Genomic DNA, 110743 nt, shown 5'->3' with positions numbered 1-110743 from the left:
GCTGTGCGCGGTGTTCGTGCCGATGGCGTTCCTTTCCGGCGTCACCGGTCAGTTCTACAAACAGTTCGCCGTCACCATCGCCATCTCGACGGTGATCTCCGCGATCAACTCGCTGACCCTGTCGCCGGCGCTGGCGGCGCGCTTGCTTAAACCGCACGGCGCGCCGAAAGATCTGCCGTCACGCCTGATTGACCGGCTGTTCGGCTGGTTGTTCCGGCCGTTCAACCGCTTCTTCGCCAGCGGCTCGCAACGCTATCAGCGCGGCGTCTCCCGCGTGCTGGGCCGGCGCGGCGCGGTGTTCGTCGTCTATCTGCTGCTGCTGGCCGCCGCCGGCGTGATGTTCAAGACCGTACCCGGCGGCTTTATCCCGACGCAGGACAAGCTGTACCTGATCGGCGGCGTTAAGATGCCAGAAGGCGCCTCGCTGGAGCGCACCGATGCAGTGATCCGCAAGATGAGCGCCATCGGCCTGAGCGTGGACGGCGTCACCGATGCGGTGGCCTTCCCCGGCCTGAATGCGCTGCAGTTCACCAATACGCCGAATACCGGCACGGTGTTCTTCGCGCTGGAGTCGTTGAGCACCCGTACCCGCACCGCGGCGCAGATCAACGCCGAGATCAACGCGCGCATTTCACAGATTCAGGAAGGCTTCGCCTTCTCAATCATGCCGCCGCCGATCCTCGGCATTGGCCAAGGCTCCGGCTATTCGCTGTACGTGCAGGATCGTGCCGGGCTGGGCTACGGCGCGTTGCAAACGGCGATCAACACCATGTCCGGCGCCATTATGCAAACGCCGGGGATGGGGTTCCCGATCTCCTCGTATCAGGCCAACGTGCCGCAGCTGGACGCCAAAATCGATCGCGACAAGGCCAAGGCGCAAGGGGTACCGCTTAATGCGCTGTTCAGCACGCTGCAGACCTACCTCGGTTCGTCTTACATCAACGACTTCAACCGCTACGGCCGCACCTGGAAGGTGATGGCGCAGGCCGACGGCCAGTTCCGCGACAGCGTGGAGGACATCGCCAACCTGCGCACCCGCAACGACAAGGGCGAAATGGTGCCGATCGGCAGTATGGTCAGCATCGGTACCACCTACGGCCCGGATCCGATGATCCGCTATAACGGCTTCCCGGCGGCAGACCTGATCGGCGACGCCGATCCGCGCGTGCTCTCTTCAACCCAGGCGATGGGCGCGCTGACGCAGATGGCCGGCAAGCTGTTGCCGAACGGCATGAATATCCAGTGGACCGATCTGAGCTACCAACAATCGACCCAGGGCAACGCCGCGCTGGTGGTATTCCCGGTGGCGGTGCTGCTGGCGTTCCTTGCGCTGGCGGCGCTGTATGAGAGCTGGACGCTGCCGCTGGCGGTGATCCTGATCGTGCCAATGACCATGCTGTCGGCGCTGTTCGGGGTGTGGCTGACCGGCGGCGACAACAACGTGTTCGTGCAGGTCGGGCTGGTCGTTCTGATGGGGTTGGCCTGCAAAAACGCCATTCTGATCGTCGAGTTCGCCCGCGAGCTGGAAATGCAGGGCAAAGGCATCGTCGAGGCGGCGCTGGAGGCCTGTCGCCTGCGGTTGCGGCCGATCGTGATGACCTCCATCGCCTTCATCGCCGGCACCATCCCGCTGATCCTCGGCCACGGCGCCGGCGCCGAGGTGCGTGGCGTCACCGGCATCACGGTGTTCTCCGGCATGTTGGGGGTCACCCTGTTCGGGCTGTTCCTGACGCCGGTGTTCTACGTCACCCTGCGGCGCCTGGTGGCACGCAAAGCGCAACCGCAGACGGCGTAATCATCGTCTTAACATGCAAAAAGGTCGGGCATTGCCCGACCTTTTTTATGCATGCGATCCGCGATTATTTACCGGCGGCTTCGGCCTCTTGCTCGGCGGCGTATTCCGCGCAGGCGCGCTTGTCGCCCCGCTCCAGTTCGGCCAGCGAATCGGCCACGGTGTGGCGCGCCAGCACCGCAAGCGAAGCCTGCTCGGCCTCGTTCACCACCGATTTGAAATACCAGCAGGCGTTGGCGCTCACCAGGCAGCGGGCCGGCACTTCAGGGCGGGAAGCCCAGATGCGCTTGTCGTCGATCACCGCCAGATAGATGTCCCGCAGGGTGATCTCTTCCGCCGGGCGGCCAAGGTGGATAGAGCCGTTTCGGCCCAGGGTGGAAACGATGATGCCGTCTTTGGTCAGCGGGACCATCAGTTTGCGGATAAAGCTGGGGTTGGCTTCCAGAGCGGCGGCGAGGGTGGCGCTCGTCGAACGCATGCCCTGCTTCTCAGCTACGGCGACGCTAAGGACCATTTGCAACGCTGTCGGAAAGCGAAAATCTAACATGTCGTTATCTCTGCGAGACGAAATACTCGGGTTTTACCGGTGCGGCGATTGGCACCGAACACACCGCTTAATTGCACAATAATATAACAAACGCGGGGGCTTTTTTGAAGTTTTGCCCAGTGATATCGCACGCAGACATTAGAACGATCGCAAATTTTTGGGCAGGCAGAAAACAGAAACCCGCGTCAATGTTAACGCCGCTCGCTTAACCGGGTTAAACGATCAGAACTAACACTGCCCGCGGGCTTAATTCGAATGTGGCGATCAGGCTCTGTTCAGCACCAGCTGGCCGTTTTTATCCAACGGGATTTGCGTGCCCGGATCGTGATCCATGCGGATCTTGCCCTGCTGATTACCGATCTTGTAGGTCACGTCATAACCCAGCATTTTCTGGGACTTGTCGTAGACCGTTTTGCAACGCTGCTGAACGCTGGTGCTGACGTCGTTGTTCTGCATCGCCCCTTGCACCTGGTTGCCGGCATAGCCGCCGCCCAGCGCGCCGACCACGGTCGCCACGTCGCGCCCGCGACCGCCGCCGAACTGGTGGCCGATCACGCCGCCCGCCACTGCGCCCAGCACAGAGCCGGCGATGCGGTTTTCATCCTGTACCGGCGCACGGTGCGTAACGGTGACGTTGCGGCATTCCTGACGCGGCGTTTTGATGGTTTCTTTAATCGGCGTTGCGGCGAGCACCTGCGCGTACTGCGGACCGGCAGAAAAGACGTCCAGGCTGGCTACCGCGGCAATCCCCAGAGCGGCAGCGATACCAATCCCAACACCGGCTAACATTGACTTGTTCACAGGAAACCTCCTGAAAGTGTTACCACGCATTTTGTCCGGGGTCTGTGACCGGCTGCACCGCGCTTATTATTTTGCGCATGGGCGGCTTGCGGTATCCCGGTTTACGGCGTGCGCGACGCGCCGTCTGTAAACGAGGTAAAGTCTGCACAATGATTTGAGGGCCCGCAATAAGACAAGGGGACCAAAAATGCGGGAAAACGGCCGTTTCGCCGCTGTTTAGGAGGAATCTTAAGAATTTTACCCATACTAACGACAGCTTATGCTGAAGAATCAAGCAACCGCCGCCGTTCGCCTCGCGCCGCCATAAAAAAAACCCGCGCGGGCGAACCGGCGCGGGTTGGTCGACAAAGGCAGGATCAGTGCATTTTCAGACGCGGGCGGATCACCCGGTTGATGCCGCCTACCAGCATCATCAGGCCGGTTTTGATGTAGCCGTGCAGCGCCACCTGGTGCATGCGGTACAGCGAGATGTAAACGAAGCGCGCGATGCGCCCTTCCACCATCATCGAACCGCGCATCAGGTTGCCCATCAGGCTGCCGACGGTGCTGAAGCGCGACAGCGACACCAGCGAGCCGTGGTCTTTATACACGTATGGCTTCAGCGTCTGGCCGTTCATCAGCGCCAGAATATTGGTGGCGCAGCGCGAGGCCATCTGGTGCGCCGACTGAGCGCGCGGCGGCACAAAACCGCCGCCCTCTTTCGGGCAGGAGGCGCAGTCGCCGATGGCGAAGATGTTCGGATCGCGCGTGGTCTGCAGCGTCGGCTCCACCACCAGCTGGTTGATGCGGTTGGTTTCCAGGCCGCCGATGTCTTTCATGAAGTCCGGCGCCTTGATGCCGGCCGCCCATACCATCAGATCGGCATCGATGAACTCGCCACCTTTGGTGTTCAGGCCTTTGGCATCGGCGCTGGTCACCATGGTGTTGGTCAGCACGCGCACGCCCAGTTTGATCAGCTCCTGGTGCGCCGCAGCGGAAATGCGCGGCGGCAGCGCCGGCAGAATGCGCTCGCCGGCTTCCACCAGCGTCACGTTCAATGCGCTGTTGTCCAGGCCTTCGAAACCGTAGCTGTGCAGCTGCTTCACCGCGTTGTGCAGTTCGGCGGACAGCTCAACGCCGGTGGCGCCGCCGCCGACGATGGCGATGTTGACCCGCTCTTTTTGCCCCGGCTGCGCCGAGAACTTCAGGAACAGGTTGAGCATTTCGTTGTGGAAGCGGCGCGCCTGATGCGGGTTATCCAGGAAGATGCAGTGCTCTTTCACGCCCGGCGTACCGAAATCGTTCGAGGTGCTGCCCAGCGCCATCACCAGGATGTCGTACGGCAGTTCGCGCGCCGGCACCAGCTCGCCGCCCTGCTCGTCGCAGATCTGCGCCAGCTGCAGCGTTTGCGTCTCGCGGTTGATGTTGGTCAACGACCCCAGTTGGAAGCTGAAATGGTGGTTGCGCGCGTGCGCCAGGTAGCTGAGCGCATCCACGCCGTCATCGAGGGAACCGGTCGCCACTTCGTGCAGCAGCGGTTTCCACAAATGGCTGTGGTTGCGATCCACCAGCGTGATCTCCGCTTTGTTCTTGCGGCCAAGTTTATGGCCCAGGCTGGTCGCCAGCTCCAAGCCACCGGCGCCGCCGCCAACAATAACGATTTTCTTCTTTGGCGTTGTCAAAATAACCCCCTAAATGTGAACCATTTGTTATTCCAGGGTAAATAAATAATATCCTTAGAATACATAGGGTTCGCTTAAAATAAATCGGCTCTCTAAGGCCAGAATAACATGTGAGGTTATTTGGTCATACCAAAATTGACGTACATCAAATTTTTTTGGTTAAAGGCTGGACGCGGGGATTTTTTGGGGATTGTGATTCAAATAGTTAGCGCTGAGTCACAGTTTTAAATTTTGCCGATTGCCACGAAAAACTTTACCTTGGCGTACAAAAAAGCCGCACTTTCCGTCGGTACAAAACGGTGGGCGCGGCTCGCGGCGGCGTTATGAAACTGTTAACCCAGCGCCTTGAACGCCTTGATCCGCTGCAGATGGGGTGAGATGTTTTTGAACTTGTGCGTCTGCTGTTCATCCCAGACGATTTCGTAGTAGTGATGCAGCAATTCGGCGCTGCGCCGGTTATCCAGCACCTCGTCGTGCCGCGACAGCACCACCAGACAGCGATCGCGATTTTTCTCGCGGAAATCCTCCACGCACTTGGTGGCGATATCGCGATACTCTTCCGGCCGGTCTATCTTGCCGTGCATATGCTCTTCCGGGTACAGATTGGGGTTGAACATCGCCTGGCGAATGCCGCACAGGAAGCCGATTCGCTCCGCCCAGAAGCCGCCGAGGCCGACCCCGCAGATCAACGGGTGCGCGTCGCCGCCCTGCTGCACCGCCTTGTCCACCTCTTTCAACAGATGCTGCATGTCGTGACGCGGATGCAGCGTGCTGTAGCTGATGAAGCGCACGTCCGGATCGATAAACTGCAGCTGTAACACCTTTTCATGATTGCCGGGACTGGTGGAATCGAAGCCGTGCAAATAGATAATCATGTGGATCCTCGCAACAAGCCAAGGGCCGCGGGCGCGGCCCTCATCATTTCCGCTCTGCGCCGCGATGCGGCGCCTGGATTCACCCTTGCGAACGCTGCTTGTGCTCCTCCCAGCGTTCGCTCAGCGCGCTGAGCGCCTTGTGCGCCTGCTGCCAGCGCTCGGAGTCGCGCAGTTCCTGACGGGTGAACTGACCGCGATGATATAACCGCTTCACCTTCTCTGCTTTGACCGGGGACAGGTTATCCAGCACGCTGACCGCACCTTCGCGGTGGTTGCACACCAGGATCATGTCGCAACCGGCATCCAGCGCCGCCTGGCCGCGCTCGGCGTAGCTGCCCATAATGGCGGCGCCTTCCATCGACAGATCGTCGGAGAAAATTACGCCGTCGAAGCCCAGCTCCTGACGCAGGATCTGCTGCAGCCAGTAAGGCGAGCCGCTGGCCGGACGCGGGTCCGCTTCAGTATAGATGACGTGGGCCGGCATGACGGCGTCCAACAGCTGGCGGTTGATCAGCTCGCGGAAGATCGCCATGTCGTGCTCGCGGATCTGCGCCAGCGGCCGCGGATCGCGCGGGGTTTCCTTGTGCGAATCGGCGCTGACGGCGCCGTGCCCCGGGAAGTGTTTACCGGTGGTTTTCATGCCGGCGCTGTGCATGCCGAGGATAAAGCGTTCCGCCATCGCCAGCGCCTGCTGCGGATCGCTGTGGAACGAACGCTCGCCGATCGCCGCGCTGCCGTGGCCGATGTCCAGCACCGGCGCAAAACTGATGTCGATATCCTGTGCGATCATTTCCGCCGCCATCAGCCAGCCGGCCTCCTGCGCCAGCCGGCCGCCTTCCTGCGCATCGTGCAACGCGGCGAACGACTGCGCCGCCGGCAGGCGGGTGAAGCCCTCGCGGAAGCGCTGTACGCGCCCGCCCTCCTGATCCACCGCCACCACCAGCCGATCGTGCGAGGCGGCGCGGATCTGGCGCACCAGCTCACGCAGCTGCTCCGCATCGTGGAAGTTGCGGGTAAACAGGATCAATCCGCCAACCAGCGGGTGTTTCAAAATTTCGCGTTCTTCTGCATCCAGCTCGTAGCCGGCGACATCTAGCATTACTGGGCCCACGGGCACCTCACTTCATTATTGTTCGTTCAGAATTCGGATGGTGATAAACAAAGCCGCCGGCGCACCGCCGCGCCCCAGCGCAAAAATTCGGCATCGCCGCTCTGCTGCCAGCGCACTTCGAACCACAGCAGCATCAGATAATCGACCCACGGCAGCCAGCGGTGCACCTGCGCCTGCAGCCGGGCGACGTCGTGATAGCCCTGGCGCGCGTAGTGCTGCAAAAAGCGCTGCTGCTGGCCGGCCGACCAACCGTTGCCGCGAAACAGCGCGGCGATATCCAGCGCCACGTCGCCGTCGGCGGCATATTCCCAGTCGATCAGCCGCAGCCCTTCGCCGGTGGCGAGCAGATTGCCCGGATGGATGTCCATGTGCAGCGGCGCCAGGCGCAGCGGCCGTGGTAAGGCGCTGCGTAAAAAATGACGCTGCAGGCGCAGCCAGTCAGGGGTTAAACGCCGCCTATCCAGCTGCTGCCAGTAGCGGCGGAACTGCCGTCGCAGATCCAGTCGGTAACCGCTGAGCGGCCGCCGGTGCAGTTCCGCCGCCATCGCCGCCAGCTCGCCACGCTGATTCAGCGCCGCAAACTCGGCATCTGTGACGACGTCACCTTCGAGCCATTCAAGGATAAGCCACTGATTATTCTGTGCGAAAACCCGTGGCCCCAGCCCCAGCGCGCAGCGGCGCAAGACCCGCGCTTCCCGCCGGCGGCTCACGCCCAGCGCGCGTTTTTCCGCACTGTGCTGCCGCGCCAACAGCGTGATGCCCGCGCCGTCGATGCGCCAGCTCTCGCCGGTCAGCCCCTGCACCGGGCTGAAATGACAACCGGCGGTATTCACCGCCGGCAGTCTGGTTTCCATCAATCGTCGCAGCGCGGCCTCAGCGTTTAACGGCGCCATTGCCCGACCAGACGATCTCGCCGGTTTGCACCAGCATCAGCTGCATATCCAACGCCGGCGACTTCACGTCGCCGCTGACGTCGCTGTACAGCACGTACTGCGCGCCGACGATACGCGCCAGGCCAATCGCCTTGCTGCGCGAACCGAAGCTGTCATCCGCCGACAGGCCCAGCGTTTGTCGGGCGCTGGTCAGCTTCGCTTCCGGCACCACGCTGAAGGTGGAATTCGACGCCAGCGCCTTGTACAGCGCCGCGGTAGCTTTGCCCATCTGCAGCGAACCGTTGGTATTGTTCTTGACGCTGTCCAGCAGCAGCACGCTGCCGGCCGTGACGCCATCGGCCTTCAGCATCTGCCCCACCAGCGGCTGAACGCTGCCCAGCCAGTCAAGCTGCTGGATTTTCGGCGGCTGCGGCACCGGCTCGGTGGTTGGCGGCTGTGGCTGCTCGACCGGCGGCTTCGGTTGATCTGGCTCGACGGTGACCGGCGGCAGCGGCTGATCCGGCTCAGGCGGACGCGACAGACAGCCGCTCAGGGTTAATGCGGCCAGCGCCACTAAGACGTACTTTTTCATGCTTTTTCTCCAAACCTGGCAAGCGCTTACAGGTACAGATACAGACGCGCGCTTTTGGCGTCCAGGTTGCCGTTAATCGAGTAGATTTTGGCGTCCGAGTCGGGCGCCACGACGATCTCGCGCGGTTTCTCGAAGGGGCGAATATCCAGCCCCTGCGCGTCGTACCAATAGAAACGATAATGCACGGTGACCGGCGTCGATTGGCTGTTGTTGAGCACCGAGGTCGCCATCACCCGCCCGGAGGCGTTCGAAATCGAGGGCGTATCGGCCAAAATGCCGGCGGTCAGCACCGAAGGATCCATCACCACCGTTTGGCGTTGATTGACCGCGATGCCGGACGGCGAGCTGCACCCCATCAGCAACGCGGCGGGCAACGCCAACGCCACCAGACCACGCAGAGTTTTTTTACCGCGCATGATTTCCTCGCTTAACGTGACAACAGCGGCCCCAGCGAGCGGCCACCGACCAGGTGCATATGAATATGATAGACCTCCTGACCGGCGTGGCGGTTGCAGTTGACGATCAGACGATAGCCGTCTTCGGCGATGCCTTCCTGTTCAGCGATCTTCGCCGCGGCGGTGATCATGCGGCCCAGCGCGGCTTCGTGCTCCACGGTCACGTCGTTGACGGTTGGGATCAGCACGTTGGGAACGATCAGCACATGGGTGGGTGCCTGAGGGGAGATGTCACGGAAAGCGGTGACCAGTTCATCCTGATAAACCACATCAGCAGGGATTTCGCGTCGGATAATTTTACTGAAAATCGTTTCTTCGGCCATCTGGCGTTCCTTTTTACACAATTAGCTGTACGCAGTATGAGTGACAAATTCTACTGCTTTCAACCTGATTGCGCACTTTCCGCGTCGAGTGCTGCAGATTCGCGCAGGCCGGCGCCCCGCTTGTGCATCTTTTCACTTTGGTTATTCACTATTGTTGCTTTACTTGCCCCATGCCGCCGCCAATAGTAACCCCATGATTAGCAAAGAGTAGAGGGTGTTATGCCACTGAGGATTTCGGCGCTGTGCGCGCTGTTGCTGAGCGCCGCCGTTCAGGCCGCCCCGGCGGGCGGTATCGATCTGCAGGCTAACCGAGAGCCGATACGCGCAGAGCCGAACCCGGCCGCTATCGCACTGATTCCGGCGAATTTTCACTTTGCGGTGCCCGGCAAGCTGACGGTGGCGGTGGCGTTCGAGAACTCCCCGCCGCTGGCGCTGTTCGCCGAAGACAATAAAACGCTGATCGGCAGCGATCCGGACATCGCCCGCCTGGTGGCCGACAGCCTCGGGCTGGCGCTGAATCTGGTGCCCACCTCCTGGGAAGATTGGCCGCTGGGCATCAGCGCCGGCAAATACGATGCGGCGATCTTCAACATCGCCGTCACCAAACAGCGCAAGACCAAATTCGACTTCGCGACCTATCGGGTGGACACGCTGGGCTTTTACGTCAAATCCACCAGCCACATCACCTCGATCAACCGGCCGCAGGACGTCGCCGGGCTGCGGATCATCGTCGGATCCGGCACCAATCAGGAAAACATTCTGCTGGGGTGGGATAAGCAGAACCGCGCCGCCGGGCTGCCGCCGGTGCAGCCGATCTATGTGACCGACGACGCCGCCACCAACCTGAGCATTCAGTCCGGGCGCGCCGACGCGTTCTTCGGCCCCCACTCCACCGGCGCCTACAAGGCGGCGCTGACCGGCAAAACCAAAATGGTCGGCATCGGCCCCAGCGTGGCCTACGTCGCGGTTACCAGCAAGAAAGGCAATGGGTTGGTGAACGCCATCAACGCCGCCATCAACGGCGTCATCGTCAGCGGCGAATACGCGCAGGTGCTGGAGCGCTGGGGCGAAGGCGACGAAAAGGTCGAGCGCTCCGCCATCAACCCGCCGGGCATCGGCGACTAGCCGCCGATCAGCTGCGGCGCGTGCCGACGCATCCACTCGGCCAGCGAGTCCAGCGTCGGCCGCAGCGATTTGCCGAGCGCGGTGACCTGATACTCCACCCGCGGCGGCACTTCGGGATACACCTGCCGCGTCACCAGGCCGCGCTGCTCAAACAGCCGCAGCTGGCGCGTCAGCTCTTTTTGCGCAATGGGCGCCACCGCCCGCTGCAGCTCGCTGAATCGTACCGGGCTGTCGATCACGATCAGCCGGTACAGGATCGGTATCGCCCATTTGCCCGACACCAGATTGACGAAGTCCACCATTGGGCAGGGTTCGCCCGCCGTCGGCAACGCCGCCAAATTATTTTCCGCCGCTAATGGCGCTTGCGCCGTCATTTCATCCCACCTCGCCCTTTAGTATCCAAAAGGTGCCGACTATGCAAAAGGAACTATAGCGCAAATAATGCCGCAACTGACGCTAAAGAGGAATCGGTTATGTCACGACTGCAAGGCAAGTACGCATTGATTACCGGCGGCACCAGCGGCATCGGGCTGGAAACCGCCCGCCAGTTCATCGCCGAGGGCGCGACGGTGGCGATCACCGGGCGCAGCCAAAGCGCCCTGGACGCGGCGGGCCAGGCATTGGCGGGCAAGGCGCTGTTGCTGCTGAGCGACGCCGGCGATATCCCGCAGCAGCGCGAACTGGCGCAGCGGCTGGGGCAACGGTGGCCGCAGCTGGACGTGCTGTATATCAACGCCGGCGACGTTACGCATCGCCCGCTGCAGGAGTGGGATGAGCAGAGCTATCAGCGGCTGATGGACATCAACCTGAAGGGGCCGTTTTTTCTGATCCAAGCTTTGCTGCCGCTGCTGGCCAACCCGTCTTCGGTGATCCTATGCGGTTCGGTCAGCGCCCATATCGGCCTGCCGCAGAGCAGCGCCTATGCCGCCAGCAAAGCCGGCTTGCTGTCGCTGGCCAGAACGCTGTCCGGCGAGCTGCACGCGCGCGGCATTCGCGTCAACGGCCTCAGCCCCGGCCCGACCGAAACCCCGGCGTTGGGTAAGCTGGGGTTGGCGGAAGCGGATGAGCAGGCATTGCGCGACGATATCCGCGCGCTGGTGCCGATCGGCCGCATGGGCAGCGCACTGGAGCTGGCCAAAGCGGCGGTGTTTCTGGCGGCGGACGAGTCGGCCTTTATGGTCGGCGCCGAGCTGCAGATGGACGGTGGCGTGGGGAATTTATAATTTAATTTAGCGACGCGGCCGCGCCCCGCGCGGCCCATAAGATCACCCCAGCCCAGGGATCTCAACGCCGAAGGTCTGCAACAGCAGCACCACGTTGAGCAGCACGATCACCACCGTGCCGACCACCGCTGCCAGGCTGGTCCAGCGGCCGTTGGCGAACTCGCCCATGATGTCGCGGCGGCGGGTGAACATCACCAGCGCGATCATCGGCGCCGGCAGCGCCAGGCTCAGCACCACTTGGCTGTAGACCAGCGCGTCGGTGGCGTTGACGCCCATCGCCACCACGATAAACGCCGGCACCATGGTGACCAGGCGGCGCACCCACACCGGAATGCGGAAGCCAACGAAGCCCTGCATAATCATCTGCCCGGCCATAGTGCCCACCACCGAGCTGGAAATGCCGGAGGCGATCAGCGAAGCGAGGAAGATGCCGGCGGCCGCCGCACCGAACAGCGGCGTCAGCGTATGGTAGGCGGTGCCAATTTCGGCCACGTCGCTGTTACCGGCGTGGAAGGCACTCGAGGCCATGATGACCATCGCGATATTCACCAGCCCGGCGAGCGCCAGCGCGATCACCACCTCAATATTGGAGAAACGCAGCAGCTTGCGCCGCTCGCCGTTATCGCTGGCCGGGCTGCGGTGCTGAGTCAGCCCCGAATGCAGGAAAATGGCGTGCGGCATCACGGTGGCGCCGATAATGCCGACGGCGATGGTCAGCGCCTGCGCGTCCGGCAGTTGCGGCGTCACCATGCCGATCCCGGCCGCCTGCCAATCCACCGGTACGATGAACATCTCGACCAGGTAACACAGCGCAATGATGCCCACCAGGCCGCCGATCATCAGTTCGACCGGGCGGAAACCTTTTTTTTCCACCATCAACAGCGCATAGGTGATCACCGCCGTCACCCCCATTCCCGCCAGCAGCGGCATATGGAACAGCAGCGCCAGCGCGATCGCCCCGCCGAGAAACTCTGCCAGATCGGTGGCCATCGCCGCCACTTCGCTGAGCAACCACATGCCGATCACTACCGGCCGTGAAAACTGCTCGCGGCACATCTCCGCCAGATTGCGGTTGGTGACGATGCCCAGCTTGGCCGACAGCGCCTGGAACAGCATGGCGATCAGGTTGGCCATCACCACCACCCACAGCAGGCTGTAGCCGTATTTCGCCCCGGCCTGAATGTTGGTGGCGAAGTTGCCGGGATCCATATAGGCAATAGAGGCAATCACCGCCGGGCCGGCGAACAGCAACGGCGTAAAGGCGCCGCGCTTGCGTCCGGCAAGGGCGGCGCCAATAGCAATGTTGGTCCGTTCGGTTAACGATGGAGTGGTTGCCGCATCACGCATGAAGTACCCTCAATCTTTCACTGGTTATTTTTCCACCTATCATGCTGACAATGTAGCATCGGCTACACTTTATGCAACAGGCGAAATTCATTGGCTTTGTGTAGAGATATTTCTAACTACCACAATGCGTGGCATCGAATTGATAATGTGTGCTATTTGGACTAACTTAGGGCAACCCTCCCCGCATTGCCGGGAGATGCCATTTTTATGCTTACAGGACGCCCCACGCTATGGTTACCCGCGCGCCAGATAACGCCGATCGCCACGCCCAGACCGACATGCCGGACGAGGCCGAGCACGCCCTGCGTTTTAGCCGCGCCCGCGAAGCGCAGTCCAATGCGCTGATCGAAGATTACGTTGAGCTGATCGCCGATTTGCTGCAAAGCACCCGCGAAGCCAGAACCACCGACATCGCGCGCCGCTTCGGCGTGTCTCACCCGACGGCGATCAAAAATATCGCGCGGCTGAAAAGCGCCGGGCTGGTGGAATCGCGACCTTATCGCGGGGTGTTTTTAACGGAAGAAGGCGAGCAGCTGGCACAGAAGGTGCGCCGCCGTCACCGCATCGTGGTCGATCTGCTGATGTGCGTCGGGGTGCCGAGCGAAACCGCCGAGTTGGACAGCGAAGGGATTGAACACCATATCTCGGACGAAACGCTGGCGGTGTTCGAGCATTACCTGCAAAAGCACGCCAAACCCTGACTCCTGGAGCGCCGATGAGCTACGCCGTGCGGCAAATCCATGATCTGCGCCTGGTGGTTTTCGCCGAAGCCGGGCCGCCGTTGAAAGACGAAAACGACGTCAGCCTGTTTATCGCGCCCGCCTTTGAACACGATGCCGGGATGATTGCCCTCCCCGTCAACCGCCTCGACGCCGCCTTCTTCCAACTCAGAAGCGGCATTGCCGGCGCCGTATTGCAGAAATTCATCAACTACCGCCTGCGCGTGGCGCTGCGGGGCGACGATATCACCTCCTGGCTGGGGCAAAGCAACGCGCTGCAAGATTTTGTGCGTGAAGCCAACCGCAGCGAACAGGTCTGGTTCCTCCCTTCTCTCGCCGAACTCGAACAGCGGCTTGGTGCCTGACGGCAGGCAATAAAAAAAGGGAGGCTTTCGCCGCCATATCAGCACTAACAAAAACAAGCAGTTACAGGATTATCAGTAATTTAGATGCCTGTAACTGCGTGCTTAAAATGGGTGTAGCGTGGGCGTTTGGGTCAAATTGTGGATCATGTTCTTAGCTGTATTAGCTCAATACTTGAGCTGATATTATCACAGTACAGAACTTAACCTAAGCTGACAAGGCAATTCTTTACCAAGATCGGACCTTTATTCATGAAGGGAATAAAGCCTAATACCAAGAATTGTGATAATCACAATCAGGTCGGGTCAACATGGGAATGCTCAGTATTGAAATTATTACTGAGAGATTATATTCGTTTGATCTAGAAAACTAAATTTTCGCAATGTGGCTAATCTAGTAGTGGCACATCCCAAACGCTCGTAGTATTATCTATAGCTTCCTAACTCCAATGGACACTTCTAATTTTCGAGACTTAGTAGTTAAAGAAGAGTCTAATTATCTAATTTATCACTAGGAGGCTGAAATTGTTTTTAGAAATAATTGGTGGTTTAGCAAATGTCGCATCAATCTCGGGCATCACAGCTAAGGATTTGATTCCATTTATATCCAATCCGGATAAGAAACTGTTTGAGAAGTATTTCACTTACCTTGAAGGTAAAAGGGTGTTAATTGCACCATTCGATTCAGAGGTTTCACAAGCAGTAATAAAAAGTTTAGAATCAATAAAAGAGAAAACAGAGCAGCTAAGATTAGAAATAAGATCCAAGCAAGCGAAACATTTAATATTAGATTTAACCCACACTCTAAGCCAAAATTTAATGTTATTATATAAACATCAAAATTCGGCAGATAACGTACTTTTCTATAAAACTTTGCAAAAAGTGCGAGTTAAATTTGCAAGAGTATTATCCTTACTATGTTTTACGTATAGAGTCGATTTATCAAATCAACAAACTGATTTGGCAAGATTGGTGTTGGAGCATGCTTACCGAGTAAGATAAAATTACGCGGTCAAGTCATCATAAAGGGAGCGCTAACTACTCGACTGCGCTCCCTTGGAAGGCTAGGTGACATTTAATCAATAAGCCATTCAAATAAGGAGTAGTCGCCTCTGGATGCAGCTTCATCTTCAATACAATTCAAGAACAGGGTGAGATAAGTAGCAGAGGTATCAACTTTACCATTTGTAATCAATTTATTATATTTCTTTGATTGAGAGCAATACATATAAAAACCAGTATCAGGTAAGCAGAACATCACTCTTGGTATATTTTCTGTGACATCCCATTTTGAAAGAGCTTTATCTAAATCTGTTATGGATTGCTTATAACTGAAGCAACTAACCAGAGGGTAGTTAGATTTTCCATCTACAAGTTTTCCTTTTTTAGCCGTTTTTAACCCTAGTGGGTTGTCAGGATGTAGTGACCATGCAAGATTTAAAGTTTGATGCATCCCATCTGTATTTAAGTCGCTCTTAATTTCGATGGCTCTATGTACGGAATCTATAAAGTAGATGCCTAGCCCATTTTCTTCAATGATTGGTGGTATTTTCCTTTTGTCGTAAATGATGATGTCTGCTTGTGGTGAAAATCGATCCCACTTATCAACAATCTGGCCTGAGCCGATACCGAAATGGGATGGTAGCAGTGATCTAATAATTGGAACGAGAAAACTCTCTCTAAATGCGCCTTTAACAGTAGTATGGGGTATTTTAGAAACAGCCTCTGCATTGTCATATGCTTGTTGAATTTTGTTACGAAGAATGGTTTTTAAAAACTGACTAGGCATGGTCAATAATTCCTTGAATTAGTTCGGTTGTGGTGGGTTGCTAAATTTGGCCACTTTAACAGATATGTCAATTTCCACTTGCCGCTCAGAGCGAACTGTCGGATTTGGTTATGTGCTACCAGGGTATGAGCCAACTCAACTCTGAGTTAATACGCCTTAACCAACAAATTCTAGTTTCTCTCTCGCAACATGTTCCCGCCATTCAGTGGAATCGAATTCCCAACTTGGCGCTGACATGTCACCCTCATCGCCTTCATTAACGAATGTTACCAAGAAAAAGATTTCATCCCCTTCTTCATCATCGTCATCCTCTACCACGTTTACATCAACAACAACCAAACGTTCTCCACCCGGAATTGTGGATACATACAAACCTTCTTTAGGCACTTCAATATTATCAGGCATGGGCAACGCTCTCCTTTACGTTTACTAGTGGGTTAAATCTCACCGCGTCTTCTAAATAGTCTGGCGCAAAATGCGCATAAACCATTGTTTGTAGGATGCTTGAGTGTCCTAAAATTCGCTGCAACGCCAGAATATTGCCGCCATTCATCATGAAATGGCTGGCGAACGTATGCCGCAGCACATGCACCGCTTGTCCCGCCGGTAGGCCGGGAGCGACGTCCTTCACGCACAGCCGGACATAGGGATAATTTAGGTCCTTGAACAGCGGCCCCGACGCCACGCCACTTGTGATCTCTTTGCAGAGTTCGGGCGAGATCGGCACCGTCCGGTTCTTGTTGTTTTTGGTGTTCAGGTAGGTGACCTTGTTACCGATCACCTCTTCCTTTCGCAGCTTCGCCACTTCACCCCAGCGGGCGCCCGTCGCCAGGCAAAGACGAACAGCTTTCAGGTGATCGCCGTCGAGCCGCTCTTGCAACGCGGCGATCTCGGCCTGGGTAAGAAAGCCCATTTCCTGAGCAGGCAGCTTCATTTTCTTCATGGCCTTGAGCGGGTGCTCGCCGTGGTAATGCCCCAGCTCGATGAGAACGGAGAACACTCCACCCAGCATTTCCTGGTCAAGGTTGACTGTCTTGGCCTTCTTGCCTTCGGCAAACCGCAGCGCCCGATAATCGGCGAAGAAAGTGCGGGTGATCTGGCTGGCTTTGGGTTGTCCCATTTTCTCCGCCATGACGCGCAACTTTTGCGCCCTCTTCACTCCGTCTTTCAGGTGCTGGCCGTGATGGTTCCACCACAGGTCGATCAGGTCGGTTAATGGTCGATGATCAGCAGGCTTATCAAGCCACTCTTTGTTATTCTGCGTCGCGATAATCCAACGCTCAAACTGCTGCGCTTCAGATTTCGTCTTAAACTTTTTGCGAACACGCTTCCCTTCTCTTCCTTGAGGGCGCACATCTACCATGTAGCCCTCAGCACCAAGAGATTTAATGCTCATTCGTTGCCCTTACCACTTACAGGCTTCACGTAACGGCTTGATAGCTGTCGACAAACCAGACAAATCAAAAGTAGTCTGTGCAGGGTTTTCTCCATAAGGTGTTATTTGCACAAACATTTTTTTACTTTTCATCAGTTCTTTGATGAAAGAGATTGTCTGTCCGCTATAGAAGGTGGCCTTATTGTCAGTGGAGATCTGCCAGGTACGATTGACTGCTTTTTGGGCATCAATACGAGTAAGAACACGCGTACCATCAATCCCCAGGAATGTCTCCCAATTGATAAAAAGCTCAGTTTTTTTCTCTCGGCATGTGATGAACAAGAAAGGAGTAATTGACCCACCAAATTGTCCTCGAATCTGACTTTCCGCGGACAAATAGACGAACTCATTGCTTGAATCATCGATTGGCGATTTTTCGCTTCTTGTCTCCCATTTACCCGCTGACTGAGGTTCTGAGCTTTCTGTTTTGTCCTCAGCCTTTAACTTTCCGAGTTTATCAAAGCACCGAAGGCGTTCACTGTCACCAGTAACTTTCTGGCACTGCGCCAGTTGCTCTGAAATGTTCGTTCCTGCATGTGAAAAGCCAACAAAAGAACTAAATAAGACCAGAGATATTATTTTTTTCATTTCAATTATCACCTAACTTAATTATTTCAATCTAAGTTTATTATTGCGTATCCATCCAAAAACTTTTTTCCACACAAATTCCGCCTTTCCCCCAAGAATTCATGATGTTCCAGGCGATTAACCAACCTTCTGGCCTTTTTGGCGGCTGGATGTGCTGTCGTGCCCATCAGGGGAGAGAGCAGGAGAGATCTGTCCGATTTCCGGCGCGACATCCCCTGTCATCAGCCACATCGTGTATTTTTTGAAACGCGCATTGCTCGTAATCTTCATCAATGTCGTACCACCAGGCTCTATCAAGCCGGTTTCATACTTCTTCACGGTGCTGATCGAAATGCCTGTTATTTCGCAAAATTCGCTCTGACTGACCCCTTCGCTCTTACGGATCGCCTTCACTTTGTCGCCTAGAGTGCTTGACATGGTTCATTCCTATGAACTAAAGTCACCTTGGTTCATAATTATGAACCTTCAATAACTGAAATCTGCGTGATCTTAAAGGGTATCACTATGAACAAAAACCGACAAAAAAAGGTGATTGGAGTGAGGGAAAATCAATTACCTGCAGATTACCCATTCGGTGACCTGTTAGAGGAATCGATCTCTGATTACGCGCGCCGCATTGGTAAGAATCCCCAGACTATCCGCACTCAGGCAGACACCGGCGCCCTACCGATTTTACAAGCTCGTCCAGGCGCCAAGCGCCGGGTCAATCTTTACGCCATCTACCTGAATGCCAAACGTCACGCGGAGAAGTTTGTCGCGCATATGGGCTCTTGAGGAGGTCGCTCATGACGGAGATGCAACCGCGCGCCCTAATCCAGCTCTCGAAGCACACGTTCGTCTACCGCGGGTTCACTATCCATAAGTGCCCGCGCCATAGCGAAACGAACCGCACGGCCTACCAGCTGATGAGCAACGGGGATTATTTCGGTCGTGATTTCGCACTGGCGGAAGCCATGCGCACAGTCGACAACATGGTCAAAGCTCGGGGAAGAAAATGAAACAGCCTTACAAGATCCTCATTGAGGAGCTCCTGCAGCACTACCACACCAAAACGGCCAACTTGCAGATGGCGACCGCCACCGCGCCAGAGGTTCGCCAGGTATCACTGAACGATTACGCTTTCCGCCTGTGCATTGGCCTGACCGGTTTACTGAGCACCGCAGAAGCCGCTGGCGATGGCCCGGCCGCCGCCGTTATCGATCGCCTGATCATGCGCTGCAACAACGGCGATATTCCGCAACCTGGATTATCTGCATGAGCCGGGTTAACCCGGCCCATCTGAGAGTGCATCCCTTCCATTAACGGTGGGTGATTGGCGTCACGGGGTGCGCTCTCAAATGGGAAAAGATTTAACGCGGTATGCCGCCAGCAAGAGCAGAAACGAGACGTTCAACAATGGAGAGTTTTTCATGATGCTTCTTTTTACCAAGCGAAATCATAGCTCGATTTCTTGCCGGGTTAAAAAGGCTGGAGAGAGCATTACTGTCAAACTCTTCGAGCATATTAACGCGCGCATTCATCTCATCAACACTGAGGTTATGCATTTCGTTAATAAGCGAAAGATATCGCTTAGCCTGCTGACGCGCAGCTTCGGATTTCTTTCCATGCTGAAAGGCAACTCGAATACCACTAATAATTGCGACTATAGCGCCAAACAACTGACTGAGCCCGCTGTTAGCAAAAATACCAGCGCCAAGAATAAGCATCACAGCATTAGCCGTAAGATCAATTCTGCGGTTAATAGTTTCTGTCATCACCTCCAGCCAATAGCTGTACCAAATGCGGAAGCGCAAAGCATATTCAGTCGGTTGTTGTGCCATAAAAATTTACTCCTCGTCATCATCCTCCGGTGGCTCAGGTTTATGCAACACGTGGAAGTCATCGGATTTATCGCGAGATTGCGAATTGTCATTGTCGCCCATAGAGGCTCCTTCTTGTGGTGGGTAGTTGTCATGCCCATGTTCCTGCCAGAACGTGGTGGGCATGGCGAAGATACCACAACGCGGCCGGGCGCGTAATCCCGGAGCGTTCAGGGCAATCACAGAAATCTGGTCGCGTCCTTATAAAAGCATGGGCTGCAATAGAGCAGATAAATAGATTGCCCTTCCCATGAGCCGGCATGGTTAAAAACCGGCATATATTCCAGTGAGTAATTAGTGTGCTCACTGAAATATAAAAATAACGTTCTCTACAAAATGTCGCTTCAAGGTGGCGGGATTCTCACACCCTAAATTCAGGAGGGGTTATGCACGATGACGAATTACACACAGCTTTTATGAATGCGCGCAGTTCTGAACGGTTGCAATTACTTGAGCTGTTAGAGAGCAAACTTGATCGCCTTGCGGCCGATAAAACCTCCCGCGACCAGGTATTCAGTGCGCTAAAAGACTGGATCAACCTTCGCCGCCCCTCCGTCAACGAAACCAAGCCGGAGACAACGCAATGATGGCGTTTTTCTTCTCACTCGCTGCTGTTTGGGCAGTTATCTCCATGGGATTGGTGGGCTGGGTTATCTACCGCTATTGCAAATTTTGCCGTGCATTCAATCGGCAGTGTTTGCCGCCAGAACAACGCAATTACGACTAGGAACAACAATGGCTGACCAAATCGATATAGCTCAGGAGCGGCATCAACTGGTTCTTGAGTCTCAAATCGCTAGCGCTCGTCCACAGCCGTGTGGGCCTTCTGCGTTCACTTGCGAAACCTGCGATGCACCGATACCAGAAGCACGCCGCGCTCTCGTTCATGGCGTAACGCGCTGCGTTACCTGCCAGGAAATCCATGAAGCCAAAGCACGACATATCAGAGGTAACCCATGAACAAGCCCGCCCTTAAATGGCTCGGCAGCAAAGCCCGTATCATCGACACACTGCGCCAGCATCTGCCGGAAGGGAAACGGCTGGTTGAGCCGTTCGTCGGCTCCGGTGCGGTATTCCTCAATACCGACTATGACGGTTATCTGCTGTGCGATATCAACAGCGATCTGATCAACTTCCACAACGTCGCCAAAAACCATCCTGAAGTGCTAATCCGCGAGGCGCGTTACCTGTTCAACGCACATCCGGATCAGGCTGGTTATTACGCCGTGCGTGCTGACTTCAATCTGCACTGTGACAGCAATTTCATCTACCGCGCCGCGCAATTCCTCTACCTGAACCGCCACACCTTCAACGGTGTATGCCGCTACAACCTGCGCGGCGAGTTCAATTCTCCGTTCGGTCATCGAAAAGCGCCTTACTTCCCCGAGAACGAGATCAGAGCCTTCGCGGAAAAGGCGCAGGCAAAGAAAGCGATTTTCCTGTGCTGTACCTTCCCGGAAGCGATTAGGATGGCCCAGGCCGGCGACGTGATTTATTACGATCCGCCTTACATTCCAACCAGCACCACCGCCAACTTCACCAACTATCACACCGACGGCTTTACCAACGAGCAGCAGCAAAAGCTGGCACGCATGCTGTGCATCGCCGCTAAACGCGGCCGCCACGTCGTGGCCTCAAACAGCGAGACGGACGCAGCCAAAGCACTGTACGCCGATTTCGCTATCACCTCGATCACCGCCCGCCGCTCTGTCAGCGCCAAAGCTGCCAGCCGAGCAGACGCTGGCGAGATCATCGCAACCATGAGGGCATCAGCATGATTAAGGCGAGTGATCTCTTTGCTGGTCTGGGTGGTTCCTCTACCGGCGCAAAAATGGCAGGTGCTGAAGTGGTATGGGCTGGTAATCACTGGCCCGCCGCTGTCGAAGCCCATAAAGCGAATCATCCCGACGCAATCCACGTTTGCCAAGACTTGCACCAGGCTGACTGGTCGTTGATGCCTAAGCACGATCTGATGATGGCCTCACCATGCTGCCAGGGTCACAGCAAAGCGCGCGGCAAAAAGGCGGGTAACCCGCAGCATGACGCCAGCCGCTCCACTGCGTGGGCGGTGGTATCTGCCGCCGAGTACCACAGAATGCCGAAGATCATAATCGAAAACGTGCCGGAGTTCCTCCAGTGGGAGCTGTACCCTGCATGGGAAGCTGCAATGCAGGCGCTGGGCTATTCACTCGCGCCGCATATCGTGGATTGTGCCGATCTCGGCGTTCCTCAAAACCGCGTGCGATTGTTCATTATCTGCACCCGCAGCAAAAATCCGCTGTTCCTGAAGTTACCAAAAATGCCGCATGTGCCAGCCAGCACATTTATCGACTTCGACGCCGGCAAATGGCAGCCGATTGAAAAGCCGGGGCGCGCAGTTGCAACGCTTGAGCGCGTTAAAAATGGCCACGCACAATTCGGCGATCGATTCCTTTTCAGCTACTACGGCAACACCAAGACGGGCCGCTCTCTTTCCCGTCCAATTGGCACGATCACCACACGTGATCGCTGGGCGGTTGTCGACGGCGATCGCATGCGCATTTTGACCCGCGACGAAAACATGCTGGCGATGACGTTCCCGGAGGACTACATCAAACCGCCGTCGCACAAACTGTGCGTTCACATGGGAGGTAACGCCGTTCCACCAAAAGCCATGTGTGAGATTATCACTGCGCTGGAAGCACAAGCGTGAGTGAAGCACCACTCGGACGGCGTCAACCTTCCCCGCCGCTACCCTATCCGGGCAGCGGCGCGGTTGCTTTTGAATACGCGTATTCCTGGAACGCCAAGCGCAACGCCATCGTCACCGAACGTGCCGACGAGCCTGCATCGATCCAGTTATTCGGTGCCACCAATCACGCAGGCGAGCCGGTACGCGTCCCTCTGTTTGATATCGCCGGCCAGTCCCGAGTTGCCGATCCCGCAGCGCGTCGCCTTCGCCGGCGACTGACCGCCCTTCCCCAATATATCCGCCGTTATTACACGCAGCGCCTGAGCAACATCGAACAAAGCAAAGGAATGAAGGCCGCTAACGGCTGGCTGATCAATACCTTTGAGCGCCACGTCTTGCCACGCATCGATGCGGTAAACGAACAGTACCAGATCGGCCAGGTGCCGCCGGCGCTGATCGCCTTTCGCGATGATTTCTTCCGCATCCCGTACAGCGGGAAAAAAGACCTCAAGCGCCTGGCGCACAGGCTGGCCGACTGCATGACAGGCGAGTTTGTCCGCCTCTGCGATTACTGGGCCGCCACCGCTGACGATCTGGCCTTTGCGGTGATCTATGCCTATGGCCGCATCGGCTACTTAACCCAGCATCTGAATATGTTTGCTCCGGGATGGCAGCAATATTGCAGCGGGCAATTGAGCGCGGAAGATGCAACGCGCGCCGTCGCGCGCCTCGAATCACCGGCATGGTGGTTGCGCCGTTTGCGCCGCCTCCATGACCAGTGGCGCGAACACCTCATGATCGCCGCCGGCTATGTCAGCGATAAGGCAACACCCTACTGCAGCGATCCATGCCTGAAAGAATGGCACGCCCAGAAGAAAGCCAACCGCGAGTTTTTGAAGTCGCGGGAACTCGAAGACGTGGACACCGGCGAACGGATTTCTTTGGTCGATAAGGTGGACGGGAGCGTCGCCAATCCGGCAGTACGCCGCGCTGAGCTAATGAACCGCATGCGCGGCTTTGAAGATTTGGCGAAGGCCCGCGATCTGGCTGGCGAGTTTTACACCCTGACGGCGCCGTCAAAGTACCACGCGATGCAAAGCAAGACTGGGCGCCGCAATAACAAATACCGCGGCGCCAGCCCGCGCGAAACCCAGCGCTACCTGTGCAAGGTCTGGTCAAAGGTACGGGCATCGTGGAAACGCGCCGGCATTCGCGTGTTCGGGTTCCGCGTCACCGAGCCGCACCACGACGAAACCCCACACTGGCATTTGCTGCTGTTCCTCAAGCCGGAACACATCGAGCAGGCGCGCGACATCTTTCGGCGCTATGCGCTGCAGGTTGATGGCGATGAGCCAGGCGCAGCGGAATACCGTTTCAGCGTTACGCCGATGGATGAGCAATTCGGCTCTGCCACTGGCTACATCGCAAAATACATTTCCAAAAATATCGACGGGTACGCCCTGGACGACGAGCTGGATCACGACACAGGCGAACCGCTGAAAGATATCGCCAAGCGCGTAAACGCCTGGGCGTCGCGCTGGCGTATTCGTCAGTTTCAGCAAATTGGCGGCGCCCCGGTCACGGTATACCGCGAGCTGCGCCGGCTGCGCGATCGCGACCTGTTCCTGCACCCGGAGATCTCGCCCGCGCACATCGCGGCAGATGCCGGCGACTGGGCCGGATATACCGACGCTCAGGGCGGCCCGTTAGTCGAGCGTCGTCACATCCGCGTGCGCATCGGCTACGACATCACCGAGAACGGCAACGATTACGGCGACGACATCAGCAAGATCGCTGGCGTTTACTCGCCGTTCGCCAGGACGCAGCCGATGATTTACACCCGCCTGAAAACCTACAAGATAGTCCCAACCAGCGCCGATCCGGGTTTGGCCGTTGACCTTCAGGCGGCAGCGCCGCCCCTCGGAGTTCTGTCAATAACTGTACGCGGAACGCAGCAGGAGGAAGACAGAGAGAGCAGTAACCCCGGCTTGTTGCCCCCTGATATGGATGCAAATGGCTGTGCTAGCTGGCCGCCTGGAGGCGATTTTGAGGGGATGACGCGCCGGGAACGGCGGGTCTTCAACGAATACCTGATAGCAGAAGTGAAAGAAACGCAAAGTAAGCAGCCTGCGGCACGTCAGCCTGTTGGAAAACTGGCGCTGAACGTCGCAGAGATAACCGATTATGCAGCATCGATAGGCCTGGAGCTTACCGAACTAGAGGCGGAGAAGTTGGCCGGCGGTGATGAGCTATCGCTGAACGGCAAACGTTGGAGGGCTGGCACCGATGGAGTAATCCGTAAAGCGCCGGCGAGTTATGCAGAGAAGTGCAGCGCTATCATGAGCCGGGTGTTTAAACTGAAAAAACATCAAACACAGTTTAGGGCTAGAAAAATAAACGATCACTAAAATTAATGATCGTTTTATCTTCTTACTTAGCCAAGTAAAGGCCTTTTAACCCTGGTAATTCAAAAAATCTAGATGGCTGCCCCTTTTTAAGCCCCCCATCTTTTATTCGTGAAGTTGATGTCATCAATACACACAATTTTTTTGCTCTTGTTATGCCGACATAATGTAAATCTAATTCCTGCTTCCAGGATGGATACAAAGGAGGGTCATCAAAATTATCAGTGGGTTTACGCCAAGGGAATACCCACTCATATAGATCTAAATGAAACACTAGATCAAACTCTAATCCTTTTGCTTTATGTAAAGTCATAACCTGAATTTCATTTTCGTCTTTGATTTCAAACTGTTTCTTTATTGATGGTGTAGATAGTATTGTTTTTAATGCCTGAACAATCTTTTGGGGGGCAGGTACACCATAAACACTACAAGACACGCTTTGCATGGAATTTATTAAATCCTCATCAGACGCACGTGCACGCCTAACCTGCTTTATTACACGTCGAAAATCTCTGCATTTCCTCTCACTAAAATATGATTTAATATAGTCTGAAATAATCTCCTGCGAAGTAATTTTCTCATTATACCTGTAATGTAACAACCCAGTAAATAACTTAGAAAAAACATCACTATAACTTGCCAATGGATTGTCTTCGTATACTCTATGTGGAACTTGCAACCCTTGAGAAACATATCCTAACGAGGTGTTATTCCTGACTAAAATAGCGATATCAATATTGTTTTTTATATCAAACTTTTCTTTCGCATTTGGTATCCACTTAGATATTTGCTTTGCTACATCAGTTTGATTCCCCTTGATGTTATAACGACGCACCATGATTTCATCAGTCTGAATTAATGCACACTTATCATCAAAAAGTCTCCTAGCGTAATTACTTATAGAAGGATGACATCTATGATTAACGGTCATGTTAAAGCTTGCAAATCCGCTTCCTACTTTTTTCAAATCCTCTACAAATTCCGGGTTACCACCACGAAATTCATAGATAGATTGATCTTCATCGCCTACAGCAGTACCAATCATTCCCAAGTCAACTAACTTTAAAAACAATTTGTGCTGTGGCTCCGAAGAGTCTTGGTACTCATCAACAAAAACTCCTTTATACTTAACAGAAAGATACTTTCGGCAAGATTCAGAATTTTCAATTATATGGTTAGCTATCACACCAACCGAACTCATTAGTAACCATCCTTTTTTATATAAAGCCTTGAGCCGATCGATAATATCAGCTGTAAACGCTTCTGTAGTTAGTACACTTGACGTAATATCGGCATATGCATCCTTATCCTCTTCCTCTAGGTCATCATTATATACAGTCTGAATATCTTTATCACTTTTACCCCAAACCCTCGAGATAAATGGATGTATAATCTCTTTGAAACAAAAACTGTCTATAGTGCCAAAAAAGGTTTGTTTGGTGTTGAATGCATTCTTTTTGCATCGACTTTTCAACTCATCACTGGCTTTAACTGTAAAAGTTATTGCAATAACCCCCTGATAGTCTCTAAGTGTAGGGATTATGCGTCTTATTTTCTCTACAATGACAGTCGTTTTTCCACTTCCAGGGCACGCTGTTACAACCATGCTTTCATTGTAATTAATGGCCGCATCTTGTTCTGCTGTATATTTTAAGTCCATAGGTTAAACTCCAGTGACAAATTGTCTGCATTTCAAGATTGGTTTAATTAACTCACCGTCGTTTAGCCGCTGTCTCCTACCTTGTGTGAGGTTTAAAAACTCCCTCATCCTGATTGCCTTCTTATCTTGTAGATATTTTATTGCAGAGGAAAGATCTGTGCCTCTGCCACTGTACTCACAGACTAAGTCAGGCAACTCATCCGCCAAGTCACTTTCAAGATCCACCTTTGAAAGGAAAATACCTTTAATATTTAATTTTTGAGACGCTTCATTCCAAAGGCCATTTTCGACAGTATCACTTGCACATAACCCTGCTCTACCATGCTCTAATAGTTCCTCCCCCGCTATTTTATAACACCTATTAATACCAGCAAAGTTAGAGTATGACTCCCCACCTACAGTAATTTTCGAAACATCATTATCAGTGCGCATAACCCATGGTATTTCCATTGCGTCAAGAATCTTTTTATACACTTCAAATTGCACGCCATCAACAGAAAGTATTGATATGTTTAAGTGGTCTAACTCTATATCAAAGTCTTTAGCTATTTGTGTATAAAACATTCTTTCAGATGGTCCTTCCACAAGTAAAACAGCACTTGAAAAGAACGCTTCTGAAGGTAGAATACTCATCCTATACCCCATTGCATCCCATGCATCTGAAATACAATCAGAGCATCCTTGGCTAGCGGCCCTCGTCGCACCATCATCATTTAACAATCTAATAATCGAGTCCGGCTTATATTGCGATGTTATTTGTGGCGAATGTGTAGTGATGATAGATTGGCCAGGGAGCTCATTATAAAGATAGTCAGCAAGTTTTCTTTGTTGATGAGGGTGTAAATGTGCTTCAGGCTCCTCAACACAATAAATAACAACCTCATTATCTATATCATGTTCTTGGATACTTTTGGCTTTCCACAAGGCTAGTAGGATTTGATTATTGCGCCCATCCCCTCCCAGCATTACCTCACCGCCATTAGAATTCGCCCCTAAATCTAGTTTATCAATAAAGGAATTAACTTGTATTGCCCCAGCTCCGAGATGGACTGAATACCCAACATTATGATGAGCTAGCTTGCTTAATTCTAAGTTTACATTCTTAGTCGCCTCAGAAACATAATTTAATTGCCCAACACTTCTATTAACCCTACTCAGCATTCTAGATATAATCGCTACTCTTCTTTGGTCCTCCAGTCGTTCTTTTTCCTCAAGATTTTCATTAGATATCTTCAATAAATATTTTTTCTCCCTCTGAATGAACTTTTCAAGGTCACGTTGTGAATGAATATATTTCATGTTTATATGTTTCAGGTAATACCTACTATTAATCACCTCCAAATCATCAGCCGATTGACCTATTGATATCTCAAAGGTCAGGTCATCACGAATTGCCTTGTAATGAATTACTGTTTTACCCTCATCACTTATATGTCCTTTTAATAATGAAACAATTGCATCTTCATTGACCTCGCAAAATGTTATCATTATTTCAATTTCATTAGATTGTCCTCCATTCTTATCAATATGGAAGTCCATTTCTTTAGGTTCTATATCTAACTCAGACAAGCTTTTATCCAATAGAATTCTTAATGCATGAATCATATTGGTTTTACCTATATCATTTGAACCAATCACAAGCGTATTAGCCGCAAAGTTAACTAACGCATTTGAATAGTTTCTAAAACCTATCAATTTCAATGACTCAATACGCATGAACCCCTCACTATATAATTATTAGCACCCTTATACTTTGTATGTGTATATAATGGTGCGTCTGAACACTCATGGCTTAAAATAGTACTTCACAGAAATATATGAAATAAAAAACTAATACTGACCGCACAGTTCTGCACAATTTTGCACAATAATTCGATCTCCCCCATTGCGAACCTGCGCCAGTGCTGGCGCGGGTTCGATCTACTTTGGATCTTGCACAAAAAAGAGGGTGTGAGGCGCGCAGGCGAGGCGGGGGAGCAAGCGCGCGCTTTGGGGTATGGGAAGGGGGGCGTGTGTTGCCTGAATGGGCCACTGTGAGGCTCTCGCCGTCATGGTGCTATTGAGGTGATGAACAGGCGTTAACGCGCCAGCGGCCCGCATAGCGCGGCTGGCGGTGGGGAGCAGTTCGAAGTGATGGGCGTGGCGCGTGATGGGGCTACTTGTCGGGGGATGGCCGCCATAGACAGCGGCGGCCTTGCTGCAGCGCCGGGGTTACTCTACATCGAGCAGTGCATACGGGTTAAAGCGGATCACCTCCTCCCCCATCCAGTCGTTGACGTGCTTCATGGCTTCCATGATGGGCGTCAGCTCGTTGATGGCGAACACCCGCGCCGCCTTCTCCACGTCGCCAAAGGTGCCGTTACCTTCCGGCATGGCGCCCATCAGCTGTGGCGGCACGCGGTGCGCGGCAAGGATATCGTCACGCGTGGCGGACTTGACGCCCAGGAATTCATCCTTGGCTGAGATCTGGCTGAACGGCAGGATCTGCACCGAGTCCTTACCGCCGTTAGGCGCGTGCAGCAGGATGTTTTTGAATGCCCCGCCGCGGCGCGTGTCGGTCAGCGTCTTCTTGAGCTTGTCGAGGCTCTCCTGATCGGCGATGGCACTGTTGACGTAGACGATGCAACCGGCATGGCTGCCGTTGTCGTAGTACAGCTTGCGGAACGTGTCGGCCGAGTGCGAAAGGTTCGCGGACAGCAGGCCCGCGAAGTACTCCGGCATGCCGTAGATCTCCTGGTGAATGTCCGGGTTGATCACATGGCAGACGGCGCCGGTAGGAAACTGATAATCATCAAGCCCCGCCTGGATAAACCAGTAAGTATCCAGGTCAGAGCCGCGGCGGGTGTACTTCGCCAGCGTGTGGTGCAGTGCCAGCGGCCCGCCTAACACGTTGCGGCGCAGCTCCAGATAGGCATTGCCGAACACCACCCAATCCATGGCGAAGGCCGAGAACGCCTGGCGCGTCAGCAGCTTGTGCGGGATGAAACAACCGGCCAGCACGTTACGCTTGAATATCAGCGCCGACTGGTGCCAGCTGGCGTGGCCGAACTGGCGTGCCAGACCGTACCAACTGATCGGCGTGTCGTAGTAACGGCCGTTGTCAGCGCAGTACATCGAGTCGAGCAAATCGTAGGACGAGCTGACCGGCCAGGGGCCGTCGAATGAGAAGGTACTCAGGCCAGGGAGTTTTTGCAGCTCGGTCGCCAGATCAAGCTGCGTGTCTGCGGCGGGCTGCTGGCGCGGCCGCGCTGTTTTTCGTTTGCTCACGTTAATACTCCATAACCGTCATAGTGCTGCCGCCATCTTGTCCCAGCGGCTCGTTGATAATGGCCAGCATCGTCGCCCAGGCAAGGTCGCCATGGCTGACGCCGCGGCTGCGGTCGGTGTCATAGGTGATCACCCCGCCAGGCGTTACCACTTTGCGCACCGCGCTGAATGCCGTGATCAGGTCACGCTCCCCGCGGTCGAACTCCCAGCGACCGCCGCGAACCAGTTGCTGCATCTTCAATACCAGCATGCGCTTGCTGGCCGGGTTGAACTGGTAGCAGACCGCCGCCGGGAACTTCTTCTTCACCAACTGCCAGACCGCCTCACCAATCCCCTGCCCGTCAATGCCGATATGCTGCACGTTGTAGCGATCCAGCATGCCAATGATCAGATTGGCCTGCGCCTCGAACTCCATGCCGCGGATGCGCTGCGTCTCGATGGTGCGGAACTTGCCACCGGCAACCAGCGGCACGGCATTAACGGAGATGCCCCCGCTGTCACCCTTCCCGCTGGCGCCGTTCGGGTCGTAACCAATCCAGACCGGTCGATCGGCCAGCGGCCGCATGGCGTAAGGTTTCCAGTCGAGCCAGTCGTCATAACCATCGGCGCCACAGGTCAGCAGCATGTTGTAGTCAAAGGCCGATTCACCGTTGCGGATAAACTGACAGCCGTAGAGGTTGTCATATTCCTCCGGGCTGTTCTCGTCACGGATTTCATCGATATCGGTCAAATCCCAGCCGTGATCGATGGCGTCCTGCAACGTGACAATCTGGCGCCAGATCTTGTCCGGGCACATCAGCCCGCTGTTCAGCGTCTTCCAGGACGTGTCGAACTCCACGCGGCTACTGCTGGCGCGCCCCTTGTTGAACGCCTCCCCTGTCCAAAACGGGTACGCTTCATGACTTTCCGCCGATGGTGTGGAGAAGTAGGTGCGCGTAAGCCCTTTCAGCGTCGCCATCGCGCCGGCCACCTTCTTTAGGTTCGCGAACTGACCCACCCAGAAAAACTCGTCAAAGAACAGGTTGCCGGTGTAGGACTGCGCCGTCGCTGCAGACGTGCCGAGGAAATGCAGCTCCGCGCCGTTGAACAGCTGGATCATGTCGCCGCCTTTCAGCTCGACGTCGACCTCCGCCGCAGCCGAGCGAATGAAGCTGCGGAACTGGTACGCCTGCCGGCGGCTGGCCGACAGAAAGATCTGGTTGAGCTGGTGCTTGTACTTCGCATCATCAGATAACGCGCGGATCAGCGCCTCGCGCGCAAAATACCAGGTCGCCCCCACCTGGCGACTCTTCAGGATCATCCGGTTGCGGTGGTGGTGATTGTCATACCAGCCTTGCTGGTGCCAGTGCAGCGATCCAAGGATGTTCTGCCGCAGCTGCGCGATCTGCGATTCAGAGAAAAAGTTTTGCTTCTTGCGCACCTTCTTTTTCGGCTGGGTGGCCGGCGTGCCGTTGTCCAGCTTCTTCAGCTGGCGCGTCAGCAGGTCGATTTCCTTGAAGTCGCCGCCGCTCTTCTTGTCCTTGCAGGTCAGCTGCACCAGGCGCGCATCAATCGAGGTGGTGACGCGCTGGATAGGTGGCGTTTCGTCCCATTCGTCGCGCTTCTTCCAGGCGTAAACCGTGTTCTGGTTGATACCCATCAGGCGCGCGATTTCCGCCGGCGGGTAGCCCTGCCAGTAAAGCTGTCGTGCGCGGTGCCTAGTGAATGTTTCCTGAACCGTCATTGTCTCCCCCATGTCCTGCCGGGGAGGTTAACCCGCGCGCGCGGGGGCTTTCTCGCGGTGCCGGCTGTCGCCGTTCTCCGACAACAACAACGCGTTGAGACGGGGCCGGGCGCCCTGCCATCATCACCGGGAACTCAACAGAATCGTGAGCAAGCAGACATGGCAAGCACAACGAGCACCCGTAAGAAATTCCGCGTTATGACCTCCGGCGTCACTATCGACGGCCGTCAGGTCACCCGCGATCAGATCCATGCGATGGCGGCGTCGTATAACCCGGCGGTGTATGGCGCCCGCGTCAATATCGAGCACTACCTTTCCCCGTTCCCGGACAGCACCTTCTGCGCCATGGGCGACGTGATGGCCCTGTCCGCCGAAGACATTTCTGACGGCCCGCTGACAGGCGAAGCGGCGTTGTACGCAGAGATAGAGCCCACGGCACGCATGAAGACCATGACCGATGACGGGAAGAAGATTTATTCCAGCGTCGAGATCCATCCAAAGTTTTCACTGACCAACGGCCCGTACCTGGTCGGCCTGGCGATGACCGACACCCCGGCCAGTCTGGGCACTGACAAGCTGAAATTCGCCGCAGAGAAGCGCGGGGAGATCATGCGCTTCAACACCGCAGATGCCGAACCGACGATGTTCACCGCGGCTTTCGAAGCTGAGTTGATGCAGGCAGACCAGTCGCGCTCAACCACCGGCAACGAGTGGTTCTCCCGCGTCATGGGCATCCTCGGCAAGGGCAAGAAAACCGACGATGAACGCTTCAGCCAGGTGCATCAGGCGGTAGAGGCCGTGGCGCAGTCGCAGGCCGATTTGACCGACCAGTTCAGCGCCACCGCGCAGGAAAGCGCCAGCAACAAGCAGGCCATCGCGAAGTTGACCGCTGACCTGGCTGCGATGCAGCAGAAGGTTGTAACCACGGACGGTAACTTCAGCCGCCGCCCGCCGGCTGGCGGTGGTGGCAACGCGCAGTTGGCTGACTACTAAGCCAGCGCCTGATCGATATTCACTACAAGAGAAACGAACATGGAAAACATTACCCGCGAGCTGTTCGACCAGTACATCAGCCGGCAGGCCCAGCTAAACCGCGTATCGCCGGCCGCCGTCGCGGCAAAATTCGCTGTCGATCCGACGGTGCAGCAGAAGCTGGAAGCCGCCGCGCAGGAAAGCGACTCTTTCCTGAGCAAGATTAACGTCTTCGGCGTGACCCAACAGATCGGCCAGAAAGTACTGATCGGCAGCAAAGGCCCGCTGGCCGGTGTGAACAACAGCACCACCACGCGCCGCAACCCGGCCGATAACAGCAAAATGGAGCCGTACAACTACATGTGCCGCAAGGTCAACTACGACTACGGCCTCAACTACGAGCAATTGGACGCCTGGGCGCATCAGCCTAACTTCCAGCCGCTGATCAGCAGCGCGATGGCGCGCCAGATGTCGCTTGACCGCATCATGATCGGTTTCAACGGCACCAGCTACGCCGATCCGTCAAACCGCGCCGCTAACCCGCTGCTGCAGGACTGCAGTATCGGCTGGCTGGAAAAAATTCGTAAGGAAGCGTCACACCGCGTTATCTCAGATATCACGGTCACCTCGCGGGATGACGACAACAAGATCATCGCCAAAGGCACCTACGGCAACCTGACGTCAGCAGTTTATGACGCCAAAAACAGCCTGATGGACGAATGGCACAAGCGTAACCCGGATAACGTTGTGATCCTGGCCGGCGATCTGCTGACCAGCAGCAATTTCCCGGCAATCAACGCCATGAGTCAGACCAACCCGAACACCGAAATGTTGGCCGGTCAGCTCATTGTTGCGCAGGAGCGCGTCGGGAACATGCCGACATTCATCGCGCCGTACTTCCCGGTTAACGGCATCCTGATCACGCCGTTTAAGAACCTGTCGGTGTACTACCAGCGCGGGAGCCTGCGCCGCACCATCAAGGAAGAGCCGGAGTACAACCGCGTAGCGACCTACCAGTCGTCGAACGATGACTTCGTGGTCGAGGACTACGGCAACGTCGCCTTTATCGACGGCATCACCTTCGCGCAGCCTGAGAACGGCGGTTAATCACCCGGGCGGGCACCTGCCCGCCCCCCTTTGGGGACAGGACAATGCTGACACCGGCACAACGACATTTTCAGCGCGTGATGGCGGAACGCCACGGTAAGACCGAGGAGTTCACAGAAGCCGCCCGCACCGCGCATGAACAAATCCTTCACCGCCTGCGCATGGATCAGAGTGCACTCAAACGCGTGCAGTCCGACCAGGCGAAAGCGGAGATGAAAAAGCAGCTGCTTCCGCACTATGAAGGCTGGATCGAAGGCACGCTCGACGGCAATAGCGGCCGGCAGGACGAGGTCATCGTCACCCTGATGATCTGGGCGATTGACGCCGGCGATTATCCGCTCGCGGTGCGTATCGGCCGCTATGTCATCGAGCACAACCTCGCGATGCCTGACCGGTTCCACCGCACGGCGGCGACGGCCCTCGTGGAAGAGCTTTGCGATCCCATTCTGGTGCAGGTCAAGGCCGACGAGAGCACCGATTTGACCGCACACCTGCAGGTGCTGGAAGAGCTCGCGCAAATCGTCGATGGCAAGGATATGCCTGACGTGGTGCTCGCCAAGCTGTTCAAGGCGCGCGGCTTTGCCTTGCGCGGTGGCGATGATGCCACCCAGGCGAAGGCGCTGGAACTGCTGCGCCAGGCGCTGAAACTGGACGCCAACGCCGGTGTGAAAAAAGCGATCGAGAGCCTGGCACGCCAGGTCAAAAAAGCCGGCCAGAACACTGGCGGCGCCGGCGATAACGATGCCGACACCTCCGGCACCGCGACAACAACCGACGCTGCAGCAGCATCAAAAACGACTGTACCGGCCACCCCGCACCGGCAGCGCAGCAGCACCGCGCGTAAGCCATCAGCCGCTAAAAAAACCGCCGACAAGGCCGCCGGTAAGAAAGCCAAGCAGGACGTCACCGAATAAAACGACTTGCGCCCCGTGCGCTGGCGGCGCGGGCGGAGATCTGCAGCGCTTCGCGTGTGCTTTTCCCCGCCCGCTCACCGCCACCTTTTGAGGAGATTGGGCCATGAGCCTTGTTGCCGGGCGTACCGTTACCCCCGCCGCTGACGATGTGCCAGATACCGACGATGGCGGCGAGACCATCACAGCAGGCCCCTTCTGGCCCGCGATTGCGCTCAAGGACGTGCGCCTTGAGATGCGCATCACCGGCGCGGTGACCACCACCCGCTTAAAGCAGGCCGCGATTGAAGCGACAGGCCATGTGATCGACCAGCTGACGGGCTGGCAAGCAAGCCAGTTGAAAGCCGGCTTCGCGTCGCTGGAGACCGTGCCAGCCCGTCAAATCAATGACGTGAGCGTGAAGATCCACCGCTACCGCCGCGCGGTATTCAGCATCACCCGCGCGCTGCTGATCGAAAACTATCGCGACGTCGACACCACCGGCGACGCCGGCGAGAAACGCGCCGCCGGGTTGACGCTGCAGGCGGCAGATCTGTGGCGCGATGCCCGCTGGGCTATCGCCGATATTCGCGACGAAGTGCGCAATTTTGCGGAGGCATTTTAGTGAAGGTGCAAGCAATGCAGGGCGACACGCTGGATCTGCTGTGCCAGCGACACTACGGCACCACGCAAGGCGTGACCGAAATCGTGCTGGCTGCCAATCCTGGGATCGCCGAACAGATATTTTTGACCGCCGGCCAGGTGGTCGAGCTGCCGGAGATCGAACGTTCAACCCAACAGGAGACGGTGCAGCTATGGACGTAATCGACCGCCTCTGGAACTGGGTGATCTACTCCTACTCTACCGTGCTGATGGGCATCGGCATGATGACGCAGCGCGAATGGCTGGCGACCGGCGGGCTGGTGATTGGCCTGATCGCCGCGGCGCTGGGCGAAATCCACCGCCGCCGGGTGGCGCGCAGCCAGGCGACCACCAACGCCCTGCTGGCGCAGCTGGTTGACGCGGTGCGCAGCGATGCCGAGAACCGGCAGGATGTGAAGGCGCTTATCAGCGAGCTGAAAGGGGGCCACCGGTGAGACGAAAAAGCGTTATCGCCTGCAGCGTGGCCGCCATTGTGGCGCTGGCCGGTGCCCTGTGGCCCGAGAAGGTGCGCACCAGCCAGGCAGCACAGTTAAAAATGGCGAAGTATGAGGACTGCCGCAAGACGCCCTACTACTGCCCCGCCGGGGTGCTGACCATCGGCATGGGCTCAACGACCCGCGTCGAGGATCGGCAGTACTCGGAAACGGAGATCGCCGAGCGCTGGGTAAACGACCTGGTACGCGCGGAAAAGTGCATTAACAGCAACTTTAACGGCGCCGCCGCCCCGCAATTCGTGTTTGAAGCGCTGACCGACGTCAGTTTCAACGTGGGGTGCACCGGGATCGGTTGGTTCACCGATCGCCAGGGAAAAAAGCAGCGCACCACGCTGTGGAAATACGCGCAGGCGGGCAACTGGCCCGGCGTATGCCAGCGCCTGACCGACTTTGTGAACTCCGGCGGCAAGCGCCTGCAAGGGCTGGTTAACCGTCGGGAAGAGTTTAAAACCTGGTGCCTGTCTGACCCGGCACTCAAGGGCGCCAAATGAAAGCGGCCGCGGTATTGATCCTGCTGTTTCTGACGGCGCTGGCCGGGATGGGATGGCAGAAGCATCAGCGGGAACTGGCCGAACAGCGCCGCGATATTGCCGAGCGCGCCGTCGAGCAAACCGGGGATGTGCTGGCCGAAGTGCGCGCCCTGCGTGCCGACGTCGGCGAGATTGAGGCCGGAATGAAGAAGCTGAGCGAGAAGCGCGGCACCAATGGAGAGCAACGACGTGAAACCATCCAGACTGCGCTGGCCGGCGAAACGTGTGCCGTTACTCCTGTGCCTTCTGCTGTCGCTGACAGCCTGCAAAAGCGTGCCGCGGAAGTCCGCGCCGCAGATTATTCAGGAGCCTTTGCCGGCCAGCCTGACGGCAAACACTGATGTACCTGCAGCACCGTCACCGATGACCTACGGCAGCCTGGTGCCCTGGGCGGATCGGCTGCTGGATGCGCTGGACACCTGCAACGCCGACAAGGCGGCCATACGAGAACTCGAACTACGGCGTATCGCCAGGGGGATGAAGTGAAAAAAGCCGAACTGCTACGCGACGCGCTGATCGCGGCCAACACCTGGTGCAAGGCCAACCCTGAGCTGTTCACCGTTTTTGTTGAAAAGGGGCATGTCGAGATCCAGGCGACCGGCGAACCTTCGTTTATGTACGTTTATCCGCTCCAGGTATTCGTAATGAACTATCCAGGTGATCTAGATGACCTGATGCTGCCACTGTTGGGATGGATATGGGAATACCAGCCAGACCTGCTATTGAACCCGGATAAAAACAAAAGCATTGAGTTCGAAGCCGATATTGCAAACGACGACACTGCCGACCTGTTGCTGAAGGTGCCAATTTGGGAGTGTGTCATGGTAACACGCCAAAATGGCAAGCTTCTTACGCAGCACCTGGCGGAAGACAGGCCCCGCATCAACGGCGGCGACTGGCAAATCGTGTTCGATCCTGAGAGGGGCGGGGAGCTGGTGCCATGACCGATGCAGCGCTGTTTCATGAGCTGGATCAGGTGTTCGCCGATATTCTCGGCGGCATGTCCCCCGCCGGGCGTATACGCACCGCGCGCGAGGTCGGCCGCATGCTGCGCCAGAGCCAGTCGCGGCGCATTGCACGCCAGGAAAACCCGGACGGCTCAAAATTCGAGAAGCGCCGCCGCAAGGTGCTGCGCTCACAGGCCGGGATTGGCTTTATCTGGAACGGCGAAACCCGCCGCCTGAAAAACTGGCGGGCAACCAAGGGCAGCCGCGGCCGCATGCTGACCGGTTTCGATGAAGGCCGCGGCGCCGTCCGCTCCTTCTATCGCGAGGATATCGAGCGTTACCTCGATATCAACTTTAACCAGACGCGCAAGGACACCACCAAGGCCGATCCGATGTTTCGCCGGCTGCGTACCGCACGCTTTCTGAAGGCGCGCGCCGATGCCGGCGGCGCCACTGTCGGTTTTACCGGCGTTGCGGGCCGTATTGCGCGCACGCACCAGTACGGCCTGCGCGACAGGGTGAACAAGTCCGGCACGATGGCGTCCTACCCACGCCGCGAGGTGCTGGGGATAACCAAAGCCGACCGCATGGCGATCGCCCGTTCGGTCATTGACTCGCTGGGGGTGAAATAGTGGACGCGGCCGAACTTATTCGCCTGCTGGAAAACCTGATCCGCGTTGGCGTGGTCACGGCGATCGACGAAGACAACAAGCGCGTGCGCGTCGCAACCGGCGGGTTAGATACCACCTGGCTGCGCTGGAATGCGCAGCGCGCCGGCGCATTCAACATCTGGATGCCGCCGTCGCTCGGCGAGCAGGTCTGGCTGCTGTGCATCGGCGGCAATCCGGAGACGGCTATTATCGGCGGCAGCCTGTACAGCAACGATCACCCTGCCCCCGGCGGCTCGCGTAACGAGATGGTGATCACCGCCCCGGACGGCGCCAGATTCCGTTATGACGCCGACGCCGGCGCGCTGGAAGTCAGCGGCATCAAAACAGCCAAATTAACGGCCGGGGCCAAAGTGATCCTGGATTCGCCCGTCGTCGAATGCACCAACCTGCTGAAGACCCGGCAATTCGACGTCAGCGAAGGCGGCGAGATGCACGGTGATTTCAATCACACCGGCGGCGCCTTCGTGTCGAACGGCGTGAAGGTCGACAATCACGGCCACGGCGGCGTGCAGCGCGGTGGCGACTGGACGGAGGGCACCCGATGAGCGAGAAGTACCGCGGCATGAATAACAGCGGCACCGGTACGTTGACCGATGCGGATCACGTCTGGCAGTCAGCCAATGACATTCTGCTGACGCCCATCGGTTCGCGCGTCATGCGCCGTAACTACGGTTCGCTGGTGCCAGACCTGCTCGACAGCCCTCAAAACGACGTCACCCGCCTGCAGCTCATGAGCGCGACCGTGATCGCGCTGGCGGCCTGGGAGCCTCGCCTCGCGCTGGACACCATCAACATCAACTATTCACCCACCGGCGCCGTCACGGCCGAGATGTCCGGCATGCTGACGGAAAGCATGGAGAAAAGCACCGGGACGATTGAGTTAAGGAGCCATAACGATGCCAACGATTGACCTGTCGCAGCTGCCATCGCCGCAGATCATCGAGCCGCTCGACTTCGAGACGATCCTCGTTGACGTCAAGGCAGTGATGATCGCCGCCTTCCCTGCTGACCAGCAGGCGTCGGTTGCCGCCGCCCTGTCGCTGGAGTCTGAACCGCTCAACGTGATCGCCCAGGCGATGGCCTACCGCGAATTGCTGTTGCGCCGGCGAATCAACGAGGGGGCCGCCGCCTGCATACTGAGCCACGCCGAAGGCACCGACCTGGACAACCTGGCCGCCAACCTCGACACCGAGCGCCTGACGATCACCCCGGAAACGGACACGTCCGACGCGGTGATGGAAAGTGACGAAGCCCTGCGCCTGCGCGCGCAATCCGCGTTCGAGGGTATGAGCGTGGCCGGCCCGTCGGCGGCATATGAATATTTCGCCCGCAGTGCAAGCGGCAAGGTTGCCGACGCCAGGGCAACCAGCCCGGCACCGGCGGAGGTGGTGATCGCCATCCTGTCGACCGACGGCGACGGCACCGCATCGCCCGAGCTGCTGGCCGCCGTGACGGCCGCGGTTAACGATGAAGAAGCCCGACCGCTGGGCGACCGCGTGACGGTTCGCAGCGCGGATATTGTCGACTATTCGATTGATGCCGAGCTGTTCTTGTATCCGGGGCCGGAGTCGGAACCCATCATCAACGCCGCCATGGCGTCGCTGCGTGGATTTTTGGCCGACAACGACAAGAAGATCGGGCGTGACGTCGCCAGGTCGGCGATCTCCGCCTCGCTGCATGTGCAGGGGGTACAGCGTGTGGTGCTGCGTTCGCCGGCGACTGACCTGCAGATCTCCGACACGCAAGCCGCACGCAACGTTGGCTACACGGTAGAGAACGGCGGGACGGATGAATAACACCCTTCTCCCTCCGTCCGCCGGCGCCTGGATGCGCCACACCGAAACGGTCACTGCGCGGCTGTCGGCGATCACCGTCGCGCTGCGCACGCTCTGGACGCCGACCGCCTGCCCGGTTGAGTTATTGCCGTATCTGGCCTGGGCGCTGTCTGTCGACCGCTGGGACAAGAACTGGCCGGCAGAGAAAAAGATAGCGGCGATCCAGCAATCCTACTGGCAGCACCGCCGCAAGGGCACCCGCGCCGCCGTGCGGCGGGTGATTGAGAGCATGGGGTTTTCAGCCACCTTTGCCGAATGGTTCGACACCGGCGATCAACCGGGCACCTTTCGGCTTGAGGTCGACGTCAACGAAGTCGGACTAACTGAAAAAACGCTGGCCGAATTAAATCGCCTGGTGGCAGATGCCAAGCCGGTCAGTCGCCACATGGCACAAATGAACATCGCGACAAAGGTTAGCGGTTTTATCTATTCCGCCGTCACTGTACATGACGGCGATATCGTCACTGTTTACCCGGCCGACTACGAGCCGGACGACAGCGTTAAATACAACGGAATTCCGCGCTTCGGCAGCGGTTACCACTACTCCGGGGAAAGAAATGGCTGACTTACAAGAGGAAGCGAAGTGGGAAGATTCGATCTACCAAATCAAGCGCGGCGATGATGTCTCCGGTGGGCGAAATGGTGTGGCGAATATCCAGGCGCGGCAGTTAGCAAACCGCACTGCATCGCTCAAAAATGACGTGGATAAGCTCAACACGTCCGTGATGAGCGATGCCAAGATTTACGACAGTGTCGACGAGGCACAGGCTGCGATCAACGCCGGCACCGAAACCCGCCGGCTGTTCTCCGTTAACTCCCAGATCACCGATTATTGGGTTGAGCAATACGAGAATGTGAACGGCATCGCCACACCGACCGGCAAGAAAATTGTCACGGCGGCATTCGTTGAAGCCGTCGAGCTGCTGGCGTCAACAACCGACAAGCGCACACGGGGCTTGCTGACCATGCCTCGCACAAGAAAGCCGGTCGACTTTGTCAGTCGCCAAGGGGCGAGCATGTTCTCGATAAATGAGAACGGTGAAAAAGAGATGCCCGGTAAAACCTTCTCCGATTACATGAATATCTTACGCGAGCTGATTATCGGGCCGTCGGCATTGCGCCGCGCCCGTCCTGGGTATCTGTTTAATCTGGTCACGGGCGGGAAACATCTGCTTGCCGCCAGAGATGACGGGAATGCAACGCTTGAATATCGCGGCATCCCGCTTGAAACGCATATGGGGCTGTTGGAAAACACCTTCGGAGGGTTTGGTGACTCACTGACAGCAAATGGAATTGTGCAGGCATCCGTTTACAACGCAAAGTCATGGCATTTATGGGCTTCAATGTTCAGCCAGGGGCGCTTGCGTTATGTTGGTCAGTGGGCGACGGGCGGGTATACAACAGCAGACATGATCCGTGTGCATTTACAACCAGCGATCGCTGCAAAACCGCGATTTATTGTTTTTCTGGGCGGACGAAATGACGTTATTCAGAAAAATAGCTCAGGGCAGTTTCTGTTCTCTGTCGATACCATCAAAAACAACATTCGCTACATTCTGACCCAGTTAAGGAAAAATGGGATCATCCCAATCGTGTGCTCAATGGCGGCACAGAACAACGCTAATGCACAGCTTAAAAACAGGGAAAACGCGGTGAACAGCTTTACCCGCGCGTTTGCAATCTCCCAGGGCTTCCCGTTCGTGGATATGCGTGCGGCAACAGTCGACCCTGTGACCGATGGCTGGAAAGCCGGGTATAACGGCACGCTAGACAACGGTCTTCCAGACCCGTCGCACCCGACCGCCCTGGGAGCCTTCCACATGGGGAAAGCATTGGCAGCCGCGATGTTTCCGCTGGCGATGCCGGTCTATCCCCAACTGGCAATCGCCAACCCTGTGACCGAGGGCGGGCCAAACAGCATCATCAATCCTCTGTTTCTCGATACCAACAACGGACTGCCAACAGGCTGGCAGGTTGAAGGCGGCAATGTAGTGCTAGTTAACGATCCTGCGGTCGTGGGCAACGTTTTGGCCGTTAAGGGCAGTGCAGGAGTCAGAGCGGTCGTATCTCAGATTGTGCCAATTACGCCGGGAGAAAAAAGAAACTTCAGCTTTAAAGTGAAAATCATCTCAGAAGCCAGCGGCTCAATAGGCTGTTTTCTCGAAACCAATGATGCCAAGAAAGCGAACGTTATCGGCCTTCGACCATGGAATCAGTCAAGTGACGGTTTTTTAACGTATAGCTATGACTTAGTCGCTCCGCAAAACGTGACTGAATTAAAGCTGAGCATCGTGGCAAATAATGCCGAGATTCATGTCGGCCAGATGGGTTTATTAAAACAGGAGGCAGTATGATTATTATTTGTGATGGCGTTGTTAATGCCGCCGATCTGGAATTGGCAGAGCCTGAAATGCTGCTGAATGACGATTCAAGTTTGGCAACCTACGGCATGCAGGACAAATATGACTCCAGCGGAAACACGCGCGACTTGGTGACGGAGAACGAATTTACCCAGCGCGGTATGATCACCGTTGCTGACGCTGCGCATGGCGCTGATACGGGCATTATCGAGACAGACGAAATGACGTTCGCGATCTGTATCAATATGAACAAACCAACTGCCAGTGGGCGCATTTTTTCTAACCTGTCGCCAGGTGTCGCGCCGTTCGGCGGTATTCAACTCCGCATTGAGGAAGATGGTCAGCTGATTTTGCAAATGGGAACAGGTAACACTGGTGAGGCCGTTGTAGGCATTACGCACGGCGGGGCTGTTGGGGGTTGGACGCGTTTCACCGCAACGGTGTCCAATACAGAGATCGCAATGACCCGCATGAGCGGTGAAAAACGCTCGGCTAAGATTACCTCCCGTAAAAAGTCGCCCCTTCCGATTATGCTGAATGGCGGCGTAAACGCGAATCAAAACATGGGATTGTCCGGTGTCATAGGTATCATTGCCGTTTATAACCGCGTATTGACTGCCGAGGAACAAGCCGAAAAGCGCGACATGCTGAAAACCATCATGAGCTTGCGCGGCGAGTTCGTTAACTAACACGGTGGAAATATGGCTGATAAAAAGTTTCTCACGCTGATCACTGCCGCTGGCGCAGAGCGCCTGGCGAATGCAGCGGTGACGGGAACGCCGGTCGCCATCGCGGAAATGGCCGTCGGAGATGCAGGCGGTCAACTGTCCTCGCCGAACGCCGCCCATGCCGGCCTGATTAACGAGCAGTATCGGGGAATGCTGAATAAGCTGGTGATCGCCGACAGCGACGCCAGCGTCATCGAAGCTGAAATGATCATGCCACCGCAGATCGGCGGCTTCTGGCTGCGCGAGCTGGCGCTGTACGCCGACGATGGCGAATGCGTCGCCGTCGGCAAAATGCCAGAAACCTACAAGCCATTGCTGGCAGAGGGTTCGGGGCGTTTCCAGATAATCAGGATGCAACTAAAAGTCAGCAGCACGGCCGACGTGGAGCTGATTGCCGATCCGTCGGTGATTTTGGCAACCGCCGAGGACGTCAAGGGCGCGGAAGATGCGGCCAAGGACTACACGGACGAAGCGATCGGCGAGCTGGGCGAAAGCGTGAAAAAGGCGATCGCAGACGCAGTAGAAACCGCAATCCGCGACGCCTGGGAACAGGACAACCCTGTCGGCTCATCGCGCCTGTTCAATCAGAACGTGAACCCAAACACTAAATGGCCGTGGTCAACATGGGAGTACGCCGGCGAACACCTGACGATCAGAACGGCAAAAGCGGACGGCTCCGACGTCGGCACCCAGGGCGGTAGCGATACGGTGAGCATCACGCGCGCCAACCTGCCACAGTCTGTGCTGAATGTGTCGGGAAACACAAGCTGGCAAGAGGCGCAGACGCTGCAAACAACACCGGCAGGTAGACACCGGCACCAGGGAGGAATGTCCGCGCCCGGCGAGGCGTGGGATGGCGATTATATTGTCGGCTCTGACAACGACAACCACAGAACGCGCAACTACACCAGCGAGGCTGAAGACCATATCCACTCCGCCACCGTGCCGGCGCACGCTCACACCGTTTGGGCGCAAACGGAAGCGCTAGGCCAGGGCCAGGCGTTCAGCGTTGTCGAGCGCCATAAACTGCAAATGCTTTGGCACCGCGTAGCCTGACACGGCAGCAAAAAAAAGCCCCGCTCGGGGCTTTTTCTTCTCCTGCAGTACAGCCGGCGCCGTCTATATCTGCCGGTATCGAGTACAGACAGATCGCGCTATACCTCACCCGAACAAACCGTTTACCGATTTTGTCACCGAGTTGATCGCCCGGCTGGCGCTGGTTCGCAGCTCACCGAGCACATCACTCGCCGACGTCGTTTGCAGCTTCTCGCGAAAATCGCTGTCGACACGGCTCAAGCTGATAGAGAACTCGATTTTTTTCGGGTTACCATAGCGGTCAAACTCCGACTTACCCCGTTCTAACCGCGTCATCACGTACATGCCGTAAATTCGCCCGTCCCCCTCAATCAGCGGCCAGGGCCGGCCGGTGAAGCCGATCGTTTCCAGGCTCGACAGCGACAGATTGCCGCCCGTGATCTCCGGGTAGAGCACGCCGTCAAGCGTGATACTGTCATCCCCTGCCCCGATATACTGCCAGCCGGCAGACTGGTTAATGCGATCGTTCTTGACGTGGCGCCAGTCCTGCGAATGGCGCAGCTGCTGATACGGCGCCGTGCGCAGCGTAAAAACGAACATCCCGAATACCATCATCATAATTTTGACTCCCGTTAATCTCGATCGCGGAATGACCCGCGGTTACCCCTGACTGTGCTGGCCATCGCATCGCGCACCGCACTGCGCACCATCCGTTCCAGCTCCTGATCCGAACGCTGGCCGACATCGTTAAACACCAGTTGGAAGACGGGCCCACCGCCGCTAGGTGCGGACACGGGCGCCATCGCGGCCGGCTGTGACGCCGACGGCACAGTGAGCACCCCACCGCCGGAAGCGGCAGCCACACGCGGCACCGATTGCGGCATCACCCGCGCTTCCTGGTACGCCCCACGCAGCGCCAGCGCGCGCGGCAGATTTTTGAAGACGATATCCCCCGGCCCGATGCGTTTGGTGGCGTTGGTATTGTCGGCGGTTGCCTTGGTATTGCCGGCGATCTCGTTAAGGCGGCGTAGCGTGCCCGTGTCGCCGGTCAGTGCCGGGGGTGGCGAGCCGCCCAACTTCGGATCGACAGTTGCCGGGCCAGTCGGCAGACCGGGGCCGGCCCAGTTCCACCCCTTCTTCACCATTTTTTTCTGCTGCGGATCCCATTCCCACATCGCGGGCTGGTTGCGCAGCTCTTCGGCCTTGCGCCGGGCCTGCTCGATGCCATCAGGGATGAGGCCCATTTTCTCCAGCAGCCAGCCCACGCCATCCATCAGTTTTGACAGCGGGTACAGCAGCACCTGCAGCGCGGTGCCGAACACCCGCCCGAACGTCTCGCCGGCGCTGGCGCATTTATCCAGCGTCTCTTTGCTGGTCTGCATCGGCGTCAGCAGCTTGGTAAACCAGTCCCACACGCTGCTGAGGGCGTCACCAATCACGCCAAAGATCGGCGCAATACGGGCAAACGCTTCACGCAGCGGCGCCAGTGCCGACATGACGCCGGCACCAAATCCAACAAAGAACGCCTTGATCGGCTCCCAATATTTCCAGATCAGCACGCCGGCCGCGACAAAGGCGGCACCAATCAATCCGATCGGACTCAGCAGGAACGACAGCGCAGCACCCAGCGCTGAAAGTGCGCCGGTGAGAATGCCCCATAGCGTAGACAGGCCCGTCAGCCGCAGCGCCAACCCCATCACACCACGCACCAATGAACCCAGCGCTGCCGACGGCGCCATAAATACGCCCATCAGCATGCTGCGCAGCGGCGTCAGCGAACCCAGCAGCCCACGGAAGCCACCAGAGAGCGAAGCCAGCACACGCGACCAGCCGCTCACCCTTGCCATGGCATTACCGCCGGCGCCAACGAAGCCCCGCAGCGCGCTGACGGTTCCCATCAGACCGCGCCCACCCGTCAGCAATGTGAAGCCCAAACGCAGCTTAGCCAGTGGCCCAATCAGCAAGCCGGTCGCCAGGCTGGCGATCCCCAGCGCGGCCACCAGGGCGGTGACGGCGCCGGCGGTCAACAGAATGGATTGCGCCAGCCGCGGGTTTTCTTTTACCCACTGGCTGGCGGCATTGATCACCTCACTAAGCCCCTGCGTCAGCTTGCGCAACGGGCCGTCGGCAGTCTCTTCTACCTGAATGCGAAAGCCCTCCCAGGCGGAGTCCAGCTCCTTCAGGTCACCGCCGAGGTTATCCGCCATCACCTTGGCGGCCTTCAGTGCCTCACCCTGCGATTTCTTCAGGTCGGCCAGCAGATTCTGCAACTCACCGCTGCCGGCAGATAAAACCAGCGCCTGGAAGGACTTCGCGGCTTCCTCGCCCGCGATATCCTTGAAGAACGAGAGCTGATCGGTGGCGCCGTATTTCTTGATCGATTTGTAAAGGTCAGTGAGAACGTCCTCGGCCGGCCGCATCTTGCCGGTGGAGTCGGCCACGGTGACGCCAAGCTCTTTCAGCGCGTCGTTGGCTTTTTTCGTTGGCGCGGCCAGACGTGAGAACGTGGTTTGCAACCCAGTACCCGCAATACTGCCGCGCAGGCCCACGTTCGCCATCACGCCGATCATCGCCGTCGTTTGCTCAACGCTGACGCCCAGATTAGATAACCCCGTACCGGCGTACTTCATCGCCTCGCCGATGTTCTGCAGATCGGTGTTGGTTCGGGTGAATGCCCCTGTCAGCACGTCACTGACGCGATCCATCTCCTTTGGATCGAGGCGGAACTGTGAAAGGATGTTCGAACTGATATCCGCGGACTCACCGAGATCCATCCCACCGGCCAGCGCCATGTTGAGCACGCCAGGTAACGCGGCCTGAATCGCCTGCGGCGTAAAGCCGGCCATCGCCAGGAACGCCTGCCCGCTGGCGGCGTCGCGGGTAGTAAATGCCGTTTCGGCGCCGAGCTTTTTCGCCTGGGCGCGCAGGTCGGCCAGCTGTGACGAACTTTTATCCAGTCGCGTCAGCGCCTGCACCCGCGACATTTCGGCATCGAATCCCACGGCCGGCGCCAGGAAGCGGCCGCCGGTATACCCGGCAACCGATGCCCCGGCAACCATCCCCATGCCGGCGCCGCGTAGTTTGCCGGCAGCATCTTTAGCACGGGTGTAGCCGGCTTGCGCCTGGGTAACGGCGGCCAACTGCCGCCGCTCCCGCTCAAGCTGCTGGTTGTATTGCTCTGTTCGACGGATGGCGCTTTGTACCGCGCCGCTGCCGGCAGACAGATTAACCCCATGCTGCCGCACCGCCTGGGCCGCCTCTCGCAGCTTGGCCGTCTGCTGGTTGTAGGTTTGCGTCAGTCGGGTGAGCTTGCCGCGCAGGTTTTCCAGGTGCGCGGCCTGGGCGTCGGTCAGTTGCCCGCCCTCTCGAACGGTCTGATTCAGCCCGTTAAACTCGCGCTTGGCACGGTTAATCTTCTGCGCAGTGTCGTTGGCCTGCGAGCGCAGGCGGTCAAAGCTGGCGGCTTGCTTGTCCAGGTCTTTAACTGCGTTTTGCGTTTTCTTGAGGGAGTCAGACAAGCCGCTAACAGCTTTGCTAGCGGCTTTAACCGGGCGGGTGAGCTTGTCGATCGCGTTGAACGCGACGCGAATACTAAGATCCATGGTCATCCTCATCATCGTCATGGTTGCCGCTGCGGATGGCGGCGCGCTGGCGCCATGCCATCAGCTCGCGCAGCTCCATGCCGTACATCTCGGAGGGCGGCCAGTGAAAAACTACAGCAACGTCAGCGATGAGATCGTCAACGCTGACAAACAGCGGTTCCCTTACTTGTTCCCCGTCTCCGCCACGTTCGGTACGGACGGCGCCGCTTTGGTCAAAAAAGGTGTCATCTCTTCAATGAACGCCACAAAGTCACCGGTATCCAGCGTGGCGATCTCGGCGGCGGTCAGTGCCGGCGCGGTAACGCGCGTTAGCAGCGTTGAAACGGCGTCATAGTCGAAGTTGAGCACGTCGACCAGGCGCAGGCCACGCAATGAGCCGGCCTGCTTGATGGTATCGGTGATGGTGACAGTGGTGATCTCGCTGTTGCCGCGTTTAATCGGCGTGGTGAGCGTTACGGACATGTGCATGTTCTCCAGGCGGCCACGCGTGCCGCCTTCAAAGTGGTTAAGGGTTAACGATCAGCCGCCGAGGCCGAGGGCTGACACAATGCGATCGGGGTACAGGTTTTTCCCGTCGCGCTTGTAGATGAAGTTCAGCAGGTCGATTTCCAGCAGCGCCTTATCATCTACCGACAGCTTGTAGTAGGTGTTCTTGATGGCGTAGGTGTGGTTGGTGTCATCGCCCTGCTTGGCCTCACCCGGATCGATTTCAGTGATGCGGCCGCGCATTTCCACTTCCATCAGCGAACTGGTGCCGCCGCTGTAGATTTCACCGACGAAACGCAGGCGCATTTCGTCAATATCGCCGCCGTATTTGAGGATCAGCTCTTCAACGACGCCGCCGACCACCATCGACGCATCCAGCGCGCCACCGTCAAGGCCGAGGTCTACCGCTACGGCGCCTTGCATGCCGCCGCCCTGATAGTCCTCCGTCTTACGGGTGACTTTTGGCAAGGTGACGCTGGGGATCTTGCCGATGTGGTTGGTGCCGTCCACATACAGCGTGAACAGACGGAGCTTTTTAGGGATAGCCACTTATGCCCCTCCCAGCGACGCGAAAGCCGCTTCGTAGTATTGATCGGTGAAGGTCTGGATCATGGTCAGATCTTCGAGTGGCGGCACCGGGCTGTAGTTGTAACGCACCACAACTTTGCCCTGCCGAATGCCGGTTGTCTGGTTATCGACGATATCAAACCAGCACGCGGCGCCAATCAACCGGCCGGCGGTGACCAGCCTCTGCAGCTTGGCATTGATACCGCTGACCACATCCTTGACGTTTGCCGGCGTGAGCGGACTGTCTACCGTGGTAAATTGCGCCTCCGCGATGGTATCCGCCAGGATCTGCGCGGTACGGGTGTACACCTCGAAGATGTACTCGTTTTTGTCCGTGGTGCGGTTGCCCCAGAAGCGGAAGCCGTCACGTTTAATCAGCGTGGTAACTTCGTTGGCGTTCAGCTCGTTGGCGTCGGAATCTTCCGCCTGCAGCGCCCAAAAAACGTCTTTGGTGATGCCGAGCACGTTGCTAACCGCCACGTTCGACAGCGACTTATGCCAGCCCTGCTCGTTATCGATCTTCGCACGCATCCCCAACGCATACGCCACCGCCGGGAACTCTTCGTTCTTGCCACTCTCCGGGTTATAGGCGATGAAATTCGGCCAAATCAGCATGCCCTCACGCTCGGCAAACTGCTGGCGGTAGGTTTTTGCCTCGGCAATCGTCTCGCAGCCGTCGCAATAGCTGTAGGAAAACGCCCGCAGCTGCTTGGCAATCACCCGCAACTGTGCGGTGACTTCCTGCGTGTCATACATCGGCACACCAAGAATGCGCGGCCGGTAGCCGACTTTTTGCTCGGCGGTCAAAAGCGCGAACATGCCGGTATAGCTGCCGTCCGCCTGGGAACCGCCGATAATCAGCTGCGACTGGGTTTTCGCGCCGTCTTCAGTGCCAGCCGCCGCCACGCGCACCACAATCACGCGAGTACTGACCTGGTCAGAAATGGCCTTCAGGGATTTATAGAGTGAACCGGTTTTACCGGCCTTGCCGAGTACGCTGATTACCCGCGTGATCAGTACCGGCGTGTCTAGCGGGAAGGTGGTTGCGTCAGCATCATCCGCCACCGCGACCAGACCAATGACCGTTGAGTCAACGTCATTGATCGCGGTCTGCAGGTCGGTGTTTTCCTTGACGCGCGCACCATGGAAGAAATTGTCGGTCATACTGTACCGCCATCATGCTTGTGAGTTCGTGGTGATATTCGCCGAAAAACGCCGGCGCAACACGTGGCGCTGGTTGTCATCCGCCGGCGACAACAACGCGCGGTTTTCCCCGTCGCGCGCGCATGAAACCATCAACACAAAGGGGGAGCCATGGCACTGACTACTGACGCGATCAACAAGGCCAAATCACTGCTGGGTAGCGGCGCCAGCACGTTCAACGATTACCAGACGGAACTGTCGCGCGTGCCGGCGTTCAGCGTCCTGCTTGGCGGCAAGGAGCTGACCAGGCTGGATGAGCGCATCTTGTCGCTGGAGATGACCGACAACCGCGGCTTTGAGGCCGACGAGCTGACGATCACCGTGGACGATACTGACGGCCAGCTGCAGCTGCCGCCGCGCGGCGCCGAGGTGTCCGCGTCGATGGGGTGGCACGGTGAAGCGCTGGTTTACAAAGGCATTTTTATTGTCGATGAAGTGGCGCACGCCGGACCGCCTGATACGCTGACGATCACCGCACGCAGCGCCGATTTTCGCGACGAGTTCAACGTCAAGCGCGAGGTGTCCTGGCATGACGTCACCGTAGAACGGGTGGTGTCAGCGATCGCCAGGCGCTACAACCTGAAGGCCATCATCTCGCAGCAACTCATGGAGGTGGAGATTGACCACGCCGACCAGACGCAGGAAAGCGATATGTCCTTCCTGACGCGCATGGCCGAAATGCTGGGCGCCATTGCCACGGTGAAAAATGGCAGTCTGCTGTTTATCCTGCCCGGTGGCGGCGTCAGCGCCAACGGTAAGGCGCTGCCCTCCTTCGCCCTCACCCGCAGCAGCGGCGATCGTCACGCCTTCCGCATTGCCGATCGTGATGCCTATACCGGCGTGCGCGCTTACTGGCTCGATCTGGAATTCGGGAAAAAGAAAAAGGTCACGGTGAAGGCCCGCAAGCCGGCGAAAAAGAAAGTGCAGCGCAGCAGCAGCCGCGAGGGTGATTACATCGAGGGGGCCGACGGTAACGTCTATGTCCTGCGCAAAACCTACAGTAACGAAACGGCCGCCAAACGGGCCGCGGCCGCAAAATGGCAGCAGCTGAAACGCGGAGCCGCTGAATTTACCCTTACCCTGGCCTACGGCCGCGCCGATTTATACCCGGAGCAGCACGGCACGGTATCGGGATTTAAAACGGATATTGATAATCAGGATTGGATCATCGCCAGGGCGAGCCATTCGATCGACGGGAACGGCTTTACCACGCGACTGGAGCTGGAGGCTAAAATACCTGAATGGATTGCGGAAAGTGAGAAGTGACGGCCATAATAACGGGGAGTTCAACTCCCGCCATGGGAGGCCATCATGTTTGTTTGCCCGATCTGCGGTGCTATGGCCCGCACCCGCACCAGTCGCCGTCTCAGTGAAATGACGATACGGCAATATCATCAGTGTCAGAATTTCGAATGCAGTATCACATTCACGACGCTAAACAGCGTTGAAAAGCTGGTAACAAAACGCGGCCCGCGCGAAGAGCTACCACCCGACTTTATCCCGCAAGACGCCTTCCCTACGTCCCACTATGGGCGTGATCAGTTGAACCTGTCACTGTGAACCGGCCCGCCTTTAAGCGGGGTTTTTTATCATCTGTTTTCATAGAGATGCCATACACAGAGCAAACCAGATGGGTAAAAATGTGGTCACTTAAAATATAAAGCCTATAATTTTCAATAAAATAAACAACAAAAAAGGGAGGCTTTCGCCTCCCTTGGTAACTCCCCTGCCTGAATCAGTGATTACGGATGTATTCGTCCATATCGGTTTTCAGGTTGTCGGACTTGGTGCCGAAGATGGCCTGCACGCCGGAGCCAGCGACGACTACGCCGGCTGCGCCCAGTTTCTTCAGGCCCGCCTGGTCAACTTTGGACACGTCGGCCACGCTGACGCGCAGACGGGTGATGCAAGCATCCAGGTTAGTGATGTTTTCTTTACCGCCGAAGGCCTGAACCAGCGCCGCGGACATTTCGGAACCGCCCTGCGCAGTCTGCTCGGCAGCGGTGTCTTCACGGCCCGGGGTTTTCAGATCCAGTTTGGCGATCAGCACGCGGAAGATGGTGTAGTACACCAGACCGTAGACGATGCCGACGATCGGGAACAGCCAGATTTTGCTGCTGTTGCCGCTCAGTACGATAAAGTCGATCAGGCCGTGCGAGAAGCTGGTGCCGTCACGCATGCCCAACAGGATACAGATTGGGAACGCCAGACCGGCCAGGATAGCGTGGATCACGTACAGGATCGGCGCGACGAACATGAAGGAGAACTCGATCGGCTCGGTGATACCGGTCAGGAACGAGGTCAGCGCGGCGGAGATCATGATGCCGCCGACTTTCGCGCGGTTTTCCGGCTTGGCCGAGTGCCAGATAGCAATCGCCGCAGCAGGCAGACCGTACATTTTGAACAGGAAGCCGCCGGACAGTTTGCCCGCGGTTGGGTCACCCGCCATGTAGCGAGGGATGTCGCCGTGGAATACCTGGCCCGCCGCGTTGGTGAATTCACCGATTTGCATTTGGAACGGTACGTTCCAGATGTGGTGCAGACCGAATGGCACCAGAGCACGCTCAACCACGCCGTAAATGCCGAAGGCCACGACCGGGTTCTGATAAGCCGCCCACTGCGAGAAGGTCTGGATAGCCGTACCGATCGGCGGCCAGATGAAGGACAGCACTACGCCCAGAACGATCGCCGCCAGACCGGAAATGATCGGCACGAAACGCTTACCGGCAAAGAAGCCCAGGTATTCCGGCAGTTGAATGCGGAAGAAGCGGTTGAACATATAGGCCGCGATGGCACCGGAGATAATCCCCCCGAGCACACCGGTATCCGCCAGGTGTTTGGCCGCAATCTCTTCAGCCGGCAGGTGCAGCACCAGCGGCGCAACCACCGCCATGGTTTTCACCATGATGCCGTAGGCCACCACCGCCGCCAGCGCGGAAACGCCGTCGTTGTTGGTGAAGCCCAAAGCGACGCCGATGGCGAAAATCAGCGGCATGTTGGCGAAGACCGAACCGCCCGCTTCCGCCATCACGTGGGAGACTACCGCAGGTAGCCAGCTAAAGTTGGCGGAGCCGACGCCCAGCAGAATACCTGCGATAGGCAACACGGACACCGGCAGCATGAGCGATTTACCTACTTTTTGCAGGTTTGCAAATGCGTTCTTGAACATAGTTGAGTGTGCTCCTGAGTAATAATGCTTTGCTACTTCTTGTCGCGATAATTCGCGCTGCAAGGGGGGGAGAAAAACCCCTGCAATTCAGGGTGTCTGAGCACCCCTTGAATTTATTACGCAGAGTAAAATAAATAGCCTGCGCAATGTTTGATGACAATCACGTTTCGATGATCGAGCCGCGGTAACTTTGCATAAACCGGCTGTTTTTTGGCAAAACGGGCCAAAAAACACGCATCAATCACCCTGAAACGGGAAGGAACCTTACCCGTTTCAGTGATTAATTACGAGCTTAAAAAAAATTACGCAGACAATGACCTACAGCTATAGCCTAGGTCAAAGATCACAGATCGAGGTGAAATAAGCGTGAAAAGTTGGCGGTGGTCGCTTCGGCCAGTTGTTCCAGGCTGACGCCCTTCAATACCGCCATGTATTCAGCCACATCGCGCACATAGGCGGGTTGGTTTTCTTTGCCGCGATGCGGCACCGGCGCCAGATAAGGCGAATCGGTTTCCACCAGAATGCGATCCAGCGGCACATAGCGGGCCACCTCACGCAGCTGTTCGGCGTTGCGGAAGGTCACGATGCCCGAGAAGGAGATGTAGAAGCCCAGATCCAGCAACGCTTCGGCCGTGGCCAGATCTTCGGTGAAGCAGTGAAGTACGCCGCCGCAGTCCTGTGCGTTCTCTTCACGCAGGATCGCCAGCGTGTCCGCACGCGCATCGCGGGTGTGGACGATCACCGGTTTGTTCAGATCCCGGCCGATGCGGATATGTTCGCGGAAAGAGTCCTGCTGCAGCTCGAGATTGTCTTTCTGGTAGAAGTAATCGAGCCCGGTTTCCCCCAGCGCTACCACCTGTTCCGCCGCCGCCAGGCGGCGCAGCTCGGCGTAATCATACCCCTCTTCCAGATTGAGCGGATGCACCCCGCAGGAGAAGGCCACGTCGTTGCGCTTGCCGATCAGCTCGGTCATGGAACGGTAGCCCGTCAGCGTGGTGGCGACCGCCAGCACATAGCCGACGTCGCGCGCTTTGGCCTTGGCCAGCGCATCGTCCACATTCTGGTGCAGCGTTTGATAATCCAGACTGTCAAGGTGGCAATGAGAATCGACTAACAACATAATGTTTAACTCTTTTACTTTACAGCGAATGAGGGTGGGAATAGCCGGCGGCGCCGAGCATCTGTTCCCAGCGAAGTAACTGTTCGGTCAGCAGCAGCTCGCGATTGACGCCCACCACGCTGAGCAGCTGATGGCGACAGTTCAGCCACTGCTGCACGATCTGCTGCAGCGAGGCGCTGCTCAGCAGGCTGGCCAGCTGATGCACCAACGGCTGCTGATCCTGATTCAATACATACTGATGCGCGCCCTGCTGCCACTTCATCGCGTCCACCAGCAGCGCGCACAGCCAGTGCAGGCGCTCGGCGACGTCTTCATGGTTCAACACCGGCAGCAGCGACAGCATATCGCGCTGCGGCAGCGCGGCGCTCAACGCGGCGCACAGGGCGCTGCGCTGTTGCCACTGCTGCGGCTGCAACAGCTGTTCGGCGGCCAGCGGCGCGCCGTCGTGCAGGCGCAGCGCCGTGAGGCGGTCCGTCTGAGATCCGGCCGCCTGTCGGCCCAGCCACTGCAGGCTGAGCTGCTCATCCGGGCTCGCCAAATGCCAATACAGGCAACGGCTGCGCAGCGTCGCCATCAGCCGCGACGGCTCACGGCAACCCAGCAGAAAATAGGTTTTCTCCGGCGGCTCTTCCAGCGTTTTAAGCAGCGCGTTGGCCGCCGCCTCGGTCAGCTGTTCCGCCTGCGGCAGCCAAATCACTTTAGCGCCGCCCTGCTGGGCGTGGGCGTACAGCGTTTCAATCACTTGGCGGATCGGCTCGATCCCCAGGCTGCTCTTGCCCTTTTCCGGCGCCAGCACGTGATAATCCGGGTGGTTGCCCGCCAGCATCAGCCGGCAGCTGTGGCACTCGCCGCAGCTTTTTTCACCGTTGCGCTGCTGGCAGATCAACCAGCGGCTCAGGCCGTAGGCCAGCGCGTCGTCACCGTTGCCCGGCGCCGCGTGCAGCAGCAGCGCATGATGGCCGCGGCCGTCGGCGTACTGCCCAACCAGCTGGCGATAAGGGCCGTTCAGCCACGGGTACCAGTTCATTATGCGCCTTCCTGCTGCCGCAGCCAGTGGCCGACGCAGTCGCGGATCGCCGCGGTCACCTGCTCCAGCGGCTGGGCGGCGTCGACGGTGACGATGGTTTTATCCTGCGCCGCCAGCTCGAGATAGCGAGCGCGGGTGCGCTCGAAGAACGGCAGCGCTTCCTGTTCGATGCGATCCAACTGACCGCGCGCCTGTGCGCGTTGCAGGCCGACCAGCGGCGGCAGATCGAGATAGACCGTCAAGTCCGGGCGAAAATCCCCCAGCACGGTGTCGCGCAGCGAGCTCATCAGCTGCGGATCCACGCCGCGGCCGCCACCCTGGTAAGCCTGTGAAGAGAGATCGTGGCGATCGCCCACCACCCAGGCGCCGCGCGCCAGGGCCGGTTTAATCACGGTTTCCACCAGCTGCACACGCGCGGCGTACAGCATCAATACTTCGGCCTTGATGGTCGGCAATTCGCCGTCGATGCCGCGCTTGAACAGATCGCGCAGCTTCTCCGCCAGCGGCGTGCCGCCCGGCTCGCGGGTGAAGACGATGTCGCTGACGCCGTGTTCGCGCAGCACATTGACCACCGTATCGCGCGCGGTGGTTTTACCCGCGCCTTCCAGCCCTTCGATAACAACGAATTTACTTTTCATTCTTTTCCTTTAACGCCTGACGGTACACGCGCACCGCCTGGTTATGGCTCGCCAGATTGGTGGTGAAGGTATGCCCACCCTTGCCGTCGGCGACAAAATAGAGATAAGGCGTTTTGGCCGGATTGGCGGCCGCCTGCAGCGAGGCCTCCCCCGGCATGGCGATCGGCGTTGGCGGCAGGCCGGCGATCACATAGGTGTTGTACGGCGTTGGCGTCTCCAGATCCTTGCGCGTGATGTTGCCATTATAGCTTTCGCCCATGCCGTAGATCACCGTCGGATCGGTCTGCAGGCGCATGCCGATGCGCAAGCGGTTGACGAACACCGACGCCACCTTGCTGCGCTCTTCCGGCACCGCGGTCTCTTTCTCGACGATCGAGGCCATGGTCAGCAGATCTTCCGGCGTTTTATACGGCAGGCTGGTATCGCGGCCGGCCCAGGCGGCCTGCAGCGCTTTGTTCATGCGCACGTGTGCGCGTTTGAGCAGCGCGATGTCGCTCATGCCGGCGGTATACTGATAGGTATCCGGGTACAAATGCCCTTCCGGCGTTTCTCCCGCAGGAATGCCGAGCGCTGCGGCAATCTCCGCTTCGCTCTTGCCCGCCAGGGTGTGTTTCAGGTATTTGGACTGCTGCAGCACCTGCTGCCAATCACGCAGGCGTGAGCCTTCGATAAAGCGTGCGGTGAACTGCGCCTCTTTGCCGCTGGCCAACAGTTTCAGCATCTGGCGCACCGTCATGCCCGGCGTGAACCGGTAGGTACCGGCTTTAAACTCCGCCAACTCCGGCTCCAGCTTCAGCAGCCACTGGAACCAGCGCCCGTTGTGCACCAGTTTATCGCGTACCAGTAGCCCTTCCAGCGCTACTCGGCCGGTGCCGGCCGGCAGTTTGAAGATGGTTTCTTGCTGGATAGCCAGCGGCGTATCGGCAAAGCGTTCGATCTTCTGGTAGCCCCAAAACAGCAGCGCCAATACCAGAACAACAATAACAGACAGGACCTTCAGCTTTCTTTTCTTCATCAATCAGCCATGGTTAACAGTGTGGACGCAAAAAATCATACAGCTGGCGCGAAGCATAACGCCATGATTGCGCAGCGTTTACCGGCAGCAGCGGCATCAGCGCATTGCTCACCAGCACTTCGTCGGCATCGGCCAGCGTCTCCAACGGTTCACTGACGCACTGCAGACGGTATTCCGAGCCCGCCAGCAGCGCGATCACCCGCCGCCGCATCAAGCCCGCGACGCCGGCCTGGCTCAGATCCGGGGTAAATACCGCTTTTCCCTTACGCCAGAACAAATTAGCCGCACAGCATTCCACCAGCATACCGGCAGTGTCAAGCACCAGCGCCTCGTCGGCGGCCGTCTGGTCAAGATGCGCGCGGATCAGCACCTGCTCCAGGCGGTTCAAATGCTTCAACCCCGCCAGCAACGGATTGCGCGCCAGCGCCACCGGGCTGAGCGCAAGCGTGATGCCCTGCTCGCGCCACTGCAAATAGTGCGCAGGGTAGCTGCTGCGGGCGACGATACGCGTCGGGTTTTCGCACCCCGTCGGGCTGTAACCCCGCCCGCCGCTGCCGCGCGTCAGTATCGCTTTGACCACGCCGAGCGGAATTGATTCGGCCGCCAGCGCCATCTCCCGCTCGAAAGCCAGCCAATCGGTGGCAGGCAGCATCAGCCGCTGCGCCGCTTGCTGCAGCCGCTCCAGATGCCAGGGCAGCAGCTCGATTTTACCGTCGATAACCCGGGCGGTAGTAAAGCAGCCATCGCCGAACTGCAGGCCACGATCGCTCGGCGCCAGCGCATCGTGGCGTTGTCCGTTAATCCAGTACATACTTCCTCCTGTTGCCGGGCTATTTCATTACGCTCGCAGGATAGCAGGCGGCGAGACGATACGCAGCCCCGCCGGCGGCCAAACGGCGGGCGTAAAAAAGCCCGGTTAAAAAACCGGGCTTTCGTCAGCTATCCGCAGCGCGAGTTACACTCGGCGGAAGATCAGCGAGCCGTTGGTGCCGCCGAAGCCGAAGGAGTTACACAGGGTGAACTCCATATCGCTGACCTGGCGCGCTTCATGAGGCACGAAGTCCAGATCGCAACCTTCATCCGGGTTATCCAGGTTGATGGTTGGCGGTACCGCCTGATCGCGCAGCGCCAGCACGGTGAAGATAGACTCGATCGCGCCTGCCGCACCCAACAGGTGGCCAGTCATCGATTTGGTCGAACTCACCAGCACGCGGTGGGCATCGGCGCCGAAGACGGATTTCACCGCCTGCGCTTCCGCCTGGTCACCCGCCGGCGTAGAGGTGCCGTGCGCATTGATGTAGCCGATTTGTGACGGGGTCACACCGGCGTCAAGCAGGGCATTTTCCATCGCCAGCGCAGCGCCTGCGCCGTTTTCCGGCGGCGACGTCATGTGATAAGCATCGCTGCTCATCCCAAAGCCCACCACTTCGGCGTAGATTTTCGCGCCGCGTTTTTTCGCGTGCTCGTACTCTTCCAGCACCATCATGCCGGCGCCGTCGCCCAGCACGAAGCCGTCGCGGTCTTTATCCCACGGACGGCTCGCCGCCTGCGGGTTGTCATTACGGGTGGACAGGGCGCGAGCTGCGCCAAAGCCGCCGACGCCCAATGGGGTGCTGGCTTTCTCTGCCCCACCGGCCAGCATCACGTCAGCATCATTGTAAGCAATGATACGCGCCGCATGGCCGATGTTGTGCACACCTGAAGTACAGGCGGTGGCGATGGAAATGCTTGGGCCACGCATGCCGTACATGATTGTCAGGTGGCCTGCTATCATATTCACGATGGTGGATGGCACGAAGAACGGACTGATTTTCCGTGGGCCACCGTTAACCAGTGAACTGTGGTTTTCTTCGATCAAACCCAGGCCGCCGATGCCGGAACCGATCGCGGCTCCAATGCGGGTGGCGTTAGCCTCGGTGATGTCCAGACCTGCATCCTGCATGGCTTGCATGCCGGCAGCGATACCGTACTGGATAAAGGCGTCCATCTTGCGCGCATCTTTGCGAGAGATGAAATCCTCAGAATTAAAATTCTTTACCAGGCCAGCAAACTTGGTCGCATAGGCAGTGGTATCGAAATGGTCGATCAGGCTGATGCCACTCTGACCGGCAAGAAGAGCGTTCCACGTGGACTCTACCGTATTGCCGACAGGAGACAACATGCCCAGTCCGGTCACAACTACTCGACGCTTAGACACGTTTGTCCTCCAGGGAGGGAAAAATATGACACTAGGGATAGAAAAAACTTAGGCGGTCGAACGACCGCCTAGATATGTTCTCTTACTGCTGGCTAGCGTTGATGAAATCAATAGCTGCCTGAACAGTAGTGATCTTCTCAGCTTCTTCGTCTGGAATCTCGGTGTCGAATTCTTCTTCCAGTGCCATTACCAGCTCAACGGTGTCAAGAGAATCAGCGCCCAGATCTTCAACGAAAGAAGCGTTGTTCAAAACTTCTTCCTGTTTAACACCCAGTTGCTCAACAATGATTTTCTTAACGCGTTCTTCGATAGTGCTCATACTCTTAAATTTCCTATCAAAACTCGCTTTCGCGATGGTTTTCGTAGTGTATAAAATGCTGAAAAAGATGCAACTAAATCCCGGCTGGTCAAACCACGATTTTACGCTATTTTGCGGTTTTTGCCTCAAATAACGCAAATGGTTTTCACATTTTTTAAATCATGTACATGCCGCCATTGACATGTAACGTTTCACCGGTGATATAGCCGGCCTCATCAGAGGCCAAAAATGCAACAGCGCTGGCGATTTCTTTAGCATCGCCCAGCCGGTTGGCTGGAACTGATGACAAAATGCCTGCGCGTTGATCATCTGTCAACGCCCGTGTCATGTCCGTCTCAATAAAGCCAGGTGCCACGACGTTGACCGTAATGCCACGCGAAGCAACTTCACGTGCCAAAGATTTGCTAAAACCAATCAGACCGGCTTTAGCCGCCGCGTAGTTCGCCTGCCCTGCGTTCCCCATGGTGCCGACAACGGAACCGATGGTGATGATACGGCCAAACCGCTTTTTCATCATAGCGCGCATTACCGCTTTTGACAGGCGGAATACGGAAGTCAGGTTGGTGTCGAGGATATCCTCCCACTCGTCATCCTTCATACGCATCAGCAGGTTATCACGCGTGATGCCGGCATTATTCACTAAAATGTCGATTTCGCCAAATTCGGCGCGAATCGATGCCAGCACGCTGTCGATAGATTGCGCATCAACAACGTTCAACATAAACCCTTTACCGTTTGCGCCCAGGTAGCTGCTGATCGCTTCAGCGCCGCTCTCGCTGGTCGCGGTGCCGATCACTTTGGCGCCGCGTGCCACAAACGTTTCTGCAATAGCTCGGCCAATACCGCGGCTCGCGCCGGTGACCAGAACGATTTTACCTTCGAAGCTCATCATTTTCCTCTTTATTGTTCAAGCGCCGCCGACAGGCTGGCGGTGTCGTTCACCGCCGCAGCCGTCAGGGTGTCAACAATACGTTTAGTCAGGCCGGTCAGCACTTTGCCCGGCCCCACTTCCAGCAGCGACGTCACTCCCTGTGCTGCGATAAATTCTACGCTCTCGGTCCAACGTACCGGGCTGTACAGCTGACGCACCAGCGCGCTGCGGATCGCTTCCGGATCGTTTTCGGTGCGCACGTCGACGTTGTTCACCACCGGCACCTGCGGCGCGTTGAAGGTGATGTCCTGCAGCGCCACGGCCAGCTTGTCGGCGGCCGGCTTCATCAGCGCGCAGTGCGAAGGCACGCTCACCGGCAGCGGCAGCGCACGTTTGGCGCCGGCGGCTTTGCAGGCGGCGCCTGCGCGCTCAACCGCTTCTTTGTTGCCGGCGATGACCACCTGGCCCGGCGAGTTGAAGTTGACCGGAGAAACCACCTGCCCTTGCGCAGACTCTTCACACGCTTTGGCGATCGCGTCGTTGTCCAGACCGATGATGGCGTACATCGCGCCGGTGCCTTCCGGCACCGCTTCCTGCATCAGCTTGCCGCGCAGCTCGACCAGACGGATCGCCGCCTTGAAGTCCAGCACGCCGGCGCAGACCAGCGCCGAGTATTCGCCCAGGCTGTGGCCCGCCATCAGCGCAGGCGCTTTACCGCCCTGCTGCTGCCAAACGCGGAAAATCGCCACCGAGGCGGCCAGCAGAGCCGGTTGGGTCTGCCAGGTTTTGTTCAGTTCTTCCGCCGGGCCTTGCTGCACCAGCTGCCACAGATCGTAACCCAGGGCGGAAGAGGCCTCGCCGAAGGTTTCTTCGACGATCGGGAACTGTGCGGCCAATTCGGCCAGCATGCCAACGGTCTGTGACCCCTGGCCCGGGAAAACAAAAGCAAATTGCGTCATTTTTTCTTCCTGTCCAAATCAGAAACGAACCAGCGCCGAGCCCCAGGTAAAGCCGCCGCCGAAGGCCTCCAGCAGCACCAGTTGGCCACGCTGAATTCGCCCGTCGCGCACGGCTTCGTCCAGTGCGGAAGGCACCGAGGCGGCAGAGGTGTTGCCGTGACGATCGAGCGTCACCACCACTTTGTCCATTCCCATGCCCAGTTTTTTCGCCGTTGCGCTGATGATGCGCAGGTTGGCCTGGTGCGGTACCAGCCAATCCAGCTCGCTGCGGTCCATGTTGTTGGCCTGCAACGTCTCATCGACGATGCGCGCCAGCTCGGTAACCGCAACCTTGAAGACTTCGTTGCCCGCCATGGTGACATAGGCCGGCTTGTCTTGATTCTGACGATCCTTGTACGGCAGCGTCAGCAGGTTGCCGTAGCTGCCGTCGGCATGCAGATGGGTAGACAGAATGCCCGGCGCTTCAGAAGCCCCCAGCACCACCGCCCCTGCGCCATCGCCAAACAGAATGATGGTGCCGCGATCTTCAGGATCCAGCGTGCGCGACAAGACGTCAGCGCCGATAACCAGCGCATGTTTGACCGCGCCGTTTTTCACGTACTGATCGGCCACGCTGAGCGCGTAAGTGAAGCCGGCACAGGCCGCAGCCAGATCGAACGCCGCGCAGTCTTTGATGCCCAGCATTTGCTGCACCAGGCACGCTGCGCTCGGGAACGCGTGAGTGGTCGTGGTGGTCGCCACGACGATCAGCCCAATGTCTTCTTTAGCCACACCTGCCATTTCCAGCGCTTTCTCGGCAGCCTGGAAGCTCATCGTCGCGACGGTTTCATCCGCAGCGGCGATGCGACGTTCGCGGATACCGGTACGCGTGACGATCCATTCGTCAGAGGTATCCACCATTTTTTCCAAATCAGCATTGGTGCGCACTTGTACGGGCAAATAACTCCCCGTACCGAGAATCTTTGTATACATGTACGATCAGTCACTCTTAGGTAATACAGCCTCAAGGCGCGCAGCAATCCTTTCCGGGACTTGCCGCTGCACCGCCTGCACAGCCTGTTCGATTGCGACTGCAAACGCGTGAGGGTTCGCAGCGCCGTGGCTCTTGACTACGGTGCTGCGCAATCCTAACAGACATGCGCCATTATACTGGTCGGGGTTCAGGTGGCCGAACCGCTTAACCACCCGTTTTTGCAACCAACGGCCCAACAATTTCAGCCACCACGCTTGCTTGTTTCCGTCGCCGGACGATTTCAGCAGCGATAAGAATACCCTGACCACCCCTTCCATGGTTTTCAGGGTGACGTTGCCCACGAAGCCATCGCAGACCAACACGTCGGTCTTGCCGGTGAGCAGTTCGTTTCCTTCCAGGTAACCAATATAGTTGATTGCCGGAGTATTTTTTAGCACAGCGGCCGCTTCGCGGATATTATCCAGGCCTTTGGTCTCTTCTTCGCCAATATTCAGCAGCGCCACCCGCGGTTGGGCAATGCCGATCACCTCTTCCGCCATCACCGCACCCATCACGGCAAACTGCACCAGCATGGTGCTGTCGCACTCGACGTTGGCGCCCAGATCCAGCACCACGGTTTTACTGCGTTGCTGATTCGGGATCGCCGTCATCAGCGCCGGGCGCTCGATGCCGTCAAGCGGCTTGACCAACAGCTTCGCCAATCCCATCAGCGCACCGGTATTGCCGGCGCTGACGCAGCCTTGCGCGTTTCCGCTGCTGAGCTGCTCGAGCGCAATGCGCATCGACGTGCCGCGGCTGGCGCGTATCGCTTGTGAAGGTTTGGCGTCGCCGGCAATCACGGACTCGGCGGGCACGACTTGCAGACGCTCCAGAAGAACCGGATCGGCATGGGCAAGCAAAGGGGAGATGACGTCGGGATTGCCGACCAGCAGGAGATGAAGCTGTAAATTAGAGGCCAGTGCCTGCAACGAAGCAGGCACTGTGACGCAGGGACCGAAGTCCCCGCCCATTGCATCTAACGCCAGGGTTAGACGAGTCAAGGTATCGCTACTTAGCCGATAACCTTGCGACCGCGGTAGAAACCGTCGGCAGTGATGTGGTGACGACGGTGAGTTTCACCGGATACTTTGTCTACAGACAGAGTAGTCGTGGTCAGAGCATCGTGAGAACGACGCATGCCACGCTTGGAACGGGTTGGTTTATTCTGTTGTACGGCCATGGACCTTACTCCTCAATTACTTACGCTTTAAACTGGCTAATACGGCAAACGGATTCGGTTTCTCCGCCTCGGGAGGCAGTTGGCCGAATACCATGTCCGCTTCGGACACTTCACAGTGTTCAGATTCATGTACCGGAACGACAGGCAGTGAAAGAATAATTTCGTCTTCAATCATTGCCAACAGATCGACTTCGCCAAACTCGTCAACTTCGATCGGTTCGTACGCTTCCGGTAATGCCTCAGCCTGCTCATCATTGACGACCGGGCTAAAACAATATGTTGTGTGAACCTGATGTTCGAACGGGACTCCACAGCGTTGGCACATCAACGTTACCGTGACGTCCGCATGCCCTGTTATCACCGCGAGGCGCTGATTGTCGATATTGAACGACAACGACACCTCGACATCACTGTCCACACTGACCACGGAGTCGGCAACACGAGTAACCTGCTCAGGCGCATAGACACCAGCATAGTCCAGGCGTTTCTGAGCGGTACGTACCGCATCAATGGTCAAGGGTAATTTTACCTTTTGCATAGGGCGCGCATATTAACTTTGTAACGACATAGAGTCAAAGAAAAAGGCCGTAAAACGGCTCCTTTCACCAATATTCGCTTCCACAGCGGCCGACAGTTTAAAATGCCGTACCCATTTACGCTACGGTTTGCGAAAAAAATTATGCAGAGATTGCTTTTAGCCTCCACCTCCCCCTATCGAAAAATGCTGCTGGAGAAGCTGCAGCTACCCTTCGACTGCGCCGCACCCGAGGTGGATGAAACCCCACTGCCGGGTGAAACCGCCGAAGCGCTGGTGCTGCGCCTGGCGGCGGCGAAGGCTCAGGCGCTGGCCCTCGCCTATCCCGAGCATCTGATCATCGGCTCCGATCAGGTCTGCGTGATCGATGGCAACATCACCGGCAAGCCCCATACCGAGGAGAACGCCCGGGCACAGCTGCGCCAGGCCAGCGGCCAGGCCGTGACTTTTTATACCGGCCTGGCGCTGTACAACGGCCGCAGCAAGCAGCTGCAGGCCCTGTGCGAGCCGTTCCACGTGCATTTTCGCGCGCTGAGCGAAACGGAGATCGCTGCCTATGTTCGCATGGAGCAACCGCTGAACTGCGCAGGCAGTTTTAAGAGTGAAGGATTGGGGATCGCACTGTTCGACAGGCTGGAAGGCCGGGACCCGAACGCCCTGATCGGCCTGCCATTGATCGCGCTGTTGGAGATGTTGCGGGCTGAGGGCATCAACCCGCTGGTCTGACGCGGATTACTTGGCCGCCTGCCGGCGCAGCACCTGCAGGCAGTGGCGCAGCTCTTCGTCCATCGGCGCTTCGATGCGCATCGTTTCGCCGGTGGACGGATGCTCAAAGCGCAGCGCTGCGGCGTGCAGGAACAGCCGCTTCAGGCCGGTACCCGCCAGCTGGCGATCGAACTCGCGGTCGCCATAGCGATCGTCAAAGGCGATCGGGTGCCCGGCATGCAGCGTGTGCACGCGGATCTGGTGAGTGCGCCCGGTGATCGGGCTGGCCTTCACCAGGGTAGCGAATTCGTAACGCTCTTCCACCTTGAAGCGGGTTTCCGAAGGCTTGCCTTCGCTGCTGACGCGCACGATGCGCTCACCGCTTTGCAGAATGTTTTTCAGCAGAGGCGCCTGTACGGCCTTGCAGTGGGATTGCCACTGGCCGCGCACCAGCGCCAGATAATCCTTCTGCATCCCCTTCAGCCGCAGCTGTTCGTGCAGCGAGCGCAGCGCGGAGCGCTTCTTGGCCACCAGCAGCACGCCGGATGTGTCGCGATCCAGACGGTGCACCAGCTCGAGGAAACGGGCTTCCGGGCGCAGCGCGCGCAGCCCTTCGATCACGCCGAAGCTCAGGCCGCTGCCGCCATGCACTGCGGTGCCGGAGGGCTTGTTGAGGATCAGCAGGTGGTCGTCTTCATAAAGGATGCAGTCTGCCAGTGCGGCTACTTTATCCAGCTTGGCCGACACCGGCGTCTCTTCGCGCTCGGCCACCCGCACCGGCGGCACGCGCACCACGTCGCCGGCCGCCAATTTGTATTCGACCTTGATGCGTCCTTTATTGACCCGCACCTCGCCCTTACGCACGATGCGATAAATCATGCTCTTCGGCACGCCTTTCAGGCGAGCGAGCAGAAAGTTGTCGATTCTCTGACCGGCTTCGTCGTCGGAAATCGTGATGAATTGTACTGCTGGATTGTTCGTTTTCATGGTGCGGGATTCTAAATAGAGCGCGTGAATAGCGCCACATCTTTTTCTGTGCTTAACTGTCTCTCTGACGGCGGGCGAAACCCCAGCGGACAATAAGGCAGCAAGCCGATTTGAACGTTTGCGATTTCTTCCGCAGTTAAGGAAAAGTCACCTTGCTATAACGGCATCAGCAGTGGAATAATGCAGTCACTTTCCGCGTTGATTCTCGTTAAACAGGGAAAACGGTGGAATTATAAAATTTGTCTGATCGCGCAAAAACGCAGCAATGGCGTAAGACGTAATGCGAAATCAAACAATTAGCGGGCTGCGGGTTGCAGCTTGGCCGGCAAATGGAATCAGATCTGTCGACGTAAATCAGAGGCTATTCCCCTAGTAAAAGTGCTGTCTTTCACAAAGAAAAGCAGGCTTACCGAGATAATGCGCCCCTATGCAGGCGACAACCGTGAGGTTGACGGCTTTGCGAGAAGACACGGGGCTTTCGGTTTAACTCCGGCCATGAGGTTATTTTGCCCGCAGCTTTGTCGATAATGTAAAAATAACGAGTAAGTTAAGATGAAAAGAATGTTGATTAACGCAACTCAGCAGGAAGAGTTGCGTGTTGCCCTCGTAGATGGACAGCGGCTGTATGATTTGGATATCGAAAGTCCGGGTCATGAGCAGAAAAAAGCGAATATTTACAAAGGCAAAATCACCCGCATTGAACCAAGTCTTGAAGCAGCGTTCGTGGACTACGGCGCAGAACGACATGGTTTCCTCCCCCTTAAAGAAATCGCCCGCGAATACTTCCCTAGCAATTACTCTTCCCATGGCCGCCCGAACATCAAAGATGTGCTGCGCGAAGGCCAGGAAGTCATCGTTCAGGTAGACAAAGAAGAACGTGGCAACAAAGGCGCCGCCTTGACCACCTTCATCAGCCTGGCGGGCAGCTATCTGGTGCTGATGCCGAACAACCCGCGTGCCGGTGGTATTTCCCGCCGCATCGAGGGCGACGATCGCACCGAGCTGAAAGAAGCGCTCTCCTCGTTGCAACTGCCGGACGGCATGGGCCTGATCGTTCGCACTGCGGGCGTAGGCAAATCCGCCGACGCGCTGCAGTGGGATCTCTCCTTCCGTCTCAAGCACTGGGAAGCGATTAAAAAAGCCGCCGAAGGCCGCCCTGCGCCGTTCCTGATCCACCAGGAAAGCAACGTTATCGTGCGCGCCTTCCGCGATTACCTGCGCCCGGACATCGGCGAAATCCTGATCGACAACCCGAAAATTCTCGATCTGGCCAAAGAGCACATCGCTGCGCTGGGCCGCCCGGATTTCAGCAGCAAAATTAAACTGTACAGCGGTGAAATCCCTCTGTTCAGCCACTACCAGATCGAATCGCAGATCGAATCAGCCTTCCAGCGCGAAGTGCGCCTGCCGTCCGGCGGCTCGATCGTCATCGACAGCACCGAAGCGCTGACCGCCATCGACATCAACTCCGCCCGCGCAACCCGCGGCGGCGACATCGAAGAGACGGCGTTCAACACCAACCTGGAAGCGGCGGACGAGATCGCTCGCCAGCTGCGCCTGCGTGACCTTGGCGGCCTGATCGTCATCGACTTCATCGACATGACGCCGGTTCGCCACCAGCGCGAAGTGGAAAACCGCCTGCGCGACGCCGTGCGCCAGGACCGCGCGCGCATCCAGATCGGCCGCATTTCCCGTTTCGGCCTGCTGGAAATGTCCCGTCAGCGCCTCAGCCCGTCGCTGGGCGAGTCCAGCCACCACGTGTGCCCACGCTGTAACGGCACCGGCACCATCCGTGACAACGAATCGCTGGCGCTGTCCATCCTGCGCCTGATCGAAGAAGAAGCGCTGAAGGAAAACACCAAAGAAGTTCACGCTATCGTGCCGGTTCAGGTCGCTTCGTACCTGCTGAACGAAAAGCGCGAATCCGTCAGCGCGATCGAAAAACGCCAGGGCGGCGTGAAAGCCGTCATCGTGCCGAACGATCAGATGCAAACCCCGCACTACTCGGTGCTGCGTGTGCGTAAAGGTGAGGAAACCTCTACTCTGAGCTACCTGCTGCCGAAGCTGCATGAAGAAGACATGGAGCGCCCGCTGGAAGATGCGCCGATGGAACGCAAGCGTCCGGAGCAACCGGCCCTGGCTTCCTTCTCCCTGTCCGCCGATGCGCCGCCGCCGGCTGAAGAAGCTGTCGCCGTGGCCAAGCCTGCCGCTGCCGCCGCCAAGGCTCAAGCCGCAGCGCCGGTCGCCGCCAAGCCGGGCTTCCTGGGCCGCCTGTTCGGGGGGCTGAAGAGCCTGTTCGCTGGTGAAGAACAACCTGCCGTCGAAGAAGCCAAACCGGCCGAAACGCCGAAGGCGGAAGGCAACGGTGAAAACCGTCGTCAGGATCGTCGCGGTCAGCGCCGTCAAGGCACCGGCCGTAAAGAGCGCGGTGAGCGTGGCGATCGTCCGGAACGCGGCGAGCGTAAAGAGCGCGGTGAAGGCCGTGACAATCGCGAGCGCGACAACCGTGAACCGCGTGAGAACCGTGAAGGCCGTGAATCGCGTGAATCCCGCGATGAACAGCGCCGTAACCGCCGCAACCAGCAGCAGAACGCACCGGTCGCTGAGGAAACCGCCTCGGAAGAAAGCGCTAAAGCGCCGCGCGAAGATCAGCAGCAGCGTCGTGAGCAACGTGCTGAACGCCAGCGTCGTCGTCAGGAAGAGAAGCGCCAGGCTCAGCAGGAAGTGAAAGCGCTGGAAAGCGTTGAAGCGGTCGAGAGCACCGACGAAGAGCAGGAAGAACGCCAGCAGCAGAACATGCAGCGCCGTCAGCGCCGCCCTCTGTCGCAGAAAGTGCGCATCCTGTCTGCGGAAGAAGAACTGCAGCGTGCAGCGGAAGAGCTGTTGGCACCGAAAGCGCCGGTCGCGAAAGCCGCCGACGCACAGCCGACCGCCGACGACAGCGTCAAGCTGCTGCCGGAAACCGTTGCCGTTCAGCCGGAAGACGATGCCCAGGGCGAAAACCGCGGCAACGGCGAAGGCATGCCGCGTCGCTCCCGTCGTTCACCGCGTCACCTGCGCGTCAGCGGCCAGCGCCGCCGCCGTTACCGTGATGAGCGTTACCCGCTGCAATCCCCAATGCCGCTGGCGGGCGCGTTCGCTTCGCCGGAAATGGCGTCGGGCAAAGTCTGGGTAAGCTACCCGGTTGCTCAGGTTGAAGAAGCCGAAGTGCAGGCCGAAGTCGTAGAACAGGCAGCGGCACCGGTTGTCGCCGCAGCGGTTGAACAACACAGCGCTGCCGTGGAAGAAACTCAGGCTGCGGCCAGCGTCAACGAGCCGGCTCCAGAAGCCGCCGTTGAAACTGCAGCCGTCACCGTAACGGAAGAAGAAGCTGCAGCCGTGGCGCCGGTCGTTGCCACCCCGGCCGAGGAAACCCCGGCGCCGGTGGAAGCCGCACCGGCACCTGCCGCAGTTGAAGAACCGAAAGCGGAAGAGACTGCCCCGGCAGTGGAAGCCGAGCCGGTAGCTGAAGCCGTAACTGCAGAACCTGTGGTTGAAGCCAAGCTGGTGGAAGAGAAGCCTGTGGTCGAAACTGCACCGGTAGAAGCCACGCCAGCGGAAGAAACGCCAGTGGCAGAAGCCGCACCTGCGCCAGCCGCCGTAGAAGCCGCTCCGGTCGAAAAAGTCCCAGCGCCAATCGCCGCGGAACCTGCGCCTGTGGTTGCTCAGCAGCCGGCACCGGTGAAAGCCGTGCAGGACGTGCTGTACAAACACATCGCCACTGCGCCGATGACCAAAGCGCCTGCGCCGGCCTACGTGCCGGAAGAACGCAAGCACAGCGACTGGCAGCGCCCTTCCTTCAACTTTGAAGGCAAAGGCTCGGCAGGCGGCCATTCGGCGGTGAGCCAGGCGACTGCGCCGGCCACCAAGCCACAGCCGGTTAACGAATGAGTTAATCTGCAACCCTAAAAAAAACCCGCCATCGGCGGGTTTTTTCTTGCCTGTAAAAAGGCTCAGGCTATCTTTTTCAGTTTCTTGATGTCCAAAACGTCCAACTTGCCGTCAAGCCGGCTGACGAACTGCTGAAAATGCGCCGTCTCATTATGCTTATCCAGCGCTTCGCTGCTGGCCCAACGCTCAAAGAACACGAAGACGCCCGGCTTTTCCAGATCGCGATGTAAATCATACTGCAGGTTGCCCAACTCCTGGCGGCTCGGCTCGATAATATCGTGCACCGCTTCGCTGACGGCGGCTTCAAATCCCGCTTTCGTTTGCAGGGTGGCGATAACGCGTACTTCCATTGCTTTCTCCCTTTCCACTTGATGAAGGTCGACGGTATTGGCGTCGGCATCGTTGAAATCTCTGCCACTATGCGCCCGCCGCCCTATTGATTTCAACTTGTCGCCAACAAACAGATGCATCTCAGGCACTTTCCGCTTATCCTTACACCCCGGCGTGAATAAACCCATTATTCGCTTTTCATTAGACGTATTTGACCGCCGGAGCCTAGCTAGATGACCGCACAACCTCAAGTTCTGAAAATCCGCCGCCCAGACGACTGGCATATCCACCTGCGTGACGACGAGATGCTGAAAACGGTGGTGCCCTATACCAGCCAGGTATTTGGCCGGGCGATCGTGATGCCGAACCTGGTTCCCCCCGTAACGACCGTGGCCGCCGCGCGCGCCTACCGCGATCGCATTCTGGCGGCGGTCCCGCAGGGCCACAACTTCACTCCGCTGATGACCTGCTACCTGACCAACTCCCTGGCGGCCAGTGAACTGGTCAACGGCTTCGAGCAAGGGGTGTTTACCGCCGCCAAGCTGTATCCGGCCAACGCTACGACCAACTCCAGCCACGGCGTCAGCGACGTGACCGGCATTTACCCGCTGTTCGAACAGATGCAAAAAATCGGCATGCCTCTGCTGATCCACGGCGAAGTGACCGATCCTGCCGTCGATATTTTCGACCGCGAGGCGCGCTTTATCGAACAGGTCATGGAACCTATCCGCCGCCAGTTCCCGGAGCTGAAGATCGTCTTCGAGCACATCACCACCAAAGAAGCAGCGCAATATGTGCAGGCAGGCAATCGTTTCCTCGGCGCCACCATCACGCCACAGCACCTGATGTTCAACCGCAACCACATGCTGGTGGGCGGCATTCGCCCACACCTGTTCTGCCTGCCGATCCTCAAGCGCAATGTCCACCAGGAAGCGCTGCGTCAGGCGGTCGCCAGCGGTTCGGATCGTTTCTTCCTCGGCACCGACTCCGCGCCGCATCTCAAGCACCGCAAAGAATCCAGCTGTGGCTGCGCCGGCTGCTTCAACGCGCCGAATGCCATCCCGGCTTACGCTGCCGTGTTCGAACAACTCGGCGCGTTGGAGCACTTTGAAGCCTTCTGCTCGCTCAACGGCCCACGCTTCTATGGTCTGCCGCTCAACGAAGACTTCATCGAGCTGCAGCGCGTGCCGACCACCCAACCGGAAGAGATCGCCCTGGGCAATGAATCCGTGATCCCCTTCCTGGCCGGTGAAACCCTGAACTGGTCGCTGAAAAACTGATATTTTTGCTTCGCCCTCTTGCCCCCGCACCCGGTTAACTGTATAAATAAACAGTAAATCGCTTCGGGGGCAATTATGCGTGTTGAAGTCACTATAGATAAAACCCGGCCGCTGCCGGCGGGTGCCATTGAGGCACTGACCGGCGAACTGGGCAAGCGGGTCAATCGCCAGTTTCCAGACGCCGTCGTGCAAGTACGTTATGCCGGCGCCAACGGCCTCTCCGTTCTGGGAGGCGCCAAAACCGACCGGGATCTGATCGAGGAAATCCTTCAGGAAACCTGGGAAAGCGCGGACGAGTGGTTCAGCGCAGAATAACACTGCAATGCTGTTTTTGCCGGGGGTCGCTCTCCGGCTTTTTTGTTTCTGGCGCCCTGCCCATTCATCGCTTACCCTTACTTTGGAACAAAATCCGCCTCAGCGCTGTATTTAACGCAAAGGAGTAAGCATGGCCCCGGACAAGGTGAAATCCGAAGACGCGATGACGTTTGGTGAACTGCTGGCGCTGATTGCCGATCAGAAAAGGCGCTTGAACGTATTGGAAGTGGCTTTCTCTTATCTGGCCTTCAGCCTGGATGACAAAGCCAACCAGCTGCTGATCCACAGCCTGAAGCTGGAATCGCACAGCCAGAACCGCGATGCCGAAACGCAGAAACATTTCGCCCATTTGGCCGAAGAGCTGGAAAAATGCCTGCACGGTTCACCGCCGCCAGCCGGCGCGGAATAATGCCCTGCGCTTTATTCATCCAAAAATTCGCATACCGGTTTGTAGAATAATTGTTCAAATAAATATTTATTTTGCAAATTTCGGTGACAACCCCCTCCACCGATGAAAGCGGATGCGTATACTGTAATTGCTCTCATGATGATGAGCCGCATTGATCCTCGTTAGTCACTCACGGTAGTTACTACTCAATAAGGGGTCTTTATGGACAGAAATGATGAAGTAATTCAGACGCACCCGCTTGTCGGTTGGGATATCAGTACTGTCGACGTTTACGACGCCATGATGATACGCCTTCATTACCTGTCTTCACTAGACCAAACGCCAGAAGAAGCCCAAGTAGACAGAACGCTTTGGCTGACCACAGATGTCGCCCGTCAATTAATCAATATCTTAGAGGCCGGCATCGCCAAGATTGAAGCTACGGATTACCAGGATCTTGATCGCAGAAAACATTGATTCATCGTCCCCTAACCCCTGAGGCGCCGCGACCCATTCCCGGCGCCTTTTTCTTTGCCTTTCGCCGTTCAATCAGTGCATTGCGCTCGGCAACCTTTTATCATGGGGCGATAAGAAATCGCTATCAGAGAGGGTGGGCACGTGGAATATGATTTGATTGTGGTGGGCAGCGGTTCAGTCGGCGCGGCGGCAGGGTATTACGCTACCCGGGCCGGCTTGAAAGTGCTGATGATCGACAGCGCCATTCCCCCGCACCGCAACGGCAGCCATCACGGCGATACCCGCATTATCCGCCACGCTTACGGCGAAGGTGAAAAATACGTGCCGCTGGTGCTGCGCGCACAGGCGTTGTGGAATGCGCTGATTCAACAATCCGGCGAGGAACTGTTCCAGTCGTGCGGCGTGATCAATTTGGGGCCGCAGCACTCCGAATTCATTCGCAATGCTCAGCAGAGCGCGCAGAAATTCCGCCTGAACGCACAAACCCTCAGTGCCGAACAGATCGCTCAACGCTGGCCGGAATTCCGCGCGCCAGACGGTTACGTCGGCGTTTTCGAGCCGGACGCCGGCTTCCTGCGCTCCGAGCTGGCGGTGGCCAGCCTGATCAAGCTGGCGAAAGAGGCCGGCTGCAGCCAGCTGTTCAACTGCCCGGTCAGCGCGGTGGAGCCTATCGATGGTGGCGTTGCAGTCGTCACCGGCGAAGGGCGTTTCACGGCGCGAAAAGCCGTGGTCACCGCTGGCACCTGGGTGAAAGCGCTGTTGCCGCAGCTGCCGATTGCGCCATTGCGCAAGGTTTTCTCCTGGCATCAGGCGGACGGCCGCTACAGCGTGAACAATCGCTTCCCGGCCTTTACCGTCGAAGCGCAGGACGGCACGCACTATTACGGCTTCCCGGCGGATAACGACGGCCTGAAAGTGGGTAAACACGACGGTGGGCAGCCGATGGACGCCCCCGAGCAGCGCAAACCCTTCGGTAGCTACGCCAGTGACGGCACCGAAGTTTTCTCCTTCCTGCGGCAGTTTTTGCCGGGTGTAGGCGTATGTTTACACGGCGAAGCCTGCAGTTATGACATGAGCCCCGACGAAGACTTTATTATCGATACCCTGCCGGAGTGCGATCGCCTGATGGTCATCAGCGGATTGAGCGGCCACGGCTTCAAGTTCGCCAGCGCGCTGGGTGAGATTGCCGCCCTGTTCGCGCAGGACAAAGCGCCGCCGGTCGACGTCTCCAGCTTTGGTCTGAAACGATTTAGCTAAGCGAAGGATTTCTCTGTCCAGGTTGCCGTCGTGCCCTGGACAGCAAAATTTGGCAGTTACAATTTATTAACCTGCTAACTCTTTTAAATACCAAGTAAAAATTCTGATAACGGAAATTTCTTGCATTCAGCATTTGAATTTCCGAATTGAACACTTGCAGTGTAAGTCCTATTTTACAGAAGATATGCTCCATCGGCTTTCAACAAGGACGTCACCATGAAACTACTTGTCGTGGACGAATGCTGCTTCACCCGGGTCGGTATAGCCAGCTACTTTGCTGATAGTGGGATTACAACGATCAAGTGCTGCCACAGCATTGAGTACGCTACGCCGCTGTTGGCCAGCTTTCAGCCGAGCCACATTCTGGTGAACCTCAGCAACCAGTGCCGCTATAACGAAGCGGACGCACAGCTGCTGGCGTTTATGGAAGCCAGTCAGTCTGCCTTGCTGTTTATCTATCTCGATACGCCTTACCCCTACAGCGAAACGCCAATGCGCATCGCCGATAACGCGTTCCTGTTCAATAAAAGCATTCTGCCACTCACCTTGCGCACGCTGCGCGAAAATCCGCTGGCGCTGGCCGATGACGGCGAAGAGCGTTCCCTGTTCAGCCCGCAGGAACTGACGGTGATGAAATATTGGATGGCAGAAATGCCCAACTACCGCATCGCGAAAAAGCTGCAGATCAGCTCGCATACGGTGTATGTGCACAAGCGTCACATCACGGAGAAGATCAACGCGCGCAACCGGCTGGAGTTCTACTCGCTGTATAACGTGCTGCGTTATTTCTACCCGCCCAGCGCACCAACGAATTCGACGCCGCTGGCGCTGCTGGCGGTGTAACATCAAGCCTGCGATAACGCAGGCTTTTTTATCGCCACTCTTCCAGCGCTCACGCGCGCCCCGCTATAAAAGGTGCCGAGAAAAGGACTATAATCAAAGGTCTCTTTCTTCAGGCGGCTGAAATGTTAAACCGAATACTGGCGGCTATCGTCAACAACGTGCGTGAGCACCTGGTGCTGTATCTTTGTCTGTGGCTGGTGCTGCTGGCGCTGGATGTCTATTTTTTCTTCGTGATGTAACCCATGCCGTCGTCATTTCCCCGATTGAGCTTCAGCCGCTTCGGCGATCCCGCCCAGGTGCTGGCGCTGCAGCAGACGAGCAGGCCGCCGCTGCGCCCCGGCCGGCTGCTGCTGCAGATGCGCTATGCCCCGATCAACCCTTCCGACCTGATCCCGATTCACGGCCAATACGCGCACCGCATCGCCCTGCCGCAGGTGCCTGGCTATGAAGGCGTAGGCGTCATCGTCGATCCGCAAAGCGGACGCTCGACCGGCCGACGCGCACTGGCGGTAGCGGGTGACGGCAGCTGGCAAACCTTCGTCACACTGCCTGAAGAACGGGTGGTCTGGGTACCGGACGACATCGACGACGCCAGCGCGGCGCAAATCTATATCAACCCGCTCACCTGCTGGGTGCTGCTGACGCAATGGCTGCCGCTCAACGCCGGCGACGTGCTGCTGCTCAACGGCGGCGGCTCCGCCGTTAGCCTGCTGCTGGCACAGATGACGGCGCTGCGTGGCATTCGTCTGGCGGTGGTGGTGCGTAACCTCACTCATCGCCCGGCGCTGCTGGCCGCCGGCGCCTGGCGCGTTATTGAGGCGCCGCAGCTGGCGCAAATGACCCACTTTGGTGCCCGCGCCGCTATCGACTGCATCGGCGGAGAAGACGGATTGCAGCTGGCGCGGGCGGTTCGCACCGGCGGCGACTTTGTGGCGCTGGGCCTGCTGGGTGGGCGCCAGGTGGACTGGCGGCGCGTGGTGGACGAATTGAAGCTGCGCGCTTCGCTGTTCCACCTGCGTAAATGGAATGCGCAGGCGGCACCGGCGCAGTGGCAAACGGCGTTTTATCAGCTATTCCAGCTGCTGCGGCGCGGCCAGCTGACGCTGCGCCCGCCCGCCGCGATTTACCCTTTGCAACAGTACGCAGCTGCTCTGCAACACGCTGCGCAGCCCGGTGTGAACGGCAAGATCTTCCTCACTCCGGCGGCGCCGGAGGCTGACGCGGCGGGCGACCGTCACCCAAAATGACCGCCAGCCGATAGCCGCCCTCGGTAGTCTCCAGCGCGATGCGCGCCACGATCGTCAGCGGCACCGACAGCAGCATGCCGACCGGGCCGAGCAGCCAGCCCCAAAAGATCAGCGACAGGAATACCACCAGCGTCGACAACCCCAGCCCGCGACCCATCACCCGCGGTTCGAGGATATTGCCGATCACCATGTTGATTGCGATAAAGCCGCCCGCCACCACCAGCGCATCACCCAATCCGTTGAACAGCAGCGCCTGAATCAGCGGCGGAATGGCGGCCAATACCGAGCCGATATTGGGAATATAGTTGAGCAGAAACGCCAGCAGCCCCCAGATAAAGGCGAAGCGTACGCCGACCGCCGCCAGGAAGATCCAGACGATCACCCCGGTGGCCAGGCTGATGATGGTTTTAATCACCAGATAACGCGTCACGCCGTCCAGCGCCCGCCGCATCGCGGCGAGGCCTTCATTCGGCTTATCCAGCGCCTGCTGCAGTTTATAAGGCAGCAGCTGCACTTCGAACAGCATAAACACCACGGTCATCAGCAGCAGGAAGACGTTGGTCATGGCGCCAGACAGGTGCCCCAGCATGCGGGTAACCAGATTCATCGCAGCGCTGGGATCGACATATTGCAGCATCGCTTCGCTGGAGAGGCTGATATTGAAGCGATCGGCGTAATACTGCAGCTCGCGCAGTTTCTCGATCATCATGCCGCGGTACTGCGGCAGCGAACGGGCGAACTCGTTCAGCGAAGCGCCCAGCATGCCGATGAACAGCATCACGACCACAATCACCGCCGTCACCAGCAGCGTCACCCCAAGGATGCGCGGCACCCGTCTGCGTTCCAGCATCGCCACCAGCGGGTTCAGCACCATGGCGAGGAACACCGCCAGTAGAAACGGCACCACGATGTCGGCGGCGGCTTTCACCCCAGCCAGAATGATCACCAACATCGCCAGCAGGACGGCCAAACGCAGGCTGTTGTCGGTTACACGGGTTCGGCCCATGACGTTTCCTTGTTATTTCACTGGGTTAACCGGCCATCAAGAGCCGACGCTTGGCGCTAATGGTAGCAAAGTCCGCCGTTATGCCGCAGAGGATTTCGCGTAACCGTTCGAAAAAATTAATCTTTCCGCCCTGCTCTTCGCCGCGAAAAATAGGCATAACCTTTGCCAACAAATAATACCACCGAGCAATTTATGGACGGTTTACGTAAAATGACAAAAGCTGACATTAATAGATAATAAGCCTAATTTTCAACAACTAGCATAATCGTTACGTGAAAGAAATAATATCATCTTCAACGATTTATCTGATGAACTCCGAACATCTCAAACAAATTCACTGACTAATATTTCTAAGAAGTAACATAGTTAAATTTATTATTGATTTTATGTTTCCTAAAGTTTAATTATTGCAGCCAGCCAATCGGTAATCGAAGGAAACAGGATGCTCTGGAAAAATACCGCCGATCGTTTCGGCCATGTGTCAGTGTTGATCCACTGGCTGGTGGCGCTGACGGTGTACGGCATGTTCGCACTCGGCCTGTGGATGGTCACGCTGGGCTATTACGACGTCTGGTACCACCAGGCGCCGGAGATCCACAAAAGCATCGGCGCGCTACTGTTCATCATCATGGTGATCCGCGTGATCTGGCGCTTTGTCTCGCCGCCGCCCAAGCCTCTGGCCAGCTATGGTCGCCTCACTCGCGTCAGCGCCATTCTCGCGCATCTGGCGTTGTACGCCGTGCTGTTCGGCATTCTGATCAGCGGCTATCTGATCTCGACCGCCGACGGCCAACCGATCAGCGTATTCGGCTGGTTCGACGTGCCCGCCACCGTGACCGGCATGGCGGAGCAAGCCGATACCGCCGGCGCCATTCACCTTTACCTGGCCTGGGCCGTGGTAGTGCTCTCGGTACTGCACGGGCTGGCCGCGCTTAAACATCACTTTATCGATCGTGATGTCACTTTGAAACGGATGCTGGGTAGCAGCGCCGATTAACCTTTGGACTTATGGAGATTGCTATGTTGAAAAAGACCGTATTGGGCCTGACCGCAGGCGCCCTGCTGCTGAGCGCCGGTTCCGCACTGGCGGCGGACTACAAGATCGACAAACAGGGCCAGCACGCCTTTATCGAATTCCGCATCCAGCACCTGGGCTACAGCTGGCTGTACGGCAGCTTTAAAGACTTCGACGGCGGCTTCACCTTCGACGAAAAAGATCCGTCCAAGGACAAGGTCAACGTGACCATCAATACCGCCAGCGTCGACACCAACCACGCCGAACGCGACAAGCACCTGCGCAGCGCCGAGTTCCTCAACGTAGAGAAGAACAAGCAGGCCAAGTTTGAATCCACCGACGTGAAGAAAAGCGGCGACGGTTATGCGGTGGTCGGTAACCTGACGTTGAACGGCGTGACCAAGCCGGTCACGCTGGACGCCAAACTGATTGGCCAGGGCAACGATCCGTGGGGCGGCTACCGCGCCGGCTTTGAAGCCAACGGCAAGATCAAGCTGAAAGACTTCGGCATCACCACCGATCTGGGCCCGGCGTCGCAAGACGTTGAGCTGATCATCTCCGTAGAAGGCGTACGCGAGAAATAAAAAAAAAGCCCGGCTTGGCGGCCGGGCTTCTCATTTCCTCAGGCTCAGCGGGCTGGGCCTTCTTCTTCCGGTGCCGGAATGTGCATCGTAGTCTGCAACAAGCCTTTCGACTTATTGAAGATCTTGACGCCGTTTTCACGGCCGGCACGGCGCGCGCGCTGCTCTTCACGCGGCAACTTCAGCTCTTCGCGGCAAATCTCGCTGCAGCACCCTTCAAACTTGGCGGCGCAGCTCGGGCACTGAATGAACAGCAGATGGCAGCCGTCGTTCTTGCAGTTGGTGTGGGTGTCACACGGCGCACCGCACTGGTGGCAGTTGGCGATCACATCGTCGGAGATGCGCTCGCCCATGCGCTCATCAAACACGAAGTTTTTGCCGATAAACTTCAGCGGCAACCCCTGCTCTTTCGCTTTGCGGGTGTACTCGATAATCCCGCCTTCCACGTGGTAGATGTTTTTAAAGCCGTTGTGCAGCATATAGGCGCTGGCTTTTTCACAGCGAATGCCGCCGGTGCAGTACATGACGATGTTTTTGTCTTTGCTGTCCTGCAGCATCTCCACCGCCATCGGCAGCTGATCGCGGAAGGTATCCGACGGCACCTCGATGGCGTTTTCGAAGTGACCGACTTCGTACTCATAGTGGTTGCGCATATCGACGAACACCGTATTCGGATCGTCGATCATCTGATTGACGCGATCGGCCTGCAGATACTCGCCAACGTTGCTTGGGTCAAAGCTCTCGTCATCGATGCCGTCGGCCACGATACGCTCGCGCACCTTGAGGCGCAACACCCAAAAGGATTTGCCGTCGTCTTCCAGCGCGATGTTCAGGCGCACCTGATCCAGCGCCGGGTGCGAGGCGAACAGCGCGGCTTTGAACGCCTCGAAATTATGCTGTGGCACGCTGATCTGCGCGTTGATGCCCTCTTTCGCCACGTAGATGCGGCCGAACACCTTCAGTTTTTCGAACTGAACGTACAGGCTGTCGCGAAACGCTTTGGGATCGTCGATGGAGAAGTATTTGTAAAAAGAAACTGTGGTGCGAGGCTCGGTTTCCGCCAGCATGCGCGCCTTCAGTTCCTCGTTAGAAATTCGGTTATGTAACACTGGCATGGTGTACTTTCCTGTCTTTCGGGAGGTGACTGATTATCGCGCGCAGCCTGCCGGCCCGCGCGCGGCGCACATCATACCCGAAAAACCGCCGCCGCGCAGCCCCACCATCATGCCTACACGGTTGCTCCTGAATAATGCCCGGCCATGATATTGCCGTTGGCCTTTAGCGGGAAATATTGTGGAAAAATCCGGCACCTGATGCATATTTAACGCCGAAAAGGGGATTTTAATGCGTTGTGTTTTCCCGGAGCACGAGAAAAATGCCACAATAGTCGCAAACAAACGGCAGAAACGAACCTTGCGGCCGAACTCACCCGGCTGCCAGACCATGCTATGACTCTGTCATTACACTTAAACAACCGTATTCAAACAGAGAACCCATGACTCAAGTTCCTACTTTCAATCGCTCCTTATTGCACCCACGCTATTGGCTGACCTGGGTCGGCATCGGCTTGCTGTATCTGCTGGTGTTGCTGCCTTACCCCGTCATCTACTGGCTCGGCACCTCGATCGGGCGGTTTGCCATGCGCTTTCTCAAGCGCCGCGTCGCTATCGCCCAACGCAACCTCGAGCTCTGTTTTCCCGACATGCCGCAGGCCGAACGCGATGCACTGGTGGTAAAGAATTTCGAATCGGTCGGCATGGGGCTGTTTGAAACCGGCATGGCGTGGTTTTGGCCTAACTGGCGCATCGAGCGCTGGTTCAAGGTCAGCGGCCTGGAACACATCCAAAAGGCGCGCGACAACCACCAGGGCGTGCTGCTGATTGGCCTGCACTTTTTGACGCTGGAGCTGGGCGCGCGCATCTTCGGCATTCATAACCCGGGCATCGGCGTTTACCGCCCGCACGACAACAAGCTGATGGACTGGCTGCAAACCTGGGGGCGCATGCGCTCCAACAAGTCGATGCTGGATCGCAAGGACGTCAAAGGCATGATCCGCGCCCTGAAACAGGGCGATATCATCTGGTATGCGCCGGATCACGACTACGGCCCGCGCAGCAGCGTTTTCGTGCCGCTGTTCGCGGTCGACAAGGCCGCTACCACCACCGGCAGCTACGTGCTGGTGCGGATGGGCAAACCGGCGATCATTCCGTTCACCCCGCGCCGCCTGCCGGACGGCAAAGGGTATGAGCTGATCATGCAACCGGCGGTGGAAAACTTCCCGCTGGATAATGAAATCGAGGCCGCCGCCTTTATGAATAAAGTGGTGGAAAAAGAGATCCTGATGGCGCCTGACCAATATATGTGGCTGCATCGTCGCTTCAAGACCCGCCCGGAAGGCGAGCCTTCGCTCTACTGATAAAGCAAACCCGCCACCGGCGGGTTTTTTATTGCGCACCTCTTGAGAATCGACGGCGAGGGTGGGATGGTAAAGCCTTTGCCGCCAACCTGGAGCCGCTATGTACATTGTCAGCCTGACCTACCATCGCCCGATCGCCGAAGTCGACAGCCACCTTGACGGGCACATCGCCTGGCTTAAGAAATATTTTCAGGACGGCACCTTCGTCGCCTCCGGCCGCAAAAATCCCCGCACCGGCGGCGTGATCCTGGCCAAGGGCATTGAGCGTGCGCGGTTAGACGCCATCCTGGCCGAAGATCCCTTCAACGCCGTGGCTCACTACGAGGTCACCGACTTTAGCGCCACCACCACCGCCGCCGGTTTCGAGGCGCTGGCCGGACTATAAAACGCTGTAAATTCCGCGCGCTAAGCGCGGAATAAGGTTTAAACGTCTTTTTTAAAACTTTATTTCATTTTTTGCCCAATCCTTGTCCCCTCGTTTGCCGTCGCCGCGCTGGCGGCGCATACTTACCAAGCTAACTTTCACGCTTTGCCCCTTCATCTTGCCGCCGGCAAAGCGCGTCACCTTTCGGCAGTGGACATTTATGGCTTCGGCAGCAGAACCCGTTAACTGGAAACGCAACCTTTTCGTCGCCTGGGTAGGGTGTTTCCTCACCGGCGCCGCCTTCAGCCTGGTGATGCCGTTTCTTCCGCTGTATGTAGAGACGCTGGGCGTAACCGGCCATCAGGCGCTCAACATGTGGTCCGGTCTGCTGTTCAGCATCACCTTCCTGTTTTCCGCTATCGCCGCGCCGTTCTGGGGCGCCCTGGCCGACCGACGCGGCCGTAAACTGATGCTGCTGCGCTCCGCATTGGGCATGGCGATCGTCATGGTGCTGATGGGCATGGCGCAAACGGTCTGGCAATTTCTCGCGCTGCGAGCGGTGCTGGGGCTGCTTGGCGGGTTCATACCCAACGCCAACGCGCTGATCGCCACCCAGGTGCCACGCAACCGCAGCGGCTGGGCGCTCGGCACCCTGTCAACCGGTGGCGTAGGCGGTGCGCTGATCGGCCCGCTGATCGGCGGCCTGTTGGCCGACCTCTATGGTCTGCGCCCGGTGTTTTACATCACCGCCGCGGTGCTGTTCGTCTGCTTCGTGCTGACGCTGCTGTATGTCAAAGAGCAGTTCACCCCGGTACAAAAACGCGACATGTTGCACGCACGGCAGGTGTTTGCCTCGCTCAAAAACCCGAAGCTGGTGCTCAGCCTGTTCGTGACTACCATGATTATCCAGATTGCCACCGGCTCGATTGCGCCGATCCTGACGCTGTATGTGCGCGATCTGGCCGGCGCCACCCATAACCTGGCGTTTATCAGCGGGCTGATCGCCTCGGTGCCCGGCGTCGCGGCGTTGATGAGCGCTCCACGGCTGGGCAAGCTGGGCGATCGCATCGGCCCGGAGCGCATTCTGATATGTATGCTGATCGTCTCGGTGCTGTTGCTGATCCCGATGGCCTTCGTGCAAACGCCGTGGCAGCTCGGGGTGCTGCGCTTTCTGCTGGGGGCGGCCGACGGCGCGCTGCTGCCGGCGGTACAGACGCTGCTGATTTACAACTGCACCAATCAGGTGGCCGGCCGCATTTTCAGCTATAACCAGTCGTTCCGTGACGTCGGCAACGTCAGCGGCCCATTGCTTGGCGCCGCGGTCTCCGCCGGCTACGGTTTTCGTGCAGTCTTCGGCGTCACCGCTTTGGTGGTGCTGTTCAACGCCGGTTATTCCTGGTGGTGTCTGCGGCGGCGGCCGGGCTACATGCGGGAAGACACGCTGCAGGAAGAACAATAGCTGCATTTATCGCCAATTTCCGCCATTGGCCGGATCAACGCCGCGTTTCCCCTACTTTTAATAATGCTTCCTTCGGGCCTGCGAATTTTCGGCCCACTCGGAACATTCTTACCTCAACATCTTGTTTATCAACAATTAATTAACTTTCAGCGCATAAAACCCGCTGTCAATCATATTCCCGCCACAACCAACAGAAAAACCAGAAAAGGAGATGCTTGTCGACTTTTCGTCTAAAAAATGGGATACAGGTACTAGACAAAGCCAACGACCAGTTATCAAATGGTTAAATAATATCACGCCAGATGTGAACCATCGGCCAAGTGAAAAAAGGTCAGCACGCTTTCCACGGTTTATCAGCGTTGCAGCCGCGGTTTTGTCGGGTAATCCGCATTGGGCGGATCGCCTTCATTAAATACACATACAACCACAGTACGGGCTGCAGCCATGCAGCGCCTTTTTATTGGGAAATCGTTATGCAATCCTCTGTCAATAAGTCAGAAAGCCGGACCTTCTTCGGCCATCCCTATCCGCTGGGTTCTCTGTTCTTCACCGAAATGTGGGAACGCTTTTCGTTCTACGGCATCCGTCCGCTGCTGATCCTGTTTATGGCCGCCACCGTGTACGACGGCGGCCTGGGTCTGGCGCGTGAGAACGCGTCGGCGATCGTCGGCATTTTCGCCGGCAGCATGTACCTGGCGGCACTGCCGGGCGGCTGGCTGGCGGACAATTGGCTCGGCCAACGCAAGGCCGTCTGGTACGGGTCTATCCTGATCGCCCTCGGTCACCTGTCGATCGCCCTGTCCGCGGTGATGGGCACCAACCTGTTCTTCATCGGCCTGATGTTCATCGTGCTCGGTTCCGGCCTGTTCAAGACCTGTATCTCGGTGATGGTCGGCACGCTGTACAAGAAAGGCGATGCGCGCCGCGACGGCGGTTTCTCGCTGTTCTACATGGGCATCAACATCGGTTCGTTCATCGCCCCGTTGATCTCCGGCTGGCTGATCAAATCACACGGCTGGCACTGGGGCTTCGGCATCGGCGGTATCGGGATGCTGGTGGCGCTGGTGATTTTCCGGGTGTTCGCCGTACCGGCGATGAAACGCTATGACCGCGAAGTGGGCCTGGATTCCACCTGGAACAGCCCGGTCGCGAAGAAAAAAGGCGTCGGCGCCTGGCTGCTGGCATTGGCGGTAGTCCTGGCTGCGGTCATCGTGCTGATCGCTCAGGGCACCATCGTCATCAACCCGGTTGAGGTAGCCAGCGTGCTGGTGTACGTCATCGCCGCGTCGGTCACCCTGTATTTCATCTACCTGTTCGCCTTTGCCGGCCTGAGCCGCAAAGAGCGTGCACGCCTGCTGGTGTGCTTCATTCTGCTGATCTCCGCCGCGTTCTTCTGGTCGGCGTTTGAACAGAAGCCGACCTCGTTCAACCTGTTCGCCAACGATTACACCAATCGCATGGTCGGCGGCTTCGAGATCCCGGCGGTGTGGTTCCAGTCGATCAACGCCCTGTTCATCATCCTGCTGGCGCCGGTGTTCAGCTGGGCCTGGCCTGCGCTGGCGCGCAATAACGTGCGTCCGAGCAGCATCACCAAGTTCGTGATCGGTATCCTGTGCGCCGCCGGCGGTTTCGGCCTGATGATGTTGGCCGCGCAGAATGTGCTCAGCAACGGCGGCGCCGGCGTATCGCCGATGTGGCTGGTGGGCAGTATCCTGATGCTGACGCTGGGTGAACTGTGCCTGAGCCCGATCGGGCTGGCCACCATGACGCTGCTGGCGCCGGAGAGAATGCGCGGGCAAATGATGGGGCTGTGGTTCTGCGCCAGCGCGCTGGGCAACCTGGCCGCCGGCCTGATCGGCGGCCACGTCAAGGCCGACCAGCTGGATATGCTGCCGGATCTGTTCGCTCGCTGCTCCGTCGCGCTGCTGATCTGCGCCGCCGTGCTGATCGTGCTGATCGTGCCGATTCGCCGCATGCTGGAAAATACCCAGTCCAAGAGCGCGCAAAAACCGGCGACCAACGCCTGACGGATAACCCGTTTTTATCTCGCAAACCGGCGCTCGAGGCGCCGGTTTTTTTTATGCTTGCCAGGCCTGATGTTGCAGGACCACCCGGTAGCCGTCAGGATCTTCAAAGGTTTGCCCCGCCCTATCCCAATAGGGGTTATAGGCGACGACCGCCAAGAATCCCGCCGCCCGCATCCGCTCACACCCGGCTCGCCATTCGTTCTCATCCGGCAGGTAAAACACCAGCAGATGATCCTGCGTCGGCGCCTGCCCGACCCGCACCCCGCGATGCTGCGTGAACTCCAGATGGTAGGCATGCTGCGGATGCCCGATCATAATGCCGTCAAAGCCCTGATGATCGACAAACTCGCCTAGCCTTTCAAACCCCAACCCGCGGCAATACAGCGTGGCAATCTCTTGCAACCGATCGGTCGGGCGCGCAATGCGCAGCACCGCCTTGGCTATCGACATGAACGCCTCCACCTCATGATAATCTCATACAGCGCCATGCCCGCCAGCATCGCCAGCAGGAACGGCCATACCCGTTGTATTTCCGCCCCCGCCAACACCCAGGCCGGGCCAGGGCAAATGCCCGCCATGCCCCAACCGATGCCGAACAGCGCGCTGCCCACCAGCAAACGGCGATCCACACGCCCGGCGGCCGGGATCTGCAGCGGTTCCCCCAACAGGCTCCGCTGGCGTCGGCGCGCCCACATAAAGGCCGGCGCCGCCACTGCAATCGCCCCAACCATCACCAACGCCAGCGAAGGATCCCACTGTCCGGTAATATCGAGAAACGCCAGTACTTTGGCCGGATTGGCCATGCCGGCGATAATTAACCCCAGACCGAAAATCACGCCGCTCAGCAGCGCCAACAGAGACTTAAGCATCTTCACCCTCCCAGCAGATGGCGCATCAGCCACACGGTCGTAAAGCCCAGCAGCATAAACACCGCCGTGGCGGCCAACGATCGCGGTGCCAACCGCGCGACGCCGCACACGCCGTGCCCGCTGGTGCAGCCGCTGCCCAATCGGGTACCCACCCCCACCAACAGCCCCGCGATCGCCAGCCAGCCGCTGCCGGCCGCGATCTCACCAGGAGGCAAAGCCGCCGCCGCAGCATACAGCCAGGGAGAAATCAGCAACCCGCCAAGAAATGCGGCGCGCCAGCCCCGCTCCCGGCCGCCCGCGCTCAATAAGCCGCCGGTAATGCCGCTGATGCCGGCGATGCGGCCGTTGAACAGCAGCAGCAGCGCTACCGCACCGCCGATAATGGCCCCGCCCGCGAGCGCGGAATAGGGCGTGAAGTGTTGCCAGTCAATGGTCATCGCGGTTCTCCGGCTGTGGGCAATACAGTTGATACAGGGTCGTTAGCAGCGCCAACGCTTTGGCATCGGCCACCGCATAGTAAATCTGCTTGCCGGCTCGCCGGGTGGAGACCAGCCCCTCCTCGCGCAGCACGCCAAGCTGTTGGGACAATGTCGGCTGGCGGATAGCCAGCGCCTGCGCCAGCTCGCTCACTGCCATCTCGCCCTGGCTGAGTCGACACAGCAGCAGCAGCCGATCTTCATTGCCCAAGGTGCGCAGCATCGCGCCGGCCTGCGCCGCCGCCTTGCGCATCGCGTCAATATCCATCACACCTCCAATCAATTTATAAAATTATATAATATCATTTTATAAACTATTCATCTGCCGCGTGCCACAGGCTGGTGTGGAACCGCGCCGCATGGCATGCTGTCATCCCCCTTTTTGCCGCGCGGAGGCCGCTAACGATGCTGCTGTTTCATGACGTTCTGCCGATCGATCAGCCCGTCCGGCCGTTGGCCAAGGATTATCGCCACGGCGACAGCGAGCCGGATCACTACCATAACTGCGCGCAGCTGATTCACAGCCTGAGCGGCGTAGTGCAGGTCACGACCCGGCTCGGCAGTTGGGTGGTGCCACCCGGCCGCGGCGTCTGGGTACCGGCGAAAATGGTGCACAGCCTGCGCATCACCGGCCAGGTGGCGGCCAGGACGCTGTTCGTCGATCCGTTGGCGCGCGCCGATCTGCCGGCCCAATGCCAGGTGGTGCAGGTTTCGCCGCTGTTGCGCGAGTTGATTATCTGTGCGATGGAGATTGCGCCCGGCTATCCAAGCGGCGGGCGCGATGAGCGCGTGATGGAACTGATCCTGGATGAGTTGAGAATGCTGCCGATCCTGCCACTGCACCTGCCCGAACCGCGTGAGGCCTCACTGCTTGCCCTGTGCCGCCATATTCAGGCCACGCTGGCACAGCCCTGGACGCTGGAACAGGCGGCCGCTCAGCTCAGCGTCAGCGGACGCACCCTGTCGCGGCGCTTCCAGCGAGAAACCGGGCTGCATTTTAGTGATTGGGTGCGACGCGCCCGTTTGCTGGCGGCGTTGAACGCGCTGGCGACCGGCCGCTCGGTGTTGGAAGTGGCGCTGGATCTTGGCTATGACAGCCCCAGCGCGTTCAGCGCCATGTTCCGCCGGTTATTGGGGGTCGCGCCCAGCGACTATTTCAGCCGAGCCGCGCCGACGACAGATAGCGCCCGGCAACGTTGAACAGCGCCTGCAGCGAAGCGCTGGCGGAGTCAACGTCGATGCCTACGCCGTAGGTCGCCTCACCTTGCGGCAGCGTACAGCGGATATAGGCCACCGCTCGGCTGTCGCTCTGATGCCCCAGCGTGTGCTCGTGGTAATCCTCGATCGCCAGCGGCAAGCCGAAGCGCTGGCGCAGTGCATCCACCGCGCTGGAAAGCAGACCGTTGCCGGTCCCCTGCAGACGCAGTGGCTCTCCCTCGCAGGCAACTCGCGCGTTGAAGCTGTAGGCCTCTACCCCATGACTTTCCGTCTGGTAGCTCAACAGCTGCAAGCACGGCTGCTCCACCAACCCATAGGTGTCGCGGAATAAGCGCCACAGCTGTGCGCCGCTCATTTCCTTCCCGCTGCCGTCGGTCGCACGCTGCACCACCTGGCTGAAATCAATCTGCAAACCGCGCGGCAACGCGAGCCCATGATTTTGTTCCAGTAGCCAGGCAGCCCCGCTTTTACCGGACTGGCTGTTGACCCGGATCACCGCCTCATAGCTGCAGCCGACATCGGCAGGATCGAGCGGCAGGTAAGGCACTTGCCACCAGCCATCTTGTCGCTGCCGTTGCGCGGCGAAACCTTTTTTGATCGCATCCTGATGCGAACCGGAGAAGGCGGTAAACACCAGCTCACCGGCATAAGGATGGCGAGGATGCACCGGCAGCTGATTGCACTGCTCCACCACTTCCACCACCTGTTTCAGGCGGCTGAAGTCCAGGCCCGGCGCCACGCCTTGGGTATAGAGATTCAACGCCAGCGTGACCAGATCGACGTTGCCGGTACGCTCTCCGTTGCCGAACAGGCAGCCTTCGACCCGATCGGCACCGGCCAACAGCGCCAGCTCCGCGCAGGCCACGCCGGTACCGCGATCGTTATGCGGATGTACGCTGATCGCCACATCGGCGCGACGGCTGAAGTGACGGCAGAACCACTCAATCTGATCGGCATACACGTTGGGCGTACTCACTTCCACCGTCGCCGGCAGGTTGATGATCATCGGCCGCTGCGGCCCCGGTTGCCACACCTCCGCCACCGCTTCGCAGATCTCCAGCGCGAACTCTAATTCAGTAAAACAGAAGGTTTCCGGCGAATACTCGAAGCACCAGGCGGTATCGGGCTGAGCCTCGCAATGCCGGCGAATGCGCCGCGCGCCGTTCACCGCCAGCGCCACGGTTGCGGCCTTATCCTGACGGAACACGATGTCGCGAAACATCGGCGCCGTGGCGTTGTACAGATGCACGATTGCCCGTGGTGCCCCCAGCAGCGCCTCGAAGGTACGATCGATCAGATCGTCTCGCGACTGCGTCAGCACCTGAATCGTGACGTCGTGCGGGATCAGTTGCTCGTCGATCAGCGTGCGCACAAAATCGAAATCCGTTTGCGACGCCGAAGGGAAAGCCACCTCAATCTCTTTGAAACCGCACTGCAACAACAATTGATAGAATTCGCGCTTGCGCGCGTTATCCATCGGCTCCGCCAGCGCCTGGTTGCCGTCGCGCAGATCGCTGGAGCACCAGCGCGGCGCCTGCCGCAGGGTACGCGAAGGCCACTGACGATCCGGTAATGTCACCGGCGGGAACGGTCGGTATTTGCTTGAAGGGTCGATTAACATGGGCTTCTCCTGGCAACTGAGTGAACGATAGCGCCATTATTTCCCGCCATCGCCTCCTCTTCTCCCGCTTTGCGGACAACCGTCGTCGCAAAGCGGACAACAAAAAAATTTGCATCCTGCGCCAGTGAGACAACAATTAGTTTTGACGTTTATCCCACCGCACCGGCAATGCGCCGGGCGCTCTACTCTCATTGTCAACGGAGGCGAACATGAGCCTGTATGCAACCCTGGAAGAAGCCATCGAGGCCGCACGTGAAGAGTTTATCGACACCGCCGAAGGCGGCGGCGATGACGAACCGCCGGTGCCGCAGCAGTTCAATCTGCAAAAGTACGTGATGCAGGATGGCGACACGATGTGGCAGGCCGAGTTCTTCGAAGAAGAAGGCGAAGCGGTGGAATGCCTGCCGCTGCGCAGCGGTGCGGCGGCGCAGGCGATATTCGACGGTGACTACGACGAGGTGGAGATCACCGCCGAGTGGATAGACGAAAATACCCTGTACGAATGGGAAGAAGGCGACTTCCAGCTTGAGCCGCCGCTGGATACCGAAGAAGGCCAGGCCGCGGCCGATGAATGGGATGAACGTTAACCCGCACCACGTTTTTATCGCCAAGGAGGCAGCATGATTATCCGCCGGGCTCGCTCTACCGACTACCCCGCCATTTTGCAGCTGCAGGGGGAAAACGTGCCGGAAGCGCTCGACGAGCGCCACAAACGACAGGGATTTATCGTATCGCGCATGAATGAGGCGCAGCTGACGGCGATCAACCGCGGCATCGGCATACTAGTGGCCGAACAGGAGGGCCAACTGGCCGGGTTTGTTTGCCTGATGCCCGCCGACGTGCAACCGCGGCCGCCGGTGGTGGATGCGATGCTGGCGACGCTCGCCACGCAGTCCTTCGCCGGGCGGGCGCTGAGTGAGCAGCGGGTGTTTCTCTACGGCCCGGTTTGCCTCGACGCCGCCTGGCGCGGCAAAGGCGTGCTGAAACGCCTCTACGCCGCCGTCAAAGCGCACACCCGTCATGACTACGACGTGGGCGCGCTGTTTATCGACGACGACAATCCGCATTCGTTGGCCGCTCATGTGCAAGGGTTGGGCATGACGGCGCTGGCACCTTTCCATTGCGGGCAGAAAGGCTATCAGCTGGTGGTGTTCGCCACCCGCTGAGCAGGTTTATTCATAGGGGCCATGCTGCGCATCGAACGGCAGCATAAAGGTGTCCACCACCATCGACAGCGGCACGTCTATCACCGTGACGTAACGCCAGGGCGTATCGCGCAAATCCCACTGCACGCCGGGATAGTACTGGTGGCCATGCCCCGCGCCGGGCACGGTGCGGCTGATGATGCTGCCGCAACCGGTTAAGACCATCACGCCGGCCGCCACGCAGGCCAGCCGAAGGTAGGAAGAGAGCTTCACGACATTGACTCTGAGCAAAGGGTTGTTTCGCGAGTGAACAACGCATCGGCCGCAGTCTATCACAGTTCCCTTTCTCCACCGGTACCGGCGCGCGTAAGCAAAAGGTAAAAAAAAACGGGGAACGCGCCATGCGCATTCCCCGTCTGAGCGTTACCGTTCAGCGATTAACGTCGACCCGTTGGGTGTGCCAGCGGGTTGTGCGGCAACTGCTGATAGTGCTCACGCCAGGCAGCGCCTTCCGGCAACAGCCAGACGCGCTGGTGCAGACGAGCCAGCGTGACCGGATCGCTCAGCAGCTCCAGACGTTTGCCCTTCACCAGCTTCTCCGGCCCCAGCTGCAGCGCTTCGTTCACCCGTTCCTCGCGGTTGCGATCGAGGGTAGCGCGCAGATGGTGACGCGCCGTCGCCAACGCCGTCGCCAGCGCGTTGAAGGACGGGTTGACCACCGCATGCATAAAGCCGTTGGTCAGCGCGCGGTTGCGATTGAGATGCAGGTACTCTTCCGTCGCCAGCAGCTCGCGCGGCGGGTTGTACTCTTCCGGGATCAGGAACAGCTTGGCGCGTTTGCTCTTCATGCCCAGCGTCGCGCGGCTCGACAGCACCGACACGAACGGCGACAGGATCAGCGAGAACACGATCGGCGACAGCCACCACAGGAAGCGCAGATCCAGCCACGCCATGCCGCCGGCCCACACCAGGCCCAGCAACATCTGCGAGCCATGGCGGCGGAACGCTTCGCCCCAAGGCGTATCGTCATCGTCACGCTGCGGCGAATTCCACACCACTTCCCAACCGAGGAAAGCGCTCACCACGAACACGGTATGGAACAGCATGCGCACCGGCGCCAGCAGCACCGAGAACAGCATTTCCATCAGCATCGAAATGAACAGACGGAACGCCCCGCCGTACTCTTTCGCGCCCTTGGCCCAGATCAGCACGATGCTGAGCAGCTTCGGCAGGAACAACAGCACCAGCGTGGTGGAGAACAGCGCTATCGCCAGCTCGGGCCGCCACTGCGGCCAGACCGGGAACAGCTGCCGCGGCTGCAGGAAGTATTGCGGCTCCATCAGGGTGTGCACCACCTGCAATGCGGTGGAGAGCGCCAGGAACATGAACCACAGCGGCGCCGACAGGTAGGACATGACGCCGGTCAGGAACACCGCGCGGTGCACCGGGTGCATGCCTTTCACCAGGAACAGGCGGAAGTTCATCAGGTTGCCGTGGCACCAGCGACGGTCGCGTTTCAGCTCGTCCAGCAGGTTTGGCGGCAGCTCTTCGTAACTGCCCGGCAGATCGTAAGCGATCCACACGCCCCAGCCGGCGCGGCGCATCAGCGCCGCTTCAACGAAGTCGTGCGACAAGATTGAACCGGCGAAGGAACCCTCGCCCGGCAGCGGCGCCAGCGCACAGTGCTCGATAAACGGCTTCACGCGGATGATGGCGTTATGGCCCCAGTAGTGCGACTCGCCCAGCTGCCAGAAATGCAGGCCGGCGGTAAACAGCGGCCCGTAAACGCGGGTAGCGAACTGCTGCACGCGCGCATACAGGGTATCCATACCGGACGCCTTCGGCGCGGACTGGATGATGCCGGCGTTCGGGTTGGCTTCCATCAAACGCACCAGCCCGGTGAGGCATTCGCCGCTCATCACGCTGTCGGCGTCCAGGATCACCATGTAGCTGTACTCACCGCCCCAACGACGGCAGAAGTCGTCGATGTTGCCGCTCTTGCGTTTTACGCGACGGCGGCGGCGGCGATAGAAGATGCGGCCGTGGCCGTCGACATCGCGGCACAGCTCCATCCACGCCTTTTGCTCCGCCACGCAGATGTCCGGATCGTAGCTGTCGCTCAGCACGTAGATATCGAAGTGTTCCAGCTGACCGGTGGCGGCGACGGACTCATAGGTCGCACGCAGGCCGGCGAACACGCGTTCGACGTCTTCGTTACAGATCGGCATGATCAGCGCGGTGCGGTGCGCCGGATTGATCGGCTCATCGCCCTTGATGGTGGAGGAAATACTGTATTTGTCTTTGCCGATCAGCAGCTGCAGGAAGCCCATCAGCGCGGTCCAGAAACCGGCCGAGACCCAGCAGAACAGTACGGCGAACAGGATCAGAATGCCGGTTTGCAGCACATAAGGCAGCAGTTGCAGCACCGACTGCATCAGATCCTGATCCAGCATGGCGATAGGATCGATCAGCGCCCAGCCCTGATAAGGCAAGATGGTTTTCATGTACCAGGTGGCGATGCCGGTCTGCACCAGCATCAGCACCAGCAGCACATAGCGGCGCATGGAACCGACAACGCGCCAGCGGTTCTCGGCCTCGGCCTCCTCTTGGGTGGAGTGCCGATTGTGCGGCGAACGCCCCAGCAGAGAATCCCAGAAGCGCGCCACCGGGTTGGTACGCCAGGCTTCCGGGAACATGGTGGTTCGTTTGATCGGCGGCGTCGCCTTCAGAATGGCGCGCCCTTCGGCGTCGGTGTCGAAATCGTCATCGCTGACCGCATCCGGCCAGGCGCTTTCGATGCGCGGTTTGACCGAGGCCAACGCCACGTCATCCGCCGACAGGCTGTTGACGTTGGCGTCGGCGGCGCCCATCTGCCGATGGAGCGCCTCCAGTGCCTGAGCGTCATCCGCCGTGTGAGGGTTGAGCGCCTCCGACCGCTCGGCGGTCAGAGGCAGCGCCGCAAGATAATCCTGGGCGGGTTGAGTAGGCTTATTCATTGGCAGGTAGCTGATAGCTCCAGGTTTCCGACAGAGTCTTATCGCCATTGACCAGCGCTGCGCGCATTTCTACCGGCTTCTTGTCGTCTTTTACTTTCAGACGTACCGTCAGGCGCCAGCCTTTGGTCACTGGGTTATAGCGGACGTTGTTTTCTACCATTTCACCGTTGTCGCCGATGCTGATCTGAGAAGCGACCGGGGTGTTGGCGTCCAGCCCTTTCAGCACCGGGCCGACGAAGTCGACCAGGAAGGCCACGCTGCCGTCAGGCTCGCGAATCAGGTTGGACTGCTTCACGTCACCGGTCGAACGCATGGTCCGCGCCACATAGGCGATGTCTTGCGAATGCAGTTTATCTTCGTCGCGGGTGAAGTTCAGACGGTAGCTCAGCGTCAGCGGCTTTTTGGCTTCCGGCAGCGTATCCGGCGTCCAGAACGCCACGATATTGTCGTTGGTTTCATCCGCCGTCGGGATCTCCACCAGTTCGACCTTGCCTTTACCCCAGTCGCCCTTCGGTTCGATCCAGGCGCTCGGGCGCAGATCGTAACGATCGTCCAGATCTTCGTAATCCTTGAAGTTGCGGCCGCGCTGCAGCAGACCGAAGCCTTTCGGGTTCTCGACGGTATAGGTGCTGACGGACAGGTGTTTAGGATTGTTCAGCGGGCGCCAGATCCACTCGCCGTTGCCGGCATGGATAGACAGACCGTTGGAGTCGTGCAACGCCGGGCGATAGTTCAGCGTCGGCGACGGCTGGTTCGGCCCGAACAGGTACATGCTGGTCAGCGGCGCCAGGCCAAGTTTGCCCACCTTGTCGCGCAGGAACACTTTAGACTCGACGTCCACGGTGGTGTCGCGGCCCGGGATCACCGTGAAACGGTAAGCGCCGGTGGCGCGCGGGGAATCCAGCAACGCGTAGATCACCAGGTGTTTGTCGCCCTGCTTCGGACGCTCAACCCAGAATTCGCGGAAACGCGGGAACTCTTCGCCAGATGGCAAAGCGGTATCGATAGCCAGGCCGCGAGCGGAAAGCCCGTAAACCTGCCCTTTACCCACCACGCGGAAATAGCTCGCGCCCAGCAGGCTCATGATCTCATCGTTTTTGTCGGCGCTGTTGATCGGGTAGATCACCTTGAAGCCGGCAAAGCCGAGGTTTTTCACCGATTCAGGGTCGTGTTTGACCGAACCGAAGTTGAAGTAATCCGGGCTGTACTTGATCTGTTTTACGCTGGTGGAAGTGACTTCATTGATTTTCACCGGCGTGTCGAAGTACATCCCCTGATGATAAAACTCAAGCTTGAAAGGGGTTTTCAGCTTGCTCCAATAGGCTTTATCGTGATTGAACTGAATCTGCTGATAGTCTGCGAACTTCATCTCGCGGAACTGAGAAGGAAGGTTGCTCTTCGGGGCTTCGAAACCTTTCGCGGCCAGATCCTGCGCCTGCTTGGCCACATCATCAATAGAAAAGGCCCATGCCGGCGAACTGAACAGCGTGAACAATACGGTAGCACCTAACCAACGAACGCTCGCGGCGCGTGGTTGTCCGGATAATATATTAACTAGCACATCCCCCCCTATTCGTGTGCTCAAATCATTTAAATCCATATTAATGGATTACTCAGCTTTCCGACAACATGATAAATGGATGGTTCATGTTTACGGCTCATTGTTTAAGCAGCTGATGGAACACCAGCGTAGCAAGCCGCGCAACAAGACGCTATGGAAAAATGCGGGGGGCTATAGTAGGGTTTCGGATAACAATTTAACGTTTGACGACTTATTAAGCGTGTTAATGAGCACCCGATTAAATCACCAGCGGTAATCTATGACTAAAGGCAGCAAACAGCGCGAGTTTTTCCTCGATTCGATCCGAGCCTATTTGATGTTGCTCGGGATTCCGTTTCACCTCTCCCTGATTTATTCCAGCCATGCCTGGGCGGTGAACAGCGCGTCCCCCTCCTTCTCGCTCACGGTGCTGAACGACTTCATCCACGCTTTTCGCATGCAGGTGTTCTTCGTGATATCCGGCTACTTCTCCTACATGCTTTACGAGCGCTACGAGCGCCACCAGTGGCTGAAGGTCAGGCTGGAGCGGGTGGCGATCCCGCTGTTAAGCTCCATCCCGCTAATTACGGTGCCGCAGTTTTTCATGCTGAAATATTTCACCGATAAATTAAACGGCTGGGATGAATTTTCTCTCTATCAGAAAATAAATGTAACAGTTTGGGAATTGGTTTCTCATCTGTGGTTCTTATTGACGCTGTCGTTGTTAACCTGTGCCTGCTTTTATCTGTTCCGTAAAATCAAGCGTCAAACTCGTGAGCATATTCCGGCGTTAATAAACAGACTGCGTGGATTAGGAAACATCTCACTGTTTTTCTTTATTTATGCGGTATGCTATTCGGCCGCGCACCGTATTATTTTAATTGTCGCGCCGCAGCTATTATCCAACGGCCTGTTCAATTTCGTGGTGATGGAGACGATGTTCTACCTGCCGTTCTTCATCCTCGGCGCTTATGCGTTTAAGTACGTGTGGCTTAAGGAGATTTTTCTGCGTCGCTCGCCGCTGGCGCTGCTCGGCTCGCTGCTGCTGTTTATCGCATATATGCTGAATCAAAAGCTGTTGGCGCACAGCAGCTATATGTTCGAGCTGGAAGTGGTGATCAAAACCCTAATGGGGATCCTGATGACCAACGTGGTGTTCTCTTTCGGGCATAACCTGCTGAATTATCACTCGCCGCGCATCACCTATCTGGTCAATGCCTCACTGTTTATATATCTGGTGCACCACCCGTTGACCCTGATATATGGCGCTTTCGTGACGCCTTATATCGGCAACAACCTGTTGGGATTCTTGCTGGGCCTGCTGTTTGTGTTCTCGCTGGCCTTCGCTTTATATGAACTGCACAAGCGTATTCCGGTGCTGCGCTTCTTGTTCTCCGGTAAGCCGCAATAACCTTGCGCCCCTGCAAACCCGATCGTTTGCAGGGGTTTCCTGTCATCTTGCCGTCGTGCAAAAAGCCTATACTGGTGGTTTGCATGCAAAGCACACATTGCTCAGCCTGGCGCCGTCCGTTAGGGCAAAGTGATACGGCTGAATACATACCCTAATCGTTATAACTGCGATGCATAAGTAGAAATCCGGATCCCTGCCTTACGGTAGTGATTGGGCTCAACACCCCCGAAGGGCTGCGCGATCGTTTAATTCATTCGATGGCGTTAGCTGCATCTCCCTTCCGTCACGACAGAGAGGATTTTGAATGACTGATAAGAAGACCCCGGCTCAGGAAGCCGAAGTGGAAAACGCCACCCTGCTGAAGATCCTCGGCAGGCTGCTGTCCGCGCTGGACGCCTCAATCAGCGGCAAAGAACGCAGCATTTTGGTCACTGAACTCTCCAACTTCAATCTCGACGGCATTTCCGAAACGGAAAGCAAGTTGGCCAGCGAGCTGATCAAACGGGCGCTGGAATCGCTCGACCACTAACCCTACCGCGCCTGCAAACCATTAAGCCTGCCTACGCGGGCTTAATGGTTTTTCCCTCAGCCACGATCGGCCATTGTTGCCAAAGCCGAAATACAGCAGCCTGATAATGTTGGATAAAAGGCAGGATTCTCTCTCTTCTCCTCACTTTCTTCGGTTAATCACACCAAAGGGCAATAATTGATCGGTTGTTTTCGCAATCAGCCTTGGCGTTTTACCCACTAAACACGCTATCATCGACACACGCGCAGTGCCCCCTATCCCCCAGCCTCAGGAGAACGATATTTTGGATGCCAGCACCATTAACAGTTTGTTCGTCATCGGTGCCGTGCTGGTGGGGGCAAGCATTCTGCTCAGCTCATTTTCTTCCCGGCTCGGCATTCCGATCCTGGTGATCTTCCTGGCGATCGGCATGTTGGCCGGCGTCGACGGCCCCGGCGGCATCGTCTTCAGCAATTATCCGGTCGCTTACCTGGTCAGTAACCTCGCGTTGGCGGTGATCCTGCTCGACGGCGGCATGCGCACCCGGGTCAGCTCTTTCCGCGTCGCCCTGTGGCCGGCGCTGTCTCTTGCCACCATTGGCGTGGTGATCACCGCCGGCCTGACCGGCATGGCCGCCGCCTGGCTGTTCAATCTCGATCTGCTGCAGGGGCTGTTGATCGGCGCCATTATCGGTTCCACCGACGCCGCCGCGGTCTTCTCGCTGCTGGGCGGCAAAGGCCTGAACGAGCGCGTCAGCGCCACGCTGGAGATCGAGTCCGGCAGCAACGATCCGATGGCGGTGTTTCTCACCATCACGCTGATTGCGATGATCGCCGCCGGGGAAACCGCGCTGAGCTGGACCTTCCCGCTGCATCTGATGCAGCAGTTCGGCATGGGCATCGTCTTCGGTCTGGGCGGCGGCTGGCTGCTGCTGACGCTGATCAACCACATCAAACTGGCGGACGGCCTCTATCCGCTGCTGGCGGTGAGCGGCGGCATTCTTATTTTCGCGCTGACCACCGCGCTGGACGGCAGCGGCATTCTGGCGGTGTACCTGTGCGGCCTGCTGCTGGGCAATCGGCCGATCCGCAACCGTCACGGCATCGTACAAACCTTCGACGGCTTGGCCTGGCTCAGCCAGATCGGCATGTTCCTGGTGCTCGGCCTGCTGCTCAACCCGCACGAGCTGCTGCCGATCGCCATCCCTGCCCTGCTGTTGTCGCTTTGGATGATCCTGTTTGCCCGCCCGCTGTCGGTGTTTATCGGCCTGCTGCCGTTCCGAAGCTTTACCCTGCGCGAACGCGGCTTTATTTCCTGGGTCGGCCTGCGCGGCGCGGTGCCGGTGATCCTGGCGGTGTTCCCGATGATGGCCGGGCTGCCCAACGCCCAGCTGTTCTTCAACGTGGCGTTCTTCGTGGTGCTGGTCTCCCTGCTGCTGCAAGGCACCACGCTGTCGTTTGCCGCCAAAAAAGCCAAGGTGATCGTGCCGCCGGCGCTGACGCCTATCTCCCGCGTTGGGTTGGATGTGCACCCGGAGAACCAGTGGGAACAGTTCGTTTATCAGCTTTCGGCGGAAAACTGGTGCGTCGGCGCGGCGCTGCGTGAGCTGAGAATGCCGCCCAACACCCGCATTGCCGCCCTGTTCCGCGGCAAAGAGCTGCTGCACCCTAGCGGCAGTACCCGCCTGCGGGAGAACGATATTCTGTGCGTCATCGGTCATGAGCACGACCTGCCGATCCTCGGCAAGCTGTTCAGCCAGGCGCCGGCCGTGACGCTCGACGAGCGCTTCTTCGGTGACTTTATCCTGCAATCCGACGCCCGTTTAAGCGACATCTCGCAGCTTTATGGCCTCAATCTGCAGGACGACGTGGACGAGCAGCAGACGCTTGGCCAGTTCGTCATTCAGCTGATTGGCGGCGAACCGGTGATCGGCGACCAGGTGGAATGGGACGGCCTGACCTGGACCATCGCCGAAATGGACGGCAATCAAGTCAGCAAGATAGGCGTGCGGATTGTAACCGACTGACGCTGCCGCACCGGCTGCGTTACCAGACGAGGGAACTTCTGGCCTTAAGAACGTTCTTAATCACTATCATGATGCATGAAGTACGGCGTCGCTAAATTATATCCGGTTGATATAAAAACAATTTAACAGCGGCGCCAACAGGGATTAGGGATGTGAACGGCAAGACTCGATTTCTTTCGGTGATGATGATCATGGCGCTGGGCGTAGCGGCGCTCGATCTCAGCATCGCCGGTTTGGTCCATAGACTTTTAATTGGATAATTTCAACGTGACGCAGCGGGAACAAGAAAAAGACATTCTGGGGAAAATACTGGTGACGGTGTCCGCGCTTTGCCTGATTCTGGTGGCGGCGTTCCTCATCTGGGGATTCGTGCTGGATTGATACCGCCCGACGCTCAGAGATAAAAAAAACCGCCGCGGCGGTTTTTTTTATGGGTCAGGCGATCAGATCTTGCAACCTTCGCAGTCCGCTTCGTCTTCGAGGAACTCAGGGACCTCTTTTACCTTCTGCGCCGCTTTTTCTTCGGCTTTCGCCAGTTCGGCATCGATATCAAAATCGAAAATATCATCACTCATCGCTTGGTCCTCACTCTGCTTCACGTTCAAACGCTGAGTATAATCGACAAGCCGCCGGCCGGAAACCTTTCAGTTTGCCGCCGCCAGCTGCGGTGGCTCATCCTGCGGCTTTTTTCCGTAGGCCATGTCATACACGTCGTAGAAGTCGATTTCGCCCTTGTTGCCGATGATCACCCGCATCTTCTGTTTCAGCGCGGCGCCGATAGACGGCTCATCCAGCAGCTGCTGCACCGCATAAGGCGACAGCGCGCGGGTAAAGTACCATTCGCCGTTGTAGCAAACCCGCAGATCCAGCACCCCGATGTCCTCGAAGCGGTATACCGGCCGGATCTCTATCAGCAGCATGGCGAACATGAACAGCACGAAAGCGGTGAAGCCCAGGAAGGCATATATCCCCATGTACGGCACCTGGTACATCACGGCGATCACCGCGAAATAACCGGCGAACATGGCAAGGCACAGATAGCGGTGAGTGCGGGCGAATTCGCTGTTGAAGCGCGGCTTGCCGTCACGCCCTTCGCGCCGATTGATCTGTTCAATCTCTTTAACCAAGATGCTTTTAATCGCGTCCATCGTTACAACCTTATGCTGGAAACAGCATTGCCATCAAATCTCACCGCTAAAAGTAACACAAGTACAGTTTCGCCGGGTAGATCAGTTAGCCAACTTAATGGCGGCAACTGTTATAGTTCGGATTCAGCGCGGCTGGGCGGCCTTGCCTTGCGCAAACATGAACATGCGCTGGGCCACATCGTCGGCCTGTTTGATTTTCTGCTTTTGCGGTTCGTTGCTGCGTTGAATGGCGCGGGCGTAAGCGATTTCATGAGCCTGATCGATCATCGCGATGATCCGGTCACGTTCGGTCTTCTCCATATTGCCCAACATGGTGGTGATAATCGCCTGATAAGCGTTGGACGCGGCGCTCAGCGCTTTCTCTCTCGCCTCGAGGGCGGCGACGCGTTGCAAGAGTTCCTGCAGTTGCTCGGAGTGAGACATATCGACCTCCTGTTGCCGGGCAGCAAGCCTGCCTGATTACAGTTTAGCAAAGGATCGAAAGAGAAAGAGGAAGGAAAGCCAGCGGTTACGGTAAAGCACACCCGAAAATCCCAACGAGGAGCCGATAGTGCAAATCAACCCGGGTGCGCTTTACGGTAAGCGCGGTGAGATGAAGGGAAGAAAGCTGGCGCGCTATGCAGGACTCGAACCCGCGTCTATCAATTTTCAAGCCAAAACAAGCCATTATAAAACCAATCACTCTGCCAACTGAGTTAATAGCGCGTTCCTTCGCTTCGGGACGCCATTATCCATAACAACATTATGGACACAAGCTTTTTTAGCATAATGCCCTGAATTTACAGATAAGTCTTAGGTTATCGATAGCATTATGGCATTACGGCAGCTCAATAATCCGATAATCGCCGGCGATGAGCGGCTTGCACAAAATCTTGTAGCCATCGCTGTCAAAGTGGCTGGCCGCGCTCTGCAACCGCTGCGCCTGCGCCAGGCTGCTGACCGAGCCCAGATAAAACCAATTGTGAATCACATGGTACTGCCGCAGCGTCTCGCCCTGCTCTTCCAACGCCACGCGCCCGGCGAACGGCCAACAGGCGATGCGTAGCTGTTCCAGCGCCGCGCCGAGCCGCCGCGCATGTTCCTGCGCCGGCTCCACGCCGCAGCAGGCGCCGGCGCACTTGCGCAGGCTGTAGCGGAAGCAGGCTCGCCCGGCGGGCAGCTTGTCGATCCCCAGCTTGCCGTAACATAAACGATGCTCGTCGGCGATGGCGCGCAGCTTTTCCAGCGCGGCATGGCGATTGGCAAACAGCCCATAAAGGTGGGGCGTGACGGCGAAATCGATCTCTTTGGCGTGGGCAATCGTCACCGTGTCCGCCTGCAGACGCAGCGCGCACAGCTGTTTCGAGCGCCGCAGGCGCTTGTTGAACAGCGGCTGCTGTTGCTTGATCAACTGCGCCTCCAGCAGCAGTGCCCCCAACTCGCCCGCAGTCTCGATAAAGCTGATATGCCGGGTTTGCCGCAGCATTTTTGCCTCGTCCTGCGCACGGAAATGCGCCATTACGCGGCTGCGTACGTTGACGCTTTTACCGATGTAAAGCGGCAGGCTTTCGCTCTGGCCGTGAAACACATAGACGCCCGGCCCTTTGGGCAACGGCGCCAGGCAGGCGCGCAGGTGCTCCGGGTATTGGTAAATGTCGAGTTCCGGCTCGAGGCGGTTTGGCATCATGGCGGCGGCGTTATCCTGCTAATGAATGAATACTGGTTTTTTAGCCAGTATAGCGTGCCGCGCAGCCGGTTGCACACCCGGCGGATAATAACTCACCGTGATCTTTAGCGGGAAAGCCTTTACTATCCCCTTTCCAGCGGGAAAGCGCCTCACGTTTAGCGCCAGTTCAGGCTGGCGCTGCCATGATGGCAGACTGGAACCGCCGCTTTTATCGTTATGGAAAACCTGGGCATGCCATCACTGAAACTCACACCCCGTCGTCTGGCGTTGATCGCCGTCATCGTTTTCATCGCCGTCGCCATCGCGCTGGCCCTCTATTGGCAACGCCCGCCGCAGCAGGATTACGTTACCGCACCGGCCCGCCTGGGCGATATCGAGAATGCCGTGCTGGCCACCGGGCGGCTGGATGCCGTCGAACGCGTTAATGTCGGCGCGCGGGTCTCCGGTGAAGTCAAATCGCTGAAGGTCAAACTGGGGGATCGCGTCACCAAAGGACAGCCGATCGCCGACATCGACGATCTGCAACAGCGCAACGATCTGCGCAACGCCGAGGCGGCGCTGAACGTCATCAAAGCCGAACTGCAGGCCAAGCAGGCACAGCTTAAGCAGGCCGAGTCGCGTTTCAAACGCCAGCGGCGCATGCTGAACGACGAAGCCAGCTCGCGTGAAGACTTCGAAACCGCCGAGGCCACGCTCGCCACCACCCGCGCCGAACTGCTTTCGCTCAATGCGCGCCTGGTGCAGGCGCAGATTGAAGTCGACAAGAAAAAGATCGACCTGGGGTATACCCGCGTCGTCGCGCCGATGGACGGTATCGTCATCGCCGTGGTCACGCAGCAGGGTCAAACGGTCAACTCCACCCAAAGTGCGCCGACCATCGTCAAGCTGGCGCGGCTGGATATGATGACCATCAAGGCGCAGATCTCCGAAGCCGACATCACCCGCATTTCGCCGGGGCAAAAGGCTTACTTCACCATTTTCTCCGATCCGGATAAACGCTACGACGCCACGCTGCGCACCATCGAACTGGCGCCGGAATCGGTGATGAAAGACGACTCGCTCGCCGGCACCAGCTCCGCTTCGGGCTCCGGTACCTCGAACGCCTCGGTCTATTACAACGCGCTGCTGGACGTGCCCAACCCGGAAAACCGCCTGCGCATCGCCATGACCGCGCAGGTTTCCTTGCTGCTCGGCGAAGCGAAGAATGCCCTGCTGGTGCCGATCCAGGCGGTGCATAAAACCGAAGGAAAAGGGCAACAGGTGCAGGTGCTAACCCAAGATCAGCGGCTGGAAACGCGCGAAGTGACCACCGGCATCACCAACAACGTCGACATTCAGATCCTCAGCGGCCTGAAAGCCGGTGAAACCGTGGTGCTGTCGCAGCCCGCCGCCAAGTCGGCTGAGGATGGCATTTTCCTGTGAACGCGATCATCGAGCTAAAAGGCATCAGCCGGACCTACACCAACGGCGGTCAGGCGCTGACGGTGTTGAAAGACATCGATTTGACCATCGCCGCCGGCGAGCTGGTGGCGATCATCGGCGCCTCCGGCTCCGGCAAATCGACGCTGATGAACATCATGGGCTGTCTCGACGTGCCGGATCGCGGCGACTACTACATCAGCGGCCAGAACGCCGCCCACCTGTCGCCGGACGAACTGGCCCGCCTGCGCCGCGAGCATATCGGCTTTATCTTCCAGCGTTATCATCTGATGCCCGATCTCAGCGCGCTGGGCAACGTTGAAATTCCGGCCATCTACGCCAACGCCCGGCGCGATCAGCGGCGGCAGCGGGCAGCGCAGCTGCTCGCGCGGTTGGGTCTGGAAGGACGCGAAGACCACAAGCCCGGCCAGCTTTCCGGCGGCCAGCAGCAGCGCGTCAGCATCGCGCGCTCGCTGATCAACGGCGGCGAAATTATCCTGGCGGACGAACCGACCGGCGCACTGGACACCCAATCCGGCCAGGAAGTGCTGGCGATCCTCAGCGAGCTGAATCAGCGCGGCCACACCGTGGTGATCGTCACCCACGATATGAACGTGGCACAACATGCGCAGCGCGTCATCGAGCTGCGGGACGGTGAGATCATCGCTGACAGCGGCCGCCAATCGGCACCCGCCGTCGCGCTGCCGCCGCCGAACCGCAGCCGGCAAAGCGGCTGGCAAAGCCTGATCGACCGCACCCGTGAATCGCTGCACATGGCGCTGAAAGCGATGAACGCCCATCGCCTGCGCACCGCGCTGACCATGACCGGCATTATCTTCGGCATCGCCGCCGTCGTTACGGTCGTGGCGCTGGGCGAAGGGGCCAAGCAGCGCACGCTGGAGAATATCAAGGGACTCGGCACCAACGTGGTGAGCATCTATCCGGGGCGTGATTTCTTCGACGACGCCATCGACAGCATCCGCACCCTGGTGCCGGCCGATGCCGACGCGCTGGCGCAGCAAAGCTTCGTCGACAGCGTCAGCCCGGAGGTCAGCGCGTCCGACAGCATTCGTTTTCGCAGTAAATCTGCCACTGCGTCAATCACCGGCGTCGGGCGCGACTATTTCCGCGTCAACGGCATCACGCTGGTGCAAGGCGCCACCTTCCGCGACGATCGCAACGCGCTGCAGGAAGTGATCATCGACGACAACGCGCGCCAGGCGCTGTTCGGCGATTTCGGCGTCGAGCCGCTCGGCCAGATCGTGTTTCTCGGCTCGGTGCCGGCGCGGGTGGTCGGCGTCGCCAAAAGCGAACGCAACTATGCGCCCAACCGCATCAGCGTCTGGATGCCCTACAGCACGGTGATGTACCGCATGGTCGGCAAAACCACGCTCAGCGGCATTACCGTGCGGCTGAAGGATGACGTCGCCAGCGAAGCCGCCGTCAGCGCCATTACGCAGTTGCTGACCCAGCGCCATGGCGTCAAGGATTTCATGACGTTCAACCGCGATCAGTTCCGTAAATCGATCGAGCGCACCTCGATGACGCTCAGTTTGCTGATCCTGATGGTGGCCTCGATCTCGCTGGTGATCGGCAGCCTGGGCGTGATGAACATCATGCTGGTCTCGGTGACCGAGCGCACCCACGAGATCGGCGTGCGCATGGCGGTCGGCGCAAGGCGCGGCGATATCATGCAACAGTTCATGATCGAGGCGGTGCTGGTCTGCCTGATCGGCGGCGCATTGGGTATCGCACTGTCGTTCGCCGCCGGGTCGCTGTTCACCTCGCTGGCGGGCGGCATGTTCACCGCCATCTATTCCTGGCAAGCCGCCGCGACGGCGTTTTTCTGTTCAACCTTAATCGGCATGATCTTCGGTTATCTCCCCGCCCGCAAAGCGGCAAGGATGGATCCGGTCGTTTCATTGGCCAGCGAGTAACCCATGAAAATTTTCTCTCCCTTGGCATTAAGCCTCGCCGCCCTGCTCACCGCCGGCTGCGGCAACACCCTGAAAAGCGACTACCGGGCGCCGCAGGTCAACTATCCGACGAGCTGGCAGCACGCCGCCGAAAACGCCGCGCCGACGCCGTTTGACTGGCGCGATTTCCACGATCCCGAGCTCGATCGCTGGCTGCGACAGGTGATGGCGAGCAACAACGATCTGGCCGTCGCCGTGTTGCGCGTCTACCGCGCGCGCCTCGAGGCTGAACGCGTTGGCATCAGCACCGCGCCCGACGTCAACGCCTCGTTGAACAGCGGCATCAATCGCCCGCTGTCGGAGTCCTCCGCCTGGAGTAAAACCAGCGGCGCGACGCTCTCTACGAGCTATGAAGTCGACCTGTGGGGCAAATTGGCGCGCCAGCGCGACGCCGCCGAGTGGGCCAGCCAGGCTTCCGAGCAGGATCTGCAGACGGCGCGCCTGACGCTGCTGGCCAACGCCGCCACGAATTACTGGCGCATCGGCTTCCTCAATCAGCAGATCGGCGTCAGCCAGGCGAGCATCGCCTACGCCAAACAGACGCTGCGGCTGGCCAACGCCCGCTACCGGGCCGGCAGCATCTCGGCGCTGGACGTGGTGAACGCGGAACAAAACGTGCTAACGCAGGAAAGCCGGCTGCTGACGTTGCAACACGAACGTCAACAGACGTTGAACGAACAGGCGGTGCTGCTGGGCGTACCTTCAGGCCAGACCACCATCGCGCCCGCACGTCTGCCGACGGCGGCAATGCCGCAGATCAGCACCGGCATTCCCGCCAACGTCTTGAGCCGTCGCCCGGATCTCAGCGCCAAAGAGCTGCGGTTGCGCGCCGCTCTGGCCAACGTCGACGAGAAACGTCTGCAATACTACCCCGCTTTCAGCCTGACCGGCTCGCTGGGCGCCAGCAGCAGCGCGCTGCTGGAGTTTCTGCGCAACCCGACGGGCAGCCTCGGCGCCGGCCTGACGTTGCCGTTCCTGCAATGGCGGCAAATGGGCGTGGATATCAAGATCGCCCGTAACGACTACGAACAGCAGGTGCTGGAATTCAGGCAGGCGCTGTACAAGGCGATGGGCGATGTAAATAACGCCCTGTCGCTGCGCGCACAGCTGCTGGCGCAAGAGGCGCAGTTGCAGGCCTCGCTGGCGCTGGCGCGCAAATCGGAGCGGCTGAACGAGGTGCGTTACCGGCAGGGCGCCGTCACCATTACCGATTGGCTGAATGCTCAGGAGCAGCGTCGTCAGGCGGAGCTGGCGGTGGACGAAAACCGCTTCGCGCAGTACCAGAACCTGGCGAAAATCTATCTGGAATTCGGCGGTTCATCGGCCCTCTGATCCAAACTGCCTGGCCATCCGGCCAGGTGGTTTTTTAGCGGCAAACACATCAATTTTTCCTGTTTTATCTCCCGCACTCTCTATACTTCAAACATGGCCAATCAGACGAAAAACCGTCAAATCGCACAATTATTAGACCATTCTCGCACCAAATCGGTGCAAACACTTAAGTTAAACTGCTGAATTTGATCGCCGCAAGATATAACGTTAAGCTATAGATGCAAAATAATTAGTCACCTAAATGACATAACCTTGGCATAAACGACGATATTTTGTGATCCACATCCCAACTTAAATGTGGATAATGAATCGTCTTGAACCGCGATTCGATTAGCCGATTTGATAACTCGAAAACAACAGTGAACGGAGATTACGCTTTCACGAACAACGAATAATTCATTAAGGGATGATTATATGAAGTTAAGAAAAAAACGACATAAACCGATGCACATCAGCGACATCACCATCATCGATGACAGCAAACTCAAGAAAGCGATCACCGCGGCGGCCCTGGGCAACGCGATGGAGTGGTTCGACTTCGGCGTATACGGCTTTGTCGCCTACGCACTTGGCCAGGTATTCTTCCCCGGCGCCTCGCCCGGCGTACAAATGATCGCCGCGCTGGCAACCTTCTCCGTGCCCTTCCTGGTACGTCCGCTCGGCGGTCTGTTCTTTGGCGCCATGGGTGACAAGTTCGGTCGCCAAAAGGTGCTCTCGGTCACCATTATCATCATGGCGGTCAGCACCTTCTGTATCGGCCTGATCCCGTCCTATGCGTCGATCGGTATCTGGGCACCGATCCTGCTGCTGCTGGCCAAGCTGGCGCAGGGCTTCTCCGTCGGCGGTGAATATTCCGGTGCGGCAATTTTCGTCGCCGAATACTCGCCGGACCGCAAACGCGGCTTTATGGGCAGCTGGCTGGACTTCGGCTCCATCGCCGGCTTTGTGATGGGCGCAGGCGTGGTGGTGCTGATCTCCAGCATCGTCGGCGAAGCCAACTTCCTCGACTGGGGCTGGCGTATCCCGTTCTTCATCGCCGCGCCGTTGGGCTTGATCGGCCTCTATCTGCGCCATGCGCTGGAAGAAACCCCGGCGTTCCAGCAGCACGTGGACAAGATGGAGAAAGAGGATCGCAACGCCATCGAAAATCCGCCAAAAACCTCGTTCAAAGAGATCGCGGCCAAACACTGGAAAAGTCTGCTGGTGTGCGTCGGCATCGTGATTTCCACCAACGTGACCTATTACATGCTGCTGACCTACATGCCGAGCTACCTGTCGCATAACCTGCACTACTCGGAAGATCACGGCGTTCTGATCATCATCGCCATCATGATCGGCATGCTGTTCGTACAGCCGGTAATCGGCCTGACCAGTGACCGCATCGGCCGTAAGCCGTTCATTATCGGCGGCAGCATCGGCCTGTTGGCGCTGGCGATCCCGTGCTTCATTCTGATCAACAGCAACGTGATTGGCCTGATCTTCGTCGGTCTGCTGGTGCTGGCGGTGCTGCTCAACTCCTTCACCGGGGTGATGGCCTCAATTCTGCCGGCGATGTTCCCGACGCACATCCGCTACAGCGCGCTGGCGATTTCGTTCAACATTTCGGTGCTGATCGCCGGTGCGACGCCGACCGCCGCCGCCTGGCTGGTCGAAGCGACCGGCAACCTGTACATGCCGGCCTACTATCTGATGGTCGTGGCGGTGATCGGTCTTATCACCGGTCTGTACATGAAAGAAACCGCCAACAAACCGCTGCGCGGCGCGACGCCGGCTGCGTCTGACCGTTCAGAGGCGAAAGAGCTGCTGCAGGAGACCTACGACAACATCGAACAGAAAGTCGAGGACATCAACGCGCAGATCGCCGAATTGGAAAAGAAAAAGCAGATCCTGATCGACCAGCATCCCAAGCTGGACTGATCGGCGCTGAAAGACAAAAGCCACCCGATTGGGTGGCTTTTTTGCTTTAAATTCAACCGAAATAATACGCAGCGCATTTTATGACAATCGGGTTTGATGGTAGGCTTTACAGCACACTCTTAATTGATGAAGCACGCGATCATGAGCAAAATGGACCTTCCCGTCATCATCGGTATCCTTGTTATGCTCACCCTGTGGCTCGGCGCACTCTTCAACATCGGCGATATCACCTTCACCATTTCACGCCTGTTCCACTGGATTGAAAGCCAACGCGGCTAACCCGCACAGGCGGTGGAAAACATCGGCTATGATTGAAAGACCTTACCGCCATTTTCCGCGATTATCGCTCGCGATAAAGGGGACTGTATCATGACCGATTATGCGTTCTACAATCAGATCCTGACCCGGCTGGCCGCCAATCACCCCGGCACGCTGGATGAAAAAACCTACGAACTGTGGAAACAAGACGCCACCAGCCCGCATGCGTTCGCCGATCCCTTCGCCTATCTCAAAACCAAGGGCCTGATACAGGCCTATGTGATGAGCGACATCGACGAGAACAACTATGATATCGACCCGCATCAAACGCGGATCACCACCGCCGGTCTCGAATTCATTCGCAACGGCGGGTTCAAATAAGGGCGACACGCGCCAATAAAAAACCGCCAGGCGGCGGTTTTTTACTCTACAAGCTTGCAGACCGGCTCAGGCGGGGAAAGGCCGATAAAATATGCGCAGCACTTCGTTGTCGCCCTGGCGTAAAAAGCCGCCTTCAGGCTGCCAGCGCAGATCGCGCGCCAGATTGAGATTTTCCCAGCCGACCGCGCCCCCCACGCCGATGCAAAGATTTTTATTGCCTGCGGCAAATCCCGCACCAGTACCGATCATGGCATGCAGCAAACGGGGCGCCGCCGCGTCACGCAGGGAGAATATGCCGATAAAACATCCCTGCGGCGCGCGCAGCATATCGGCCATCGTGCGGATCTCGGTATCGTCCGGGCTAACGAAATGTTTGTATTGCTTATCGAACACCGTCTGCCACAGCTGCTTGTATTTCGCCTTGCTGAGCGCGCCTGAACGGTGGGCACAAAGCACCACCGCATCCCAGCACATCTCCCCGCTCAACGAAAGATACTCTTCCGTATCGGTTTGCGGCTTATCGGCGTAATGCCGTGCAAATTCAGCCGCATTCAAATGCGGCGGCACGGCCTGTCTGGCAACGTCACTCTTGTAGCGCTTGAAATTCAACCAATGCACGGGAAGCCTCCTCTTCACCCGGTAGATTAACAAACCGGCAGCCGTGGATGAGACGCGCCATCAAATCCAGGGCATCGTCGGCAGCGGCGATTTCGTCGTCATTCAGCCCCTGTTCCACCGACCGCTCAATCGCGTTCATCACCCCTGGAGCGCTGGTTTCATCCCCCTGCGCCACCACGTCCAACACGGCTTTGCCAATCGCCAAACAAAGCTCATGATCAAACTCAACCTCTTTATACGGATACGGTTGCATAATCACTCCGATAAATTTTTACCCCAGAATACTAGACCACAATGGCGTATCGCGCCTGCCGCCGTAGCGCAGCGCTGTATGCAACCGAAGAGAAATGCATCAGGCCCCGGGTTGATAGCCCGAAGCCCGATAAAAGGCAGGTTATTGCGGTGCTTGTTCGCTAGGGCGAATGATAAAACAAGTGGCGGTTGCCGAAGCCAGCAGCTTCCCTTGCGCCGTTTTGAGCGTGCCTTCCGCGAAGGCCACGTTTTTGGCCGCATAGACCAGACGCCCTTCGGCGATCAGGTCAGTTTCCTTCGGCACAGGGCGCAACATTTTAACCTGCAGATCGACGGTGCCATACCCAATCCCCGCGCCCAGCGTACTGTGCACCGCGCAACCGGTCACCGAGTCCAAGACCGTGGCGGCAAAGCCGCCATGAACGCCCCCCAGCGGATTCAGGTGGCGCCCGTCAGCCCGCGCCACGATGCGGATATACCCCTCTTCAACCGCCACCGGTTTCATGGGCACGGTTTCAGCGATCGAAGCCGGTGGGATTTTACCGGCCATCGCAGCCTGTAACAGCGCCAGTCCGGTCATTTTTGTCGGGTCCATGGGTTTCTCCTCGGGTCAGTAAACCTCTCATATAGTAGAGGTCTGACCTGTTAGCTTGCTTTTTCGTGCGGATGCCACCTCCGCCCTGACTCCTTTGAGTGTGACCAGCATCACTCTTTAGGGTTAATAACCACAAATTTATTATTGCCTTTAGATTTAAAACAACTTTCTGCAGCCAACACGGCCGGAAACTGAGCGCAGTTAAGTTCAACATTATTAAGGCGTATTTATCATGGATTTCTTTCTGCAATTAGCGGTGATATTGGCATGCCTGCTGTATGGGGCGCGTAAGGGCGGCATTGCGCTGGGGTTACTGGGTGGGATCGGGTTGATGATCCTGGTGTTCGGCTTTCACCTGCAGCCCGGCAAACCGCCGGTAGACGTGATGCTGGTGATCATCGCGGTGGTGGCGGCCTCCGCCACCCTGCAGGCTTCGGGCGGGTTGGACGTCATGCTGCAGATCGCCGAACGGATGCTGCGACGTAACCCACGCTATGTCTCGATCATCGCGCCGTTCGTGACCTGCATTCTCACTATTCTGTGCGGCACCGGGCACGTGGTGTACACCATCTTGCCGATCATTTATGACGTGGCGATCAAAAATAACATCCGCCCGGAGCGGCCGATGGCGGCCAGCTCGATCGGCGCGCAGATGGGCATTATCGCCAGCCCGGTTTCGGTGGCGGTGGTCTCACTGGTGGCGATGCTCAGCAGTTACACCTTCAATGGTCGCCATCTGGAATTCCTCGACCTGCTGTCTATCACCATCCCTTCGACCCTGTGCGGCATTCTGGCGATCGGCATCTTCAGCTGGTTCCGCGGCAAAGACCTGGACAAAGACCCGGAGTTCCAAAAATTCATCTCGGTGCCGGAAAACCATCGCTACGTCTATGGCGATGCCGCCACCTTGCTGGACCGGGTGCTGCCGCGCAGCAACTGGATCGCCATGTGGATTTTCCTCGCCACCATCGCACTGGTGGCGGTGCTGGGGGCGTTTTCCGATCTGCGGCCCAGCTTCGGCGGCAAGCCGCTCTCCATGGTCCTGGTGATCCAGATGTGCATGCTGATGGCCGGGGCGTTGATCGTCATCATTACCCGCACCAACCCGGCGTCTATCTCTAAAAACGAAGTGTTCCGCTCCGGCATGATCGCCATCGTGGCGGTGTATGGCGTCGCCTGGATGGCGGAAACCATGTTCGGCGCGCACCTGGCGCAGATCGAAGCCACGCTGGGCGTGCTGGTGAAAGAATATCCCTGGGCCTATGCGCTGATCCTGCTGCTGGTGTCGAAATTCGTCAACTCGCAGGCCGCCGCGCTGGCGGCACTGGTGCCGGTGGCGCTGGCGATCGGCGTCAACCCGGCCTATATCGTCGCTTCGGCGCCGGCCTGTTACGGTTATTATATTCTGCC

At 57.9% G+C, this 110743-nt stretch carries 125 protein-coding genes and 1 tRNA gene (2 of these 126 running past the window's edge); 64 read left to right on the top strand and 62 right to left on the bottom strand.

Annotation, left to right across the window (positions count from 1 at the left end):
• On the top strand, positions 1 to 1795 hold the 3' portion of the coding sequence (gene sdeB / locus V8N38_RS09845; RefSeq protein WP_147839433.1) for a multidrug efflux RND transporter permease subunit SdeB. Its footprint begins 1349 nt before the window's first position; the window shows 1795 of its 3144 coding nt (coding positions 1350-3144); its start codon lies off the left edge, out of view; the stop codon is at positions 1793 to 1795.
• A gap of 64 nt (positions 1796 to 1859) precedes the next feature.
• Here sdeB and V8N38_RS09840 read toward each other — a convergent pair whose 3' ends face one another.
• The 9 genes from V8N38_RS09840 to hinT form a co-directional block, all read right to left on the bottom strand.
• Positions 1860 to 2339 (bottom strand): RrF2 family transcriptional regulator, encoded by a 480-nt coding sequence (locus tag V8N38_RS09840; RefSeq protein ID WP_015377469.1) that lies wholly within the window; start codon positions 2337 to 2339, stop codon positions 1860 to 1862.
• Between the two features lie 264 nt (positions 2340 to 2603).
• Positions 2604 to 3140 (bottom strand): glycine zipper 2TM domain-containing protein, encoded by a 537-nt coding sequence (locus tag V8N38_RS09835; RefSeq protein ID WP_168166356.1) that lies wholly within the window; start codon positions 3138 to 3140, stop codon positions 2604 to 2606.
• 356 nt (positions 3141 to 3496) lie between these two features.
• Positions 3497 to 4801 carry an NAD(P)/FAD-dependent oxidoreductase gene (locus tag V8N38_RS09830; protein ID WP_004928794.1) on the bottom strand — a complete coding sequence of 435 codons (1305 nt, stop codon included), beginning with the start codon at positions 4799 to 4801 and terminating at the stop codon, positions 3497 to 3499.
• A 332-nt stretch (positions 4802 to 5133) separates the two neighbouring features.
• Positions 5134 to 5676 carry an alpha/beta hydrolase YcfP gene (gene ycfP / locus V8N38_RS09825; protein WP_033638056.1) on the bottom strand — a complete coding sequence of 181 codons (543 nt, stop codon included), beginning with the start codon at positions 5674 to 5676 and terminating at the stop codon, positions 5134 to 5136.
• 79 nt (positions 5677 to 5755) lie between these two features.
• Entirely contained in the window at positions 5756 to 6775 is a 1020-nt protein-coding gene (gene nagZ / locus V8N38_RS09820) for a beta-N-acetylhexosaminidase (protein WP_033646434.1), read from the bottom strand.
• A 38-nt stretch (positions 6776 to 6813) separates the two neighbouring features.
• Positions 6814 to 7680: a thiamine kinase gene (gene thiK, locus V8N38_RS09815; protein WP_147839434.1), complete on the bottom strand. Its 867-nt coding sequence runs from the start codon at positions 7678 to 7680 to the stop codon at positions 6814 to 6816.
• Positions 7661 to 8251 carry a penicillin-binding protein activator LpoB gene (gene lpoB, locus V8N38_RS09810; protein ID WP_049202785.1) on the bottom strand — a complete coding sequence of 197 codons (591 nt, stop codon included), beginning with the start codon at positions 8249 to 8251 and terminating at the stop codon, positions 7661 to 7663. The genes thiK and lpoB overlap by 20 nt, the downstream gene beginning before the upstream one ends.
• 26 nt (positions 8252 to 8277) lie before the next feature.
• Positions 8278 to 8667, bottom strand: a complete 390-nt coding sequence (locus tag V8N38_RS09805; RefSeq protein ID WP_060419506.1) for a YcfL family protein — start codon at positions 8665 to 8667, stop codon at positions 8278 to 8280.
• Positions 8668 to 8678: 11 nt separating this feature from the next.
• Positions 8679 to 9029 (bottom strand): purine nucleoside phosphoramidase, encoded by a 351-nt coding sequence (hinT, locus tag V8N38_RS09800; RefSeq protein WP_004928776.1) that lies wholly within the window; start codon positions 9027 to 9029, stop codon positions 8679 to 8681.
• 219 nt (positions 9030 to 9248) lie between these two features.
• Between hinT and V8N38_RS09795 the strand changes: the two genes are divergently transcribed.
• On the top strand, positions 9249 to 10154 hold the full coding sequence (locus V8N38_RS09795) for a transporter substrate-binding domain-containing protein (protein ID WP_100396550.1): 906 nt from the start codon (positions 9249 to 9251) through the stop codon (positions 10152 to 10154).
• Here the strand turns inward: V8N38_RS09795 and V8N38_RS09790 are convergent.
• Positions 10151 to 10528 (bottom strand): winged helix-turn-helix transcriptional regulator, encoded by a 378-nt coding sequence (locus tag V8N38_RS09790; RefSeq protein WP_147839435.1) that lies wholly within the window; start codon positions 10526 to 10528, stop codon positions 10151 to 10153. The genes V8N38_RS09795 and V8N38_RS09790 overlap by 4 nt on opposite strands.
• A 99-nt stretch (positions 10529 to 10627) precedes the next feature.
• Between V8N38_RS09790 and V8N38_RS09785 the strand changes: the two genes are divergently transcribed.
• The gene (locus tag V8N38_RS09785) at positions 10628 to 11377 is read left to right on the top strand and encodes an SDR family oxidoreductase (RefSeq protein WP_047727790.1); all 750 of its coding nucleotides are present in this window, start codon (positions 10628 to 10630) and stop codon (positions 11375 to 11377) included.
• 42 nt (positions 11378 to 11419) lie between these two features.
• Here the strand turns inward: V8N38_RS09785 and V8N38_RS09780 are convergent, their stop codons facing one another.
• The gene (locus V8N38_RS09780) at positions 11420 to 12724 is read right to left on the bottom strand and encodes an Nramp family divalent metal transporter (RefSeq protein WP_147839436.1); all 1305 of its coding nucleotides are present in this window, start codon (positions 12722 to 12724) and stop codon (positions 11420 to 11422) included.
• Between the two features lie 230 nt (positions 12725 to 12954).
• Between V8N38_RS09780 and mntR the strand changes: the two genes are divergently transcribed.
• The 3 genes from mntR (at position 12955) to V8N38_RS09765 (ending at position 14807) form a co-directional block, all read left to right on the top strand.
• Positions 12955 to 13425: a manganese-binding transcriptional regulator MntR gene (mntR, locus tag V8N38_RS09775; RefSeq protein WP_038875534.1), complete on the top strand. Its 471-nt coding sequence runs from the start codon at positions 12955 to 12957 to the stop codon at positions 13423 to 13425.
• A gap of 14 nt (positions 13426 to 13439) precedes the next feature.
• Positions 13440 to 13808, top strand: coding sequence for a DUF4180 domain-containing protein (locus tag V8N38_RS09770; protein WP_147839437.1), 369 nt, complete (start codon positions 13440 to 13442; stop codon positions 13806 to 13808).
• Between the two features lie 522 nt (positions 13809 to 14330).
• Positions 14331 to 14807: a hypothetical protein gene (locus V8N38_RS09765; RefSeq protein WP_147839438.1), complete on the top strand. Its 477-nt coding sequence runs from the start codon at positions 14331 to 14333 to the stop codon at positions 14805 to 14807.
• A gap of 73 nt (positions 14808 to 14880) precedes the next feature.
• On the opposite strand, the gene V8N38_RS09760 is transcribed toward V8N38_RS09765, so the two are convergent.
• The 5 genes from V8N38_RS09760 to V8N38_RS09740 form a co-directional block, all read right to left on the bottom strand.
• The gene (locus tag V8N38_RS09760; protein WP_147839439.1) at positions 14881 to 15594 is read right to left on the bottom strand and encodes a DUF6602 domain-containing protein; all 714 of its coding nucleotides are present in this window, start codon (positions 15592 to 15594) and stop codon (positions 14881 to 14883) included.
• A 156-nt stretch (positions 15595 to 15750) separates the two neighbouring features.
• Positions 15751 to 15999, bottom strand: a complete 249-nt coding sequence (locus V8N38_RS09755) for a hypothetical protein (protein ID WP_115115916.1) — start codon at positions 15997 to 15999, stop codon at positions 15751 to 15753.
• A complete protein-coding gene (locus tag V8N38_RS09750) occupies positions 15992 to 16990 on the bottom strand; it encodes a tyrosine-type recombinase/integrase (protein WP_147839440.1) in 999 nt (332 codons plus the stop codon). Before V8N38_RS09750 ends, V8N38_RS09755 begins: the two co-directional genes overlap by 8 nt.
• 9 nt (positions 16991 to 16999) lie before the next feature.
• A complete protein-coding gene (locus V8N38_RS09745) occupies positions 17000 to 17617 on the bottom strand; it encodes a type VI secretion system-associated protein TagO (RefSeq protein ID WP_147839441.1) in 618 nt (205 codons plus the stop codon).
• Positions 17618 to 17734: 117 nt separating this feature from the next.
• Positions 17735 to 18034, bottom strand: coding sequence for a helix-turn-helix domain-containing protein (locus V8N38_RS09740; protein WP_147839442.1), 300 nt, complete (start codon positions 18032 to 18034; stop codon positions 17735 to 17737).
• A gap of 87 nt (positions 18035 to 18121) precedes the next feature.
• On the opposite strand from V8N38_RS09740, the gene V8N38_RS09735 reads away from it, so the two are divergent.
• From V8N38_RS09735 to V8N38_RS09725, 3 genes are read left to right on the top strand one after another with little or no spacing between them, the layout of a single operon-like run.
• Complete coding sequence (locus V8N38_RS09735) at positions 18122 to 18391, top strand: hypothetical protein (protein WP_048233866.1); 270 nt, start codon at positions 18122 to 18124, stop codon at positions 18389 to 18391.
• A gap of 11 nt (positions 18392 to 18402) precedes the next feature.
• Positions 18403 to 18615, top strand: a complete 213-nt coding sequence (locus V8N38_RS09730; RefSeq protein WP_048233410.1) for a DUF4761 family protein — start codon at positions 18403 to 18405, stop codon at positions 18613 to 18615.
• Positions 18612 to 18875 (top strand): hypothetical protein, encoded by a 264-nt coding sequence (locus tag V8N38_RS09725; RefSeq protein ID WP_048233408.1) that lies wholly within the window; start codon positions 18612 to 18614, stop codon positions 18873 to 18875. The genes V8N38_RS09730 and V8N38_RS09725 overlap by 4 nt, the downstream gene beginning before the upstream one ends.
• 91 nt (positions 18876 to 18966) lie before the next feature.
• Here the strand turns inward: V8N38_RS09725 and V8N38_RS09720 are convergent, their stop codons facing one another.
• Entirely contained in the window at positions 18967 to 19437 is a 471-nt protein-coding gene (locus V8N38_RS09720) for a hypothetical protein (RefSeq protein ID WP_147839443.1), read from the bottom strand.
• Between the two features lie 425 nt (positions 19438 to 19862).
• Here V8N38_RS09720 and V8N38_RS09715 point away from each other — a divergent pair, with 425 nt between their 5' ends.
• The 5 genes from V8N38_RS09715 to V8N38_RS09695 all read left to right on the top strand — a co-directional run bounded on the left by V8N38_RS09715 (position 19863) and on the right by V8N38_RS09695 (position 24555).
• A complete protein-coding gene (locus V8N38_RS09715) occupies positions 19863 to 20063 on the top strand; it encodes a hypothetical protein (RefSeq protein ID WP_089191533.1) in 201 nt (66 codons plus the stop codon).
• A 148-nt stretch (positions 20064 to 20211) separates the two neighbouring features.
• Positions 20212 to 20436 carry a TraR/DksA family transcriptional regulator gene (locus V8N38_RS09710; RefSeq protein WP_072062304.1) on the top strand — a complete coding sequence of 75 codons (225 nt, stop codon included), beginning with the start codon at positions 20212 to 20214 and terminating at the stop codon, positions 20434 to 20436.
• The gene (locus tag V8N38_RS09705; protein WP_147839444.1) at positions 20433 to 21254 is read left to right on the top strand and encodes a Dam family site-specific DNA-(adenine-N6)-methyltransferase; all 822 of its coding nucleotides are present in this window, start codon (positions 20433 to 20435) and stop codon (positions 21252 to 21254) included. Before V8N38_RS09710 ends, V8N38_RS09705 begins: the two co-directional genes overlap by 4 nt.
• Complete coding sequence (locus V8N38_RS09700) at positions 21251 to 22168, top strand: DNA cytosine methyltransferase (protein WP_147839445.1); 918 nt, start codon at positions 21251 to 21253, stop codon at positions 22166 to 22168. The genes V8N38_RS09705 and V8N38_RS09700 overlap by 4 nt, the downstream gene beginning before the upstream one ends.
• A complete protein-coding gene (locus V8N38_RS09695) occupies positions 22165 to 24555 on the top strand; it encodes a replication endonuclease (RefSeq protein ID WP_147839446.1) in 2391 nt (796 codons plus the stop codon). Before V8N38_RS09700 ends, V8N38_RS09695 begins: the two co-directional genes overlap by 4 nt.
• 22 nt (positions 24556 to 24577) lie before the next feature.
• Here the strand turns inward: V8N38_RS09695 and V8N38_RS09690 are convergent, their stop codons facing one another.
• The 4 genes from V8N38_RS09690 to V8N38_RS09675 all read right to left on the bottom strand — a co-directional run bounded on the left by V8N38_RS09690 (position 24578) and on the right by V8N38_RS09675 (position 31202).
• Positions 24578 to 26212: a UvrD-helicase domain-containing protein gene (locus V8N38_RS09690; RefSeq protein ID WP_147839447.1), complete on the bottom strand. Its 1635-nt coding sequence runs from the start codon at positions 26210 to 26212 to the stop codon at positions 24578 to 24580.
• A 3-nt stretch (positions 26213 to 26215) separates the two neighbouring features.
• Positions 26216 to 27928, bottom strand: coding sequence for an ATP-dependent nuclease (locus V8N38_RS09685; RefSeq protein ID WP_147839448.1), 1713 nt, complete (start codon positions 27926 to 27928; stop codon positions 26216 to 26218).
• A gap of 495 nt (positions 27929 to 28423) precedes the next feature.
• A complete protein-coding gene (locus V8N38_RS09680; RefSeq protein ID WP_147839449.1) occupies positions 28424 to 29479 on the bottom strand; it encodes a phage portal protein in 1056 nt (351 codons plus the stop codon).
• Between the two features lies 1 nt (position 29480).
• Entirely contained in the window at positions 29481 to 31202 is a 1722-nt protein-coding gene (locus V8N38_RS09675; protein WP_147839450.1) for a terminase large subunit domain-containing protein, read from the bottom strand.
• A gap of 159 nt (positions 31203 to 31361) precedes the next feature.
• Between V8N38_RS09675 and V8N38_RS09670 the strand changes: the two genes are divergently transcribed.
• The 18 genes from V8N38_RS09670 (at position 31362) to V8N38_RS09585 (ending at position 43455) form a co-directional block, all read left to right on the top strand.
• On the top strand, positions 31362 to 32195 hold the full coding sequence (locus V8N38_RS09670; protein ID WP_079449393.1) for a GPO family capsid scaffolding protein: 834 nt from the start codon (positions 31362 to 31364) through the stop codon (positions 32193 to 32195).
• Between the two features lie 39 nt (positions 32196 to 32234).
• Positions 32235 to 33281 carry a phage major capsid protein, P2 family gene (locus tag V8N38_RS09665; protein ID WP_147839451.1) on the top strand — a complete coding sequence of 349 codons (1047 nt, stop codon included), beginning with the start codon at positions 32235 to 32237 and terminating at the stop codon, positions 33279 to 33281.
• A 44-nt stretch (positions 33282 to 33325) separates the two neighbouring features.
• Positions 33326 to 34195 (top strand): phage terminase small subunit, encoded by an 870-nt coding sequence (gene gpM, locus V8N38_RS09660; protein ID WP_147839452.1) that lies wholly within the window; start codon positions 33326 to 33328, stop codon positions 34193 to 34195.
• A 103-nt stretch (positions 34196 to 34298) separates the two neighbouring features.
• Positions 34299 to 34796 carry a head completion/stabilization protein gene (locus tag V8N38_RS09655; protein WP_049200210.1) on the top strand — a complete coding sequence of 166 codons (498 nt, stop codon included), beginning with the start codon at positions 34299 to 34301 and terminating at the stop codon, positions 34794 to 34796.
• Positions 34796 to 34996 carry a tail protein X gene (locus tag V8N38_RS09650; RefSeq protein ID WP_033640714.1) on the top strand — a complete coding sequence of 67 codons (201 nt, stop codon included), beginning with the start codon at positions 34796 to 34798 and terminating at the stop codon, positions 34994 to 34996. The genes V8N38_RS09655 and V8N38_RS09650 overlap by 1 nt, the downstream gene beginning before the upstream one ends.
• Positions 34987 to 35268, top strand: a complete 282-nt coding sequence (locus tag V8N38_RS09645; RefSeq protein ID WP_046687313.1) for a hypothetical protein — start codon at positions 34987 to 34989, stop codon at positions 35266 to 35268. The genes V8N38_RS09650 and V8N38_RS09645 overlap by 10 nt, the downstream gene beginning before the upstream one ends.
• On the top strand, positions 35265 to 35819 hold the full coding sequence (locus V8N38_RS09640) for a lysozyme (RefSeq protein ID WP_147839453.1): 555 nt from the start codon (positions 35265 to 35267) through the stop codon (positions 35817 to 35819). Before V8N38_RS09645 ends, V8N38_RS09640 begins: the two co-directional genes overlap by 4 nt.
• Positions 35816 to 36199, top strand: a complete 384-nt coding sequence (locus tag V8N38_RS09635) for a DUF2570 domain-containing protein (protein WP_147839454.1) — start codon at positions 35816 to 35818, stop codon at positions 36197 to 36199. The genes V8N38_RS09640 and V8N38_RS09635 overlap by 4 nt, the downstream gene beginning before the upstream one ends.
• 22 nt (positions 36200 to 36221) lie before the next feature.
• Positions 36222 to 36344 (top strand): hypothetical protein, encoded by a 123-nt coding sequence (locus tag V8N38_RS09630; RefSeq protein WP_280525114.1) that lies wholly within the window; start codon positions 36222 to 36224, stop codon positions 36342 to 36344.
• Positions 36341 to 36802, top strand: a complete 462-nt coding sequence (locus V8N38_RS09625; protein ID WP_147839455.1) for a phage tail protein — start codon at positions 36341 to 36343, stop codon at positions 36800 to 36802. The genes V8N38_RS09630 and V8N38_RS09625 overlap by 4 nt, the downstream gene beginning before the upstream one ends.
• Positions 36799 to 37437, top strand: a complete 639-nt coding sequence (locus V8N38_RS09620) for a phage virion morphogenesis protein (RefSeq protein WP_147839456.1) — start codon at positions 36799 to 36801, stop codon at positions 37435 to 37437. The genes V8N38_RS09625 and V8N38_RS09620 overlap by 4 nt, the downstream gene beginning before the upstream one ends.
• Complete coding sequence (locus V8N38_RS09615) at positions 37437 to 38021, top strand: phage baseplate assembly protein V (RefSeq protein WP_147839457.1); 585 nt, start codon at positions 37437 to 37439, stop codon at positions 38019 to 38021. Before V8N38_RS09620 ends, V8N38_RS09615 begins: the two co-directional genes overlap by 1 nt.
• A complete protein-coding gene (locus V8N38_RS09610) occupies positions 38018 to 38386 on the top strand; it encodes a GPW/gp25 family protein (protein ID WP_147839458.1) in 369 nt (122 codons plus the stop codon). Before V8N38_RS09615 ends, V8N38_RS09610 begins: the two co-directional genes overlap by 4 nt.
• Positions 38373 to 39272: a baseplate J/gp47 family protein gene (locus V8N38_RS09605; protein ID WP_147839459.1), complete on the top strand. Its 900-nt coding sequence runs from the start codon at positions 38373 to 38375 to the stop codon at positions 39270 to 39272. The genes V8N38_RS09610 and V8N38_RS09605 overlap by 14 nt, the downstream gene beginning before the upstream one ends.
• On the top strand, positions 39265 to 39876 hold the full coding sequence (locus V8N38_RS09600; RefSeq protein ID WP_147839460.1) for a phage tail protein I: 612 nt from the start codon (positions 39265 to 39267) through the stop codon (positions 39874 to 39876). Before V8N38_RS09605 ends, V8N38_RS09600 begins: the two co-directional genes overlap by 8 nt.
• The gene (locus V8N38_RS09595) at positions 39869 to 41665 is read left to right on the top strand and encodes a GDSL-type esterase/lipase family protein (RefSeq protein WP_244951295.1); all 1797 of its coding nucleotides are present in this window, start codon (positions 39869 to 39871) and stop codon (positions 41663 to 41665) included. The genes V8N38_RS09600 and V8N38_RS09595 overlap by 8 nt, the downstream gene beginning before the upstream one ends.
• Positions 41662 to 42360, top strand: a complete 699-nt coding sequence (locus V8N38_RS09590; RefSeq protein ID WP_147839462.1) for a LamG-like jellyroll fold domain-containing protein — start codon at positions 41662 to 41664, stop codon at positions 42358 to 42360. The genes V8N38_RS09595 and V8N38_RS09590 overlap by 4 nt, the downstream gene beginning before the upstream one ends.
• A gap of 12 nt (positions 42361 to 42372) precedes the next feature.
• Positions 42373 to 43455, top strand: coding sequence for a phage tail protein (locus V8N38_RS09585; RefSeq protein ID WP_147839463.1), 1083 nt, complete (start codon positions 42373 to 42375; stop codon positions 43453 to 43455).
• Positions 43456 to 43560: 105 nt separating this feature from the next.
• On the opposite strand, the gene V8N38_RS09580 is transcribed toward V8N38_RS09585, so the two are convergent.
• The 6 genes from V8N38_RS09580 to V8N38_RS09555 form a co-directional block, all read right to left on the bottom strand.
• Positions 43561 to 44052 (bottom strand): phage tail protein, encoded by a 492-nt coding sequence (locus V8N38_RS09580; protein ID WP_048233367.1) that lies wholly within the window; start codon positions 44050 to 44052, stop codon positions 43561 to 43563.
• Positions 44053 to 44066: 14 nt separating this feature from the next.
• Positions 44067 to 47036, bottom strand: a complete 2970-nt coding sequence (locus V8N38_RS09575) for a phage tail tape measure protein (protein ID WP_147839464.1) — start codon at positions 47034 to 47036, stop codon at positions 44067 to 44069.
• Positions 47026 to 47115 (bottom strand): GpE family phage tail protein, encoded by a 90-nt coding sequence (locus V8N38_RS09570; protein WP_238560252.1) that lies wholly within the window; start codon positions 47113 to 47115, stop codon positions 47026 to 47028. The genes V8N38_RS09575 and V8N38_RS09570 overlap by 11 nt, the downstream gene beginning before the upstream one ends.
• Positions 47116 to 47198: 83 nt before the next feature.
• A complete protein-coding gene (locus V8N38_RS09565) occupies positions 47199 to 47498 on the bottom strand; it encodes a hypothetical protein (RefSeq protein WP_046687325.1) in 300 nt (99 codons plus the stop codon).
• 57 nt (positions 47499 to 47555) lie between these two features.
• The gene (locus V8N38_RS09560; RefSeq protein WP_048233361.1) at positions 47556 to 48071 is read right to left on the bottom strand and encodes a phage major tail tube protein; all 516 of its coding nucleotides are present in this window, start codon (positions 48069 to 48071) and stop codon (positions 47556 to 47558) included.
• Positions 48072 to 49253 carry a phage tail sheath subtilisin-like domain-containing protein gene (locus V8N38_RS09555; protein WP_147839465.1) on the bottom strand — a complete coding sequence of 394 codons (1182 nt, stop codon included), beginning with the start codon at positions 49251 to 49253 and terminating at the stop codon, positions 48072 to 48074.
• A 150-nt stretch (positions 49254 to 49403) separates the two neighbouring features.
• On the opposite strand from V8N38_RS09555, the gene V8N38_RS09550 reads away from it, so the two are divergent.
• Complete coding sequence (locus tag V8N38_RS09550; protein WP_147839466.1) at positions 49404 to 50558, top strand: phage late control D family protein; 1155 nt, start codon at positions 49404 to 49406, stop codon at positions 50556 to 50558.
• A gap of 45 nt (positions 50559 to 50603) precedes the next feature.
• Positions 50604 to 50852 carry an ogr/Delta-like zinc finger family protein gene (locus V8N38_RS09545; protein WP_072062302.1) on the top strand — a complete coding sequence of 83 codons (249 nt, stop codon included), beginning with the start codon at positions 50604 to 50606 and terminating at the stop codon, positions 50850 to 50852.
• 175 nt (positions 50853 to 51027) lie between these two features.
• On the opposite strand, the gene ptsG is transcribed toward V8N38_RS09545, so the two are convergent.
• The 14 genes from ptsG to yceD form a co-directional block, all read right to left on the bottom strand.
• Positions 51028 to 52461, bottom strand: coding sequence for a PTS glucose transporter subunit IIBC (ptsG, locus tag V8N38_RS09540; protein WP_016928184.1), 1434 nt, complete (start codon positions 52459 to 52461; stop codon positions 51028 to 51030).
• 343 nt (positions 52462 to 52804) lie between these two features.
• Positions 52805 to 53581: a metal-dependent hydrolase gene (locus V8N38_RS09535; RefSeq protein ID WP_147839467.1), complete on the bottom strand. Its 777-nt coding sequence runs from the start codon at positions 53579 to 53581 to the stop codon at positions 52805 to 52807.
• Positions 53582 to 53600: 19 nt separating this feature from the next.
• The gene (gene holB, locus V8N38_RS09530; RefSeq protein WP_060419535.1) at positions 53601 to 54608 is read right to left on the bottom strand and encodes a DNA polymerase III subunit delta'; all 1008 of its coding nucleotides are present in this window, start codon (positions 54606 to 54608) and stop codon (positions 53601 to 53603) included.
• Positions 54608 to 55246 carry a dTMP kinase gene (gene tmk, locus V8N38_RS09525; protein ID WP_033646442.1) on the bottom strand — a complete coding sequence of 213 codons (639 nt, stop codon included), beginning with the start codon at positions 55244 to 55246 and terminating at the stop codon, positions 54608 to 54610. Before tmk ends, holB begins: the two co-directional genes overlap by 1 nt.
• Positions 55236 to 56261 (bottom strand): endolytic transglycosylase MltG, encoded by a 1026-nt coding sequence (mltG, locus tag V8N38_RS09520; protein WP_049197996.1) that lies wholly within the window; start codon positions 56259 to 56261, stop codon positions 55236 to 55238. The genes tmk and mltG overlap by 11 nt, the downstream gene beginning before the upstream one ends.
• A 13-nt stretch (positions 56262 to 56274) precedes the next feature.
• Positions 56275 to 57072, bottom strand: coding sequence for an aminodeoxychorismate lyase (pabC, locus tag V8N38_RS09515; RefSeq protein ID WP_049197997.1), 798 nt, complete (start codon positions 57070 to 57072; stop codon positions 56275 to 56277).
• Positions 57073 to 57216: 144 nt separating this feature from the next.
• The gene (fabF, locus tag V8N38_RS09510) at positions 57217 to 58458 is read right to left on the bottom strand and encodes a beta-ketoacyl-ACP synthase II (RefSeq protein ID WP_049197999.1); all 1242 of its coding nucleotides are present in this window, start codon (positions 58456 to 58458) and stop codon (positions 57217 to 57219) included.
• An 82-nt stretch (positions 58459 to 58540) separates the two neighbouring features.
• Complete coding sequence (gene acpP, locus V8N38_RS09505; protein ID WP_004719003.1) at positions 58541 to 58777, bottom strand: acyl carrier protein; 237 nt, start codon at positions 58775 to 58777, stop codon at positions 58541 to 58543.
• Positions 58778 to 58931: 154 nt separating this feature from the next.
• Positions 58932 to 59666, bottom strand: a complete 735-nt coding sequence (gene fabG, locus V8N38_RS09500; RefSeq protein WP_016928193.1) for a 3-oxoacyl-ACP reductase FabG — start codon at positions 59664 to 59666, stop codon at positions 58932 to 58934.
• A gap of 11 nt (positions 59667 to 59677) precedes the next feature.
• Positions 59678 to 60607: an ACP S-malonyltransferase gene (gene fabD, locus V8N38_RS09495; protein WP_015377451.1), complete on the bottom strand. Its 930-nt coding sequence runs from the start codon at positions 60605 to 60607 to the stop codon at positions 59678 to 59680.
• 18 nt (positions 60608 to 60625) lie between these two features.
• Positions 60626 to 61579 (bottom strand): beta-ketoacyl-ACP synthase III, encoded by a 954-nt coding sequence (locus V8N38_RS09490; protein WP_025302411.1) that lies wholly within the window; start codon positions 61577 to 61579, stop codon positions 60626 to 60628.
• A 6-nt stretch (positions 61580 to 61585) separates the two neighbouring features.
• Positions 61586 to 62620 (bottom strand): phosphate acyltransferase PlsX, encoded by a 1035-nt coding sequence (gene plsX / locus V8N38_RS09485; protein ID WP_025302410.1) that lies wholly within the window; start codon positions 62618 to 62620, stop codon positions 61586 to 61588.
• Between the two features lie 11 nt (positions 62621 to 62631).
• Complete coding sequence (gene rpmF, locus V8N38_RS09480) at positions 62632 to 62799, bottom strand: 50S ribosomal protein L32 (protein ID WP_004927778.1); 168 nt, start codon at positions 62797 to 62799, stop codon at positions 62632 to 62634.
• 16 nt (positions 62800 to 62815) lie between these two features.
• Positions 62816 to 63337, bottom strand: a complete 522-nt coding sequence (yceD, locus tag V8N38_RS09475; RefSeq protein ID WP_004927780.1) for a 23S rRNA accumulation protein YceD — start codon at positions 63335 to 63337, stop codon at positions 62816 to 62818.
• A 141-nt stretch (positions 63338 to 63478) separates the two neighbouring features.
• On the opposite strand from yceD, the gene V8N38_RS09470 reads away from it, so the two are divergent.
• On the top strand, positions 63479 to 64060 hold the full coding sequence (locus V8N38_RS09470) for a Maf family protein (RefSeq protein ID WP_060440208.1): 582 nt from the start codon (positions 63479 to 63481) through the stop codon (positions 64058 to 64060).
• A 6-nt stretch (positions 64061 to 64066) separates the two neighbouring features.
• Here the strand turns inward: V8N38_RS09470 and rluC are convergent, their stop codons facing one another.
• On the bottom strand, positions 64067 to 65026 hold the full coding sequence (gene rluC, locus V8N38_RS09465; RefSeq protein WP_038875510.1) for a 23S rRNA pseudouridine(955/2504/2580) synthase RluC: 960 nt from the start codon (positions 65024 to 65026) through the stop codon (positions 64067 to 64069).
• Positions 65027 to 65578: 552 nt separating this feature from the next.
• Between rluC and rne the strand changes: the two genes are divergently transcribed.
• Complete coding sequence (gene rne / locus V8N38_RS09460) at positions 65579 to 68956, top strand: ribonuclease E (RefSeq protein ID WP_147839468.1); 3378 nt, start codon at positions 65579 to 65581, stop codon at positions 68954 to 68956.
• 62 nt (positions 68957 to 69018) lie between these two features.
• On the opposite strand, the gene V8N38_RS09455 is transcribed toward rne, so the two are convergent.
• Positions 69019 to 69306 (bottom strand): putative quinol monooxygenase, encoded by a 288-nt coding sequence (locus V8N38_RS09455; protein ID WP_147839469.1) that lies wholly within the window; start codon positions 69304 to 69306, stop codon positions 69019 to 69021.
• A 213-nt stretch (positions 69307 to 69519) separates the two neighbouring features.
• Here V8N38_RS09455 and pyrC point away from each other — a divergent pair, with 213 nt between their 5' ends.
• The 8 genes from pyrC (at position 69520) to V8N38_RS09415 (ending at position 75093) form a co-directional block, all read left to right on the top strand.
• The gene (gene pyrC / locus V8N38_RS09450) at positions 69520 to 70566 is read left to right on the top strand and encodes a dihydroorotase (protein WP_060440211.1); all 1047 of its coding nucleotides are present in this window, start codon (positions 69520 to 69522) and stop codon (positions 70564 to 70566) included.
• A 75-nt stretch (positions 70567 to 70641) separates the two neighbouring features.
• Positions 70642 to 70881, top strand: coding sequence for a DNA damage-inducible protein I (gene dinI, locus V8N38_RS09445; RefSeq protein WP_038875499.1), 240 nt, complete (start codon positions 70642 to 70644; stop codon positions 70879 to 70881).
• A 130-nt stretch (positions 70882 to 71011) separates the two neighbouring features.
• A complete protein-coding gene (locus tag V8N38_RS09440; protein WP_038875495.1) occupies positions 71012 to 71290 on the top strand; it encodes a hypothetical protein in 279 nt (92 codons plus the stop codon).
• Between the two features lie 201 nt (positions 71291 to 71491).
• Positions 71492 to 71746: a biofilm formation regulator BssS gene (gene bssS, locus V8N38_RS09435; RefSeq protein WP_004927812.1), complete on the top strand. Its 255-nt coding sequence runs from the start codon at positions 71492 to 71494 to the stop codon at positions 71744 to 71746.
• 141 nt (positions 71747 to 71887) lie between these two features.
• Entirely contained in the window at positions 71888 to 73003 is a 1116-nt protein-coding gene (gene solA, locus V8N38_RS09430; protein WP_147839470.1) for an N-methyl-L-tryptophan oxidase, read from the top strand.
• A 216-nt stretch (positions 73004 to 73219) separates the two neighbouring features.
• Positions 73220 to 73846, top strand: a complete 627-nt coding sequence (locus V8N38_RS09425; protein WP_038875489.1) for a LuxR C-terminal-related transcriptional regulator — start codon at positions 73220 to 73222, stop codon at positions 73844 to 73846.
• A 122-nt stretch (positions 73847 to 73968) separates the two neighbouring features.
• Complete coding sequence (locus V8N38_RS09420; protein ID WP_004927822.1) at positions 73969 to 74085, top strand: DUF2770 family protein; 117 nt, start codon at positions 73969 to 73971, stop codon at positions 74083 to 74085.
• Positions 74086 to 74088: 3 nt separating this feature from the next.
• Positions 74089 to 75093 (top strand): zinc-dependent alcohol dehydrogenase family protein, encoded by a 1005-nt coding sequence (locus V8N38_RS09415; protein ID WP_087762315.1) that lies wholly within the window; start codon positions 74089 to 74091, stop codon positions 75091 to 75093.
• Here V8N38_RS09415 and V8N38_RS09410 read toward each other — a convergent pair.
• Positions 75041 to 76099, bottom strand: coding sequence for an AI-2E family transporter (locus V8N38_RS09410; protein ID WP_060440213.1), 1059 nt, complete (start codon positions 76097 to 76099; stop codon positions 75041 to 75043). The two genes, V8N38_RS09415 and V8N38_RS09410, sit on opposite strands and share 53 nt — an antisense overlap.
• Before the next feature lie 442 nt (positions 76100 to 76541).
• Between V8N38_RS09410 and V8N38_RS09405 the strand changes: the two genes are divergently transcribed.
• Both V8N38_RS09405 and V8N38_RS09400 read left to right on the top strand, forming a co-directional pair.
• Positions 76542 to 77096 (top strand): cytochrome b, encoded by a 555-nt coding sequence (locus V8N38_RS09405; RefSeq protein ID WP_147839471.1) that lies wholly within the window; start codon positions 76542 to 76544, stop codon positions 77094 to 77096.
• A gap of 23 nt (positions 77097 to 77119) precedes the next feature.
• Positions 77120 to 77698, top strand: coding sequence for a YceI family protein (locus tag V8N38_RS09400; protein ID WP_060440214.1), 579 nt, complete (start codon positions 77120 to 77122; stop codon positions 77696 to 77698).
• A gap of 44 nt (positions 77699 to 77742) precedes the next feature.
• On the opposite strand, the gene V8N38_RS09395 is transcribed toward V8N38_RS09400, so the two are convergent.
• Complete coding sequence (locus tag V8N38_RS09395) at positions 77743 to 78810, bottom strand: rhodanese-related sulfurtransferase (RefSeq protein ID WP_060419552.1); 1068 nt, start codon at positions 78808 to 78810, stop codon at positions 77743 to 77745.
• 33 nt (positions 78811 to 78843) lie between these two features.
• Positions 78844 to 79140: a hypothetical protein gene (locus V8N38_RS09390; RefSeq protein WP_147839472.1), complete on the bottom strand. Its 297-nt coding sequence runs from the start codon at positions 79138 to 79140 to the stop codon at positions 78844 to 78846.
• 50 nt (positions 79141 to 79190) lie between these two features.
• Here V8N38_RS09390 and V8N38_RS09385 point away from each other — a divergent pair, with 50 nt between their 5' ends.
• From V8N38_RS09385 to V8N38_RS09370, 4 genes are all read left to right on the top strand, one after another.
• On the top strand, positions 79191 to 80111 hold the full coding sequence (locus V8N38_RS09385) for a Kdo(2)-lipid IV(A) acyltransferase (RefSeq protein WP_038875457.1): 921 nt from the start codon (positions 79191 to 79193) through the stop codon (positions 80109 to 80111).
• Between the two features lie 100 nt (positions 80112 to 80211).
• Positions 80212 to 80496, top strand: coding sequence for a YciI family protein (locus tag V8N38_RS09380; protein ID WP_049199424.1), 285 nt, complete (start codon positions 80212 to 80214; stop codon positions 80494 to 80496).
• 199 nt (positions 80497 to 80695) lie between these two features.
• Positions 80696 to 81934 (top strand): multidrug efflux MFS transporter MdtG, encoded by a 1239-nt coding sequence (gene mdtG / locus V8N38_RS09375; protein ID WP_049271430.1) that lies wholly within the window; start codon positions 80696 to 80698, stop codon positions 81932 to 81934.
• Between the two features lie 473 nt (positions 81935 to 82407).
• Positions 82408 to 83961, top strand: a complete 1554-nt coding sequence (locus V8N38_RS09370; RefSeq protein WP_046686847.1) for a peptide MFS transporter — start codon at positions 82408 to 82410, stop codon at positions 83959 to 83961.
• 51 nt (positions 83962 to 84012) lie between these two features.
• Here V8N38_RS09370 and V8N38_RS09365 read toward each other — a convergent pair whose 3' ends face one another.
• The 4 genes from V8N38_RS09365 to V8N38_RS09350 are packed head-to-tail and all read right to left on the bottom strand — an operon-like array spanning position 84013 to position 85574.
• On the bottom strand, positions 84013 to 84411 hold the full coding sequence (locus V8N38_RS09365; RefSeq protein WP_038875445.1) for a VOC family protein: 399 nt from the start codon (positions 84409 to 84411) through the stop codon (positions 84013 to 84015).
• A complete protein-coding gene (locus V8N38_RS09360) occupies positions 84402 to 84830 on the bottom strand; it encodes a YeeE/YedE family protein (protein WP_084826413.1) in 429 nt (142 codons plus the stop codon). The genes V8N38_RS09365 and V8N38_RS09360 overlap by 10 nt, the downstream gene beginning before the upstream one ends.
• A 2-nt stretch (positions 84831 to 84832) precedes the next feature.
• Positions 84833 to 85267, bottom strand: coding sequence for a YeeE/YedE family protein (locus V8N38_RS09355; RefSeq protein WP_060440216.1), 435 nt, complete (start codon positions 85265 to 85267; stop codon positions 84833 to 84835).
• Entirely contained in the window at positions 85257 to 85574 is a 318-nt protein-coding gene (locus tag V8N38_RS09350; RefSeq protein ID WP_048233328.1) for an ArsR/SmtB family transcription factor, read from the bottom strand. Before V8N38_RS09350 ends, V8N38_RS09355 begins: the two co-directional genes overlap by 11 nt.
• A 137-nt stretch (positions 85575 to 85711) precedes the next feature.
• On the opposite strand from V8N38_RS09350, the gene V8N38_RS09345 reads away from it, so the two are divergent.
• Positions 85712 to 86506 (top strand): AraC family transcriptional regulator, encoded by a 795-nt coding sequence (locus tag V8N38_RS09345; RefSeq protein ID WP_060440217.1) that lies wholly within the window; start codon positions 85712 to 85714, stop codon positions 86504 to 86506.
• Here V8N38_RS09345 and leuA read toward each other — a convergent pair.
• Complete coding sequence (gene leuA, locus V8N38_RS09340; protein WP_147839473.1) at positions 86463 to 88145, bottom strand: 2-isopropylmalate synthase; 1683 nt, start codon at positions 88143 to 88145, stop codon at positions 86463 to 86465. The two genes, V8N38_RS09345 and leuA, sit on opposite strands and share 44 nt — an antisense overlap.
• Before the next feature lie 209 nt (positions 88146 to 88354).
• Between leuA and V8N38_RS09335 the strand changes: the two genes are divergently transcribed.
• Together V8N38_RS09335 and V8N38_RS09330 are read left to right on the top strand one after the other, a co-directional pair.
• Positions 88355 to 88732: a MysB family protein gene (locus V8N38_RS09335; protein WP_033638020.1), complete on the top strand. Its 378-nt coding sequence runs from the start codon at positions 88355 to 88357 to the stop codon at positions 88730 to 88732.
• Between the two features lie 33 nt (positions 88733 to 88765).
• Complete coding sequence (locus V8N38_RS09330; RefSeq protein ID WP_147839474.1) at positions 88766 to 89311, top strand: GNAT family N-acetyltransferase; 546 nt, start codon at positions 88766 to 88768, stop codon at positions 89309 to 89311.
• A gap of 6 nt (positions 89312 to 89317) precedes the next feature.
• On the opposite strand, the gene V8N38_RS09325 is transcribed toward V8N38_RS09330, so the two are convergent.
• From V8N38_RS09325 to V8N38_RS09315, 3 genes are all read right to left on the bottom strand, one after another.
• Positions 89318 to 89515, bottom strand: coding sequence for a YceK/YidQ family lipoprotein (locus tag V8N38_RS09325; protein ID WP_046688460.1), 198 nt, complete (start codon positions 89513 to 89515; stop codon positions 89318 to 89320).
• Between the two features lie 212 nt (positions 89516 to 89727).
• A complete protein-coding gene (gene mdoH / locus V8N38_RS09320) occupies positions 89728 to 92286 on the bottom strand; it encodes a glucans biosynthesis glucosyltransferase MdoH (protein ID WP_147839475.1) in 2559 nt (852 codons plus the stop codon).
• On the bottom strand, positions 92279 to 93847 hold the full coding sequence (locus tag V8N38_RS09315) for a glucan biosynthesis protein G (protein ID WP_170310507.1): 1569 nt from the start codon (positions 93845 to 93847) through the stop codon (positions 92279 to 92281). Before V8N38_RS09315 ends, mdoH begins: the two co-directional genes overlap by 8 nt.
• Before the next feature lie 259 nt (positions 93848 to 94106).
• On the opposite strand from V8N38_RS09315, the gene mdoC reads away from it, so the two are divergent.
• The 4 genes from mdoC (at position 94107) to V8N38_RS09295 (ending at position 98152) form a co-directional block, all read left to right on the top strand.
• Positions 94107 to 95237 (top strand): glucans biosynthesis protein MdoC, encoded by a 1131-nt coding sequence (gene mdoC, locus V8N38_RS09310; protein WP_141958785.1) that lies wholly within the window; start codon positions 94107 to 94109, stop codon positions 95235 to 95237.
• Positions 95238 to 95541: 304 nt separating this feature from the next.
• A complete protein-coding gene (locus V8N38_RS09305; protein WP_060440221.1) occupies positions 95542 to 95766 on the top strand; it encodes a hypothetical protein in 225 nt (74 codons plus the stop codon).
• 283 nt (positions 95767 to 96049) lie between these two features.
• Entirely contained in the window at positions 96050 to 97771 is a 1722-nt protein-coding gene (locus tag V8N38_RS09300) for a potassium/proton antiporter (protein ID WP_060440222.1), read from the top strand.
• A gap of 252 nt (positions 97772 to 98023) precedes the next feature.
• On the top strand, positions 98024 to 98152 hold the full coding sequence (locus V8N38_RS09295) for a hypothetical protein (protein ID WP_019455877.1): 129 nt from the start codon (positions 98024 to 98026) through the stop codon (positions 98150 to 98152).
• A gap of 62 nt (positions 98153 to 98214) precedes the next feature.
• Here the strand turns inward: V8N38_RS09295 and V8N38_RS09290 are convergent, their stop codons facing one another.
• The 5 genes from V8N38_RS09290 to cho form a co-directional block, all read right to left on the bottom strand.
• Positions 98215 to 98346, bottom strand: a complete 132-nt coding sequence (locus V8N38_RS09290) for a hypothetical protein (protein ID WP_015377413.1) — start codon at positions 98344 to 98346, stop codon at positions 98215 to 98217.
• 69 nt (positions 98347 to 98415) lie between these two features.
• Entirely contained in the window at positions 98416 to 98919 is a 504-nt protein-coding gene (locus tag V8N38_RS09285; RefSeq protein ID WP_038875410.1) for a YlaC family protein, read from the bottom strand.
• Between the two features lie 123 nt (positions 98920 to 99042).
• Positions 99043 to 99342, bottom strand: coding sequence for a sigma-S stabilization anti-adapter protein IraP (locus tag V8N38_RS09280; protein WP_016928230.1), 300 nt, complete (start codon positions 99340 to 99342; stop codon positions 99043 to 99045).
• A gap of 185 nt (positions 99343 to 99527) precedes the next feature.
• Positions 99528 to 99624, bottom strand: a tRNA-OTHER gene (locus V8N38_RS09275).
• Between the two features lie 112 nt (positions 99625 to 99736).
• Positions 99737 to 100585 (bottom strand): excinuclease Cho, encoded by an 849-nt coding sequence (gene cho / locus V8N38_RS09270; protein WP_060440223.1) that lies wholly within the window; start codon positions 100583 to 100585, stop codon positions 99737 to 99739.
• A 240-nt stretch (positions 100586 to 100825) separates the two neighbouring features.
• Between cho and V8N38_RS09265 the strand changes: the two genes are divergently transcribed.
• From V8N38_RS09265 to V8N38_RS09240, 6 genes are all read left to right on the top strand, one after another.
• On the top strand, positions 100826 to 102007 hold the full coding sequence (locus tag V8N38_RS09265; RefSeq protein WP_244951299.1) for an efflux RND transporter periplasmic adaptor subunit: 1182 nt from the start codon (positions 100826 to 100828) through the stop codon (positions 102005 to 102007).
• Positions 102004 to 103941, top strand: a complete 1938-nt coding sequence (locus V8N38_RS09260; RefSeq protein WP_060440224.1) for a MacB family efflux pump subunit — start codon at positions 102004 to 102006, stop codon at positions 103939 to 103941. The genes V8N38_RS09265 and V8N38_RS09260 overlap by 4 nt, the downstream gene beginning before the upstream one ends.
• A 3-nt stretch (positions 103942 to 103944) precedes the next feature.
• Complete coding sequence (locus tag V8N38_RS09255; RefSeq protein ID WP_060440225.1) at positions 103945 to 105312, top strand: TolC family protein; 1368 nt, start codon at positions 103945 to 103947, stop codon at positions 105310 to 105312.
• Positions 105313 to 105726: 414 nt separating this feature from the next.
• Positions 105727 to 107229, top strand: a complete 1503-nt coding sequence (gene proP, locus V8N38_RS09250; RefSeq protein ID WP_060419579.1) for a glycine betaine/L-proline transporter ProP — start codon at positions 105727 to 105729, stop codon at positions 107227 to 107229.
• Between the two features lie 141 nt (positions 107230 to 107370).
• Positions 107371 to 107508: a hypothetical protein gene (locus tag V8N38_RS09245; protein WP_162215441.1), complete on the top strand. Its 138-nt coding sequence runs from the start codon at positions 107371 to 107373 to the stop codon at positions 107506 to 107508.
• A gap of 90 nt (positions 107509 to 107598) precedes the next feature.
• Positions 107599 to 107868 carry a hypothetical protein gene (locus V8N38_RS09240; protein ID WP_060440226.1) on the top strand — a complete coding sequence of 90 codons (270 nt, stop codon included), beginning with the start codon at positions 107599 to 107601 and terminating at the stop codon, positions 107866 to 107868.
• 66 nt (positions 107869 to 107934) lie between these two features.
• Here the strand turns inward: V8N38_RS09240 and V8N38_RS09235 are convergent, their stop codons facing one another.
• The 3 genes from V8N38_RS09235 to V8N38_RS09225 all read right to left on the bottom strand — a co-directional run bounded on the left by V8N38_RS09235 (position 107935) and on the right by V8N38_RS09225 (position 109333).
• Positions 107935 to 108486 (bottom strand): hypothetical protein, encoded by a 552-nt coding sequence (locus tag V8N38_RS09235; protein ID WP_060440227.1) that lies wholly within the window; start codon positions 108484 to 108486, stop codon positions 107935 to 107937.
• The gene (locus V8N38_RS09230) at positions 108452 to 108739 is read right to left on the bottom strand and encodes a hypothetical protein (RefSeq protein WP_060419583.1); all 288 of its coding nucleotides are present in this window, start codon (positions 108737 to 108739) and stop codon (positions 108452 to 108454) included. Before V8N38_RS09230 ends, V8N38_RS09235 begins: the two co-directional genes overlap by 35 nt.
• Positions 108740 to 108880: 141 nt before the next feature.
• Positions 108881 to 109333, bottom strand: coding sequence for a PaaI family thioesterase (locus tag V8N38_RS09225; RefSeq protein WP_060419585.1), 453 nt, complete (start codon positions 109331 to 109333; stop codon positions 108881 to 108883).
• Between the two features lie 232 nt (positions 109334 to 109565).
• Between V8N38_RS09225 and V8N38_RS09220 the strand changes: the two genes are divergently transcribed.
• Positions 109566 to 110743 carry the 5' portion of an anaerobic C4-dicarboxylate transporter gene (locus V8N38_RS09220; RefSeq protein ID WP_025302367.1) on the top strand. Its footprint extends 163 nt past the window's final position, so only the first 1178 of its 1341 coding nucleotides appear in the window; the start codon lies at positions 109566 to 109568; its stop codon lies beyond the right edge, outside the window.

The sequence above is a fragment of the Serratia nevei genome (genome assembly GCF_037948395.1).
Taxonomy (GTDB): Bacteria; Pseudomonadota; Gammaproteobacteria; order Enterobacterales; family Enterobacteriaceae; genus Serratia; species Serratia nevei.
The sequence above is the reverse complement of the archived record's forward strand: the minus strand, read 5'-3'. Positions and strand labels throughout refer to the sequence as shown.

Excerpts from the sequence above, each read along its gene's own strand:
- V8N38_RS09665 (WP_147839451.1), top strand. The coding sequence starts at position 32,235 with ATGGAAAACATTACCCGCGAGCTGTTCGACCAGTACATCAGCCGGCAG.
- V8N38_RS09770 (WP_147839437.1), top strand. The coding sequence starts at position 13,440 with ATGAGCTACGCCGTGCGGCAAATCCATGATCTGCGCCTGGTGGTTTTC.
- V8N38_RS09590 (WP_147839462.1), top strand. The coding sequence starts at position 41,662 with ATGATTATTATTTGTGATGGCGTTGTTAATGCCGCCGATCTGGAATTG.
- V8N38_RS09745 (WP_147839441.1), bottom strand. The coding sequence starts at position 17,617 with ATGAAAAAAATAATATCTCTGGTCTTATTTAGTTCTTTTGTTGGCTTT.
- V8N38_RS09225 (WP_060419585.1), bottom strand. The coding sequence starts at position 109,333 with ATGGACCCGACAAAAATGACCGGACTGGCGCTGTTACAGGCTGCGATG.
- fabG (WP_016928193.1), bottom strand. The coding sequence starts at position 59,666 with ATGAGCTTCGAAGGTAAAATCGTTCTGGTCACCGGCGCGAGCCGCGGT.
- V8N38_RS09760 (WP_147839439.1), bottom strand. The coding sequence starts at position 15,594 with ATGCCTAGTCAGTTTTTAAAAACCATTCTTCGTAACAAAATTCAACAA.
- V8N38_RS09240 (WP_060440226.1), top strand. The coding sequence starts at position 107,599 with ATGACCGATTATGCGTTCTACAATCAGATCCTGACCCGGCTGGCCGCC.
- ptsG (WP_016928184.1), bottom strand. The coding sequence starts at position 52,461 with ATGTTCAAGAACGCATTTGCAAACCTGCAAAAAGTAGGTAAATCGCTC.
- tmk (WP_033646442.1), bottom strand. The coding sequence starts at position 55,246 with ATGAAAAGTAAATTCGTTGTTATCGAAGGGCTGGAAGGCGCGGGTAAA.
- V8N38_RS09710 (WP_072062304.1), top strand. The coding sequence starts at position 20,212 with ATGGCTGACCAAATCGATATAGCTCAGGAGCGGCATCAACTGGTTCTT.
- V8N38_RS09415 (WP_087762315.1), top strand. The coding sequence starts at position 74,089 with ATGCCGTCGTCATTTCCCCGATTGAGCTTCAGCCGCTTCGGCGATCCC.
- V8N38_RS09425 (WP_038875489.1), top strand. The coding sequence starts at position 73,220 with ATGAAACTACTTGTCGTGGACGAATGCTGCTTCACCCGGGTCGGTATA.
- V8N38_RS09795 (WP_100396550.1), top strand. The coding sequence starts at position 9,249 with ATGCCACTGAGGATTTCGGCGCTGTGCGCGCTGTTGCTGAGCGCCGCC.
- V8N38_RS09410 (WP_060440213.1), bottom strand. The coding sequence starts at position 76,099 with ATGGGCCGAACCCGTGTAACCGACAACAGCCTGCGTTTGGCCGTCCTG.
- V8N38_RS09330 (WP_147839474.1), top strand. The coding sequence starts at position 88,766 with ATGATTATCCGCCGGGCTCGCTCTACCGACTACCCCGCCATTTTGCAG.
- V8N38_RS09350 (WP_048233328.1), bottom strand. The coding sequence starts at position 85,574 with ATGGATATTGACGCGATGCGCAAGGCGGCGGCGCAGGCCGGCGCGATG.
- V8N38_RS09595 (WP_244951295.1), top strand. The coding sequence starts at position 39,869 with ATGGCTGACTTACAAGAGGAAGCGAAGTGGGAAGATTCGATCTACCAA.
- V8N38_RS09365 (WP_038875445.1), bottom strand. The coding sequence starts at position 84,411 with ATGTCGATAGCCAAGGCGGTGCTGCGCATTGCGCGCCCGACCGATCGG.
- V8N38_RS09700 (WP_147839445.1), top strand. The coding sequence starts at position 21,251 with ATGATTAAGGCGAGTGATCTCTTTGCTGGTCTGGGTGGTTCCTCTACC.
- V8N38_RS09715 (WP_089191533.1), top strand. The coding sequence starts at position 19,863 with ATGCACGATGACGAATTACACACAGCTTTTATGAATGCGCGCAGTTCT.
- V8N38_RS09785 (WP_047727790.1), top strand. The coding sequence starts at position 10,628 with ATGTCACGACTGCAAGGCAAGTACGCATTGATTACCGGCGGCACCAGC.
- V8N38_RS09635 (WP_147839454.1), top strand. The coding sequence starts at position 35,816 with ATGAAAGCGGCCGCGGTATTGATCCTGCTGTTTCTGACGGCGCTGGCC.
- V8N38_RS09750 (WP_147839440.1), bottom strand. The coding sequence starts at position 16,990 with ATGAGCATTAAATCTCTTGGTGCTGAGGGCTACATGGTAGATGTGCGC.
- V8N38_RS09805 (WP_060419506.1), bottom strand. The coding sequence starts at position 8,667 with ATGCGCGGTAAAAAAACTCTGCGTGGTCTGGTGGCGTTGGCGTTGCCC.
- V8N38_RS09455 (WP_147839469.1), bottom strand. The coding sequence starts at position 69,306 with ATGGAAGTACGCGTTATCGCCACCCTGCAAACGAAAGCGGGATTTGAA.
- V8N38_RS09740 (WP_147839442.1), bottom strand. The coding sequence starts at position 18,034 with ATGTCAAGCACTCTAGGCGACAAAGTGAAGGCGATCCGTAAGAGCGAA.
- V8N38_RS09730 (WP_048233410.1), top strand. The coding sequence starts at position 18,403 with ATGACGGAGATGCAACCGCGCGCCCTAATCCAGCTCTCGAAGCACACG.
- V8N38_RS09285 (WP_038875410.1), bottom strand. The coding sequence starts at position 98,919 with ATGGACGCGATTAAAAGCATCTTGGTTAAAGAGATTGAACAGATCAAT.
- V8N38_RS09580 (WP_048233367.1), bottom strand. The coding sequence starts at position 44,052 with ATGATGATGGTATTCGGGATGTTCGTTTTTACGCTGCGCACGGCGCCG.
- V8N38_RS09780 (WP_147839436.1), bottom strand. The coding sequence starts at position 12,724 with ATGCGTGATGCGGCAACCACTCCATCGTTAACCGAACGGACCAACATT.
- V8N38_RS09605 (WP_147839459.1), top strand. The coding sequence starts at position 38,373 with ATGCCAACGATTGACCTGTCGCAGCTGCCATCGCCGCAGATCATCGAG.
- V8N38_RS09405 (WP_147839471.1), top strand. The coding sequence starts at position 76,542 with ATGCTCTGGAAAAATACCGCCGATCGTTTCGGCCATGTGTCAGTGTTG.
- V8N38_RS09670 (WP_079449393.1), top strand. The coding sequence starts at position 31,362 with ATGGCAAGCACAACGAGCACCCGTAAGAAATTCCGCGTTATGACCTCC.
- V8N38_RS09735 (WP_048233866.1), top strand. The coding sequence starts at position 18,122 with ATGAACAAAAACCGACAAAAAAAGGTGATTGGAGTGAGGGAAAATCAA.
- V8N38_RS09755 (WP_115115916.1), bottom strand. The coding sequence starts at position 15,999 with ATGCCTGATAATATTGAAGTGCCTAAAGAAGGTTTGTATGTATCCACA.
- holB (WP_060419535.1), bottom strand. The coding sequence starts at position 54,608 with ATGAACTGGTACCCGTGGCTGAACGGCCCTTATCGCCAGCTGGTTGGG.
- V8N38_RS09305 (WP_060440221.1), top strand. The coding sequence starts at position 95,542 with ATGACTGATAAGAAGACCCCGGCTCAGGAAGCCGAAGTGGAAAACGCC.
- V8N38_RS09420 (WP_004927822.1), top strand. The coding sequence starts at position 73,969 with ATGTTAAACCGAATACTGGCGGCTATCGTCAACAACGTGCGTGAGCAC.
- V8N38_RS09345 (WP_060440217.1), top strand. The coding sequence starts at position 85,712 with ATGCTGCTGTTTCATGACGTTCTGCCGATCGATCAGCCCGTCCGGCCG.
- V8N38_RS09570 (WP_238560252.1), bottom strand. The coding sequence starts at position 47,115 with ATGGAGCTGCGCGAGCTGATGGCATGGCGCCAGCGCGCCGCCATCCGC.
- V8N38_RS09390 (WP_147839472.1), bottom strand. The coding sequence starts at position 79,140 with ATGGTCTGGCAGCCGGGTGAGTTCGGCCGCAAGGTTCGTTTCTGCCGT.
- thiK (WP_147839434.1), bottom strand. The coding sequence starts at position 7,680 with ATGGCGCCGTTAAACGCTGAGGCCGCGCTGCGACGATTGATGGAAACC.
- V8N38_RS09645 (WP_046687313.1), top strand. The coding sequence starts at position 34,987 with ATGGACGTAATCGACCGCCTCTGGAACTGGGTGATCTACTCCTACTCT.
- pabC (WP_049197997.1), bottom strand. The coding sequence starts at position 57,072 with ATGTACTGGATTAACGGACAACGCCACGATGCGCTGGCGCCGAGCGAT.
- V8N38_RS09550 (WP_147839466.1), top strand. The coding sequence starts at position 49,404 with ATGGCACTGACTACTGACGCGATCAACAAGGCCAAATCACTGCTGGGT.
- bssS (WP_004927812.1), top strand. The coding sequence starts at position 71,492 with ATGGACAGAAATGATGAAGTAATTCAGACGCACCCGCTTGTCGGTTGG.
- gpM (WP_147839452.1), top strand. The coding sequence starts at position 33,326 with ATGCTGACACCGGCACAACGACATTTTCAGCGCGTGATGGCGGAACGC.
- V8N38_RS09440 (WP_038875495.1), top strand. The coding sequence starts at position 71,012 with ATGGCCCCGGACAAGGTGAAATCCGAAGACGCGATGACGTTTGGTGAA.
- V8N38_RS09790 (WP_147839435.1), bottom strand. The coding sequence starts at position 10,528 with ATGACGGCGCAAGCGCCATTAGCGGCGGAAAATAATTTGGCGGCGTTG.
- V8N38_RS09575 (WP_147839464.1), bottom strand. The coding sequence starts at position 47,036 with ATGGATCTTAGTATTCGCGTCGCGTTCAACGCGATCGACAAGCTCACC.
- V8N38_RS09555 (WP_147839465.1), bottom strand. The coding sequence starts at position 49,253 with ATGACCGACAATTTCTTCCATGGTGCGCGCGTCAAGGAAAACACCGAC.
- ycfP (WP_033638056.1), bottom strand. The coding sequence starts at position 5,676 with ATGATTATCTATTTGCACGGCTTCGATTCCACCAGTCCCGGCAATCAT.
- V8N38_RS09280 (WP_016928230.1), bottom strand. The coding sequence starts at position 99,342 with ATGTCTCACTCCGAGCAACTGCAGGAACTCTTGCAACGCGTCGCCGCC.
- rne (WP_147839468.1), top strand. The coding sequence starts at position 65,579 with ATGAAAAGAATGTTGATTAACGCAACTCAGCAGGAAGAGTTGCGTGTT.
- V8N38_RS09385 (WP_038875457.1), top strand. The coding sequence starts at position 79,191 with ATGACTCAAGTTCCTACTTTCAATCGCTCCTTATTGCACCCACGCTAT.
- rluC (WP_038875510.1), bottom strand. The coding sequence starts at position 65,026 with ATGAAAACGAACAATCCAGCAGTACAATTCATCACGATTTCCGACGAC.
- acpP (WP_004719003.1), bottom strand. The coding sequence starts at position 58,777 with ATGAGCACTATCGAAGAACGCGTTAAGAAAATCATTGTTGAGCAACTG.
- V8N38_RS09685 (WP_147839448.1), bottom strand. The coding sequence starts at position 27,928 with ATGCGTATTGAGTCATTGAAATTGATAGGTTTTAGAAACTATTCAAAT.
- V8N38_RS09720 (WP_147839443.1), bottom strand. The coding sequence starts at position 19,437 with ATGGCACAACAACCGACTGAATATGCTTTGCGCTTCCGCATTTGGTAC.
- V8N38_RS09585 (WP_147839463.1), top strand. The coding sequence starts at position 42,373 with ATGGCTGATAAAAAGTTTCTCACGCTGATCACTGCCGCTGGCGCAGAG.
- V8N38_RS09545 (WP_072062302.1), top strand. The coding sequence starts at position 50,604 with ATGTTTGTTTGCCCGATCTGCGGTGCTATGGCCCGCACCCGCACCAGT.
- V8N38_RS09675 (WP_147839450.1), bottom strand. The coding sequence starts at position 31,202 with ATGACGGTTCAGGAAACATTCACTAGGCACCGCGCACGACAGCTTTAC.
- lpoB (WP_049202785.1), bottom strand. The coding sequence starts at position 8,251 with ATGAAAAAGTACGTCTTAGTGGCGCTGGCCGCATTAACCCTGAGCGGC.
- V8N38_RS09470 (WP_060440208.1), top strand. The coding sequence starts at position 63,479 with ATGCAGAGATTGCTTTTAGCCTCCACCTCCCCCTATCGAAAAATGCTG.
- leuA (WP_147839473.1), bottom strand. The coding sequence starts at position 88,145 with ATGTTAATCGACCCTTCAAGCAAATACCGACCGTTCCCGCCGGTGACA.
- mdoC (WP_141958785.1), top strand. The coding sequence starts at position 94,107 with ATGACTAAAGGCAGCAAACAGCGCGAGTTTTTCCTCGATTCGATCCGA.
- V8N38_RS09370 (WP_046686847.1), top strand. The coding sequence starts at position 82,408 with ATGCAATCCTCTGTCAATAAGTCAGAAAGCCGGACCTTCTTCGGCCAT.
- hinT (WP_004928776.1), bottom strand. The coding sequence starts at position 9,029 with ATGGCCGAAGAAACGATTTTCAGTAAAATTATCCGACGCGAAATCCCT.
- cho (WP_060440223.1), bottom strand. The coding sequence starts at position 100,585 with ATGATGCCAAACCGCCTCGAGCCGGAACTCGACATTTACCAATACCCG.
- V8N38_RS09840 (WP_015377469.1), bottom strand. The coding sequence starts at position 2,339 with ATGTTAGATTTTCGCTTTCCGACAGCGTTGCAAATGGTCCTTAGCGTC.
- V8N38_RS09360 (WP_084826413.1), bottom strand. The coding sequence starts at position 84,830 with ATGCTTAAGTCTCTGTTGGCGCTGCTGAGCGGCGTGATTTTCGGTCTG.
- V8N38_RS09245 (WP_162215441.1), top strand. The coding sequence starts at position 107,371 with ATGAGCAAAATGGACCTTCCCGTCATCATCGGTATCCTTGTTATGCTC.
- V8N38_RS09230 (WP_060419583.1), bottom strand. The coding sequence starts at position 108,739 with ATGCAACCGTATCCGTATAAAGAGGTTGAGTTTGATCATGAGCTTTGT.
- yceD (WP_004927780.1), bottom strand. The coding sequence starts at position 63,337 with ATGCAAAAGGTAAAATTACCCTTGACCATTGATGCGGTACGTACCGCT.
- pyrC (WP_060440211.1), top strand. The coding sequence starts at position 69,520 with ATGACCGCACAACCTCAAGTTCTGAAAATCCGCCGCCCAGACGACTGG.
- V8N38_RS09535 (WP_147839467.1), bottom strand. The coding sequence starts at position 53,581 with ATGTTGTTAGTCGATTCTCATTGCCACCTTGACAGTCTGGATTATCAA.
- V8N38_RS09355 (WP_060440216.1), bottom strand. The coding sequence starts at position 85,267 with ATGACCATTGACTGGCAACACTTCACGCCCTATTCCGCGCTCGCGGGC.
- V8N38_RS09380 (WP_049199424.1), top strand. The coding sequence starts at position 80,212 with ATGTACATTGTCAGCCTGACCTACCATCGCCCGATCGCCGAAGTCGAC.
- dinI (WP_038875499.1), top strand. The coding sequence starts at position 70,642 with ATGCGTGTTGAAGTCACTATAGATAAAACCCGGCCGCTGCCGGCGGGT.
- proP (WP_060419579.1), top strand. The coding sequence starts at position 105,727 with ATGAAGTTAAGAAAAAAACGACATAAACCGATGCACATCAGCGACATC.
- V8N38_RS09705 (WP_147839444.1), top strand. The coding sequence starts at position 20,433 with ATGAACAAGCCCGCCCTTAAATGGCTCGGCAGCAAAGCCCGTATCATC.
- V8N38_RS09400 (WP_060440214.1), top strand. The coding sequence starts at position 77,120 with ATGTTGAAAAAGACCGTATTGGGCCTGACCGCAGGCGCCCTGCTGCTG.
- V8N38_RS09395 (WP_060419552.1), bottom strand. The coding sequence starts at position 78,810 with ATGCCAGTGTTACATAACCGAATTTCTAACGAGGAACTGAAGGCGCGC.
- V8N38_RS09725 (WP_048233408.1), top strand. The coding sequence starts at position 18,612 with ATGAAACAGCCTTACAAGATCCTCATTGAGGAGCTCCTGCAGCACTAC.
- V8N38_RS09335 (WP_033638020.1), top strand. The coding sequence starts at position 88,355 with ATGAGCCTGTATGCAACCCTGGAAGAAGCCATCGAGGCCGCACGTGAA.
- rpmF (WP_004927778.1), bottom strand. The coding sequence starts at position 62,799 with ATGGCCGTACAACAGAATAAACCAACCCGTTCCAAGCGTGGCATGCGT.
- mdoH (WP_147839475.1), bottom strand. The coding sequence starts at position 92,286 with ATGAATAAGCCTACTCAACCCGCCCAGGATTATCTTGCGGCGCTGCCT.
- V8N38_RS09600 (WP_147839460.1), top strand. The coding sequence starts at position 39,265 with ATGAATAACACCCTTCTCCCTCCGTCCGCCGGCGCCTGGATGCGCCAC.
- V8N38_RS09490 (WP_025302411.1), bottom strand. The coding sequence starts at position 61,579 with ATGTATACAAAGATTCTCGGTACGGGGAGTTATTTGCCCGTACAAGTG.
- mntR (WP_038875534.1), top strand. The coding sequence starts at position 12,955 with ATGGTTACCCGCGCGCCAGATAACGCCGATCGCCACGCCCAGACCGAC.
- nagZ (WP_033646434.1), bottom strand. The coding sequence starts at position 6,775 with ATGCTAGATGTCGCCGGCTACGAGCTGGATGCAGAAGAACGCGAAATT.
- V8N38_RS09255 (WP_060440225.1), top strand. The coding sequence starts at position 103,945 with ATGAAAATTTTCTCTCCCTTGGCATTAAGCCTCGCCGCCCTGCTCACC.
- V8N38_RS09610 (WP_147839458.1), top strand. The coding sequence starts at position 38,018 with ATGAGCGAGAAGTACCGCGGCATGAATAACAGCGGCACCGGTACGTTG.
- V8N38_RS09690 (WP_147839447.1), bottom strand. The coding sequence starts at position 26,212 with ATGGACTTAAAATATACAGCAGAACAAGATGCGGCCATTAATTACAAT.
- V8N38_RS09325 (WP_046688460.1), bottom strand. The coding sequence starts at position 89,515 with ATGGTCTTAACCGGTTGCGGCAGCATCATCAGCCGCACCGTGCCCGGC.
- mdtG (WP_049271430.1), top strand. The coding sequence starts at position 80,696 with ATGGCTTCGGCAGCAGAACCCGTTAACTGGAAACGCAACCTTTTCGTC.
- mltG (WP_049197996.1), bottom strand. The coding sequence starts at position 56,261 with ATGAAGAAAAGAAAGCTGAAGGTCCTGTCTGTTATTGTTGTTCTGGTA.
- V8N38_RS09290 (WP_015377413.1), bottom strand. The coding sequence starts at position 98,346 with ATGAGTGATGATATTTTCGATTTTGATATCGATGCCGAACTGGCGAAA.
- V8N38_RS09655 (WP_049200210.1), top strand. The coding sequence starts at position 34,299 with ATGAGCCTTGTTGCCGGGCGTACCGTTACCCCCGCCGCTGACGATGTG.
- fabD (WP_015377451.1), bottom strand. The coding sequence starts at position 60,607 with ATGACGCAATTTGCTTTTGTTTTCCCGGGCCAGGGGTCACAGACCGTT.
- V8N38_RS09565 (WP_046687325.1), bottom strand. The coding sequence starts at position 47,498 with ATGTCCGTAACGCTCACCACGCCGATTAAACGCGGCAACAGCGAGATC.
- V8N38_RS09630 (WP_280525114.1), top strand. The coding sequence starts at position 36,222 with ATGACCTACGGCAGCCTGGTGCCCTGGGCGGATCGGCTGCTGGATGCG.
- V8N38_RS09620 (WP_147839456.1), top strand. The coding sequence starts at position 36,799 with ATGACCGATGCAGCGCTGTTTCATGAGCTGGATCAGGTGTTCGCCGAT.